The 113,480-nt window shown below is 57.7% G+C and carries 106 protein-coding genes and 3 pseudogenes (2 of these 109 cut by a window edge); 41 read left to right on the forward strand and 68 right to left on the reverse strand.

Annotated features, from left to right (window positions below):
- The 3 genes from NTD84_RS24245 to NTD84_RS24255 all read right to left on the reverse strand — a co-directional run.
- A protein-coding gene (locus NTD84_RS24245) for a glutathione S-transferase family protein (protein WP_262170876.1) crosses the window boundary here: on the reverse strand, positions 1–325 show its 5' portion. Its footprint begins 302 nt before the window's first position; 325 of the gene's 627 nt are visible here — the first part of the coding sequence; the start codon lies at positions 323–325; its stop codon lies off the left edge, out of view.
- 131 nt (positions 326–456) lie between these two features.
- Entirely contained in the window at positions 457–1,359 is a 903-nt protein-coding gene (locus NTD84_RS24250) for a LysR family transcriptional regulator (protein ID WP_262170878.1), read from the reverse strand.
- 484 nt (positions 1,360–1,843) lie between these two features.
- Positions 1,844–3,106 (reverse strand): YiiX/YebB-like N1pC/P60 family cysteine hydrolase, encoded by a 1,263-nt coding sequence (locus NTD84_RS24255; RefSeq protein ID WP_262170880.1) that lies wholly within the window; start codon positions 3,104–3,106, stop codon positions 1,844–1,846.
- A gap of 396 nt (positions 3,107–3,502) precedes the next feature.
- Here NTD84_RS24255 and NTD84_RS24260 point away from each other — a divergent pair, with 396 nt between their 5' ends.
- Complete coding sequence (locus NTD84_RS24260) at positions 3,503–5,143, forward strand: hypothetical protein (protein WP_262170883.1); 1,641 nt, start codon at positions 3,503–3,505, stop codon at positions 5,141–5,143.
- A 294-nt stretch (positions 5,144–5,437) separates the two neighbouring features.
- Here the strand turns inward: NTD84_RS24260 and NTD84_RS24265 are convergent, their stop codons facing one another.
- Both NTD84_RS24265 and NTD84_RS24270 read right to left on the reverse strand, forming a co-directional pair.
- Entirely contained in the window at positions 5,438–7,309 is a 1,872-nt protein-coding gene (locus NTD84_RS24265; protein ID WP_262170885.1) for an ATP-dependent nuclease, read from the reverse strand.
- 281 nt (positions 7,310–7,590) lie between these two features.
- Positions 7,591–8,691 carry a hypothetical protein gene (locus NTD84_RS24270; protein ID WP_262170886.1) on the reverse strand — a complete coding sequence of 367 codons (1,101 nt, stop codon included), beginning with the start codon at positions 8,689–8,691 and terminating at the stop codon, positions 7,591–7,593.
- A gap of 207 nt (positions 8,692–8,898) precedes the next feature.
- Between NTD84_RS24270 and NTD84_RS24275 the strand changes: the two genes are divergently transcribed.
- Positions 8,899–9,261 (forward strand): hypothetical protein, encoded by a 363-nt coding sequence (locus NTD84_RS24275; protein ID WP_262170888.1) that lies wholly within the window; start codon positions 8,899–8,901, stop codon positions 9,259–9,261.
- On the opposite strand, the gene NTD84_RS24280 is transcribed toward NTD84_RS24275, so the two are convergent.
- The 3 genes from NTD84_RS24280 to NTD84_RS24290 form a co-directional block, all read right to left on the reverse strand.
- A complete protein-coding gene (locus tag NTD84_RS24280; protein WP_262170891.1) occupies positions 9,258–10,274 on the reverse strand; it encodes a hypothetical protein in 1,017 nt (338 codons plus the stop codon). The two genes, NTD84_RS24275 and NTD84_RS24280, sit on opposite strands and share 4 nt — an antisense overlap.
- 84 nt (positions 10,275–10,358) lie before the next feature.
- Complete coding sequence (locus tag NTD84_RS24285; RefSeq protein WP_262170894.1) at positions 10,359–10,871, reverse strand: N-acetyltransferase; 513 nt, start codon at positions 10,869–10,871, stop codon at positions 10,359–10,361.
- Positions 10,872–10,905: 34 nt separating this feature from the next.
- Positions 10,906–11,265 carry a hypothetical protein gene (locus NTD84_RS24290; RefSeq protein WP_262170896.1) on the reverse strand — a complete coding sequence of 120 codons (360 nt, stop codon included), beginning with the start codon at positions 11,263–11,265 and terminating at the stop codon, positions 10,906–10,908.
- A gap of 63 nt (positions 11,266–11,328) precedes the next feature.
- Here NTD84_RS24290 and NTD84_RS24295 point away from each other — a divergent pair.
- The 6 genes and pseudogenes from NTD84_RS24295 to NTD84_RS30145 all read left to right on the forward strand — a co-directional run.
- Positions 11,329–11,574: pseudogene (locus NTD84_RS24295) on the forward strand (DUF4113 domain-containing protein); the annotation flags it as partial.
- A gap of 343 nt (positions 11,575–11,917) precedes the next feature.
- Positions 11,918–12,268: a helix-turn-helix domain-containing protein gene (locus tag NTD84_RS24300; RefSeq protein WP_262170899.1), complete on the forward strand. Its 351-nt coding sequence runs from the start codon at positions 11,918–11,920 to the stop codon at positions 12,266–12,268.
- 217 nt (positions 12,269–12,485) lie between these two features.
- Complete coding sequence (locus NTD84_RS30135; RefSeq protein ID WP_410017376.1) at positions 12,486–12,698, forward strand: AbrB/MazE/SpoVT family DNA-binding domain-containing protein; 213 nt, start codon at positions 12,486–12,488, stop codon at positions 12,696–12,698.
- A 156-nt stretch (positions 12,699–12,854) separates the two neighbouring features.
- Positions 12,855–14,567, forward strand: a complete 1,713-nt coding sequence (locus NTD84_RS24305) for a hypothetical protein (RefSeq protein WP_262170902.1) — start codon at positions 12,855–12,857, stop codon at positions 14,565–14,567.
- Between the two features lie 44 nt (positions 14,568–14,611).
- Complete coding sequence (locus NTD84_RS30140) at positions 14,612–15,562, forward strand: hypothetical protein (RefSeq protein ID WP_262170905.1); 951 nt, start codon at positions 14,612–14,614, stop codon at positions 15,560–15,562.
- 24 nt (positions 15,563–15,586) lie between these two features.
- Positions 15,587–16,117, forward strand: a pseudogene (locus NTD84_RS30145) (HEPN domain-containing protein); the annotation flags it as partial.
- Between the two features lie 428 nt (positions 16,118–16,545).
- Here the strand turns inward: NTD84_RS30145 and NTD84_RS24320 are convergent.
- From NTD84_RS24320 to NTD84_RS24330, 3 genes are read right to left on the reverse strand one after another with little or no spacing between them, the layout of a single operon-like run.
- Positions 16,546–18,372 (reverse strand): S8 family peptidase, encoded by a 1,827-nt coding sequence (locus tag NTD84_RS24320; protein WP_262170910.1) that lies wholly within the window; start codon positions 18,370–18,372, stop codon positions 16,546–16,548.
- Positions 18,372–18,971, reverse strand: coding sequence for a hypothetical protein (locus NTD84_RS24325; RefSeq protein ID WP_262170912.1), 600 nt, complete (start codon positions 18,969–18,971; stop codon positions 18,372–18,374). Before NTD84_RS24325 ends, NTD84_RS24320 begins: the two co-directional genes overlap by 1 nt.
- A 24-nt stretch (positions 18,972–18,995) precedes the next feature.
- Positions 18,996–19,982 (reverse strand): AAA family ATPase, encoded by a 987-nt coding sequence (locus NTD84_RS24330; RefSeq protein ID WP_262170914.1) that lies wholly within the window; start codon positions 19,980–19,982, stop codon positions 18,996–18,998.
- Between the two features lie 431 nt (positions 19,983–20,413).
- Between NTD84_RS24330 and NTD84_RS24335 the strand changes: the two genes are divergently transcribed.
- Positions 20,414–21,091 carry a DNA adenine methylase gene (locus NTD84_RS24335; RefSeq protein WP_262170916.1) on the forward strand — a complete coding sequence of 226 codons (678 nt, stop codon included), beginning with the start codon at positions 20,414–20,416 and terminating at the stop codon, positions 21,089–21,091.
- Positions 21,091–21,924: an 8-oxoguanine DNA glycosylase gene (locus NTD84_RS24340; RefSeq protein WP_262170918.1), complete on the forward strand. Its 834-nt coding sequence runs from the start codon at positions 21,091–21,093 to the stop codon at positions 21,922–21,924. The genes NTD84_RS24335 and NTD84_RS24340 overlap by 1 nt, the downstream gene beginning before the upstream one ends.
- On the opposite strand, the gene NTD84_RS30150 is transcribed toward NTD84_RS24340, so the two are convergent.
- From NTD84_RS30150 to NTD84_RS24355, 4 genes are read right to left on the reverse strand one after another with little or no spacing between them, the layout of a single operon-like run.
- The gene (locus NTD84_RS30150) at positions 21,859–22,539 is read right to left on the reverse strand and encodes a nitroreductase family protein (RefSeq protein WP_410017377.1); all 681 of its coding nucleotides are present in this window, start codon (positions 22,537–22,539) and stop codon (positions 21,859–21,861) included. The two genes, NTD84_RS24340 and NTD84_RS30150, sit on opposite strands and share 66 nt — an antisense overlap.
- On the reverse strand, positions 22,517–23,122 hold the full coding sequence (locus NTD84_RS24345) for a 7-cyano-7-deazaguanine synthase (RefSeq protein ID WP_262170920.1): 606 nt from the start codon (positions 23,120–23,122) through the stop codon (positions 22,517–22,519). Before NTD84_RS24345 ends, NTD84_RS30150 begins: the two co-directional genes overlap by 23 nt.
- Complete coding sequence (locus NTD84_RS24350) at positions 23,119–24,330, reverse strand: PfkB family carbohydrate kinase (RefSeq protein ID WP_262170922.1); 1,212 nt, start codon at positions 24,328–24,330, stop codon at positions 23,119–23,121. The genes NTD84_RS24345 and NTD84_RS24350 overlap by 4 nt, the downstream gene beginning before the upstream one ends.
- A gap of 20 nt (positions 24,331–24,350) precedes the next feature.
- Positions 24,351–24,683 carry a hypothetical protein gene (locus NTD84_RS24355; RefSeq protein ID WP_262170924.1) on the reverse strand — a complete coding sequence of 111 codons (333 nt, stop codon included), beginning with the start codon at positions 24,681–24,683 and terminating at the stop codon, positions 24,351–24,353.
- Positions 24,684–25,021: 338 nt separating this feature from the next.
- Here NTD84_RS24355 and NTD84_RS24360 point away from each other — a divergent pair, with 338 nt between their 5' ends.
- Positions 25,022–25,825, forward strand: coding sequence for a hypothetical protein (locus NTD84_RS24360; protein WP_262170926.1), 804 nt, complete (start codon positions 25,022–25,024; stop codon positions 25,823–25,825).
- Between the two features lie 14 nt (positions 25,826–25,839).
- Here the strand turns inward: NTD84_RS24360 and NTD84_RS24365 are convergent, their stop codons facing one another.
- The 24 genes and pseudogenes from NTD84_RS24365 to rpmH all read right to left on the reverse strand — a co-directional run bounded on the left by NTD84_RS24365 (position 25,840) and on the right by rpmH (position 49,365).
- Positions 25,840–26,403, reverse strand: coding sequence for a TnsD family Tn7-like transposition protein (locus tag NTD84_RS24365; RefSeq protein ID WP_262170928.1), 564 nt, complete (start codon positions 26,401–26,403; stop codon positions 25,840–25,842).
- A 468-nt stretch (positions 26,404–26,871) separates the two neighbouring features.
- Positions 26,872–27,378, reverse strand: a pseudogene (locus NTD84_RS30155) (TniQ family protein); the annotation flags it as partial.
- 206 nt (positions 27,379–27,584) lie between these two features.
- Positions 27,585–28,517 carry a TnsA endonuclease N-terminal domain-containing protein gene (locus tag NTD84_RS24370; RefSeq protein WP_262170930.1) on the reverse strand — a complete coding sequence of 311 codons (933 nt, stop codon included), beginning with the start codon at positions 28,515–28,517 and terminating at the stop codon, positions 27,585–27,587.
- A 263-nt stretch (positions 28,518–28,780) separates the two neighbouring features.
- Complete coding sequence (glmS, locus tag NTD84_RS24375) at positions 28,781–30,613, reverse strand: glutamine--fructose-6-phosphate transaminase (isomerizing) (RefSeq protein ID WP_262170932.1); 1,833 nt, start codon at positions 30,611–30,613, stop codon at positions 28,781–28,783.
- A 1-nt stretch (position 30,614) separates the two neighbouring features.
- A complete protein-coding gene (locus NTD84_RS24380; protein WP_262170934.1) occupies positions 30,615–31,391 on the reverse strand; it encodes a DeoR/GlpR family DNA-binding transcription regulator in 777 nt (258 codons plus the stop codon).
- Positions 31,392–31,591: 200 nt separating this feature from the next.
- Positions 31,592–32,959, reverse strand: coding sequence for a bifunctional UDP-N-acetylglucosamine diphosphorylase/glucosamine-1-phosphate N-acetyltransferase GlmU (gene glmU / locus NTD84_RS24385; RefSeq protein ID WP_262170936.1), 1,368 nt, complete (start codon positions 32,957–32,959; stop codon positions 31,592–31,594).
- Positions 32,960–33,075: 116 nt separating this feature from the next.
- On the reverse strand, positions 33,076–33,501 hold the full coding sequence (locus NTD84_RS24390; RefSeq protein WP_007969909.1) for a F0F1 ATP synthase subunit epsilon: 426 nt from the start codon (positions 33,499–33,501) through the stop codon (positions 33,076–33,078).
- 45 nt (positions 33,502–33,546) lie between these two features.
- On the reverse strand, positions 33,547–34,926 hold the full coding sequence (gene atpD / locus NTD84_RS24395) for a F0F1 ATP synthase subunit beta (RefSeq protein WP_262170939.1): 1,380 nt from the start codon (positions 34,924–34,926) through the stop codon (positions 33,547–33,549).
- 27 nt (positions 34,927–34,953) lie between these two features.
- Positions 34,954–35,814: a F0F1 ATP synthase subunit gamma gene (atpG, locus tag NTD84_RS24400; protein WP_095052279.1), complete on the reverse strand. Its 861-nt coding sequence runs from the start codon at positions 35,812–35,814 to the stop codon at positions 34,954–34,956.
- 50 nt (positions 35,815–35,864) lie between these two features.
- Positions 35,865–37,409 carry a F0F1 ATP synthase subunit alpha gene (gene atpA / locus NTD84_RS24405; RefSeq protein ID WP_008155713.1) on the reverse strand — a complete coding sequence of 515 codons (1,545 nt, stop codon included), beginning with the start codon at positions 37,407–37,409 and terminating at the stop codon, positions 35,865–35,867.
- A gap of 21 nt (positions 37,410–37,430) precedes the next feature.
- Complete coding sequence (locus NTD84_RS24410; RefSeq protein WP_008027533.1) at positions 37,431–37,967, reverse strand: F0F1 ATP synthase subunit delta; 537 nt, start codon at positions 37,965–37,967, stop codon at positions 37,431–37,433.
- Positions 37,968–37,979: 12 nt separating this feature from the next.
- The gene (locus NTD84_RS24415) at positions 37,980–38,450 is read right to left on the reverse strand and encodes a F0F1 ATP synthase subunit B (protein ID WP_008027535.1); all 471 of its coding nucleotides are present in this window, start codon (positions 38,448–38,450) and stop codon (positions 37,980–37,982) included.
- Between the two features lie 56 nt (positions 38,451–38,506).
- Positions 38,507–38,764, reverse strand: coding sequence for a F0F1 ATP synthase subunit C (atpE, locus tag NTD84_RS24420; RefSeq protein WP_002555987.1), 258 nt, complete (start codon positions 38,762–38,764; stop codon positions 38,507–38,509).
- Positions 38,765–38,897: 133 nt separating this feature from the next.
- Positions 38,898–39,767 (reverse strand): F0F1 ATP synthase subunit A, encoded by an 870-nt coding sequence (gene atpB / locus NTD84_RS24425; RefSeq protein WP_084317593.1) that lies wholly within the window; start codon positions 39,765–39,767, stop codon positions 38,898–38,900.
- 16 nt (positions 39,768–39,783) lie between these two features.
- Complete coding sequence (locus NTD84_RS24430; protein WP_262170944.1) at positions 39,784–40,191, reverse strand: F0F1 ATP synthase subunit I; 408 nt, start codon at positions 40,189–40,191, stop codon at positions 39,784–39,786.
- A gap of 148 nt (positions 40,192–40,339) precedes the next feature.
- Complete coding sequence (locus tag NTD84_RS24435; protein ID WP_262170946.1) at positions 40,340–41,212, reverse strand: ParB/RepB/Spo0J family partition protein; 873 nt, start codon at positions 41,210–41,212, stop codon at positions 40,340–40,342.
- Positions 41,213–41,221: 9 nt separating this feature from the next.
- Entirely contained in the window at positions 41,222–42,019 is a 798-nt protein-coding gene (locus NTD84_RS24440) for a ParA family protein (protein ID WP_262170948.1), read from the reverse strand.
- Positions 42,020–42,037: 18 nt separating this feature from the next.
- The gene (rsmG, locus tag NTD84_RS24445; protein WP_262170950.1) at positions 42,038–42,682 is read right to left on the reverse strand and encodes a 16S rRNA (guanine(527)-N(7))-methyltransferase RsmG; all 645 of its coding nucleotides are present in this window, start codon (positions 42,680–42,682) and stop codon (positions 42,038–42,040) included.
- Complete coding sequence (mnmG, locus tag NTD84_RS24450; protein WP_262170952.1) at positions 42,679–44,577, reverse strand: tRNA uridine-5-carboxymethylaminomethyl(34) synthesis enzyme MnmG; 1,899 nt, start codon at positions 44,575–44,577, stop codon at positions 42,679–42,681. Before mnmG ends, rsmG begins: the two co-directional genes overlap by 4 nt.
- 859 nt (positions 44,578–45,436) lie before the next feature.
- On the reverse strand, positions 45,437–46,807 hold the full coding sequence (gene mnmE / locus NTD84_RS24455; protein ID WP_262170954.1) for a tRNA uridine-5-carboxymethylaminomethyl(34) synthesis GTPase MnmE: 1,371 nt from the start codon (positions 46,805–46,807) through the stop codon (positions 45,437–45,439).
- A 79-nt stretch (positions 46,808–46,886) separates the two neighbouring features.
- Positions 46,887–48,572, reverse strand: coding sequence for a membrane protein insertase YidC (yidC, locus tag NTD84_RS24460; protein WP_262170956.1), 1,686 nt, complete (start codon positions 48,570–48,572; stop codon positions 46,887–46,889).
- Between the two features lie 2 nt (positions 48,573–48,574).
- Positions 48,575–48,820 carry a membrane protein insertion efficiency factor YidD gene (gene yidD / locus NTD84_RS24465; protein WP_010207715.1) on the reverse strand — a complete coding sequence of 82 codons (246 nt, stop codon included), beginning with the start codon at positions 48,818–48,820 and terminating at the stop codon, positions 48,575–48,577.
- Positions 48,813–49,214 (reverse strand): ribonuclease P protein component, encoded by a 402-nt coding sequence (rnpA, locus tag NTD84_RS24470; protein WP_028620331.1) that lies wholly within the window; start codon positions 49,212–49,214, stop codon positions 48,813–48,815. The genes yidD and rnpA overlap by 8 nt, the downstream gene beginning before the upstream one ends.
- Before the next feature lie 16 nt (positions 49,215–49,230).
- Entirely contained in the window at positions 49,231–49,365 is a 135-nt protein-coding gene (rpmH, locus tag NTD84_RS24475) for a 50S ribosomal protein L34 (RefSeq protein ID WP_003213577.1), read from the reverse strand.
- A 566-nt stretch (positions 49,366–49,931) separates the two neighbouring features.
- On the opposite strand from rpmH, the gene dnaA reads away from it, so the two are divergent.
- The 5 genes from dnaA to tssD all read left to right on the forward strand — a co-directional run bounded on the left by dnaA (position 49,932) and on the right by tssD (position 56,881).
- A complete protein-coding gene (dnaA, locus tag NTD84_RS24480; protein WP_262170958.1) occupies positions 49,932–51,446 on the forward strand; it encodes a chromosomal replication initiator protein DnaA in 1,515 nt (504 codons plus the stop codon).
- Positions 51,447–51,485: 39 nt separating this feature from the next.
- A complete protein-coding gene (gene dnaN, locus NTD84_RS24485; RefSeq protein ID WP_017341709.1) occupies positions 51,486–52,589 on the forward strand; it encodes a DNA polymerase III subunit beta in 1,104 nt (367 codons plus the stop codon).
- Positions 52,590–52,609: 20 nt separating this feature from the next.
- A complete protein-coding gene (gene recF / locus NTD84_RS24490; protein WP_262170962.1) occupies positions 52,610–53,713 on the forward strand; it encodes a DNA replication/repair protein RecF in 1,104 nt (367 codons plus the stop codon).
- A gap of 5 nt (positions 53,714–53,718) precedes the next feature.
- Complete coding sequence (gene gyrB, locus NTD84_RS24495) at positions 53,719–56,136, forward strand: DNA topoisomerase (ATP-hydrolyzing) subunit B (protein ID WP_262170964.1); 2,418 nt, start codon at positions 53,719–53,721, stop codon at positions 56,134–56,136.
- 232 nt (positions 56,137–56,368) lie between these two features.
- Entirely contained in the window at positions 56,369–56,881 is a 513-nt protein-coding gene (gene tssD / locus NTD84_RS24500) for a type VI secretion system tube protein TssD (protein ID WP_262170966.1), read from the forward strand.
- 179 nt (positions 56,882–57,060) lie between these two features.
- Here the strand turns inward: tssD and NTD84_RS24505 are convergent, their stop codons facing one another.
- The 4 genes from NTD84_RS24505 to glyQ all read right to left on the reverse strand — a co-directional run bounded on the left by NTD84_RS24505 (position 57,061) and on the right by glyQ (position 61,467).
- On the reverse strand, positions 57,061–57,840 hold the full coding sequence (locus NTD84_RS24505) for a lysophospholipid acyltransferase family protein (RefSeq protein WP_262170968.1): 780 nt from the start codon (positions 57,838–57,840) through the stop codon (positions 57,061–57,063).
- Positions 57,841–57,922: 82 nt separating this feature from the next.
- Positions 57,923–58,456, reverse strand: a complete 534-nt coding sequence (gene gmhB, locus NTD84_RS24510) for a D-glycero-beta-D-manno-heptose 1,7-bisphosphate 7-phosphatase (RefSeq protein ID WP_262170970.1) — start codon at positions 58,454–58,456, stop codon at positions 57,923–57,925.
- Between the two features lie 6 nt (positions 58,457–58,462).
- On the reverse strand, positions 58,463–60,517 hold the full coding sequence (glyS, locus tag NTD84_RS24515) for a glycine--tRNA ligase subunit beta (protein ID WP_262170972.1): 2,055 nt from the start codon (positions 60,515–60,517) through the stop codon (positions 58,463–58,465).
- Complete coding sequence (glyQ, locus tag NTD84_RS24520) at positions 60,514–61,467, reverse strand: glycine--tRNA ligase subunit alpha (RefSeq protein WP_003213601.1); 954 nt, start codon at positions 61,465–61,467, stop codon at positions 60,514–60,516. Before glyQ ends, glyS begins: the two co-directional genes overlap by 4 nt.
- 81 nt (positions 61,468–61,548) lie before the next feature.
- Between glyQ and tag the strand changes: the two genes are divergently transcribed.
- The 3 genes from tag to NTD84_RS24535 all read left to right on the forward strand — a co-directional run bounded on the left by tag (position 61,549) and on the right by NTD84_RS24535 (position 63,343).
- Positions 61,549–62,106, forward strand: coding sequence for a DNA-3-methyladenine glycosylase I (tag, locus tag NTD84_RS24525; RefSeq protein WP_262170974.1), 558 nt, complete (start codon positions 61,549–61,551; stop codon positions 62,104–62,106).
- A 40-nt stretch (positions 62,107–62,146) separates the two neighbouring features.
- Positions 62,147–63,034: a lysophospholipid acyltransferase gene (locus tag NTD84_RS24530; protein WP_262170976.1), complete on the forward strand. Its 888-nt coding sequence runs from the start codon at positions 62,147–62,149 to the stop codon at positions 63,032–63,034.
- Between the two features lie 69 nt (positions 63,035–63,103).
- Positions 63,104–63,343 carry a PilZ domain-containing protein gene (locus tag NTD84_RS24535; RefSeq protein WP_262170978.1) on the forward strand — a complete coding sequence of 80 codons (240 nt, stop codon included), beginning with the start codon at positions 63,104–63,106 and terminating at the stop codon, positions 63,341–63,343.
- Here the strand turns inward: NTD84_RS24535 and NTD84_RS24540 are convergent, their stop codons facing one another.
- The 5 genes from NTD84_RS24540 to def form a co-directional block, all read right to left on the reverse strand.
- Positions 63,344–63,658, reverse strand: a complete 315-nt coding sequence (locus NTD84_RS24540; protein WP_262170980.1) for a tetratricopeptide repeat protein — start codon at positions 63,656–63,658, stop codon at positions 63,344–63,346. It lies immediately after the preceding gene.
- Between the two features lie 123 nt (positions 63,659–63,781).
- Entirely contained in the window at positions 63,782–65,155 is a 1,374-nt protein-coding gene (gene trkA / locus NTD84_RS24545) for a Trk system potassium transporter TrkA (RefSeq protein WP_262170981.1), read from the reverse strand.
- Positions 65,156–65,177: 22 nt separating this feature from the next.
- A complete protein-coding gene (gene rsmB, locus NTD84_RS24550; protein WP_262170982.1) occupies positions 65,178–66,488 on the reverse strand; it encodes a 16S rRNA (cytosine(967)-C(5))-methyltransferase RsmB in 1,311 nt (436 codons plus the stop codon).
- Positions 66,485–67,444: a methionyl-tRNA formyltransferase gene (gene fmt / locus NTD84_RS24555; RefSeq protein ID WP_262170983.1), complete on the reverse strand. Its 960-nt coding sequence runs from the start codon at positions 67,442–67,444 to the stop codon at positions 66,485–66,487. The genes rsmB and fmt overlap by 4 nt, the downstream gene beginning before the upstream one ends.
- 71 nt (positions 67,445–67,515) lie before the next feature.
- Positions 67,516–68,022 (reverse strand): peptide deformylase, encoded by a 507-nt coding sequence (gene def, locus NTD84_RS24560; RefSeq protein WP_017341723.1) that lies wholly within the window; start codon positions 68,020–68,022, stop codon positions 67,516–67,518.
- 167 nt (positions 68,023–68,189) lie between these two features.
- Here def and NTD84_RS24565 point away from each other — a divergent pair, with 167 nt between their 5' ends.
- From NTD84_RS24565 to NTD84_RS24575, 3 genes are all read left to right on the forward strand, one after another.
- Complete coding sequence (locus NTD84_RS24565) at positions 68,190–69,215, forward strand: LysM peptidoglycan-binding domain-containing protein (protein WP_262170988.1); 1,026 nt, start codon at positions 68,190–68,192, stop codon at positions 69,213–69,215.
- A 79-nt stretch (positions 69,216–69,294) separates the two neighbouring features.
- On the forward strand, positions 69,295–70,395 hold the full coding sequence (gene dprA, locus NTD84_RS24570) for a DNA-processing protein DprA (protein ID WP_262170990.1): 1,101 nt from the start codon (positions 69,295–69,297) through the stop codon (positions 70,393–70,395).
- Positions 70,396–70,449: 54 nt separating this feature from the next.
- On the forward strand, positions 70,450–71,007 hold the full coding sequence (locus NTD84_RS24575) for an L-threonylcarbamoyladenylate synthase (RefSeq protein WP_262170993.1): 558 nt from the start codon (positions 70,450–70,452) through the stop codon (positions 71,005–71,007).
- 88 nt (positions 71,008–71,095) lie between these two features.
- On the opposite strand, the gene NTD84_RS24580 is transcribed toward NTD84_RS24575, so the two are convergent.
- Entirely contained in the window at positions 71,096–72,073 is a 978-nt protein-coding gene (locus NTD84_RS24580; RefSeq protein ID WP_262170996.1) for an NADPH:quinone reductase, read from the reverse strand.
- Positions 72,074–72,245: 172 nt separating this feature from the next.
- Between NTD84_RS24580 and hemF the strand changes: the two genes are divergently transcribed.
- Both hemF and aroE read left to right on the forward strand, forming a co-directional pair.
- Positions 72,246–73,160: an oxygen-dependent coproporphyrinogen oxidase gene (gene hemF, locus NTD84_RS24585; protein ID WP_262170998.1), complete on the forward strand. Its 915-nt coding sequence runs from the start codon at positions 72,246–72,248 to the stop codon at positions 73,158–73,160.
- A gap of 13 nt (positions 73,161–73,173) precedes the next feature.
- A complete protein-coding gene (gene aroE, locus NTD84_RS24590; RefSeq protein WP_262171000.1) occupies positions 73,174–73,995 on the forward strand; it encodes a shikimate dehydrogenase in 822 nt (273 codons plus the stop codon).
- 26 nt (positions 73,996–74,021) lie between these two features.
- Here the strand turns inward: aroE and NTD84_RS24595 are convergent, their stop codons facing one another.
- The 3 genes from NTD84_RS24595 to betC form a co-directional block, all read right to left on the reverse strand.
- On the reverse strand, positions 74,022–75,590 hold the full coding sequence (locus NTD84_RS24595; RefSeq protein ID WP_262171003.1) for a SulP family inorganic anion transporter: 1,569 nt from the start codon (positions 75,588–75,590) through the stop codon (positions 74,022–74,024).
- A gap of 146 nt (positions 75,591–75,736) precedes the next feature.
- Complete coding sequence (choX, locus tag NTD84_RS24600) at positions 75,737–76,657, reverse strand: choline ABC transporter substrate-binding protein (RefSeq protein WP_262171005.1); 921 nt, start codon at positions 76,655–76,657, stop codon at positions 75,737–75,739.
- 16 nt (positions 76,658–76,673) lie between these two features.
- Positions 76,674–78,188 carry a choline-sulfatase gene (betC, locus tag NTD84_RS24605; RefSeq protein ID WP_262171008.1) on the reverse strand — a complete coding sequence of 505 codons (1,515 nt, stop codon included), beginning with the start codon at positions 78,186–78,188 and terminating at the stop codon, positions 76,674–76,676.
- A 114-nt stretch (positions 78,189–78,302) separates the two neighbouring features.
- Between betC and NTD84_RS24610 the strand changes: the two genes are divergently transcribed.
- Positions 78,303–79,253: a choline sulfate utilization transcriptional regulator gene (locus NTD84_RS24610; RefSeq protein ID WP_262171010.1), complete on the forward strand. Its 951-nt coding sequence runs from the start codon at positions 78,303–78,305 to the stop codon at positions 79,251–79,253.
- Here the strand turns inward: NTD84_RS24610 and NTD84_RS24615 are convergent.
- The gene (locus NTD84_RS24615) at positions 79,240–79,911 is read right to left on the reverse strand and encodes an NAD(P)-dependent oxidoreductase (RefSeq protein ID WP_262171012.1); all 672 of its coding nucleotides are present in this window, start codon (positions 79,909–79,911) and stop codon (positions 79,240–79,242) included. The two genes, NTD84_RS24610 and NTD84_RS24615, sit on opposite strands and share 14 nt — an antisense overlap.
- An 85-nt stretch (positions 79,912–79,996) precedes the next feature.
- Between NTD84_RS24615 and NTD84_RS24620 the strand changes: the two genes are divergently transcribed.
- Positions 79,997–80,323, forward strand: a complete 327-nt coding sequence (locus tag NTD84_RS24620) for a DOPA 4,5-dioxygenase family protein (RefSeq protein WP_262171014.1) — start codon at positions 79,997–79,999, stop codon at positions 80,321–80,323.
- Here NTD84_RS24620 and NTD84_RS24625 read toward each other — a convergent pair whose 3' ends face one another.
- Positions 80,324–80,725 carry a GFA family protein gene (locus NTD84_RS24625; RefSeq protein WP_262171017.1) on the reverse strand — a complete coding sequence of 134 codons (402 nt, stop codon included), beginning with the start codon at positions 80,723–80,725 and terminating at the stop codon, positions 80,324–80,326. It lies immediately after the preceding gene.
- A gap of 418 nt (positions 80,726–81,143) precedes the next feature.
- Here NTD84_RS24625 and NTD84_RS24630 point away from each other — a divergent pair, with 418 nt between their 5' ends.
- The 9 genes from NTD84_RS24630 (at position 81,144) to NTD84_RS24670 (ending at position 91,569) form a co-directional block, all read left to right on the forward strand.
- Positions 81,144–82,451, forward strand: a complete 1,308-nt coding sequence (locus NTD84_RS24630) for a CitMHS family transporter (protein ID WP_262171021.1) — start codon at positions 81,144–81,146, stop codon at positions 82,449–82,451.
- 85 nt (positions 82,452–82,536) lie between these two features.
- Positions 82,537–83,304 (forward strand): TerC family protein, encoded by a 768-nt coding sequence (locus tag NTD84_RS24635; protein WP_262171022.1) that lies wholly within the window; start codon positions 82,537–82,539, stop codon positions 83,302–83,304.
- Between the two features lie 236 nt (positions 83,305–83,540).
- Positions 83,541–85,199: a Na/Pi cotransporter family protein gene (locus tag NTD84_RS24640; RefSeq protein ID WP_262171025.1), complete on the forward strand. Its 1,659-nt coding sequence runs from the start codon at positions 83,541–83,543 to the stop codon at positions 85,197–85,199.
- 172 nt (positions 85,200–85,371) lie between these two features.
- Positions 85,372–86,748, forward strand: a complete 1,377-nt coding sequence (locus NTD84_RS24645) for a M16 family metallopeptidase (protein WP_262171028.1) — start codon at positions 85,372–85,374, stop codon at positions 86,746–86,748.
- Between the two features lie 227 nt (positions 86,749–86,975).
- A complete protein-coding gene (locus NTD84_RS24650; RefSeq protein WP_262171031.1) occupies positions 86,976–88,004 on the forward strand; it encodes a DUF2914 domain-containing protein in 1,029 nt (342 codons plus the stop codon).
- Between the two features lie 53 nt (positions 88,005–88,057).
- Entirely contained in the window at positions 88,058–89,206 is a 1,149-nt protein-coding gene (locus NTD84_RS24655) for an ABC transporter permease (RefSeq protein WP_262171033.1), read from the forward strand.
- On the forward strand, positions 89,203–90,006 hold the full coding sequence (locus tag NTD84_RS24660) for an ABC transporter ATP-binding protein (RefSeq protein WP_262171036.1): 804 nt from the start codon (positions 89,203–89,205) through the stop codon (positions 90,004–90,006). The genes NTD84_RS24655 and NTD84_RS24660 overlap by 4 nt, the downstream gene beginning before the upstream one ends.
- 1 nt (position 90,007) lies before the next feature.
- Entirely contained in the window at positions 90,008–90,946 is a 939-nt protein-coding gene (locus NTD84_RS24665) for an MlaD family protein (protein WP_262171038.1), read from the forward strand.
- Entirely contained in the window at positions 90,943–91,569 is a 627-nt protein-coding gene (locus NTD84_RS24670) for an ABC-type transport auxiliary lipoprotein family protein (protein ID WP_262171041.1), read from the forward strand. Before NTD84_RS24665 ends, NTD84_RS24670 begins: the two co-directional genes overlap by 4 nt.
- Before the next feature lie 128 nt (positions 91,570–91,697).
- On the opposite strand, the gene NTD84_RS24680 is transcribed toward NTD84_RS24670, so the two are convergent.
- From NTD84_RS24680 to NTD84_RS24700, 5 genes are all read right to left on the reverse strand, one after another.
- The gene (locus NTD84_RS24680; protein WP_262171043.1) at positions 91,698–92,927 is read right to left on the reverse strand and encodes a nucleoside recognition domain-containing protein; all 1,230 of its coding nucleotides are present in this window, start codon (positions 92,925–92,927) and stop codon (positions 91,698–91,700) included.
- A gap of 194 nt (positions 92,928–93,121) precedes the next feature.
- Entirely contained in the window at positions 93,122–94,453 is a 1,332-nt protein-coding gene (gene gltP / locus NTD84_RS24685; RefSeq protein WP_262171044.1) for a glutamate/aspartate:proton symporter GltP, read from the reverse strand.
- Positions 94,454–95,168: 715 nt separating this feature from the next.
- Positions 95,169–95,633 (reverse strand): inhibitor of vertebrate lysozyme family protein, encoded by a 465-nt coding sequence (locus NTD84_RS24690; RefSeq protein WP_262171047.1) that lies wholly within the window; start codon positions 95,631–95,633, stop codon positions 95,169–95,171.
- 2 nt (positions 95,634–95,635) lie between these two features.
- Positions 95,636–95,800, reverse strand: coding sequence for a DUF1328 domain-containing protein (locus NTD84_RS24695; RefSeq protein ID WP_003177151.1), 165 nt, complete (start codon positions 95,798–95,800; stop codon positions 95,636–95,638).
- 81 nt (positions 95,801–95,881) lie between these two features.
- Positions 95,882–96,169 (reverse strand): hypothetical protein, encoded by a 288-nt coding sequence (locus NTD84_RS24700; RefSeq protein ID WP_262171049.1) that lies wholly within the window; start codon positions 96,167–96,169, stop codon positions 95,882–95,884.
- Positions 96,170–96,603: 434 nt separating this feature from the next.
- Between NTD84_RS24700 and algB the strand changes: the two genes are divergently transcribed.
- Positions 96,604–97,950, forward strand: a complete 1,347-nt coding sequence (algB, locus tag NTD84_RS24705) for a sigma-54-dependent response regulator transcription factor AlgB (RefSeq protein WP_084317523.1) — start codon at positions 96,604–96,606, stop codon at positions 97,948–97,950.
- 10 nt (positions 97,951–97,960) lie between these two features.
- A complete protein-coding gene (locus NTD84_RS24710; protein WP_262171053.1) occupies positions 97,961–99,751 on the forward strand; it encodes a KinB sensor domain-containing domain in 1,791 nt (596 codons plus the stop codon).
- 6 nt (positions 99,752–99,757) lie between these two features.
- Here the strand turns inward: NTD84_RS24710 and NTD84_RS24715 are convergent, their stop codons facing one another.
- From NTD84_RS24715 to NTD84_RS24745, 7 genes are all read right to left on the reverse strand, one after another.
- Positions 99,758–101,371, reverse strand: coding sequence for an EAL domain-containing protein (locus NTD84_RS24715; protein ID WP_262171055.1), 1,614 nt, complete (start codon positions 101,369–101,371; stop codon positions 99,758–99,760).
- A 76-nt stretch (positions 101,372–101,447) separates the two neighbouring features.
- The gene (locus NTD84_RS24720; protein WP_262171058.1) at positions 101,448–102,230 is read right to left on the reverse strand and encodes an N-acetylmuramoyl-L-alanine amidase; all 783 of its coding nucleotides are present in this window, start codon (positions 102,228–102,230) and stop codon (positions 101,448–101,450) included.
- Positions 102,231–102,334: 104 nt separating this feature from the next.
- A complete protein-coding gene (locus NTD84_RS24725; protein ID WP_262171061.1) occupies positions 102,335–104,374 on the reverse strand; it encodes a GGDEF domain-containing protein in 2,040 nt (679 codons plus the stop codon).
- The gene (locus NTD84_RS24730; RefSeq protein ID WP_262171064.1) at positions 104,375–105,250 is read right to left on the reverse strand and encodes an endonuclease/exonuclease/phosphatase family protein; all 876 of its coding nucleotides are present in this window, start codon (positions 105,248–105,250) and stop codon (positions 104,375–104,377) included.
- A gap of 14 nt (positions 105,251–105,264) precedes the next feature.
- Entirely contained in the window at positions 105,265–105,906 is a 642-nt protein-coding gene (locus NTD84_RS24735; protein ID WP_262171065.1) for a thiol:disulfide interchange protein DsbA/DsbL, read from the reverse strand.
- 200 nt (positions 105,907–106,106) lie between these two features.
- Entirely contained in the window at positions 106,107–106,718 is a 612-nt protein-coding gene (locus tag NTD84_RS24740; RefSeq protein ID WP_262171068.1) for a c-type cytochrome, read from the reverse strand.
- Positions 106,719–106,764: 46 nt separating this feature from the next.
- A complete protein-coding gene (locus NTD84_RS24745; RefSeq protein WP_262171071.1) occupies positions 106,765–107,055 on the reverse strand; it encodes a c-type cytochrome in 291 nt (96 codons plus the stop codon).
- A gap of 191 nt (positions 107,056–107,246) precedes the next feature.
- On the opposite strand from NTD84_RS24745, the gene yihA reads away from it, so the two are divergent.
- The gene (yihA, locus tag NTD84_RS24750; RefSeq protein ID WP_262171074.1) at positions 107,247–107,888 is read left to right on the forward strand and encodes a ribosome biogenesis GTP-binding protein YihA/YsxC; all 642 of its coding nucleotides are present in this window, start codon (positions 107,247–107,249) and stop codon (positions 107,886–107,888) included.
- Between the two features lie 313 nt (positions 107,889–108,201).
- Here yihA and polA read toward each other — a convergent pair whose 3' ends face one another.
- Positions 108,202–110,970, reverse strand: coding sequence for a DNA polymerase I (polA, locus tag NTD84_RS24755; RefSeq protein WP_262171076.1), 2,769 nt, complete (start codon positions 110,968–110,970; stop codon positions 108,202–108,204).
- Between the two features lie 74 nt (positions 110,971–111,044).
- On the opposite strand from polA, the gene NTD84_RS24760 reads away from it, so the two are divergent.
- A complete protein-coding gene (locus NTD84_RS24760) occupies positions 111,045–111,335 on the forward strand; it encodes a DUF2782 domain-containing protein (RefSeq protein ID WP_262171079.1) in 291 nt (96 codons plus the stop codon).
- Between the two features lie 58 nt (positions 111,336–111,393).
- Complete coding sequence (locus NTD84_RS24765; RefSeq protein ID WP_262171082.1) at positions 111,394–112,344, forward strand: homoserine kinase; 951 nt, start codon at positions 111,394–111,396, stop codon at positions 112,342–112,344.
- A 98-nt stretch (positions 112,345–112,442) separates the two neighbouring features.
- On the opposite strand, the gene NTD84_RS24770 is transcribed toward NTD84_RS24765, so the two are convergent.
- Positions 112,443–113,363: a zinc ABC transporter substrate-binding protein gene (locus tag NTD84_RS24770; RefSeq protein WP_262171085.1), complete on the reverse strand. Its 921-nt coding sequence runs from the start codon at positions 113,361–113,363 to the stop codon at positions 112,443–112,445.
- 66 nt (positions 113,364–113,429) lie between these two features.
- On the opposite strand from NTD84_RS24770, the gene zur reads away from it, so the two are divergent.
- On the forward strand, positions 113,430–113,480 hold the 5' end (the start) of the coding sequence (zur, locus tag NTD84_RS24775) for a zinc uptake transcriptional repressor Zur (RefSeq protein WP_262171087.1). 432 nt of this gene lie beyond the right edge of the window; 51 of the gene's 483 nt are visible here — the first part of the coding sequence; the start codon lies at positions 113,430–113,432; the stop codon falls past the right edge of the window.

The following is a 113,480-nucleotide window of genomic DNA, read 5'->3' on the forward strand; positions in this document are numbered from 1 at the left end:
CGAAGGCAATCGGCCCGGCGGCCACGGACAACCAGCGCTGAACCTTTGCCGCACCGACCGCATCGGTTGGCAGCCAGCGGCCGTTGCCGTATTTCTGCGCCAGGTACACCAGGATGGCGTTGGAGTCGGCCAGCACCACGCCTTGATCATCGATGGCCGGCACCTGTCCGAACGGGTTGATCGCGAGGAAGTTCGGCTGCTTGTGGGCCCCCTTGGCCAGATCGACAAAGATCAACTCGGTCGGCAGTTGCAGCAGGGACAGCATCAGTTCCACACGGTGCGCATGGCCGGAACGTGGGAAGTTGTAGAGTTTGATCGCTTGCATGGTCGGGCTCCGCTGATGGGTGGCGCTGTTCAGGACAGATCAGCACCGATGGCCGCTATCTTCCACCCGCAACCAAAACAACAGAATAACCAGCAAACGCAATCAATTATTTCAGTTTTAGCAATAACCGCTCAGCGCTGCAATGCCGGGTGTACCCGCAACGCGTTCGCCGTGAAGTCGACAAAACTGCGAATCCGCGCCGGCGCGTTGCGCCCGCCCTGGTATACGACGTGGATCGGCAGGGGCGGCAGTTCAAAGTCGGCCAGGACGATTTCCAGTTCGCCGGAGGCGACTTTGCTGGCGACCTGATAAGACAGAACACGGGTGAATCCCAGCCCCAGGCACGCAGCGTTGATCGCTGCCTGATTCGCCGTGACCACCAGCCGTGGTTCAGGGCGAACGCTAAGGGGTTCGCCAGCCTCCTGAAAAGGCCAGTTTCGCAGCTGACCGATCGCAGACGTCGCTATCACCGGTGCACGGGCCAGCTCCTGTGGATGTGCCGGCCGGCCCTGTAGGTCGAGAAACGATGGACAAGCGCAGATCACCCGCCGCACCACGCCCACACGGATCGCGTGCTGGTTACTGTCCGGCAACTCGCCGATGCGCACCGCCACATCAATCCCCTCCTCGATCATGCTCACCACGCGATCGACCAGTAAGCCGTTAATGCTGACCTCCGGAAACTGGCTCAGGTAACTCACCATGACCGGCGTAACAAACAACTCGCCAAACATGACGGGCGCCGTGATCGTCAGTTGCCCACGGGGTGCGGCATGACTGCCCGCGGCCGAATCTTCCGCTTCCTGCACCTCGGCAAGAATTCTCCGACAGTCCTCCAGAAATCGCTGACCGGCTTCGCTCAAATGCACGCTGCGCGTGGTGCGCGTTAGTAACGGGGTGCCAATGCGCTTCTCCAAGGCTGCCACTGCACGAGTAACGCTGGCCGCCGAAAGACCCAGACGTCGCGCTGCCGTTGAAAAACCCTGATCCTGGGCGACAGCAGCGAACACCTGCATTTCCTGAAATCGGTCCACTGGATACGCCCTCGATTCGGATAAAAAAATCGCAACCGGAGGCTGCGATTTTTATTGTTGTGAACAAGAAATAAAGATTGTCACAGATCCTCAAGGATTTCGCGGTCTCCAGGAAGGACTTGACGATACGCATCGAAAATAAAGGTTGTCACAAAAATCGATACCCACAAAATATAGGGACGACTGCGATAAATAAAGGTTGTCACAGGCGATGTAAAAGATACGAAGATCTCAAAGGGGGCCCGAAAAAATTTCAGGGCACCGGGCTATGATGTGATAGCCGAGTGGCCGTTTTTAGGAGGGTCGAGGGATATGACCAGAACGATCGAAGCAGTAATGCACTTGTCGGTCATGCAAAGGAATCGTGTTAAGCGACGCTGGCATACCCCCAGCTGAATATCGCGACGAACGGCTGCACGAATTGGCACATCGGCAAAATGACAGCGAAGGAAGCATGCAAGTCGGAGTTGGGGCAATGGCTCGTCTAGAAAGTCTTCATTGGTTCGTCAATGGAGCGGATGCGGAAGCAGTCGTCGCAAAGTCGACACGTCCCAGGCCCAGCCGGTGGAACACTCAAGAGGACATAATCGCAGACTGGCTCGTCTGCACAGACAGTGCACACATCCAAACTTCCGGCTACCCGGATGGCCGCTTCCGTCATCGCAGCCTGCTTTGGGTCCCACTCGCGCAGCGAAGCGAACCATTCCGGCGTGTGCGGACGAATCAGTGTGCGAGGCTCGGGCTCAAGCATCCCTTTACGCTCAAGCCAAGTAGTTGCCGCCCTAATGCGACGAGCATGTAGCTGAGTCAAAAGCTCGTACAGCTCTATTTTTAGAGTGAAATATTGGCGCGGATGCAATGCGTTCAAGGTCACGTAGCCCGCATGGTTCAGGACAAAACGGTTTCGCCCTAACTTCTCGCCTACCAGCAGCTCTTCACAGTATCTCTGCTTGTGCTCCGCCGAGCTTTCGGATCCCTCCATGAAGGCAACGTGATACTGCCAAGCATTCCTTTCAAACTCATCCTTCCAAAGTTCCAGATACCTTGAAGTTCTAAGAGCTTGTACTAGGTGATCATCTGCCTCCTGATGGTCCACTAGGTAAGCATTAATGTCGTTGAGTGATTCAATCTCAGAGGACAACTCTCGGGCTTCCCGAAGCAGGGCATTGGTTGAATCCCGCATAGCCTGAACGTGATCAATATCTTCACGCCAGTGAGCCTCTTCTTCCGCATTAAGATCTCTAAGCACGTTAGGAATCTCAAAAAGCGCAGCGCTATTCAGTAACTCCCCTGGATGGCAAAAGTCTGCATCCGACACTAGGTTTGCACCGGCCCTTTGATAAGCCTGCGCGACCAATCGCGAGCAGAACTGCCTCCGACCGGCCACAAAACCAGCCAACACGCTCTTAGCGGCGCCGGTCTTGGTATATCGAGTACCAACCGCAGCTCTGGCGAAGGTGATAACAGAGTGCAGTTGGTCAATAGTCAGGGGCACAACCGGCCGAAGAACGTGCCCAGCGCAGCCTGGCTCAAGAATCAGCCGCTCGAGATTGCGTGCATGAACACCGTCACCAGTAGAATCGATCACACTCGACTTCCCCACACAAATCATAGCGTGAGAGATGTCCGCGCCGATGGCCTTACGAATCGTTTTGCTCATGGGTTCGGGCGTGGTTGTTAGTACGATATCTCCGAGTTCAATGAGGTCGGAGACAAACACCCGAGGCCTCAGTTTCAATTCATTCATCTCGCCTTCCATATTGAATAGTACTCCTGTGCAGGTACTGAATGATGGATATCGGTGGCAGCTATGCCCCTGCCAAATGATATTGAATCGGTTCTCGGGTAGGTTTTCTCAGTCGAGTATAGGCAGCATTCAGCGACGTTGATCAGCGTCCTACATTCACCCTGGCTCGTCATTTCTCAGATTCCTGGTGGCCGGTATCCGGGTTTCATGAGCAGCGTTTGCGGTCTCCGCATAACCTGTCATCAATACCCTATTGTGACGCTTTCACAGGAAACCAATTTTTACCGTCGCTACAGCCCTTATAAAACAAGGGCCTCAGCGAAGGTCTAAAACAGCTCTACTGACCTTGTTTACAAGAGGTATAAATAGCGCAGTGTGACATTGGAGGTGAAACACATGACCGCTGCGTTGATTGAGGAGATCCTCAAGAAGGAAGGTCCCATGCTGAGCAGTGACCTATCCAAGCTGATAGAAAAGACTGGAGTTAATCCGGACACAGCAAGGAAACGAGTTGAAAGGGGCTGCGAAGGCATGACTCGCCTTAGCCATATTGTCTTCGCTCACAGAGCGCGTTTCGTTTACCTCCAATCTGATTACGGATCACCAAGATTTTTCGACAATCTTATGTACGCACTGCAAAAGACGGGTAGTACGTACTTCCACGCACTTAAAGCGCTAGAAATGCGCGACAACGTGATGCCTCTCCCTCATTTCCTTGTCGCTTGCGGAGCTCCTGTTGCACAGAAAGGACATGTTTCGGCCAAAAGTTTGACCGAGCGCCTGGTCAAAGCAACACTGATCAAGGAAGTCGTGATTGCTGGCGGAGAGACCTACGTCGTTAGGACTGACTGCGAAGGTTTAGTCACCAACGGCCAACTATTGGCCGAGCTCAAAGGAAGACTTATAGCTGAACGCATTGCCCTGATTGCCGTTCGAGACTGGGCTAGAAATCTTGGACTGGTGAGTTATGACGCCGTGGCTACCCGGGAGGATCTAGGCTCAACCTCAGCGCCGAGAGTAGCAAGCTTCGAGTGGGATTTAGCAGGCCCCTCTTATTTGTTCCCTATGCGCGGATATGAGGACGAGAAAATCAAGCCGGGCTTTCTCGTCTGCGACATAGCGCTGTGCGGAAGGATCTCAGCAGACCAAATCGGCGCGTTCATTAAAAAGTGCGTTTCTATCAGAAGCTTGCCGAGAGTCGGCAAATGCCTCCAAGTATTTGTCGCGCACGCCTACTCCCGTGAAGCTTTCGCCCGCCTCAAAACAGAGGGAATCATTCCGGCGTCTACCGAAAGCCTATTCGGTCATGATGTCGCAAAAGCGCTGAAGCAGCTTTGTGGAGTCTTGGTAAACACTGCCAAACTAGTTGAAAACCCAGAAGCTTTGGAAAAAATCTTTAAAGACTTATCCAGAATCGAAGGAGCCGCATCTACTCTTCGCGGTAGTCTTTTTGAGCTTGCTGTCGCCCAAATCGCCCAGTGGACATTCCCTGGTTATCTCATGGAAATGAACAAAATCGTTAGGGACTCCATCGGAGCTAGCGCCGAAATCGATCTATTTTTTTATAAGCGGAATCACGAATTGGTATTCATCGAGTGCAAAGGCATTCATCCCATGTCGACGGTTGACGATGCCGAGGTGAAAAAATGGCTCGACGTACGGATTTCAGTAATACGCGCATTTGTGAAGTCTCATAGTGAATGGAGCAAATTCACCCAGCGTTATGAGATGTGGACAAGCGGCAGATTTTCAGAACCCGCGATTGCTATGGTCTGTGAAAAGCAAGCACAAAGCCCAAAATTCACTATTGAGATTAGAGATGCCGACTACGTGCTCTCCCAAGCTACAGCCAGTAACGACCAAGGTCTGATCCGCACCTACACACAGCATTTCGTTAATCATCCAATGCAGGAGTTCACGCAGAAGAAAGAGCGTGAGGAACGCCGAGCGAGAAAGACTGCAGCGAGGGAACCCAAGCTTCCTACCCCCTCACCATTCGAGCCGCTATTGGTACAAGCGTTGGAGACAGGGCAGTAATAACAGCATTCCGGTGGTCATTTGCGCACTACAAGATTGGCCATCTCACCTTGCACAACTCAGCTGGCTACCCACATATGCGTGGCCGTTGTTCGACCTCACTAGTTTTGTACCTTCTTGGTAAGCGTCTGCCTGACTCACCTTACGAGAGTCAGGCAGCTAACCACTGATGCGGCAGCAGTTGTTCAATCTCACATGTTCGCCGCATCGGTGTGCCTATGGCACTGATCTGGTTTTTCGGATTGCCCGAAGCCTGGTTCAGCGTAAGCAGTATCGTCTACGGATGACCTCAGCTTAGCGCTTGGCTAAAGCCTTCTCCAAAATGACCTTCAGATCCGGAGCAACTGTAAAGCCCTCTGGAATGGCGAAGGTGTTCAGAAGCTTATCGCTGTAACCTTTTTGGGTGGCCACAACTTTGATTTGAGCCAACAGCTTCTTACCTTTGACGGTCGTTGGGCTAGGCCCCGCCCCCTGACCCCATAAGTCGTCGGTAGCAGGTGAGCCACCATCCGGCCAAATGAGCCTATTGATGACTTGGCGTTTTGAGCCAAAATCGGTTCGTGCCTTAGTTACAGCCTTGGACGCAGTCTCCCTCCATTGCTCAGCTTCTTCAAACGAGATTCCGTACAGTGATGCCAGATAATCGGCTGAGCAGAAATATCCTTCAATATCCGAACCTGCGGTTGTCCAGGGATACACTCCCTGGGTACTGAAGGTTGCTGCCCATTTGGTCGCTTCCTCAGGCGTCATGAAGTCACCGTCACGATGGATTACTGCTGCAACATCAATTTTTCCATCAACTAGCAAGCCGGAAAGTAATTTGTCTTTGGGAAGGTTTTCGATCCCAAAACATCGACATAACGACAGTTGGCGACCTAGCTCCGGCCATTGTTTGAGGATGGCTCGCAAGGGTTTGTCATCCTCATCCTCTATGAAGAACAAAACAGATTTGTCCAGCCCACCCCATCCCAAAAGCCGGCGTATCGCCTCGTCATCATCTGTTTTGACTACGCCTTCACTCATCCAAACCAGCTTCGTCATAGGGCTAGCTGCACGAACCACATGTGGGCTATGTGTGGACAAGATGATTTGAGTGTTATGTTCATCAGCCGCCTGCTCCAGAGCTTCAATCAGCCGCTCTTGTCGATTCGGATGAAGATGGGCATCTGGCTCGTCAATCAACATGAGCCTCGGCTCAAAGAAAATGAGATAAGCAAAAATCTGAATTGTTTGAAGGATGCCTGTAGCGGCGGTTTCTAGCGGCCTTTTATACCCATCCATGTGCACCGTGGCGGAGATATGAAAGTCTTCCCTGTCATCGTAGGACACATCAATAGATACATTAGGATGCACTTTCTGCAGCAGCACATTTAGCTGCCTCAAACGCTCCTCTCCCATCAACCTATCAGGTTCATCGGCTTTGCGGGCCTTGAGGTTCAAGAGTATGTTTCGGAGGACTCCTCCGGCATCACCGCTGGCAGCCTGTCTACGCAACGATGGCTGCGCCAAGATAGCCTCCTTTTCAGAGAGACCCGCCAACCCAGGTATATAGGTAGTTAGAAACTGAAACCGCTGTTTGTACGGCGTGACAGCACTTCCGCCGTCGATATGGGCCGTAACCCCAGCTTTATTTCTGGCCGCCCTCAACCGCACGACAGTCTGAACTGGATCGTCGCCGGCAGCTGTGTGATTAAAAGCAACCTCGACAGGCGTCGATGTCGCTCCTGGTTTTAACTGACCATTGTGAAGCGTCGAGAGTGGATCGCTTGAGGGTATGTAATCTAACCGCTCGAAAGAAATCATTTCCTTCGTGTTTTTCGGAAGAATGTAGCTCGCGGCGCGCGCTGCCCAGTGAATAGCCTGAAGTACCGATGATTTTCCGCAACCATTCGGGCCGACCAGAATAGTTACCTTCCCCAAAGGTATGTTTGCGCGCTTAGCAGCCTTGAAGTTCTGAACAGTGATTGACTCTAAAGGGCTCCAGCGCTTCGCACGCGTGGATCGCGTATCCGGGAACGCCACGGCAGGCTCTAAAAGCTGAGGTGCTTCAACTTTTTCCACATCTTCAGGCGCGCTCTGTAGGCGCCTAGTGCGTATAACCCGCCTGACGACGGGCGCTAGATCTGCAGTTTCTACAGCATCTTCCGGATTCACTAGATCTTGCATCGGTTCCTTCCTATCGATACTGCCGAGGGCACGGCACTTATGCGCCAAAAATAGCCTTGTGCCAGTATATGGAGCTCGTCGCTCCTTGGATATATAAGCTAGGTGCAGACTACTATGCCCGCATTCGCCAACAGTCGATGCATCTAGAAAATGGAAAATGGGCTGCCGCTTGCACCTCGGGCTCGGATGAGCTGTTCGTTGTTAAGTAGCTCTGCAAGCGGTCACAGGAATAGGGGGTATTGCTGCCCCCTTCTTTCCAGGCCCAGTAGCGAGAGAAAGGCCTAGCGAGCATGCTCAGTCGGCCTCATTCGCTCGTCACCGACCTGCCGTAGTCGCTTGAAATCAAAAAACGGATTGCCGTACAAAAAACTCGGCGAGCGAACATCCGAATTTCTGTCAGGACGAGCATGCTCGTGGTCAGGAAAAAACGGGAGGTCGTGATGGTCAGGAGCAGAATCCGCCCGGTACACCTGCTTTTTCTCCGAAGGACTGAAAAGCATATAGGAGTAATTCATCAGCGACTTCAGCCGCAGCAGCCACCACCAGCCGTGCGGCAGGTCAATCCTGAGGTGCCACCCCTTTTCACGCTTCTCCGCACTCGCAGCACTGCCTCCAAGCTCTTCAGCGACCATCGCATGAACGTGGGGAATCAATTCGTCAGGGATGAATTCGCTTTTACTGAACTCCGGAATATCTATCGACAGGGAAAACAGCGTGCCCAAGAACTTCAGTACATTCGGCTGTTGTTTGGCCTGTTCTAGGTGCTGCCCACAGAGCGACAGCTGGATGAGTGTCCCGCTGCCAGGCACACTGGCGATTGTGGTCCTGGCGCTGCTGATTGCAGGCTCCTTGCAGGCAAGGCAGGTACCTAGGCTAGAAAGGATCAAGGATCTGGTCACAGTAGTGTTGGCGAAACGCCCCTCAGCCATATCGGCAGCCTCTTTAGTGGTCGACGTCATCCACTGATGCCAAGCATCGTAGACAGAGCGAGCAGCAGGGGTGTCGAGAGCGCTGTAAAGTGTTCGAGTATCCGCGACAGTTACCCAATCGGAAGACATCGCTTTGACATCGAGAAGCGGCCCCCTATATCGATAGCTCCTCAGAGCACCACAGAAGTCGGACTGAGGGTAAATCAGTACGCCCTCCTGTTTGTTTTTAATCCAGTATTTCAGAGGTGCGGCGTCAATCAGTCTTTGCCAGACCTCTAGCCTGTAGGTCACGCTTTCACATACAAAAGATAAACGCCGGCCTACGAAGTCGAAGTTCTTGAATGAAATAGCTGCAATGAAGAGGTCTATTGTTGATGCCTCCGGAAGAGGCCCGTCCACCTCATCCAGTAGCGAATCCAAGTTGAAAAGCCTCCAACGATGATCGTTATCCATACCAGACCTCTAGAAATTTTACTTTGTTCTACAGCAGCCGGCCGAACGGCCTACGGGACTTCAGGGCCAAACGTATAGGGACGGAGCGGAACATCGAAACCTCATCAACAGCCCTCATCTCGGGTGGTACCTCTGCTAGCAGACAGATCGATACTGGTGAAACAGGAGTGCAGGATAGCCACACCAAAACAACGATGGAGATCCAAAATGTACCCACCACCAACCCTCGACGACGCCTGCTTTGTACTCCAGCAATTGGACAGCATCCCACGCCCGTATGGCGATAACGAAGGCGACGCCATCAACAGCGATAGCGTCTATTACGCACTTGAGCCCCATCACCAGCAGATCGTGGATCAGGCATACACCGTAGTGTGTGCATACACCCGTAAGCCTGGCGGAATGGAGGCGAACACGAGAGCCGTCAACGCACTGACCCACCGGGGCTACTCAACCTATTTGGGGCCGGACCAGAACGATGTATACCGTCTGGTTGGAACCGCGGAGAGCGAAAACTGGTGCCTTATTATCTCCGACCCTGGATCCAGCAACGCTCACGATGACTATTAATCCTCGGGGGTAACCGTCAGGGTCGAGCCGTCCGGCAGGCGATAGCTTGCCGTGACGACGACCCGCTGACGCTTACGCTCCTTTTCCTCCTGTTTCATCATCACCCTGCAGATCTTGCGAGTCGTTAGTTCGGAGATTGTGATCTTGGGATCACCCTCCCGATCAATCACCTCCATGATCTTGTCTGTCGCGATATTGGCGCTCTTCCAAGGCGTTAGCGTCAAAAGAGACCCTGCACCGCGCAGGCTGTAGTAGAGCTCCGCGACCCTCTTTTTGCCCAGATTCACTTGGGCTGCGTTCGAATGCTTTTTCCGGGCATTCGCTTTGGCTTTCCTTGTATCTGCAATTGTGTCGAACCGCTGCATGATGAAATCTGACGCCTTACGCATCCCCAGCAAGTAGTTCGCGTCGATTAAGTAGGAATACGCGATATCAGTTTTCTCGGCCTCTGCAGCTTTCTGGGCCTGCATTAGCAGGCCGCATATGGCATAAACCGATGCCTGGGTTTGCTGAGGGGTTTCAAGGGTCTCAGCGATGTGATCCGACAAACTCTTACCTTCAAGATGCACCACCGAGTCCAGGATCAGCAGAAAAAGATCGTCACCTGGTAGCTCGTAGCCGTTCAATAAGGGAATGGTGATGCGTTCAAGCACCATTTTCATGAAGCTCTGCAGCTGTGCTTCACCTCCATCCTTCTGAGCAGCCATGATTTGATTCAGAAATGCTGGAAGACGAGGTCGGAAGTGATTGATGAATTCGGATAATGCCAGAGCCCATAAACGCTGTAGCTCAGTATCAAAGGAGCGCGCAGGCCGGCCTTCATGCAACAGCAACTGCTTACCCGCATAGGCCGGCAGAACGACCTCGTGCACAATTTGAAAGAGGTTGGCAATTTCCTCCCTCTGCAGCCGGATGACATCCGTGCCATTCACCTTGTTCTGCAGTACTTGGATTTGACGAAATGTCTCCTCCAATCCGGCTTCAATTGATCCTTCTTCAAAGGTGAGTTCCATTCTTTTTCTCCGAGGGCGGTTGAGATCGCCTTGGAGTTTACTGGATGGCCTACTGATATCACAGATCACTACACTAGGCTCTGTCTACGGGACAGAACCCTTCGAGCCAGTGGTAACCGTCCGGCCAACTGAATCGCTCCGGGTTTCGTAGTGTGCCCAACTGGCCATCAGGGCCGGCTGATCGCCGGTGCGGATGTCGCGCTGCAGGTGCACTCCGACGGCGCGCAGGCGCTGCTCAGCCTTTGCCCAAAAGCCCTTGGAGGTGCCGACTTCGTGCATTGAGTCCAGCGGCAGGCCGTACTGGCGGCTCAGGCACCACAATGAGGCCAGCCCGAGACGCTGGGCCTGGTGCGCCGGGCGGATCTTGAAATCGCTGATGTACAGGCGGTCGTTCAACGGGCTGACGCCGTATGTGATGTAGCCGACTTGCTGGCCGTGCTGATGGATCGCGGCGGTGATATCCAGCCCAGGAAAGACGAAATTGCCGCGCAGCGCTTCGCTGCGCAGGGTCACCAGTTGCAGGCTGGTGGCCAGCGTCTCGAGGCGGGTGACTTGACGGCGCTGGAAGAAATCCCGCAGGGGGTCAAACAGGGACATGGCCAGTTCCTGGTCATCAATGGGAGGTAAAGGGTCATCCAGGAATCCGACTGACGTATTGGTCAGGAGAAATCTTGTCATGGCCGAATTGCGCCACGGCCAGGTACCAGAGTCGGCCCTTGCCTTGGTAAGCATTCGAACAGGTGACTTCGTTGGCGGTGATACCGGCGCGCTCACGATAGACGATGAAATCGCCGGCACGGATTTCCCGGGCGGGCACGCGCTCAACGAGGTAACAGTTTCCCACCTTGTCGGCCATTTTGATGTGCACTGATTGTTGGCAGGTGAGGCAGGTCCAGTTGCTCCGATTGAGGACGATGGTGTGATCAGGGGAGTCGTGGCCCGCCGGGCAGGTATGGGTCAAATCGAAGACGGTTTCAACGCGAAATGTCATAGGGGCCATCCGTGGTCAAATAGGGTGATAACCTATGTTATCACCAGCTTTTGTGCCCTCAGAAAGGCGGAGGTTCTGCTGATGGACCTACGCCAACCGGGCGAGTTTTCCGAGGACCTGTTCGCGGCCACGCAGGCGGTTGCCTGCGATCGGCTCATGCAGGTGATGAATACTACCAACGGGCGCTGGGACAGAGGCACGATGCGCTCTGCCAGCGTGCCGGTTGCTCCCGACTGGGGTATGCGCAGGGAGATGATGAGCCAGTCATACACCACACGGCTCGATCAGCTCTGGACGGTGAAGTGCTAACGACTCAAAGCCTGTCAGCAAGCCCTCGTTCTCGAAGGCTGCCCCCCTTGGCCTGCTACAGCAAATGGGTGATGGTCCACCCTTGATCGGTCAATGCCGTTTTACACTCGTCTGAAACCCGTTGTGCATTGACTGCCAAGCACAGAAAGCTGGTAGGTCGCGACATGCCGACATACAGGTTTCGAAATTGAGAAAGTTGAGTCTCAGGCATTTTCCCGGAGCGAGTGTCAATCCCAGCAATGATGGGTAATGCCAGCTTAAGACCAAAAAAGAAGGAAAAATATCGCCTAGAATTCATGACTCAAAGTGCAATTTTTACGCTTAACGTCTAGGAAACCTGACCATGCGCATAAGGGCACAGACTGATCAAACCATCGCTAAAGACATCGGAAGGCGAATTCAAGCCATACGTTTGAAAAAAAATATCAGTTTGGAGGACATGGCGAAGTCTGCTGGAATAAGCCGACAAACTCTGCATTTGTTGCTGAATCATGGAAAAGGGACATTCGCAAACCTGATAGCTATCCTTCGCTCAATCAATGAGCTCGAACGTTTGAGTTCTTTGGTAGAAGAAGTATTGCCTAGCCCTTTACAGGTCATTCGCATGGAGGGGAAAAAACGCCAGCGGGCATCGGGTCGGCGTGCTAGTACAGACGAGCTTTCCACCGAGACAAAAAGAGTTAGCGACTGGTAACTGCTTAATTGCATAGACTTTATCACGCACTTGCATTGGCAATGACAGGACAATTGCGCCGTGGCTGATCATTCGTTTGCATTTGACCTGAGCAGCGCATGCCCTGGCGGCGACCGTCAGCGAACGGCTAGAAGCGATCACTGAGTTTCATCCATCACGCCATAACAAAATCGCGAGCATAATGAAGCATCTCCAACGATGCAGCATGAGTCGGATCATGAGCAAAACCGAAAGTTGGACAGTTAGATGCCAAGACACCGCAGATGGAAGTGGCGACGTAATCGTCGACTTACCACCAGAACTACTTGCGAGCTTGGGCTTAGTCCTTGGTGACGCGCTGACAATCGAGGTGATTGATGGCGCGATAGTCCTGAAGCCGAAGCGCAGTACCTCCTCCAATTCTGATCCGTCGCCTCCACCCACCATCTAATCTGCAAGCGGCTTAGGCGTAGCTGTTTGCCTGACCGCAGGCTTTTCGGCAAGAAGCAGTAGGGTCGAGGGTTTTGGTGGCCCTCTCAGCCCCAATTACTTCTTGGGTGTACCCACAGAACATTTATCGTGAAAGAAATTTCGAAAAGGGAGCGTTATGGTAAGCGAGAGTTGCTTTGTGGCAGTGTGTTTCATTCCGCTGGACCCCAACGGATCTAAGATCTTCGGCTTCTCGGAGTTTCTCGCCGGCCTCGCTCTCATGGTTCTTGCCTGGACAATCGGCGACGTCCGCTACCGATTCCGTGTACGAACTGCCCCAATTCCCCTCCAAGGCGTGACCTTCTCGGTCGTAGCCACCGTGGGTGTACTCACCTTGTTGACCGACTTGTGGCGTGCTCAAGGATGGTTCATCCCTCAAGGCAATCTGCTCACACCGGCCTCATGGCAGGCCCTCCTCGCAGGTCTGTTCCTCCTTACATTCCTAACCTGGGCATGGTTCGCCTTTATCAAACGGCCAACATTCGGGAAGCGGAATGCCAAACGCTACGCGCAGACCTTATATCGACTAATTCTGAAAGGCGATCCGACGGAATTGGCCGTGGTCGCTGACGAGCTCACGTACTCAGCCAGAGCGTTAGTGCATCATGCGACCGACCGTAACAACCAAAATAGTTATCGTCGCAATCAAGATGAAGACAAATCGCAACTGCCCCTACCCAAGGTCGTAGGGTACGCAAACGATCTGCTTCTTCTAATCGCCGACAGGCGCTTCTGCCGTGTGATCGTCGAATCCTCACCGGGTACCGCCTTGGCAATTTTTCAAAAGATAGGCGAGACGAAAAAGTACGGTATACAGATCGAAATTTTCGCCAAGAACATCGTGAGGGAAGCGCTGCTGAACACGAACTCGTTCCTCTACCACGAAGCGGAGGGATATGAATCTGGGCTGATCGGATACCACAAGCCTCTCAGCCAAGCGATGTTCGGGAACCACATGTTGGTCGAGACCATTGGGACACTGCTTGACCCTGACATCATGGGCCAGTCGAAATGGAGCGCAGCACAATGGAAGGCCTACTGTCGGTTGGTTTTGATTACCCTTAACGACTATTCGGAAACGTCGTTTTGGAATCACTCTACCGCTCTCTACCGTGCCAAGGGTTACATTGAGAATGCCGTCTCAGGCTTGTACAAATTGAATGCAGTAGCCAATACCTGGGACAGCGATGACGTTCACTGCCTCCGGGTAGTCATGGAGTTCATCAGCGATGCGGTTAAAATTCTCGATAAGAAAGGCGTTCCCAACCACATCCGACGCCGCGTGAGAGAGGAGCATGGCCACCCGCGTGAGTCGTTCTACGACCACCTTGCCAGCATGATTTTCGAGGTTATTTTCCACGCCGCGGCTGTTAGTTCGCCGCAGTGGGAATGCTGGTCAATACAGCACAACTCGATTTGGAGTCCAATGCGTCATAATCTCAATGGGCCCGCTGGCCGAGTGGTCAAGTTCAAGTTACGGCGGCTTTTATACAACGAGGTCGCGGATATGAACCGCTTCCCTAACTTTAAAGGGGCAAAGATCCTCAGTTTTTGCCTGAACGTCATGGGGCTGAAAATAAGTGAGGGTGACTTCGACAAGGTTAATCGGCCCTTGCACAAGGCGATTCTCGCCTGGACGAAGAAACATTACATCTGGTTGCAAAGCGACACCCCACGCGTCGCTCAGGCCTGCCTTGTCGACGGCCTCACCTACGATGCTGAAAACTTTCAACTAGTGAAGACCTATACAGCGGACGGGCTTCGGCGCGAACCGAACTACGTCCGACTTAAGCTCGAGCCCGCGCAAGCCAACGGAGCGCCGATAACTTAGGAAAAGCACAGGTAACAGCCGTTAAATCGAGGAGATACTTTTCAATGTCGCATCCAGAGCAATTGTTTTGCTGCTTTACAATCGATGGTGACCAGTTTTTGGGAGAGTTGAATCTAGATGGCGACGAAACAAATCTGTGCCTGAATAGTCGGCGCGAAATTCCTTACAGTCCAGAGCCACACTCACTTTTTGGTGAGTCGCTAGATCATAAAAAGATCAGCTTATTTCAATGCGTAGGTAATTCTCCGGATCCAGAAGGCATATACCCAAAGTTTGTATTTAAACGGAATACTTTTCCTCATTACACCCTGATAGGTCACGAACATTTCGACGAAGACGATAGAGTTTTTATGTCTGTCTCATTCAAAGCAGATGATTTAGGGCTCGTATTGTCAAAAAGAGGCACATTTGGTGTAGCCCAACCTGCCCCTGAAAAACTTCAGGAAATGTTAGAGGGTGCTTTTCCAGCGAGAAAAATTGCGATAGGCAGATCTCCAACGGTGTTTTTCTTCTCAGGGGATCAAGATAATCTCCCTATAGATGTAGGGATTGGAATGTTCTCAGCCAATCTAGACTTCAGATCGAAGGTTAGTAATGACGCCGGCATTTCATGCCCGAGCGAAACTACAGCAAGGCTAGATTTTAAACACGCCAAGACTTTAAACGAAGTTATAGATGATGTGAATTCGATATTGCATTTTTTAGCCGTTATTGCTGGTCGCCCCCAAGGCGTAGATAACATCAATGTCACGACTTCGGAATCTGCCCCGGATGAGCAAGCGATACCTGGCGGAGAATTGACTGTTTATTGGAGTTTAGCCCCCCGCACCGGCAAGGCGGCAGTTAGCAGCACTAGAGACATGCCCGTTACACCAGATAGTGACAGTGAGCAGTTTTTTCGGGTATTCGGAAACTGGTTGCGCCGACATGATGAGTGGATGTTAGCTAGATTAAGAATTCTAAACTGGCAAAAGAATGGCCGTGAATACGATTAAAATAGATTAGTCGCAGCAGCCAATGCTTTCGATATATTACCTGCCTCAACTTACTCCGAGGATCTTGGTAAATTATCAGACGAAGCAGTCGAAGCTAGAAAGCAATGTAAGAAAACCATGCGAGCACTAAAGACAGGCCCTGAGAGAGATCAGATTTTAGGTACCTTGCAATTTTGGGGTGGGAGATCCCTGAAAAACAAAATTTTGAATAAGACTAAAGTTATACATGATGCTTTTGGTGAGCACTTCGCAGACTTGGACTGCGTCGTAATTGTTGCGGTCTTAGCAAGAAATTACTTTGTGCACGGCACTGACTCATTCGGCTACAAACACTACGATACGTTGATGCCTTTTCTTATCGATACACTTGAGTTTGTGTTTGTAGCTTCCGATTTGATTGAGTGCGGTTGGGACGCAAAGCGCTGGGCGGAACGTCGCCCAGGATATTCTCACCATTTAGCATCATATTTCAGCACCTACAAGCTGGAAATCCTAAAGTTTTATGCTGCTCAACAAGAAGCTGAGAAGGATAAAGGTAATGAAGACAAAAACTAGCAGTATAAATTTTGAGATGTGGTGAGCGAGCGCTGGCTGATGCCGCACTGAGCTGCATGGGCTTTTCATAAACGCGATCACCAACCCAATTGCCCTGACTGCGCTGGACAGTGCTATCAAGCGGCACGTGGTGGTCCTTGACCCAAGCCGATGTAGGGCAGACTTACTGCTGACAAATTTGTAATTCGTTGGTACGAGGAGCTCTTTCCGGAGTTGAGCGGTTTACGCACCTGCCAACGCAGCGGGCAAATGACGTTGTGGAACTGCTGCCGCATAGGCGGCAACCGGGTTAAGCACGCAAGACGGAGTTAGCCGGACGCTTTCGGTATACGAGCGCAGAAGGTTGCTGGTCTTGAATTCATTCAAGACCAGCATTGCGTTCGTTCGAGTCAAAATCCGAGCAGCAGACACTCTGAGCTAAAGGGTGCTCAGACTTTTACCTGTTGCCGAGCTTCCTGGCGCACTTGTTCGCGAGCTTGCACTTGTTGGGCAATAGTGGCCTGGATCTCTGTATAGAGCTGCGCACGTTCGTTATCACGATCCGCTACGGTCACCACCAACGCGTAAGGTTCCTTATCGAGCACATCGGGGTGGTTCCATTCCTTGTCCTGGCGCGTGACCACGACAAACCATTTCTCGGCAGGATTACGCTGCTTGAAGGTCCACCTGGAAGACTGCACTGTCCCTCGACTTCTGAGCTGCGCCGAAATATCACGGTTCAGGGTCGCATCATCATTGCGAGTTTTCGCTTCGTCTTGATTGTCGTGATTGAAGAACTTCTGAACAGCCTCTAGTGATTCGCCTTTGACCAGACGGTAGCTGATTTGCGTCGCCAAGTAGTCGAGCCGGGTGGTACGAACCGCTGGTGAGTAGGCAAGGGTCACGCTTAGCTCCCTTATGCCCTTAGTCCTGCGCAGATATGACGCCGGCAGCGGCAGTTCATAAAACTGACATGAGTCCTTCTCGATAGCTTCCTCGCACATCAAAACCACGCAGTGGTCAGAAGATCTGAAAAGGTCGCTCTCACTAACCTGGCCATAGCCCCCAACGTCACGTGACATGTCCCGCTGCCAGGTGGCTTTGTTTGCTTTGTAGGCTTCTTTGAGATCGTCCGAGAATGTCGACTCAATCTCGTTAGGCAAAGAGGCGTGATTGACCAACATCGCCCTCAAAAGATTCGCGGACGCCTCCGGATATTCGTTGAGCAACCGGCCGGCCAAGTGGGTGATATAAGGGGCTGAGAAACTAGTGCCGCTGATCTCTTTGAAGATCGTGTTGCCTTGGAATTGGTGGTTCAGGGTAAGGACGCCTAACCCCCGCATATCCGCCTTCCATTGATCACCCGCTTGATGCATCGGACAGGCCAGATTTCCACCCGGTGCTATCAGTTCTGGCTTCAGAGCGCCTTTGACGGACGGACCATGGCGGGTAAAAGGAGATGGTTGGCTTTCAGATGCCGGCGAAAGCTGATGAATCTCAGGATATCGTTGGCTGTCGTACGTAGCGTTATGGCGAGCGAAACTTCCTACCGTCAGAACGTTCAACGCTGGAGCTGGATCAATGATGACGCTCTGCTCGTGCAGAAGGTATTCGGGATACTCCTCCCGCCAGCTATTAATGGGGACAAGCGGGTCTTCAGAGCCCCTGAAATTGCCGGTTGAAACGACAAACAGGACGTTGTGCTTACGCGCGAGCACGTCGAGTATATAGGCCAGGCCTCTGATGTGAGTGCCGTCATAGGGCGCATTGGTATTGCCAAGGGACAGGTTGAATATTCTGCAGCCCAGCTCAACGAAGTGCTCCACCGCTTCCGTCAGTGTGGCTTCGACAGTGTGCTCATCGTAAACGGCGTTGTGGGTTTGCAGGCATTTGCGCATAACCTTGCCGTTATACAGCCAGAACTCCGGGCGCCAGAAGTTGCTTCGCTCGCATGCCTCAACGTCACCGTACAGTGCGATACCGGCCACTGCGGTTCCATGGCCGGCTTCGTCGAATTCGTCTTGCCCCCTGACGAACGACTGGCTTTCCCCCATCGCCGCTCTGAGGAGGGGGTGGTTTGTATTGATCCCGCTGTCGAGTATGCAGACACGCGCAGCATCTTGTGCCGGACTCGGGATATTTCTCGGAAGCTCAGCGATGTCGCGGTTCAACTGGGGGTAAGAGATACCGGTCTGAGGGATGAGGTCCACCAGGCGAACGTCGCCATGGTTCAACATCATCTCCGCCTGAACCATATTGACCTCGACGCGGTACATCACCAGGCTATCGAAGTTGAGCCGGTGAATCGTTCTGACCCCACCTCCGCAAGCCAGGCTTCGAAAGCGGTACAAAGACGAACACGAACGGGGTGGTTGGCTACATGGTGTGGCCAAAGCTCGATATCTAGCTTAAAGGTAACAGTGTCAGGTAGCCCGATATGGCGCAGAGCCCAACTCTTCCGATCTTCGGCTGACCAGCTGTCGATGCCTTCGATAGCCTCAAGGATCTGACGATACGTAACCGTTTGTCCTGCTACGCCGAGTTTGTTTAGGTGCTCCTGAAACATGGCTAGGCCGGCCTCAGTCGCGAATACCACGCATAGCTGCTTATCTTCTTGGCTGATGAACTCAAGACCATGCTTTTGTAGATTTTCGAAGGTCATGGCACCGTCGTACCTGATCTTGAGCACGAACGGTGAGTTCTCAGCAGACTTCAGTTGCTTTCGCGCGTCCGCTGCAGCGGTGGCAAAATACGCATTGAGCTTCTGACCATGCCCTCGAAGATCGCCTTGTTTTTTGAACCTAGGAGGATTCTTGGTTCGCCGGCGGTTATTGAGGTTTTCACGATCGATGGTCAGGTGTTTGTACGTTGCCAATTCATCATCCTTGATTGCAGGTCGTTAGTGTTTTCGCAGGCCTTCTCGCACAAGCGCGCTGCGTAGTTCCTTGATCGTCAGAAACTCTTGGCCTCTCAGGATCATGCGCTTAACTGCACGGCGAACGACGCGCTCGACATCAGCACCGCTCTTGCCTTCAAACTCGCTCAGCAGTTCCTTGTCATCGAGCTCAAACTGTCGGCGAGTGCCACGTAGTTTGAGCTGCAGTAACGAAATCAACTGCTTCTGATTTGGCAGTGGGAATTCAATTGCATCATCAAAACGGCGCCAGATGGCGGAATCGAGAATGTTCTCGTGATTGGTTGCAGCCAAGATGAGGCTTCTTCCGTCATAGGCGTCCATCATCTGAAGCACGGCATTAACCACACGACGAAGCTCGCCATGCTCGCCGCTGTCTCCGCGCTCCTTACCAATGGCATCGAATTCATCGAAAAGCACGACCAGATCATGCCGTGCGATGAAATCGAAGACTTTGCGCAGATTCGCTGCAGTCTCGCCGAGGAAGGAGGAGACCAGGGCATCGAGACGAACGATCGCCAGAGGGCGATCTAGTTCGAAAGCAATCACCTCGGCCGCGAGTGTCTTACCGCAACCTGGTGGGCCGAAGAAAATGATCTTGCCTGAAGGCTTCATCCCGTAACTGCGGAGCACGTCAGCTCTGCGGTGCTCCTCCAGCATCTCCTCAATCATGTCGGAACTGGTTTCCGGCAGAATGATTTCCTCTAAGGAGCGCTTTGACGGTCTGATATCGAGCAACGGAAGCCCGCGCTCCTTGTCGACCGGGATCTCATATTCAAACTGCGGTTTACGGCCGGGCGACTGAGCATGCATGTCGCCGCCGTAGAGAATTTGCTCTAAGTCGTTAGCCAGCAGGTGATGCTGCTTTTGACGCTCTTCTTCAATGATGGCTTCAGAGGCACGACGAAACGCCGCAGGGTCTCCGATAGTCCCAGCCTTGAAGAGTTGCCTTAGTATTTTTCCGTTAGCCATTTTTATATGCCCTGCATTTAGCTATTTGTTTCAGAGTCGCCAACTCGTGAAACCAATCCTTGCCCTAAGCAGAAAGAACTAACAGGATAAATTATTTAGAGCTAACATATTATAGGACTCCATTCCAAACTTAGTAAATTATCAAATTTTTTCTTAAAAATCTGGACAACTACAAGAGCACTTAGAGTATCGACGATGCTGGCATTTTGTCCAGTATTATCAGGGTGCCGGCCATGCTTACCGACCTCCAATCGACGAGTGGCAGTTATGCCTAATACTGGGTATCCCCCGCCGCTCGTAAAGCGTACCGCGATCCGATAGCGCCCAAGAAGTTAGCGACGCGCACGTCATGGCGACAGCCCTTTTCTCTAGTAATGACCGTTCGGCCCCTTGGCATTGACATCATCGTCAATTCTGACGATGCTTGGCGCATGAGATATCCAGGCGGAAAAGGCAAGTGCTACCAGCGCTTGATCAACCTGATGCCACCGCATCAGACATACATCGAATCCCACCTTGGTGGTGGGGCCGTCATGCGCAACAAGAAAGCTGCGCAACGGAACATTGGTTTGGATCTGGATGCCAAAGTCATTGAGTTATGGCAGTCAGAGCTTCAAGGGACCTGTGAACTCCATCAGACCGACGCCGTAGCGTTCCTCGAAGACTATTCGTTTGATGGTCAAGAGTTGGTGTACGTAGACCCACCGTATGTCCCGCAAACACGCCGCAGAGCGAGGGTGTACCGCTGCGACTACTCGGAAACAGATCACATCCGCTTGCTGCGATGCTTGGTCGCGTTACCTTGCAAAGTGATGCTTTCGGGCTATGACTGTGATCTCTACAACCGTGAGCTCTTTGGATGGCGTAAGGTGAGTTTTCCAGCTAAGACCCATGTAGAGATGCGAGAAGAAACGGTCTGGATGAATTTCGAGCCGCCCAACCGTTTGCACGATAGCCGTTACATGGGTGAGACATTCCGGGATCGCCAGACCATACAACGTCGCCAAACCAGGCTCCGCAATCGTATAGACAGTCTGGACCCAATTGAACGACACGAGCTACTGCAATGGATGCAGGAAAACTACGGCAATGCCGAGGAGGCCGCCTGATGCAATTAGGCGCTATTTTCATGGATCAAGCGGTCTTCAATGTCGAGCTCCCCAAAGCTGATGCCGAAGTCATTCCTGGAGTTCCATGGGGCGCGATGGAAGCGTTCCCGAGTCCTGCCTACTGGGCCTACCAGGTGTACGCACGCCGGCTTACTGGTGATCGGATCAACTACAAGCTCGGCGCGACGCTCAAAGAAGAAGTCGGCGCATGCTTGTTGGGTGGCCATGGCATCCCCGCGAACGTCGGCTTGGCAGCTTTTCACCACGTCAAAAAGCGCGGTGCCTTTGCTGATCAACCGCCGTCGGAAGAAATGTTGCTCGAATGGTTAAGGGAGCCGCTGGCGGTCGAGGATCGCCTCGTGCGATACCGCTTCGCCAAACAGAAAGCCCGTTACCTCTGCGCTGCACTTCAAAAACTGTCTGCTGAATTCCCCCCGCTTGGTTCTGGCAAGGCACTACGGAACTGGCTGCTGGATATCCCGGGCATCGGGTACAAAACTGCTTCTTGGGTTGCCCGCAACTGGTTGGATGCGGACGACGTGGCCATCCTCGACATCCACATCCTTCGAGCTGGTCTCTTGGGCAAGTTCTTCGAGAGCAATTTGACGGTAGAGCGCCACTACCTCGAGCTTGAAGAACAATTCATTCGCTTCAGCAAAGGCCTCGGGGTCAGAGCATCGGAACTCGATGCCCTTATGTGGCTTGAGATGATGTCTTCTTCCTCAACGGTACACAGCATCATGGGAATGGGGAACCACACGCCTGACTCAGGCTCCCGCAGCCGCTCCCAGAAGAGCAAGGCCAACTCCGGCCAGCTTTCCCTGATCAGCTAGTGCGCTGACCCAGGGGTCGCCTGTGATGCCAAGAGGACAGAAACTGAGCCCCTGGGCAGTAGCGGTGAGTGCCATTACCGCTAGTAGAGCCCCGGCATCACGCCAGATGAGACTGCAACCGTCCTGATACTTGCCCAAGGTCTTCCTGGGCTCAGCCAGAAAAAGGATGCGAATCGCGCCATCTCCTTCCAGAACCTGCCGGCTGTGCTCATAGAGCCCTTTAAGCTTACCTGTCGCCTGCTTGAGCTCGACCAAATTGTGAGCCTTGGCCTGATACAACCACCAGCGAATGTCTCCGGGCCGTTTCAAGACTACGTGGATAGGGTGTATTGCTCCGGCCGAAGGCGCAGCTCGATGTTCCAGGTCGAAACCAAGATCAGATGGCCCCACGCCTCGAGTTCTGCAAGCGTGCCATAGAAACGCCCCGAGTTGCTTGTCGTCTACGACGCCGAACTGGCGATGCGATACACGTGCATCCAAGACGTCATTGAACGGCAGAGACGTAGCATCAGAGCAAACTGGGAGCAGGCAAATTTCGCCCGTCTCCCATTCGATAGGTTCGTACCGCTTAGGAGACGATCTAGGCAGTGGATCACCCAGGTCTATCCAGGTCATAGCCTACCTCCTGGAATACTTCCATGTACTTGTTGCAGCCACGGCAGTTGCCACACGCCACATTCGACTTGTGGCAGCTGTGGGCCCATGCCAAGAGATCGGCAGGGATACCGGACTCGCGGACAAGCTCTCCCGTAGAAAGCGCGATCGCAGGTGCCTCTACCACCATTTCCCCTTCTTGCAGCGAGAGTAAATGGCTCATCGCCGACATGAACTCCACAGAGCCATCTTTGTGGAAGCCATCCGATTTCACGGTGCCAAGCCACAGATGCGTCACTCCGAACGAGATCGCCTTCATCGCCGCCAGCGTGACCAACATCTGGTTTCTGTATGGCCACCAATCAGATGCGGGAGCCAGGCTGTCAGCTTTGCTTCCTGCCATGTCACCCGATCCTAACTGGCGGCAGTCGATCTCGATCACGTGATGAGGAATTTCCAGTCGCTGGCAGATAGTCCTCGAAGCTTCGATTTCAGCCTGCGCCGCGAGCTGACCGTAGTTCAGCGTGAACGCCATGTCGGGCCGCTTCCACCAGGCGAGAGCAAGGGAATCCATACCGCCAGACAGCAACAGACCTGTCTTCATAGCGCCACCGCTTCCCAGACGGTCTGGTAGATCGCGCTGACATAATCGTCGGTGATGCGGCAATCAGAGCCTTCCATCATCTTCTTGTCCTGCGGGGACTCATTCTCAGCGTAGAAAACGACCGGCTTATCCAACGCCCTGGCGTATCCAATCTCGTAGATCGTGCCGGAATCCAGCCCATCGCCAATTGCAAATAGAACGTCGCAATCACGTACCCCTTCAAGATCTTTCTCGACAACATCTTCCGCAGAACCAAGACCGACGTCGTGATAGGGAGAAAACACGTCCAGGCCCATTGCCAATAGATCTCTCCTGGCCTGCCCGACCATCCACAGTTCAGCTAGTGTGAAAAATGGTCCTGCGAGATAGACCTTCGGAGCATAACCGTTGCGAAACCGTTCCGATGGTTGCAGCGGCTGCGGCTTGAATTCCTTGAGCAAGCTTTCGTTCGGGAACCCTAAAGTCTCGCAGTAGAACGCGGTAGCGATCGAGGCAATCGAGGCGGCTTCATGAGCCGACATACCGTTATCCATCCAACCCAACGCGAAATGGGCCGCGAAGGTGTCCCCAGAACCAATCTTCCACACCCGATCAGTGCGATAAGCAGGTACCGTAGAAACGGTCCCGTTATCGTACACCAGAGCGCCGAGCGGCCCCATTTTGATGACAACCACTTGCGCGCTCTCTTGCTTGGCGAGCGCATCGGCAAGCTCTCGAGCGGATAACCCTTCTGAGATAGGCAGCAACGAATTCGCTTCATGGCGGTTCAGCACCAAGGCCAAATGCCTAGCTTTCGAACCGTTGGCCTTGAAGGATTCGGGAGCGTCGGCGTTCTGAGGGTCGAATACGGCGAACTCGGCGTTTACTACCGCCGTTCCATCGATCATGCCGAATCGAAGAACCTTGTCAGCCGTGACTTGAATCTCGGACTCAGCATGAACCTCACGTCGTATATCCGGCGTAGATAGACCATGGATGTACTCAAAGATTACACCTGCAGTGGCAACCGTGGTTTTGAGTTGGAATCCTTCAAAAGCGGCACGGCTTTCGATGACACATGAACTGAAACTATCCACACAGGCATGCAACTCAGCCTGTCCACCGAACCTTGCAATCGCCGTAGCTGCACGACCTGCCGATCCATAAATTTCGTCCCAAGCCGGGCGCATGCACCGCTCTCTGTATACGCCTCCTACGATGGTGATCATGGAGCTCTCCTTGCTCTTGGTTAAATGTGATAGACCCGAACGCGAACCTGACCGCCGCCAGTTCGCAATACGCGCGCAGCGTAGATCTCGCCTTGGCTCATGCAATTACGCAATTGGTGAAGATTCGGATCCACGATCCCGCCCGCTACGGCGCCCTGCCACAACGCAACAACGACCTGCTGATTGTTTGACTGACCGCCCTGCTGATCAAAGGCGACCTGCAGGACATCGTTCACATTCAGTTGCGCTACAACATGCTGCTTCGGTGAAGCGAGCTGAGTTTCGAACTGGAGCGTCGTACAGGATAGGGCTGGGGTGGATGGACCTAAGTAACTACCGCCTGAACCGGACATAAGCATTTCCTTCTGCGAGTCAATTCGAGTGCCAAGCAATAACACGGCATAGAAGCAAAATGCCACGCTTCTTTGGTTGCAGTGCCTTGAATGTGCAAAGTAGGCTCAATTCATCACGTGCCCCCGAACCCGTGACGTGAAACGATGGCAACAAGGGAGAAGCAAGAAGCGTCCCCCAACCCCGTTTTCAGGGAGTCATCGTAGCTCCAGCACTTTCCATTTGATGGTTCTAGCGTTGAACGGTAACAATGGCAAGCACGCAACAATGCCATCAAATCGGATTGAGAGCCGCCCACCGGCACATCCGATTCTATTAAAAATGTCATATGGGGAATGATTTGATTTTCGTACCACTTCCAGGTGAATACATAGCCTCAGCTGTCCGCAGGGGAAATGAAACGCTAGGGGTAAAAGGACTTAACAAGCTCGACTATCGCATCAAAAAGAAACCTAGACCGCAGGGAAAGCTTGGGATAGAAAGTGTTATCGAATACCCTGATTTTTTAATTAACCATCAAGCCTCATCCACCGTACTTTATGAGAATACCCTATATCCTTTAGCAGCTGCTTTGGGAAGAACTTTCGCTTCGTGTGTATACACTCCACACGCTCAATGGAAAATTTGTCTTCAATGTGTAATTGATGATTTAGAAAATCACGGAACGGCCTTTATACATTGTAGCCATTTGATCTACAGCGTATCCCTATGTCAAAAACACGCAATACAACTTCATAGCACTTGTCCGACTTGCCTTACATCAGTTACCACCCACCAAATTTCGCAATTTACGAAATGCAGTGAATCATACTCAAAAGAACCTGCAATCTCGAGCTCGCCCCCTCATCAGTATGCACTTTTTATACACTCCCTTCTAAATTATAGGGGTCACCCTTTTACTACTTGGGGAATAGAAATTAAAATAGTAAAAAAAATGCAAGAAAAAGGAATATTGGAGGGAGCTATGGTAGATACATATCCACTAATAAAGAAAGCGAAGGAAACCTTAGGCGTAGATTTCAAATTCGACTTTTTTCATACCCTATCTATGGATATATGCTCGGCAATGGCGTTTTTGGCCTATACAAGTGCGGACTCCTATTTTGATGATGTTTCGCAATTACCTAAACAAGACTATCTGTAATGATCCAACCTCAATCACAAATTATCACCATTTCCTCTGGCCTGAAGCAAATCTTCGATTTCCAAGTGTGAGATTTGTCTAATACGTATTCCAGCTAAACGCATTATGACGCTAATAGCGTAATTCTTCGGCAATTGGAGTTCCTTTAACGCCCACGCCACTTTGCGGAGTTGATAGTCATGCTCCGTTTCAAGAAGTGATTCCAACACCTGTATGCTCTTTGGAAATTTGGAAGACTTCCGCAGAAATCCGTAGTGATTTTGAACTCTTCGGAGCAATGCAGACTTCGTGATCTTTTTCGGTTTATCCTTCTCAGCCATAATTTCAGCGTGTGCAGTTACAAGCTCATTCGATAAAGCAATGTCACGAGAAAACCAATCGACATATACTTTCCTTGTTCTAATAAAGGGGTAGGATTTTACATAGTTCTGTAACCAGTCACGATCATGACGATACAACCAATAATATCCCTGCCTATCGTGGAGTTTCTTATCGCGATCGCTCTGGAAATTCCGGCGACGTTCGGCTATCTCGACTGGTGAGCCCGAATCGCATCGATCCTTAACAAGAGAATTCATTCTGAGTGCTCGGGGACAAATTTTATGTTGAAACTCAACTAAATCCTCCGCACTCGTCTCCAGCAACCAGCATAGAAAATAGTATCGAAATGGCTGAACGATTCTTCTACGCCGACGGAGCAAGCGCATAACCCATTCGGTATCTACTGTGACTGACTGGAACTCCCCTTCGTGAGTGCTATTACTGAACCTGCGTTCGACGTGGCTATTTATCGCTTGCTCTCTCAATCTGCCCTGCTGGAGCATACCCATTTCTGTGAGACGCCATCTTAGGAAATCTTCGCGCACTAGCTCGCACGCTCTTTGTGGATTGCTAAGCCCCCAGAACTGCATCTCTGCCACAGAATATGCAGCTCCCAAAGATGATTCGCTCAAGACAGGCGTACTGGTCGATTCCCCAGGGAGTTGCATGCAGCGCCAATCTGCACCTTCAGGAAAACTTGCGCGGAGAAGCACGTTGCCGTGATGTGGACAGGTACAGACCCCCGCGGCCATGTGAATTCGGTGCCAATAGGACACCCCATAGTAGTCGGCATCATGCTGCATACACGCTTCGCAGTATCGGAAAGATGCATGCTTCAAGAGCCCAGAGGCAGTCATACCAAGGCTCATCTTCAACCCTGTGCCATGTGGCCCTCGCATGCAATGGAGAGCAGACTCGTACCCATCGTTACTCAGGAAGGGCTTGTAGAGCGGAAGTAATGTTCGACTATCTACTAGTTCCGCAACCGAATACTTTTCCTCCAATCGCTGCGATAGGGTAGCTAAGCAACAGGGAAGCACAGAGCCGCAGGTTCTTGAATAGGTACCGAACAACTCTTGACTGGTTCGGCGATAGCTATCGTTGGCAACTAATCGATGGTAGCGGACTGCAAGGCTATACAGGGACTCATCTGGAAACGGTTCTGGGAACAACAATAGACGATCCATCCTTTCGCCCTCGCGGTAGGAATGCTCACCATACTGGATCGTCATCGATCCAGCCCCGCTTCAGAAGCTCCGTTTGAACTTCCCCGTCCACCTCCATATGAATGTTCTCTAAGCCGTCAGTAGCCACTACAGCTACAGGTTTACCGAGGGGCTTTCTCGGTTGCGGTTGCGGTTGCGGTTGCGTTTCCGCAGCCGCGGGCATGCCTTTTAAGATCAGAGCGAGGTCTGCACGTTTAGCTCGACGGGCCAAGTCATGGTTGAGCATCTGTGCGATTTGATCTTTCGTAGGCATCATGTCCACGGGAAACCTCACCCGATGAGAATTCACTCAAGCTCATCACCTCTACATGTAGAGGCTTCGATAGCTCAATGATCTTTATATTCAGGTCAACCCTCAGCCTACCGACCCAAAGCAGGTGAAAAAATAGGCACTTCACTGCCATGTATTCCATGTATAGAGATTTCGCCATTTTGAGCAGAAGGGTCTTCAGCGGTATCTCATCGGTTCTCGCCGTCGAGATAACATCTAACATCCGATTTATATTTTTTTCAGCCACAAACGCCGGAGAGATAAGCGCGTAGCTTCTAAGAATCAGTAGATTCCTAATTCTGACCTGCGAAAGTCTCTCGTAGAGAACCAGCTTCCACTCAATATCTCTTCTAGCCCAGTAAAGTCGCTCAATCTCGAGTTTTTCGAGCAGTCTGTCCTGCTCGGCTTTCGAAGCAACTTCGATCTCTTTTGCATACTTCATTGATCTCGCGACCAGTCGTTCCTTACCCGCGCTGTCTACCTGCGTGATTAGAAAATCGGTCGTTAGCACGAGAGGCACGGAAGTCCCAGGGTAAACCAGTGGCCTGACGTTCAGGCTCGAAGCAATTGCATGGGTTTCAGCAGCAGGCAGCAGAGGGAACTGCTCGCGAATATCAATGATTGACCGGTCATGCTCAAGTATCACGTGGTAGTGGTACTCAGCATTCGAAAGCAGATGGTGTGCTCGATGGACTTTCACTCCTGGCACGATGTGCGAAGTACCATGCGATGCAAATGCCCGCACCTTGATCCAGGGAACGTACTCTTCTCTGACCCCTTGGCCATCGCCGGCGGCAATCCGTTTATCTATCTTTTCCTGTGTAACGACCTTCGAGCGCGCGGGCTTGCGAGGCGACGATTTAACCTGGCTCATCTGGCTAACCGGATTACCTAAATGACGTGGCAACGCCTCGAAAGGAGCATTGCTGGTAGAGAGGGGGACCTTGCTGTCGAATCGCAGCGCAGGGTGCTGAACATCAGAACCTCACAAAAGATTGTGAACCTGATTGACGATTGCGGTTGCTTCCCCGACGTAGGGAAACAACCGTGACAATCTTTATTCCTTTGTGACAAGGTTTATTTACTTGTGACAACCTTTATTTATTGCAGACAATTGTTCGATCACCTGTGGATAACTTATTCCACCGTCACCGACTTCGCCAGGTTACGTGGCTGATCGACGTCCGTACCTTTCAACACCGCGACGTAATACGACAGCAACTGCAGCGGAATGGTGTAGAGGATCGGCGACAGGATGTCGTGAATGTGCGGCATGTGCACAACATGCGTGCCTTCGCCATTGGTCATGCCGGCCTTCTCGTCCGCGAAGACGATCAGTTGGCCGCCACGGGCGCGGACTTCCTGCAGGTTGGACTTCAGCTTCTCCAACAGCTCGTTGTTCGGCGCCACGGTGACCACCGGCATGTCGTTATCCACAAGCGCCAGCGGGCCGTGTTTCAACTCTCCGGCCGGATAAGCTTCGGCGTGGATGTAGGAGATTTCCTTGAGCTTCAGTGCTCCTTCCATCGCCACCGGAAATTGTGCGCCACGACCGAGGAACAGGGTGTGGTTCTTCTCGGCGAACAGCTCGGCGATTTTTTCCACGGTGCTGTCCATGGCCAGGGCTTCGCCCAGACGGGTTGGCAGGCGACGCAGCTCTTCAACCAGCGTGGCTTCGACGCCTTTGGCCAGCGTGCCGCGAACCTGGCCGAGGGATAGGGTCAGCAACAGCAGGCCGACCAACTGCGTGGTGAACGCTTTGGTCGAGGCCACGCCGATTTCGCGGCCGGCCTGGGTCAGCAAGGTCAGATCGGATTCGCGCACCAGCGAGCTGATGCCGACGTTGCAGATGGCCAGGCTGGCGAGGAAACCCAGTTCCTTGGCGTTGCGCAGCGCTGCCAGGGTGTCGGCGGTTTCCCCGGACTGCGAGATGGTCACGAACAGGGTGTCTGGCTGTACCACCACTTTGCGGTAGCGGAACTCACTGGCGACTTCGACCTGGCACGGAATGCCGGCCAGTTCTTCGAGCCAGTAACGGGCAACCATGCCGGCGTGGTAGCTGGTGCCGCAGGCGACGATCTGCACATTGCGCACTTTGGCGAACAGTTCGGCGGCCTGTGGTCCAAACGCCTGTACCAGCACCCCGTTGGGGCTCAGGCGACCTTCAAGGGTGCGCTGCACGACGGCCGGCTGTTCATGGATTTCTTTCAGCATGAAGTGGCGGAATTCGCCCTTGTCCGCCGCTTCGGCACCGTCGCGGTATTGCACGGTTTCGCGCTCGACTTCTTTGCCGGTGACGTCCCAGATCTGCACGCTGTCGCGACGGATCTCGGCGATGTCACCTTCGTCCAGGTACATGAAACGGTCAGTCACCTGGCGCAGGGCCAACTGGTCGGAAGCGAGGAAGTTTTCCCCCAGCCCCAGGCCGATCACCAATGGGCTGCCACTGCGGGCGGCGACCAGTCGATCCGGTTGATCGGCGCTGATCACGGCCAGACCGTAAGCACCGTGCAGCTCTTTAACGGTCGCCTTGAGGGCAGCGGCCAGATCGCGCAGATCCTTCAGTTTGTGGTTCAGCAGGTGGGCGATGACTTCGGTGTCGGTGTCCGAGGTGAACACGTAGCCCAAGGCTTTCAGCTGCTCGCGCAGGGCCTCGTGGTTCTCGATGATGCCGTTGTGCACCACCGCCAGATCGCCGGAGAAATGCGGGTGAGCATTGCGCTCGCACGGCGCGCCGTGGGTGGCCCAACGGGTGTGGGCGATGCCGAGGCGACCGACCAGCGGCTCGGCTTCGAGCGCCAGTTCCAGCTCGCTGACCTTGCCGGGACGACGCATGCGTTCAAGCTTGGCGTCATTGGTAAACACCGCCACGCCGGCGCTGTCGTAGCCACGATATTCCAGGCGCTTGAGGCCTTCGAGCAGGATGGCGGTGATGTTACGTTCTGCGACTGCGCCAACAATTCCACACATGCTATTTCTCCTGACTGACAGCCGCGCAGATCAAATTGATCCCGCGGGCCTGAATCTGATCCCGTGCCTCAAGTGGCAGGCGATCATCGGTAATAAGGGTATGGACACTGCTCCAGGGCAGTTCCAGGTTAGGGATCTTGCGACCGATCTTGTCGGCCTCGACCATCACGACGACTTCGCGGGCGACATCGGCCATGACGCGGCTGAGTCCCAGCAATTCATTGAAAGTGGTGGTGCCGCGGACGAGGTCGATGCCATCGGCGCCGATGAACAACTGATCGAAATCGTAGGAGCGTAGTACCTGCTCGGCAACCTGGCCCTGGAAGGATTCGGAATGCGGGTCCCAGGTCCCGCCGGTCATCAAGAGCACCGGCTCGTGTTCGAGTTCGCTCAAGGCATTGGCAACGTGCAAGGAATTGGTCATCACCACCAGGCCCGGCTGCTGGCCGAGTTCGGGAATCATCGCGGCGGTGGTGCTGCCACTGTCGATAATGATCCGCGCATGTTCGCGAATCCGCGTGACCGCAGCGCGAGCAATGGCTTGTTTGTATTTGGAGACCGGGAGGCCGATGTCGGCGACCAGTTCCTGCGGCATGGTAATTGCGCCGCCGTAACGGCGCAGCAGCAAACCGTTGCTTTCGAGCGCCGCAAGATCCTTGCGAATCGTAACTTCCGAAGTTTCGAAACGCTTGGCCAACTCATCCACACTGACTTCGCCCTGCTCGTTGAGCAAGGTGAGGATGTTATGACGGCGTTGAGGTGTATTGCGCTTCGACATGGCCTGATAAGTTTCGATTCGAAAGATAACGGAAGCAATCAAAACCTATTAGCGAAACTTCGTCAAGCGCGATGTTCAACCGTAGGAGCGAGCATGCTCGCGATGGTCGTGAACGTTGACGCTGGCAATCTGATACCCAGCGGCGTCAATGCGACCATCGCGAGCAGGCTCGCTCCTACAGTATTTGGGGTGTGGATAACTTAGGGCTTTTTGACTTTCTCTGGGCGTTTCCAGCCGTCAATGTTCTTCTGACGGGCACGACCCACCGCTAACTGCGCGTTATCCACATTCTGCGTAATGGTCGAACCGGCAGCAGTGGTTGCGCCATCAGAGATATCCACAGGTGCCACCAACGAATTGTTGGAGCCAATGAAGACGTCTTCGCCCAGCACGGTTTTCCACTTGTTGGCACCGTCGTAGTTACACGTGATGGTACCCGCGCCGATGTTGGTCCGCGCGCCCACCTCGGCATCACCGAGATAGGTCAGGTGACCGGCCTTGGCACCTTCGCCCAGGTGAGCGTTTTTCAATTCGACAAAGTTACCCACATGAGCGCGCGCCGCCAGCACGGTGCCTGGACGCAGGCGGGCGAACGGTCCGGCATCGCTGCCTTCACCGAGAACCGCGCCTTCGATGTGACTGTTGGCCTTGATCACCACACCCCTGCGCAGGATGCTGTCCTTGATCACGCAGTTCGGGCCGATCACCACGTCGTCTTCGATGACTACTTTGCCTTCGAGAATCACGTTGATGTCGATCAACACATCGCGGCCAACCGTGACTTCACCGCGTACGTCGAAGCGAGCCGGATCACGCAACGTCACGCCTTGCGACATCAAACGGCGACCGGCGCGCAACTGGTAATGCCGCTCCAGCTCGGAGAGCTGCTTGCGATCATTGGCACCCTGCACTTCCATGGCATCGTGGGGTTGTTCGGTGGCCACCACCAGACCATCGCTGACCGCCATGGCAATCACGTCGGTCAGGTAATACTCACCTTGGGCATTGTTGTTGGAGAGACGGCTCATCCAGCCACCCAACTGCGCAAAGGGCAGTGCCAGGATGCCGGTGTTGCCCTCGGTAATCGCACGCTCCGCTTCGTTGGCATCTTTTTGCTCGACGATGGCCGTGACCTTGCCCTCGGTATCACGAACAATGCGGCCGTAACCGGTCGGGTCGTCGAGTTCGACGGTCAGCAAGCCCAGTTGCTGTGGCGCAACCTGCTTAAGCAGGCGTTGAAGCGTTTCGACCTCGATCAACGGCACGTCGCCGTAGAGGATCAGAACGGTGTCGGATTCGATAAATGGCACCGCCTGGGCAACCGCGTGGCCAGTCCCCAGCTGTTTGTCCTGCAGGACGAAATTCAGGTCATCCGCCGCCAGACGCTCACGCACGGCATCGGCACCGTGACCAATCACCACGTGGATGCGCTGTGGATCAAGTTGCCGGGCGCTGTGGATAACATGGCCGAGCATCGAGTTGCCGGCAATCGGGTGCAGCACTTTCGGCAACGCCGAACGCATGCGAGTGCCCTGACCAGCAGCGAGGATAACGATTTCAAGAGACATGACTGGCTACCAATCCTGGGTGGTCAGCGGTTGCGACCAAGTGGTGAACATCGGAAAAGAAAAAAGGGTAGCCGAGGCTACCCTTTTTAATCAATCGCGCAACAAGTGATGGCCTGTTAGTGGCCGAACTTCTTGCGGATCTGCTGGACGGTGCGCAGCTGAGCTGCGGCCTCGGCCAGACGTGCGGCAGCAGAACCGTAATCGAATTCCGCGCCCCGCTCATGCAAGGCCTTCTCGGCAGCCTTAACGGCTTCCTGAGCGGAGGCTTCGTCCAGGTCGGCAGCACGTTGCACGGTGTCGGCAAGAACCTTGACCATGTTCGGCTGAACCTCGAGGAAACCACCGGAGATGTAATACACCTCCTCTTCCCCGCCCTGCTTGACCAGGCGGATCGGGCCAGGCTTGAGATTAGTGATCAGCGGCGCGTGGCCCAGGGCGATACCAAGATCACCCAGTGCACCGTGCGCAATCACCATCTCGACCAGGCCGGAAAAGATTTCCCCTTCCGCACTGACGATATCGCAATGGACTGTCATAGCCATCTGATTGCCTCAACCTAAATTAGCGCCCGTTGCCGGGCGCCGGGATTACAGTTTCTTGGCTTTCTCGATCGCTTCTTCGATGCCGCCGACCATGTAGAACGCTTGTTCTGGCAGGTGGTCGTAGTCACCGTTGAGGATGCCTTTGAAGCCAGCAATGGTGTCTTTCAGGGAAACGTATTTACCCGAAGCACCGGTGAAGACTTCAGCCACGAAGAACGGCTGCGACAAGAAACGCTGGATCTTACGAGCCCGGTTTACCAACTGCTTGTCGGCTTCCGACAGCTCGTCCATACCCAGGATCGCAATGATGTCCTTCAGTTCTTTGTAACGCTGCAGAACATACTGTACACCGCGAGCGGTATCGTAGTGGTCCTGGCCGATCACGTTCGGGTCCAGCTGACGCGAAGTCGAGTCGAGTGGATCGACCGCCGGGTAGATACCCAGGGAAGCGATGTCACGGGATAGAACGACGGTGGCGTCCAAGTGGGCGAAGGTGGTCGCTGGCGACGGGTCAGTCAAGTCATCCGCCGGTACGTATACCGCCTGGATCGAGGTGATCGAACCGTTTTTGGTCGAAGTGATACGCTCTTGCAGAGTACCCATCTCTTCGGCCAGGGTCGGCTGGTAACCTACTGCGGAAGGCATACGGCCCAGCAGTGCGGATACTTCAGTACCGGCCAGGGTGTAACGATAGATGTTGTCGACGAACAGCAGAACGTCGTTACCTTCGTCACGGAACTTCTCGGCCATGGTCAGGCCGGTCAGTGCTACGCGCAGACGGTTTCCCGGCGGCTCGTTCATCTGACCGTAAACCAGTGCCACTTTGTCCAGAACGTTGGAGTCCTTCATCTCGTGGTAGAAGTCGTTACCCTCACGAGTACGCTCACCCACACCCGCGAACACGGAATAACCGCTGTGCTCGATGGCGATGTTACGGATCAGTTCCATCATGTTTACGGTTTTGCCCACACCGGCACCACCGAACAGACCGACTTTACCGCCCTTGGCGAACGGGCAAACCAGGTCGATAACCTTGATGCCGGTTTCCAGCAGGTCGTTGCCGCCCGCTTGTTCAGCGAAGGTTGGCGCAGGACGGTGAATGCCCCAGCGCTCTTCGGTGTCGATAGGACCCGCTTCGTCGATCGGGTTGCCCAGGACGTCCATGATCCGGCCCAGAGTCGCTTTACCGACCGGTACGGAGATGGCTGCGCCAGAGTCAGTGACTTCCAGACCGCGCTTCAAGCCCTCGGTGGAACCCATCGCAATGGTACGAACCACGCCGTCGCCCAGCTGCTGCTGAACTTCCAGGGTGGTGCCTGCATCGCTTTTTACACTCAAAGCGTTGTAGATGCTCGGTACGCTGTCGCGTGGGAATTCCACGTCGATAACGGCGCCGATGATTTGAACGATACGTCCGCTACTCATAGCTGGATCCTCTGAATATTTGAACCGTTAAACCGCGGCAGCGCCGCCGACGATTTCCGAGATCTCTTGGGTGATCGCAGCCTGACGCGCCTTGTTGTAGACCAGCTGCAAATCGCTGATCAAATCACCGGCGTTGTCGGTAGCGTTCTTCATCGCGATCATCCGCGCAGCCTGTTCAGCCGCGTTGTTCTCGACCACCGCCTGGTAGACCTGCGACTCCACGTAGCGGACCATCAAGCCGTCAAGCAGCTCTTTGGCGTCCGGTTCGTACAGATAATCCCAGTGGTGCTTGAGTTCCTGATCCGGAGTTGCCACCAGTGGAATCAACTGCTCCACGGTAGGCTGTTGCGTCATGGTGTTGATGAACTTGTTGGACACCACGGACAGGCGGTCAATACGGCCATCCAGGTAGGCATCCAGCATCACCTTGACGCTGCCGATCAGGTCATTGATCGACGGCTCTTCACCCAGGTGGCTGATAGCGGCTACGACGTTGCCGCCGAAGTTGCGGAAGAAAGCCGCACCCTTGCTACCCACCACACACAGATCGATCTCGACGCCGTTTTCGCGGTTTACCGCCATGTCCTTGACCAGGGCCTTGAACAGGTTGGTGTTCAAGCCACCACACAGACCACGGTCACTGCTCACCACGACGTAACCGACGCGCTTAATTTCACGGTCGATCATGAACGGGTGGCGATATTCCGGGTTGGCGTTGGCCAAATGACCAATAACCTGGCGGATGCGCTCCGCGTAAGGACGGCTAGCAGCCATGCGCATTTGTGCCTTGCGCATTTTACTGACCGCCACTTTTTCCATGGCGCTGGTAATCTTTTGCGTGCTTTTGATGCTCGCAATCTTACTGCGAATCTCTTTTGCGCCTGCCATGTAACACCTATCAGGTTAGCAAGCGGGAGCCTTGCGGCCCCCGCTGCGGCTTACCAGGTTTGGGTGGCCTTGAACTTCTCGATACCGGCTTTCATGCCAGCGTCGATTTCGTCATTGAAGTCACCCTTCACGTTGATCTTCGCCATCAAATCGGCGTGATCGCGGTTGAAGAAAGCAATCAGCGCTTGTTCGAAGCTGCCGATCTTGGCGATTTCAACGTCAGTCAGGAACCCACGCTCAGCGGCATACAGCGACAGCGCCATGTCAGCGATCGACATTGGTGCGTATTGCTTCTGCTTCATCAGCTCGGTAACGCGCTGACCATGCTCAAGTTGCTTACGGGTCGCTTCGTCCAGGTCAGAAGCGAACTGGGCGAATGCCGCCAGTTCACGGTACTGAGCCAGAGCGGTACGGATACCACCGGAGAGCTTCTTGATGATCTTGGTCTGAGCGGCACCACCCACACGGGATACCGAAACACCGGCGTTCACAGCAGGACGGATCCCGGAGTTGAACATGGCCGATTCCAGGAAGATCTGACCGTCGGTGATGGAAATCACGTTGGTCGGAACGAACGCGGAAACGTCGCCAGCCTGGGTTTCGATGATCGGCAGTGCGGTCAGGGAACCGGTTTTGCCGGTCACTGCGCCGTTGGTGAACTTCTCTACATACTCTTCCGAAACGCGGGATGCGCGCTCCAGCAGACGGGAGTGGAGATAGAACACGTCGCCTGGGTAAGCTTCACGGCCTGGTGGACGGCGCAGCAGCAGGGAAATCTGGCGGTAAGCCACTGCTTGCTTGGACAGATCGTCATAAACGATCAGCGCGTCTTCACCGCGGTCGCGGAAGAATTCACCCATGGTGCAACCGGAGTACGGTGCCAGGAATTGCAGTGCTGCCGATTCCGAAGCGCTCGCTGCCACGACGATGGTGTTAGCCAGTGCGCCGTTCTCTTCCAGCTTGCGAACCACGTTGGCGATGGTCGATTGTTTCTGACCGATTGCAACGTAGACGCAGAAAATGCCGCTGTTTTTCTGGTTGATGATCGCGTCGATCGCCAGAGCGGTTTTACCGATCTGACGGTCACCGATGATCAGCTCACGCTGGCCACGGCCGACAGGGATCATGGCATCGACAGCCTTGTAGCCAGTCTGTACAGGCTGGTCTACCGACTTACGCCAGATCACGCCTGGAGCAACTTTCTCGACCGCGTCGGTCTCGGTGTTGTTCAGCGGACCTTTGCCGTCAACAGGGTTACCCAGTGCGTCGACTACGCGACCCAGCAGTTCCTTACCCACCGGAACTTCGAGGATGCGGCCGGTGCACTTGGCGCTCATGCCTTCAGCCAGGGACTGGTAGGAGCCCAATACAACGGCGCCTACGGAGTCTTGCTCCAGGTTGAGAGCCATGCCGAAGACGCCGCCCGGAAACTCGATCATCTCGCCGTACATGACGTCGGCCAGACCGTGAATCCGCACGATACCGTCAGATACGCTGACGACAGTGCCTTCGTTACGGGCTTGGGAGGTCACATCGAGCTTGTCGATGCGGCCCTTGATAATTTCACTTATTTCGGAAGGATTGAGTTGCTGCATTGCTCTGCTGCCCCTTCAAACTCAAGATTTCAATGCTTCGGCAAGGCTCGCGAGTTTGCCGCGAACCGAGCCATCGATAACCAGGTCGCCGGCGCGGATGACAATGCCCCCAATAAGGGATTTGTCTTCCTCGACTTGCAGGCGCACTTCCCGGTTGAGTCGTGCACTGAGAACCTTGGCGAGTTTGTCTTGCTGTTCTTGGTTCAATGCAAAAGCACTGGTCACTTCAACGTCTACCGACTTCTCTTGTTCAGCCTTGTACAGGTCGAACAGAGCGGAAATCTCCGGCAAAAGCGGGAGACGGTCGTTTTCGGCAACGACGTTGATGAAGTTCTGTGCCTTGGCATCAAACTTGTCGCCGCACACGTCAATAAACGTGGCGGCCTTGTCTGCGCTCGTCAGTCGCGGGGCCTTGAGCACGCGCTGCATGGTGTCGTCTTGCGACACTGCTGCAGCCAGGCCGAGCATGGCTGACCAAGAGGCCAGTTGCTGGTGGGCCTGGGCGTGCTCGAAGGCTGCCTTAGCGTAAGGTCGGGCCAACGTGGTCAATTCTGCCATGATCGCCCTCGCTTAAATTTCAGCAGCCAGTTTGTTTACCAGCTCCGCGTGCGCGTTTTGATCGATTGTGGCACCCAGGATCTTCTCGGCGCCGCCGACGGCCAGTGCACCCAGTTGGGCACGCAGCGCATCTTTGACACTGTTTAGTTCCTGCTCGATCTCGGCCTGAGCCTGAACCTTCACACGGTCAGCGTCGATACGGGCTTTTTCAACAGCCTCTTCAACGATCTGGTTACCGCGTTTCTTGGCTTGCTCAATGATTTCAGCTGCCTGAGCCTTAGCTTCGCGCAGTTGTTGACCCGCTTTATCTTGGGCCAACTCCAGGTCGCGAGCTGCTCGGGCGGCAGCGTCCAGTCCATCCGCGATCTTCTTCTGACGTTCGTGCAAAGCCGCGATGACCGGAGGCCACACGAACTTCATGCAAAACAGTACAAAAATGAAGAACGCAACGGACTGGCCAATCAGGGTTGCATTAATGTTCACGCCAACACCTCGCTCGTTCGTTGCACATCAAACCAATCACTCGAAGGTTCGAGTGATTAGCCAGCGAGTTGACCAACGAATGGGTTCGCGAAGGTGAAGAACAGAGCGATACCAACACCGATCATGGTTACGGCGTCGAGCAGACCGGCAACGATGAACATTTTAACTTGCAGCATTGGAACCATTTCTGGCTGACGCGCTGCGCCTTCCAGGAACTTGCCGCCCAGCAGGCCGAAACCAATTGCGGTACCCAGTGCGCCCAGGCCGATCAACAGTGCAACAGCGATAGCGGTTAGACCAACTACAGTTTCCATCTTTCCTCCCGACTTTTACGTCGTATGGTTTAGGTTTTTTAGATTTTAAAGCGGTAAAACAAATCGTTTCATAGCCCTGTTCGGGCACCCACCCGTTTGACTGGGTGGGACATCAGACTAGTCGAGACTGGTCTTAATGGTTCTCTTCGTGCGCCATCGACAGGTAAACGATGGTCAGCATCATGAAGATAAACGCCTGCAGGGTGATGATCAGGATGTGGAACACAGCCCACGCCCACTGCAGAACTACGCCCAGGCCGCTAAGCCAGAGCAGACCGCTGCCGAACATCACAGCAATCAGAATGAAGACCAGTTCGCCGGCATACATGTTGCCGAACAGACGCAGTGCCAGGGAGATAGGCTTGGCAACCAGCGTCACGAACTCCAGCAGGAAGTTCACCGGAATCAGCAGGGCCTGAACGAAGATGTTCTTGCTGCCGAACGGGTGCAGGGTCAGTTCGCCGATGAAGCCGCCGATACCCTTGACCTTGATGCTGTAGAAAATGATCAACGCGAACACCGACAGGGCCATGCCCAGGGTAGCGTTCGGGTCAGTGGTCGATACGGCACGGAATGGAATGTGCGCATCGCCGGTGATCAGGATGGCCAGCTGAGGAATCCAGTCGACCGGGATCAGGTCGACGGCGTTCATCAGGAAGACCCAGACGAAGATGGTCAGTGCCAGCGGTGCAATCACCGGGCTACGGCCATGGAAGCTGTCTTTCACGCTGCCATCGACGAATTCGACCAATACTTCAACGAAGTTTTGCAAAGCACCAGGCTGACCGGAAGTCGCTTTCTTTGCCGCCATGCGGAAAAGAAGAACGAAGATCAGACCCAAAGCGACCGACCAGCCGAGGGTATCGACGTGGAAAGCCCAGAAGCCCATTTCCTTGGCTTCTGCTGCGGTGTGGGCAAAACCCCACCCGCCGGTTGGGTGCTGACCGAAGGTCAGGTTCTGCAAGTGGTGCTGGATATAGCCCGAAGCGGTTGTTTCTGCCATGGTTGCCTCAAACGCCCTAAGGTCTCGAAAGTCTTGTTCTCATCAGCAGGGGCGCGAACCAGCTGACCAGTTGGGTCAACACGAAGACGCCAAATACAGCTAGCGGCGCCAATGGCTTCACACCTGCGAACGTCAATGCAAAGAGCACTGCCGTCAAAATCAGTTTGCCCGCCTCACCGGCATAAAAAGACCGGACGATGGCTTGGGCTGCTCGGGCGCCGGAAAACCGAAATGCCCTGTGAGCGAAATAAACATTGGGCAGCAAGGCTATCAGGCCTCCGCAAAGTCCTGAGTACCCGGTAACGACTCCTCGCCATTGCCAGAGCGCCAAAGCGGCGATCAGCAAAACTGCGAACTGAGCCATCAACACCGGAAAAACTGCCAGGCGATGGAACGGCAAGCGGTTTGGCGTGCGGCTTTCCATCACTATTGCTCTCCAATGGTCGGCTGCCAGAATTCAATAACTTGGCATAATTTGTGCCGACAAAATGCGCGCAGAGTATAGGGGCGGTTCTGCCCCTATTCAACTGTCAGGTAGTGATTTCCGACTGCACGCTACATGAGGAAATGTTTCAGCGAATGTGTGCGAGCACACCCTGAAGCTCATCGAGAGAGTTGTAACCGATGACCAACTGCCCCTTCCCCTTCTTTCCGTGTCGGATCTGCACCGCAGAGCCTAGGCGCTCGGCCAGGCGCTGCTCGAGTCGGGCGATATCAGGGTCGGGCTTTACCGGTTCAGCAGGCTCCTGTTTACCACTCAGCCACTGGCGAACCAGTGCCTCGGTTTGGCGCACAGTCAGCCCCCGTGCGACAACATGTCGCGCCCCTTCAACCTGTTGATTTTCCGGCAAACCGAGCAAAGCACGCGCATGACCCATTTCCAGGTCACCGTGGGACAGCATGGTTTTGATGACTTCCGGCAACGCAATCAAACGTAGCAGGTTGGCTACGGTCACGCGGGACTTGCCCACGGCTTCGGCCACTTGTTGCTGAGTAAGCTGGAATTCCTGCTGCAAACGCTGCAGGGCCACCGCTTCCTCGATGGGATTGAGGTCTTCGCGCTGGATGTTCTCGATCAGCGCCATGGCGATCGCGGTTTCATCCGGCACATCGCGAACCATCGCCGGGATGGTTTCCTGGCCGGCCTGCTGGCTGGCGCGCCAGCGGCGTTCACCGGCGATGATCTCGAAGCGGCCACCGCCGATCGGACGAACCACGATCGGCTGCATCACGCCCTGGGCCTTGATCGACTGCGCCAGTTCTTCCAGCGCTTGCACGTCCATGTCCCGACGCGGCTGGTATTTGCCGCGCTGGATCAGGTCCAGGGGCAAATGCTGCAGCTCCCGCTGATCGGCCTGTACCGCTTGTTCTTCCAGCGAGCTGACAGTCGGACCGCTCAGCAGTGCATCCAGTCCACGTCCGAGACCTCGTTTCTTGACGGCCATGGGGATTCCTTAAGTTGGCTGAGCAGCGGCAGTGCGTGAGTTTTTGCGTTGACGGCGAACCATCTCGCCCGCCAGTGCCAGGTAGGCGATGGCGCCCCGTGATGTCTTGTCATACGCCAGCGCCGGCATGCCATAGCTTGGCGCTTCGGCCAAGCGGATGTTGCGCGGAATGACGGTGTCGTACAGCTGCTCGCCGAAGTGCTCTTTGAGCTGCGCCGAGACGTCGTTCATCAGGCTCAGGCGCGGGTCGTACATGGTTCGCAACAGGCCTTCGACTTTCAGCTCCGGGTTCAGCAGTTCAGCGATTCGCTTGATGTTATCCACAAGGTCGCTCAAACCTTCGAGTGCAAAATATTCGCACTGCATGGGGATAATCACCCCGTCAGCGGCGACCAGAGCATTCAAGGTCAGCATCGACAGCGACGGCGGGCAGTCGATCAAGATGTAATCGTAGTTTTCGCGAATGGGCGCCAATGCGCTGCGCAGGCGGCTTTCCTTCATCTGCATTTCCAGCAGCACCACTTCAGCCGCGGTCAAGTCGCGGTTGGCCGGCAACAGTTGGTAACCACCGTGCTCCGAGTAGTGCATGGCCTGGGCCAGATCGCATTCGCCGATCAGCAGGTCGTAGACCGAGTTTTCCAGGCCGTGTTTATCCACACCGCTACCCATGGTGGCGTTGCCCTGTGGATCGAGATCGATCAACAGCACCCGGCGCTTGGTAGCGACCAGGGAAGCTGCGAGGTTGATGCAGGTGGTGGTTTTACCCACACCACCTTTCTGGTTCGCAATCGCGAATACCTTAGCCATTCTTGCTTGTGTTCCCAATCATGCCGTGCGGCGCAGTATCAGCAGATGGCGTTGGCCTTGGCAACCAGGTACGGCCAGGGCGTGTTCGCTATCGAGGTGGAAGTCTGCCGGCAATGCTACCAGCTCATCGGCCGGATGAACGCCCTTCATTGCCAGCCAGCGTGTATCGGCGTCGCCGAGGTGGCGCGTCCAGTTGCTGAAGTTTTCCATGCTGCTGAACGCCCGGGAAATGATCCCGTTGAACGGCTGCGCAGGCTGGAAAGCTTCGACGCGGCTGTGGATAACTTGCAGGTTATCCAGTTTGAGTTCGAGTTTGACCTGGGTCAGAAAGCGGGTTTTCTTGCCGTTGCTGTCCAGGCAGGTCACTTGCGACGCCGGAAACAGGATCGCCAACGGAATGCCCGGCATGCCGCCGCCACTGCCAACGTCGAGCCAGCGGCCGTTTTCGACAAACGACATCACACTCAAACTATCGAGCAGGTGCCGTGAAACCATTTCGTCCGGATCGCGTACGGCGGTCAGGTTGTAAGCCTTGTTCCATTTGATCAACAGCGCCAGATACCCCAGCAGCTGCGCATGCTGGGCCTCTGTCAGTGTGACACCGAGCTGGCGAGCACCTGTGGATAACTCTTCGGCGTGTTGCGAGGTGACCAACGAACTCAAGCGCTTTGCTCCAACTGACGGCCCGCGCCGCGTTTTTTCAAATGAATCATCAACAGCGAAATAGCTGCCGGTGTAACGCCCGGAATGCGTGACGCCTGGCCCAACGTCTCTGGACGGGTCGCACCGAGCTTGCTCTGGATCTCTTTCGAGAGACCGGAAATGTTCGTGTAATCGATATCCACAGGCAGTTTTGTATCTTCGCTGGCCCGCAGGCGTGCGATTTCATCTTGCTGGCGGTCGATGTAACCGGCGTACTTGGTCTTGATCTCGACCTGCTCGGCGACCTGTGGATCTTCTGCGCCCCCACCCGTCACGGCGATCAGACCAGCGTAGTCGACTTCCGGACGGCTCAGCAGGTTGAGCAAGTTGTATTCGTGGGTCAGCGGAGTGCCGAATTTTTCGGAAATCGCATCGCCCTGCTCCGTGCCTGGGCGAACCCAGGTGCTTTTCAGGCGTTGTTCTTCCAGCTCAATGCTCTCGCGCTTGGTGCAGAAGGCCGCCCAGCGCGCGTCATCGACCAGACCCAGCTCGCGACCTTTTTCGGTCAGGCGCAGATCGGCGTTGTCTTCGCGCAGGATGAGGCGGTACTCGGCACGGGAGGTGAACATCCGGTACGGCTCTTGGGTTCCGAGGGTGATCAGGTCATCGACCAATACACCGATGTACGCCTCATCGCGGCGTGGGCACCAGGCGTCTTTGCCCTGTGCGCGCAAAGCGGCGTTGGCCCCGGCCAGCAAACCCTGGGCGCCGGCTTCTTCGTAACCGGTGGTGCCGTTGATTTGTCCGGCGAAGAACAGGCCGCCGATGACTTTGGTTTCGAGACTGTATTTCAGGTCACGCGGATCGAAATAGTCGTACTCGATGGCGTAGCCCGGGCGAACAATGTGCGCGTTTTCCATGCCACGGATCGATTGCACAATCTGGAGTTGCACATCGAATGGCAGCGAGGTGGAGATCCCGTTCGGATACAACTCGTGCGTCGTCAGGCCTTCTGGCTCAATGAAAACCTGATGGCTGTCCTTGTCGGCAAAGCGGTGGATCTTGTCTTCGATCGATGGGCAATAACGCGGCCCGATGCCTTCGATCAGCCCGGCATCGGAATACATCGGCGAACGATCGAGGTTCGCGGCAATGATTTCGTGGGTCCGGGCGTTGGTATGGGTAATCCAGCAGCTTACCTGTTTCGGGTGCTGCTCCTTGGAGCCCATAAACGACATCACCGGGATCGGCGTATCCCCGGCTTGCTCGGTCATGACCGAGAAATCGACAGAACGACCATCGATACGCGGTGGCGTACCGGTTTTCAAACGACCGACACGCAGCGGCAATTCACGCAGACGGTGGGCCAGGGCGATCGAAGGCGGATCACCGGCGCGGCCGCCGGAATAATTCTGCATGCCGATGTGGATAAGTCCGCCCAGGAAGGTGCCGGTGGTCAATACCACCGAGTCCGCGAAGAAACGCAGGCCCATTTGGGTGACGACACCGCGCACTTGTTCCTGCTCGACGATCAGATCGTCGGCGGCCTGTTGAAATATCCACAGGTTCGCCTGGTTTTCCAGGGCTTCGCGGACAGCGGCTTTGTAGAGAACCCGATCAGCCTGAGCGCGGGTCGCACGCACGGCGGGGCCTTTACGGCTGTTCAGAACGCGGAACTGGATGCCGCCTTTATCGGTAGCCATGGCCATCGCGCCGCCGAGGGCATCGATTTCCTTGACCAGATGACTTTTGCCGATCCCGCCAATTGCAGGGTTGCAGCTCATGGCGCCGAGGGTTTCCACGTTATGCGTCAGCAACAGGGTTTTTGCCCCCATACGTGCTGACGCCAGTGCTGCCTCGGTACCGGCATGACCGCCGCCGATGACGATCACTTCAAAACGGGAAGGGAAATCCACCACGCACCTCGTGCCTGCTTAAGTAGGTAATTCAGGAATAGTTTGGCCCCGGGTTTCTGGACCAGGTCGGCAAGTATAGGGACTTCGCCCTTCCTAAAGAACCCTTTGCACAAAATTTAACCAGCTGTGGAGAACTCGAGGTTATAGAAATTAAAAAGAGAGAAATTTATTAAATCTTTGTTTTTATGTTTATTTCTACTGAGCAAGATTTCTGTGGATAGATTGATACAGCCCTTTATTTTCAATGTGTACAGCGTTCCAAAACCCTGTGTCCATGTGCCAATGAGGCCCTTGGATAACCGGTGTAAGCCTGTGGATGAATGAGGTTGTTATCCACAGCGGCGGTTATCTTCAGTTTTCAGCCCCTGTTATCAACTGCCCTTAGTGGCAGTTATTCACAGGGCTTAATCCACAGAAAAGTGTCTCTCAACCTGAATCTCGGACACAGACATCCCGCCAGCGTTACCAGAATGGCGCCAAGTCTTTAAAAGAGCGCTATGCCGCGCAGATTTGCGAGACCAAGGACTATCGGTTTGGTGAACGATCGTTATCGTCGGCGCGACCACATCCAGTTACCGCCGTCTCGGCGAGAGCCGACGCCTTATGGGAAGCTGGATGCCGGCGATATAGCGCAGTGGACGCCGTAACTGGTTATCAGATCGACCGCAACTGGAGCGTCGACCTGAACGCGAAACCTGTTCGATAAGAAAATACGTTTCGGGGTGTAACGAAGGGGGCAGTGCTATTGGGTTAAACACGAACCCTGCTTGGCTCGGTTTCGCACAACGGGTGCTAATAACGCTGCGGATTGTGGATAAATTACCCACAACCCGCAGATTTCAATCGCAGGACCGACGTCCTATTTCCCGATACAGAAGCTGGAAAAGATTCTTCCCAGCAGATCATCCGAACTGAATGCGCCAGTGATTTCCCCCAACGATTGCTGCGCCTGTCGCAAATCTTCTGCCAACAGTTCGCCCGCGCCTGCCAGGGTCAACTGCGCGCGACCATGCTCGAGCGACGCACTGGCGTGGCGCAATGCCTCGAGGTGCCGCCGGCGAGCGCTGAAGCTGCTTTCCGAGGTCTGTTCGTAGCCCATGCACGCCTTGAGATGATCGCGCAGCAGTTCCAGACCCTCTCCGGCCGATTTGGCGCTCAAGCTAAGGGTGACATGGCCATCCGTGCTGACTTCCAGAGCGATCGCTTCACCCGTCAGGTCCGCTTTGTTGCGGATCAAGGTGACTTTGGCCGGATCGGGGCGCACCTCAAGAAACTCCGGCCACAATGCAAACGGATCGAGCGCTTCAGGGGCGGTTGCGTCGACCACCAGCAACACTCGATCGGCCTCGCCAATGGCTTTCAACGCCCGTTCAACACCAATCTTCTCCACCTGGTCATCGGTGTCCCGCAGACCCGCGGTGTCGACCACGTGCAACGGCATGCCATCGATGTGGATATGTTCGCGAAGAATGTCTCGGGTCGTGCCGGCGATTTCGGTCACGATCGCTGCCTCGCGACCGGCGAGCGCATTCAACAGGCTGGATTTACCGGCGTTAGGGCGACCGGCGATTACCACGGTCATACCGTCTCTCAATAAAGCACCCTGCCCGGCTTCACGCAGGACTGTGGATAACTCTTCGCGCACTTTATCGAGCATGCTCAGCACGTGGCCATCGGCAAGAAAGTCGATTTCTTCTTCCGGAAAGTCGATGGCCGCTTCAACATAGATCCGCAGGCCGATCAGCTGCTCGGTAAGGTTATGCACACGTTCAGAAAAGGCGCCTTGCAAGGATCGCAGCGCATTGCGCGCTGCCTGTGCAGAACTGGCCTCGATCAAATCGGCAATGGCTTCAGCTTGAGCCAGGTCGAGCTTGTCATTGAGGAATGCCCGTTCGCTGAATTCTCCCGGCCGGGCCAGGCGACATCCCAATTCCAGGCAACGCTTGAGCAACATATCCAGCACGACCGGGCCACCGTGCCCCTGTAGTTCCAGGACATCTTCACCGGTAAATGAATTCGGGCCCGGGAAATACAAAGCGATGCCTTGGTCGAGGACTTCCCCGTTCAAACCGAAAAACGGACCGTAATGGGCAAAACGCGGCTTGAGCTCACGACCGCTGAATGCCTTGGCCGCTGCAGCTGCCAGCGGCCCGGAAATACGGACGATGCCCACACCGCCACGACCTTGAGCGGTGGCGACGGCGGCGATGGTTTCACGAGGAGCGCTCATAAACCGATATCCAGACAAAAGTGACAGATAGCAAAACGCCCCACTAGGGGGCGTTTTGAGTGGTTATCCACAGTGTAAATCAGGCAGCTGCCTTGGTAGCCGCTTCGATCTTACGTGTGATGTACCACTGTTGGGCGATCGACAGGCAGTTGTTCACTACCCAGTACAGGACCAGACCCGCCGGGAACCACAGGAAGAAGAAGGTGAAGATGATTGGCATCAGCTTCATCACCTTGGCCTGCATCGGGTCCGGAGGTGTCGGGTTCAACTGCTGCTGAATGAACATGGTTGCACCCATGATGATCGGCAGAATGAAGAACGGATCCTTGATCGACAGGTCGGTGATCCACAGCATGAACGGCGCCTGGCGCATTTCAACGCTTTCCAGCAGAACCCAGTACAACGAAAGGAATACCGGCATCTGCACGAGGATTGGCAAGCAACCACCCAGCGGATTGATCTTTTCTTTCTTGTACAGCTCCATCATGGCTTGCGACATTTTCTGCCGGTCATCGCCATGTTGCTCTTTCAGGGCAGCCAGTTTCGGTGCCACTGCGCGCATACGGGCCATGGATTTGTAGCTGGCAGCCGACAGCGGGAAGAAAATCCCCTTGATCAGCATGGTCAGGAAGATGATCGACCAACCCCAGTTACCGACCAGCGCGTGGATGTGTTGCAACAGCCAGAAGATTGGCTGGGCAATGAACCACAGAATGCCGTAGTCGACAGTCAGTTCCAGGCCTGGGGACAACTCTTTCAGCACGGCCTGGCTTTTCGGGCCGGCGTACAGAACAGCGCTGGTCTCGGCTTTCGCACCCGGGGCAACAGTGATTGCCGGGGCGGTGTAGCCGATGATGTAGTTGCCTTTGCTGTCTTTACGGGTCTGGACGACGTTGTTTTCGCCCTTCGCCGGAATCCATGCCGTCACGAAGTAGTGCTGCAGCCAGGCAACCCAACCACCGTTGACGGTTTCTTTCAGCTGAGCCTTGTCCATGTCTTTCATCGACACTTTCTTGTACGGCTCGTTACTTGTCCACAGGGCGGCGCCCAGGTAAGTCGCGGTGCCGGTGGCAGTGCTGGAAGAAGGATCGGAGCTGGCGTCACGCTTGAGCTGCGCGAACATTGCGCCGGACCAGGGCTTGGCGCTTTCATTGTCGATCAGGTAAGAAACGGTTACGTCATACAGGCCACGTTTCACGGTGAAACGCTTGATGTAGTTGACGCCGTCTTTACTGAACTTCAGGTCAACGACCAATTGGTCCTGACCGTCAGCCAGTTGATAGATCTTCTTCTCCGAGGAGTAAACCGGACGACCGGCAGGACTTGCGTCCGGGCCATCGGCGCCGATCAGACCGCTCTGGGCCAGATACGTCCGCTCGTTGCCGTTATCGAACAACTGGAATGGAATTTCCGGATGGTCTTGGCGACGTGGATACAGCGGCAGCGTCAATTGGGCAACATCGCCACCTTGTGGATCGATTGCCAGGTTGAGCACATCCGTTTTGATCTGGATGAGGTCTTTGCTTACAGCTACTGGCGTTTCAGCAGGTGCAGTGGCACTGGTATCGCTTGCGGCGCGTGGAATGTCGTCACTGACAGAAGCATTATTGCCAGTCGCCGTATCCGGTAGGCCCGGTGCGGTAGTACTGGAAGCAACATTCTGAGTCGGCAGGGCAGCCTGGCCATAGTCCTGGTTCCATTTAAGAACCATAACGTAGGACACGATTGCCAGGGCGACGATCAGGATCGTGCGTTTGATATCCATGATTACTCGGCCATCGAAGAAGAACGGGAGGTAGGGATAGGTGGAACCGGGTCATAACCACCGGGATTCCACGGATGACAGCGACCTAAACGACGAAAGGTCAGCCAGCCACCGCGCAGAAGGCCATGATTTTCTATGGCTTCTAACGCGTAGCAGGAACAACTGGGGTAGAAACGACAGTGACTGGCCATCAGGGGACTAATGGCATAGCGGTAAAACTGGATCGGAACGAGTGCCAGTTTACGCATCGGGACTGTCTACCCCTACAGTTTCGGTTTTGACTGCTGGTACTGGCGTGCTGCGTGCCAGACGCTTCCAGAGCTTGCCGAAATGCTGAATCAATTCGGGGTTTTCTACGTCACCCAAACCTTTGCGCGCGACGATAACAATGTCCCAGCCGACCAGCGAATCCTGGTTCAGACGGAACGATTCGCGCATCAGACGTTTGAGGCGATTGCGCTCGACGGAGAGCTTTACGCTCTTTTTCCCGATAACCAGCCCGAGACGGGGGTGATCAAGATCGTTGTTGCGCGCAAGGAGCAGGAGATTTTTCCCCGGAACCTTGCCGGTAGGGGAGTCAAAGACCGCCTTGAAATGCCGGGGAGTAAGCAGACGCTTTTCCCGACTGAAGTCCTGACTCACCTCCAGTGCCGGATTATCAAACTGCCAGACGCGCACGACCTTTGGCGCGACGACGCGACAGGACGGCACGACCGTTCTTGGTAGCCATGCGAGCACGGAAACCGTGGGTACGAGCGCGTTTGATAGTGCTTGGTTGGAAAGTACGTTTCATTGTCGTGTTACCTGGTTCGTCCACAACGGGCCGGAATGGCCCCCGTTTTAAGAGACCGGGGATTCTAGAGAAAGCAAGCCTCTAGGTCAATTTCCAACCAGCGTTTCCTTATAAATAGATCTCCGGTGGTTTTGCTCGCCTTCAACCTTGGCCAAATATAAAAATAAAGAAGGAAAGTATTTAAAGCTTTTCTGTAAAGCTTATAAAAGCTAGAGCAACGATCTTCTGTGGATAACTGCCTTAAGGCCTTCAAAGACGTGATGTACAGAGGATGACAACTACGCTGGAAAACGGTGGTCAGCCTGTGCTGCGCTGTCGGATAACCTGTGGGTGAAAGGGGTTGTTATCCACAGGCCAGTTATCCACCGAGTTTCGCCCCCACTTGTGCAATGACCTCAAGGGCGGTTATCCACAGAGCTTATGCACAGACCATTGGTCGTCTTTTTTGCGTATAACGCGTTGATTCTTCTTGGTCGGTGCACAACCTTCGTGTGGATAAGTCGGCGTCTGATCGCTACAATGGCCGCTTGTTTTTGCCTCACCGGCTTTCAACTTAGGGGATATCCGTGTCAGTGGAACTTTGGCAGCAGTGCGTGGAGCTTTTGCGCGATGAGCTGCCTGCCCAACAATTCAACACTTGGATCCGTCCACTACAGGTCGAAGCCGAAGGCGACGAGTTGCGTGTCTACGCACCGAATCGTTTTGTTCTCGACTGGGTTAATGAAAAGTACCTGGGTCGTGTCCTTGAGCTGCTGGATGAGCATGGCAACGGCGTGGCGCCAGCGCTCTCCTTATTAATAGGCAGCAAACGCAGCTCGGTTCCTCGTGCGGCGCCGAATGCACCGCTGGCTGCTGCGGCGTCACAGGCGCAGGCAGCTCAAGCGCCGAGTGCGCCTGCGCCTACCCAAGCGTCCACGCCAAAGCGTTCGACGCAAAAAGTAGCGGACGTCAGTGAAGAGCCATCGCGCGACAGTTTCGACCCGATGGCAGGTGCCAGTTCGCAGCAGGCTCCGGTGCGCTCCGAACAGCGCACTGTGCAGGTAGAAGGGGCGCTCAAGCACACCAGCTACCTGAACCGCACCTTTACCTTCGAGAATTTCGTCGAGGGCAAGTCCAACCAACTGGCGCGGGCCGCGGCCTGGCAGGTGGCGGACAACCCCAAGCACGGTTACAACCCGCTCTTCCTTTATGGCGGTGTTGGCCTGGGTAAGACCCACTTGATGCACGCGGTGGGTAACCATCTATTAAAGAAGAACCCGAATGCCAAGGTCGTTTACCTGCATTCGGAGCGTTTCGTGGCCGACATGGTCAAGGCGCTGCAACTGAACGCCATCAACGAATTCAAGCGTTTCTACCGCTCGGTGGATGCGTTGCTGATCGATGACATTCAGTTCTTCGCGCGCAAAGAGCGATCCCAGGAAGAATTCTTCCACACCTTCAACGCCTTGCTCGAAGGGGGTCAGCAGGTCATTCTCACCAGTGATCGCTATCCGAAAGAAATCGAAGGGCTTGAAGAACGTCTCAAATCCCGTTTTGGCTGGGGCCTGACGGTTGCCGTCGAGCCGCCGGAACTGGAAACTCGCGTGGCGATCCTGATGAAAAAGGCCGACCAGGCCAAAGTCGATCTGCCTCACGATGCGGCTTTCTTCATCGCTCAGCGTATTCGTTCCAACGTGCGAGAGCTGGAAGGCGCGCTCAAGCGCGTGATCGCCCACTCGCACTTCATGGGCCGCGACATCACCATCGAGCTGATCCGCGAATCCCTGAAAGATCTGTTGGCACTGCAAGACAAGCTGGTCTCTGTGGATAACATTCAGCGCACTGTCGCCGAGTACTACAAGATCAAGATTTCCGACCTGCTGTCCAAGCGTCGCTCGCGCTCGGTCGCACGTCCGCGTCAGGTTGCCATGGCGTTGTCCAAGGAGTTGACTAACCACAGCCTGCCGGAAATCGGCGATGTGTTTGGCGGCCGCGACCACACCACTGTTTTGCACGCCTGCCGCAAGATCAACGAGCTTAAGGAATCCGACGCGGACATCCGCGAGGACTACAAGAACCTGCTGCGTACACTGACCACTTGATGAACACCAGCGCAGCTTATTAAGGCAAGGGACTAGACCATGCATTTCACCATTCAACGCGAAGCCCTGTTGAAACCCCTGCAACTGGTCGCAGGCGTCGTTGAGCGCCGACAGACCTTGCCGGTGCTTTCCAACGTGCTGCTGGTTGTCGAAGGCCAGCAACTGTCGCTGACCGGTACCGACCTGGAAGTCGAGCTGGTCGGTCGTGTACAACTCGAAGAGCCTGCGGACCCGGGTTCCATCACCGTGCCTGCGCGCAAGCTGATGGACATCTGCAAGAGCTTGCCGAACGACGCGCTGATCGACATCAAGGTCGACGAGCAGAAGCTGGTGGTGAAGGCCGGCCGTAGCCGTTTCACCCTGTCGACCCTGCCAGCCAACGATTTTCCGACCGTTGAAGAAGGTCCAGGCTCGCTCACTTGCAGCCTTGAGCAAAGCAAACTGCGCCGCTTGATCGAACGCACCAGCTTCGCCATGGCCCAGCAGGACGTGCGTTACTACCTGAACGGTATGCTGTTGGAAGTTTCCGCCGGGATCATCCGCGCTGTGGCCACCGACGGTCACCGTCTGGCCATGTGCTCGATGCAGGCCGACATCGGCCAGCCGGATCGCCACCAGGTGATCGTGCCACGCAAGGGCATCCTTGAGCTGGCGCGTCTGCTGACCGAGCCGGACGGCATTGTCAGCATCGTTCTGGGCCAGCATCACATTCGCGCCACCACCGGCGAGTTCACCTTCACCTCGAAACTGGTCGACGGTAAATTCCCGGACTACGAGCGCGTGCTGCCCAAGGGTGGCGACAAGCTGGTGTTGGGCGATCGCCAGGCCTTGCGTGAAGCGTTCAGCCGTACCGCGATCCTGTCCAACGAGAAGTACCGCGGTATCCGTCTGCAGTTGGCCAATGGTCAGCTGAAAATCCAGGCCAACAACCCTGAGCAGGAAGAAGCGGAAGAAGAAGTCGGCGTTGAATACAACGGTGGCAACCTGGAAATTGGTTTCAACGTGAGCTACCTGCTCGACGTATTGGGCGTAATGACCACAGAACAGGTTCGGCTGATCCTCTCTGACTCCAACAGCAGTGCACTCGTGCAAGAGTCCGACAACGATGACTCGGCCTACGTCGTCATGCCGATGCGTCTGTAATCATGCCCAGCAGAAGCTAGATGTCCTTAAGTCGCGTCTCGGTCACCGCGGTGCGCAATCTGCACCCGGTGACCTTCTCCCCGTCTCCCCGAATCAACATTCTTTACGGCGCCAACGGCAGCGGCAAAACCAGTGTTCTGGAAGCCATTCACCTGCTGGGGCTTGCCCGTTCGTTTCGTAGCACCCGCCTGCTGCCGGTTATCCAGTACGAGCAACTGGCGTGCACGGTGTTCGGCCAGGTCGAACTGGCCGAGGGTGGGAATAGCGCGCTGGGGATATCTCGCGACCGTCAAGGCGAGTTCCAAATCCGCATTGATGGGCAAAACGCCCGCAGCGCGGCACAGCTGGCAGAGATCCTGCCTTTACAGCTGATCAACCCAGACAGTTTCCGCTTGCTGGAAGGCGCACCGAAGATTCGCCGACAGTTTCTCGACTGGGGCGTGTTCCACGTGGAACCGCGATTCATGTCCACCTGGCAACGCTTGCAGAAGGCCCTGCGCCAGAGAAACTCTTGGCTGCGGCATGGTACACTTGACGCCGTTTCGCAAGCGGTTTGGGACAGGGAACTGTGCCAGGCCAGCGCTGAAATCGATGAATACCGCCGCGCTTACATCAAAGCCTTGAAGCCAGTCTTTGAACAGACCTTGAGCGAACTGGTTGAGCTTGAGGGTTTGACGCTCAGCTATTACCGAGGTTGGGACAAGGACCGCGAATTGAGTGCCGTGCTCGCCGGATCCCTGCAGCGGGATCAGCAAATGGGCCATACCCAGGCCGGACCACAGCGCGCTGATTTGCGTCTCAGATTGGGCGCACATAATGCCGCGGATATATTGTCCCGCGGACAGCAGAAGCTGGTGGTCTGTGCCTTGCGGATTGCTCAAGGGCATCTGGTGAGCCAGGCCCGTCGCGGCCAGTGTATTTATCTGGTGGATGACTTGCCGTCCGAGCTGGACGAGCATCACCGTCGCGCGCTTTGCCGCTTGTTGGAAGACTTACGCTGCCAGGTGTTTATCACCTGTGTAGATCACGAATTATTGAGGGACGGCTGGCAGACGGAAACGCCAGTCGCTCTGTTCCACGTGGAACAGGGCCGTATCACCCAGACCCACGACCATCGGGAGTGAAGGCATTGAGCGAAGAAAATACGTACGACTCAACGAGCATTAAAGTGCTGAAAGGCCTGGATGCCGTACGCAAACGTCCCGGTATGTACATTGGTGACACCGACGATGGCAGCGGTCTGCACCACATGGTGTTCGAGGTGGTCGATAACTCGATCGACGAAGCTTTGGCAGGCCATTGCGACGACATCAGCATCATCATCCATCCGGACGAATCCATCACCGTTCGCGACAACGGTCGTGGCATCCCAGTAGACGTGCATAAAGAAGAAGGCGTATCCGCAGCTGAGGTCATCATGACCGTACTGCACGCCGGCGGTAAGTTCGACGATAACTCCTACAAAGTATCCGGCGGTCTGCACGGTGTGGGCGTTTCGGTGGTGAACGCACTGTCAGAAGAGCTGATCCTGACCGTTCGCCGCAGCGGCAAAATCTGGGAACAGACTTACGTCCATGGCGTTCCGCAAGAACCGATGAAAATCGTTGGTGAAAGCGAAACCACCGGTACCCAGATTCACTTCAAGCCATCGGCTGACACCTTCAAGAACATCCATTTCAGCTGGGACATCCTGGCCAAGCGGATCCGTGAACTGTCCTTCCTCAACTCCGGTGTCGGCATCGTCCTCAAGGACGAGCGCAGCGGTAAGGAAGAGCTGTTCAAATACGAAGGCGGCCTGCGTGCGTTCGTTGAATACCTGAACACCAACAAGACTCCGGTCAACCAGGTCTTCCACTTCAACGTCCAGCGTGACGACGGTATTGGCGTGGAAATCGCCCTGCAGTGGAATGACAGCTTCAATGAGAACCTGTTGTGCTTCACCAACAACATTCCGCAACGCGATGGCGGCACTCACTTGGTGGGTTTCCGTTCCGCACTGACGCGTAACCTGAACACCTACATCGAGGCCGAAGGCCTGGCCAAGAAGCACAAGGTCGCCACCACCGGTGATGACGCCCGTGAAGGCTTGACGGCGATTATCTCGGTGAAGGTGCCGGATCCGAAGTTCAGCTCCCAGACCAAAGACAAGCTGGTGTCTTCCGAAGTGAAGACCGCGGTCGAACAGGAAATGGGCAAGTACTTCTCCGACTTCCTGCTGGAAAACCCGAACGAGGCCAAGCTGGTTGTCGGCAAGATGATCGACGCAGCGCGTGCCCGTGAAGCGGCTCGTAAAGCCCGTGAGATGACCCGTCGTAAAGGCGCGCTGGATATTGCCGGTCTGCCGGGCAAACTGGCTGACTGCCAGGAGAAGGACCCTGCCCTCTCCGAACTGTACCTCGTGGAAGGTGACTCTGCTGGCGGCTCCGCCAAGCAGGGACGTAACCGCAAGACTCAGGCAATCCTGCCGTTGAAGGGCAAGATCCTCAACGTCGAGAAGGCGCGTTTCGACAAGATGATCTCTTCTCAGGAAGTCGGCACCTTGATCACCGCGCTGGGCTGCGGCATCGGCCGCGACGAATACAACATCGAGAAGCTGCGCTATCACAACATCATCATCATGACCGATGCTGACGTCGACGGTTCGCACATCCGTACCCTGCTGCTGACGTTCTTCTTCCGTCAGTTGCCGGAGTTGATCGAGCGCGGCTACATCTACATCGCTCAGCCACCGCTGTACAAGGTAAAGAAAGGCAAGCAAGAGCAGTACATCAAAGACGATGACGCCATGGAAGAGTACATGACGCAGTCGGCCCTGGAAGATGCGAGCCTGCACCTGAACGAGGAAGCCCCGGGTATTTCCGGCGAAGCCCTTGAGCGCCTGGTGAACGACTTCCGTTTGGTGATGAAGACGCTCAAGCGTCTGTCGCGCCTGTATCCGCAGGAGTTGACCGAGCACTTCATCTACCTGCCAGCGGTGAGCATGGAACAGTTGTCCGATCATGCAGCGATGCAGGATTGGCTGACCAAGTACGAAGTTCGCCTGCGCACCGTGGAGAAGTCGGGTCTGGTTTACAAAGCCAGCCTGCGTGAAGACCGTGAACGTAACGTCTGGCTGCCTGAGGTCGAACTGATCTCTCACGGCCTGTCGAATTACGTCACGTTCAACCGCGACTTCTTCGGCAGCAACGATTACAAGACCGTCGTCTCCCTGGGCGCTCAACTGAGCACCTTGTTGGACGAAGGCGCGTACATCCAGCGCGGCGAGCGCAAGAAGCCGGTTACCGAGTTCAAGGAAGCCCTTGAATGGCTGATGACTGAAAGCACCAAGCGTCACACCATCCAGCGCTACAAAGGTCTGGGTGAAATGAACCCGGATCAGCTGTGGGAAACCACCATGGACCCAAGCCAGCGCCGGATGCTCAAAGTGACCATCGAAGACGCCATTGGCGCGGACCAGATCTTCAACACTCTGATGGGTGATGCGGTCGAACCTCGTCGTGACTTCATCGAGAGCAATGCATTGGCGGTTTCCAACCTGGATTTCTGATCCAGGACAATTGCCAACCAAAAAGGCCAGCGCATTGCGCTGGCCTTTTTTTTCGCCGTCAGATTAATCGTCCTGATTCCGACGCTGTTCCTATAACACGCAAGCCCAATACCGCAGCGGCTCACAGAAACGTCCTACATACGGTATCTCTAACGGCCTTTATCCTACGGCCACCTCGTCAAGGTATGACTTGCGGGAGCAATTTTTGGCACATTGATAAGGAAAGGAAGTTATGTCAACAAGCGCATACTTGCTGATAAAAGGAAGCAAATCGGGATTTATTTCTTCTGGCGTGGCATCGGAGGAGTCAATTGGCCATGACTATCGGACTGAGCTGGTTGATCAAATATTGATCCAGAACTTTTGCCATCAAATCATTGTTCCACGTGATGTTCAAACCGGGCTGCCTTCAGGTCGCCCCGCAGTGCACAAACCTCTAATGATCAGGAAGCTTGTCGATAAGTCGTCACCGCTGATAATGGGCGCCTTGAATTCGAGTGAGAAGCTCCTTGAATTCGAATTGGTCTGGTATCGGCCATCGCCTGAGACAGGGGCTGACGAACCCTACTACGCCATCGCTCTCGAAGAAGCCACGGTGGTAGACGTGCAAACAACCAACGATCCGAGGTCCGATAACTTTTCACATGTCGAGGATGTCTACTTCGCCTATCAGCGAATTACCTGGACTCATCTCGGCGCCAACACCCAAGTGTCCTATGATTTGCGCACAGCAAAATTGAGTTGAACTGGGGAAAACAGCCCATAAAAAAACCGGCTATATCAGCCGGTTTTTTTACGCCTTTAAAAAACTTATGCACCTTTTTCGCAATTTTATGAACTTAAGAAATATGTATATAAATCATAAGCTTAAAAACAAATTACGCCATTTTTGAGCGAAACGGTGCACAGGTTATCCACAGAATTTCAAACAGCCACCTGATCACTGGCGGCCGGCGCTTGAGGCGCGGGCGGAAGCGAGCCCATTTCCCGTTGCATCTGCTCGTTCCAGGCTTGAACCCGATCATTGAGATTGGCAATGGCCCGCGGCCCATTGCCCTCGGCGTACATTGGTTCGCCAATGATCACCGTGATCACACCTTGCTGCTTTGCCCAGCCGGTTTTCGGCCAGAACTTGCCGGCATTGTGCGCAATCGGCAATACCGGCAGGGCTGCGTTAACGGCTAGCGCCGTACCACCCCGAGAGAATTTTCCGATGGTGCCGTAAGGGACTCGCGTGCCTTCAGGGAAGATCAGTACCCAGACACCATCTTTCAACAGCTCATCGCCTTTTTTTGCCACATGCTTGAGCGCCGCTTTCGGGTTGTCGCGATCAATGGCGATTGGCCGCAGCATGGCCATGGCCCAACCGAAGAACGGTACGAACAGCAAAGAGCGCTTCAGCACTTGGCTCAACGGCTCGAAGTAGGCCGAGAGGAAGAACGTCTCCCAGGTGCTCTGGTGATTCGATTGGATCACGCAGGGCTGGCCGGGCACGTTCTCGGCGCCCTTCACTTCATAGCTGATGCCGAGAAAGACTTTGCTCAGCCAAAGAGCGCATCGGCACCAGTAAACGTTGATAAAGCGATAGCGCGCCTTGAACGGCAGAAAAGGCGCGATAAAAAAGCTCAGGCTGCACCAGAGCAACGAGCTGGTGCCCAGCAGCAGGTAAAAGAGGAAGGTTCTGATGGCCTGCAGTATCGACATGGCGACGTTTACCGTGCGGGCTCTGCCCGTCTATATAAAGCGCACTCCCGATCAATCCTTGGTCAGGAAATTCGAAAGCACTCTAATTGTGGATAAGTTCTGCGGCAATCGCCGCAAGATCGTCAAAAATCAAGGTGCCCACCGGCAAGGTCTTGCCCAACATTTTTTCGCCTTTTCCGGTCTTTACCAAAACTGGCTGTGAATCGACGGCTTTGGCGGCTTCCAGGTCACCGAGCGTATCGCCGACGAACCATAGATTAGTCAGCGATACGTTGTAATGCGCGGCGATGGTTTTCAACATCCCGGGTTTTGGCTTGCGGCATTCGCAGCCGTCGTCCGGTCCGTGCGGGCAGTAGACGATCAGCCCGACTTCACCGCCCTGCTCCGCCACCAGCGAGCGCAAGCGCTCATGCATGGCGTCCAGGGTAGCGATGTCGTAATAGCCGCGAGCGATGCCGGACTGGTTGGTAGCGACGGCTACCGTCCAGCCGGCCTTGCTCAACTGCGCGATGGCTTCGATGGAGCCGGGAAGCGGAATCCACTCCGCCACCGACTTGATGTAAGCGTCGGAGTCGTAGTTGATCACCCCGTCCCGATCGAGAATCAGCAGTTTCAAACAGTTTTACCCCAGCAGCGAAATGTCGGCGACACCGAGGAACAGCCCACGCAGACGAGCCAGCAACGCATAACGGTTGGCGCGCACATTGGCATCATCCGCGTTGACCATCACTGCTTCGAAGAACGCATCCACCGGCTCACGCAATGCAGCCAGGCGCGCCAGGGATTCGCTGTACTGACGAGCCGCCGCCATCGGTTGCACCGCCTGGTCAGCCTGCTGAATCGCCGAATACAGCGAGAACTCGTTGGCGTTATCGAAGTACTTGGCTTCAACGACCGACGGCACCGAGCCTTCGACCTTGCTCAGCAAGTTCGAAACCCGCTTGTTCACCGCGGCAAGCGCGGCGGCCTCTGGCAGCTGACGGAACGCTTGAACCGCTTGAACGCGCTGATCGAAATCCAGTGCCGAACCCGGCTTCAAGGCGCGCACCGACAGATACGTTGCGACGTCCACGCCTTCGTCTTCGTAACGGGCACGCAGGCGATCGAATACGAATTCAAGCACCGAATCAGCCAGGCCAACGGCCTTGACCTTGGCACCGAACGCATTCACGGCGAAGGCCACGGCTTCGTTCAGGTCGAGCTCGAGCTTCTTGTCGATCAGGATCCGCAGCACGCCGAGTGCCGCGCGGCGCAGGGCATACGGGTCCTTGCTGCCGGTGGGCAGCATGCCGATACCGAAGATGCCGACCAGCGTGTCGAGTTTGTCGGCGATGGCCACGGCCGCACCGGTCAGGGTGGTCGGCAGTTCAGCACCGGCACCGCGTGGCATGTATTGCTCGTTCAGCGCCAGCGCGACTTCTTCCGGCTCGCCATCGTTGAGGGCGTAGTAGTAACCGGCGACGCCTTGCATCTCCGGGAACTCACCGACCATCTCGGTCGCCAGGTCGCACTTGGACAGCAGGCCGGCACGGGAAGCCCAGGCTGCATTGCCGCCAATGCGCTGCGCGATGAACGCGGCGAGTTTGGATACGCGCTCGGCCTTGTCGTAGACGCTGCCGAGTTTCTCCTGGAACACCACGTTTTGCAGACGCAGGTTGAAGCCTTCGAGTTTCTGCTTCTTGTCCTGCTTGAAGAAGAACTCGGCGTCGGTCAGGCGTGGGCGAACCACTTTCTCGTTACCGGCGATGATCTGCTGCGGGTCTTTGCTTTCGATGTTGGCCACGGTAATGAAACGTGGCAGCAACTTACCGTCGGCATCCAGCAGGCAGAAATACTTCTGGTTGTCCTGCATGGTGGTGATCAGCGCTTCCTGCGGCACGTCGAGGAACCGCTCCTCGAACGAGCACACCAGCGGCACCGGCCATTCAACCAGCGCGGTCACTTCGTCGAGCAGGGCTGACGGAACGATCGCCGTACCTTCCTGCTTCGTCGCCAGTTCTTCGGTACGTTTGCTGATCAGTGCGCGACGTTCGTTGGCGTCGGCCAGGACGTAAGCGGCACGCAGGTCGCTGAGGTAGTTGGCCGGCGACGTGATGCGCACGCTTTGCGGGTGATGGAAGCGGTGACCACGGGAATCGCGACCGGCCGTTTGAGCGAGGATAGTGCAGTCGATGACCTGGTCACCGAGCAGCATCACCAGCCATTGGGTTGGACGAACGAATTCTTCCTTGCGCGCGCCCCAGCGCATGCGCTTCGGGATCGGCAAGTCGTTCAGGGAATCTTCGACGATGGTCGGCAGCAGGCTCGCGGTCGGCTTGCCGGCGATGTTCTGGCTGTAGCGCAGTTTCGGGCCGCTCTGATCGATTTCGCTTAGTTCGACGCCGCACTTCTTGGCAAAACCCAGTGCAGCCTGGGTCGGGTTGCCTTCGGCATCGAAGGCTGCCTGACGTGGCGGGCCGTCGAGGTTGATGCTGCGATCCGGCTGCTGGGTGGCCAGCGAGGTGATCAGCACTGCCAGGCGACGTGGCGCGGCGTAGACGGTCTTGGTCTCGTAGTTCAGGCCGGCAGCCTGCAGGCCCTTGTCGATACCGGCCAGGAACGCGTCGGCCAGGGTGTTCAGGGCTTTGGGTGGCAGTTCTTCGGTGCCCAGTTCAACCAGAAAATCTTGAGCACTCATTGTGCAGCCTCCAGCTTGGCCAGTACTTCGTCACGCAGGTCCGGGGTCGCCATCGGGAAGCCCAGCTTGGCGCGTGCCAGCAGGTAGGCTTGCGCAACGGAACGCGCCAGGGTGCGCACACGCAGGATGTATTGCTGACGCGCAGTCACCGAGATTGCCCGGCGCGCATCCAGCAGGTTGAAGGTGTGGGACGCCTTCAACACCATTTCGTAGCTCGGCAGCGGTAACGGCTGGTCGAGTTCGATCAGGCGCTTGGCTTCGCTTTCATAGAAATCGAACAACTCGAACAGCTTCTCGACGTTGGCGTGTTCGAAGTTGTAGGTCGACTGCTCCACTTCGTTCTGGTGGAACACGTCGCCGTAGGTCACTTTGCCGAACGGGCCGTCCGCCCAGACCAGGTCGTAGACCGAGTCCACGCCTTGCAGGTACATGGCCAGGCGCTCGAGGCCGTAAGTGATCTCGCCGGTCACCGGGTAGCATTCGATGCCGCCCGCTTGCTGGAAGTAAGTGAACTGCGTCACTTCCATGCCGTTCAGCCAGACTTCCCAACCCAGGCCCCAGGCGCCCAGGGTCGGCGATTCCCAGTTGTCTTCGACGAAACGAATGTCATGGACCAATGGGTCCAGGCCAACGTGCTTGAGGGAGCCCAGGTAGAGTTCCTGGAAGTTGTCCGGGTTCGGCTTCAGCACCACCTGGAATTGGTAGTAGTGCTGCAGACGGTTCGGGTTTTCGCCGTAGCGGCCGTCAGTCGGGCGACGACTGGGCTGCACATAAGCGGCGTTCCAGGTTTCCGGGCCGATGGCGCGCAGAAACGTGGCAGTGTGGAAAGTCCCGGCGCCTACTTCCATATCGTAGGGCTGAAGTACCACGCAACCTTGCTCGGCCCAGTATTGCTGGAGCGCGAGGATCAAGTCTTGGAAGGTACGCACGGCTGGCGTAGGCTGGCTCACGAAATTCACCTGTTTCTTGGGCTGCGATTTAAAGAGCGGGAGTATACCCGATTCATTGCTGCGCACGCCCCCTGGAGCCTTATGCCACGCTGCTTTTGGTGTTCCGAAGATCCGCTGTACATGGCTTATCACGACCAGGAGTGGGGCACGCCGCTACGCGATGCGCAGGGATTGTTCGAGTTGCTTTTGCTCGAAGGGTTCCAGGCCGGCCTGTCCTGGATCACGGTGTTGCGCAAACGTGAGCGTTATCGCGAGGTGCTGTTCGGCTTTGACGTACAGCGTGTGGCGCAGATGAGCGATGCGGAAATCGATGAGTTGATGCTCGATCCGGGAATCATCCGCAATCGCCTCAAGCTCAACGCGGCCCGGCGCAATGCCCAGGCCTGGCTGACGCTGGAGGATCCGGTGGAATTTCTCTGGTCCTTCGTCGGCGGTGTTCCGAGGATCAATCACTTCAAGGACCGCACCGAAGTGCCCGCCGTGACGCCGACCGCCGTGGAGATGAGCAAAGGCCTGAAGAAGGCCGGATTCACCTTCGTCGGCCCCACCATTTGCTACGCGTTGATGCAGGCCTCGGGGATGGTCATGGACCACACCCGGGATTGCGATCGCTACGCAGCCTTGGCGAACGACGGTTAGAATGGCCGCCTCGCGCACAGCACAAGATCAGGAGTGACCTGTGGATAAGTTTAAAGGCGCCTTGCTGGTAGGCGCTCTGCGGCTGTTTGCCCTGCTTCCGTGGCGGGCCGTACAGGCGGTGGGCTCGGCCATTGGCTGGATGATGTGGAAAACCCCGAACCGTTCCCGCGACGTGGTGCGGATCAATCTGGCCAAGTGTTTTCCCGAGATGGACCCCGCCGAGCGCGAGCGTCTGGTCGGCCAGAGCCTGAAAGACATCGGCAAGTCCCTGACCGAAAGTGCCTGCGCGTGGATCTGGCCGGCCCAGCGTTCCATCGATCTGGTGCGCGAGGTCGAAGGGCTCGACGTGTTGAAAGACGCCCTCGCCTCGGGCAAGGGCGTCGTCGGCATCACAAGCCACCTGGGCAATTGGGAAGTGCTCAATCACTTCTATTGCAGCCAGTGCAAACCGATCATTTTCTATCGTCCGCCGAAATTGAAGGCAGTGGATGAACTGCTGCGCAAGCAACGCGTGCAGCTGGGGAACAAGGTGGCCGCCTCGACCAAGGAAGGCATCCTCAGCGTGATCAAGGAAGTGCGCAAAGGTGGTGCAGTGGGCATTCCCGCTGACCCGGAACCGGCCGAATCCGCCGGGATCTTCGTGCCGTTCTTCGCCACTCAGGCCCTGACCAGCAAATTCGTACCGAACATGCTGGCGGGCGGCAAAGCGGTCGGTGTATTCCTGCATGCACTGCGGTTGCCGGATGGTTCCGGCTACAAAGTGATCCTTGAAGCCGCGCCGGAGGCCATGTACAGCACCGATACCGAGACCTCCTGCGCCGCCATGAGCAAAGTGGTCGAACGCTACGTGGCGGCTTATCCGAGCCAGTACATGTGGAGCATGAAGCGCTTCAAGAAGCGCCCGCCGGGAGAAGAGCGTTGGTATTGAGTGGATTGGCATGATCTGTGGATAACCCGCTCAAAGGTTATCCACAACCGTTCAGGCAGGGCGCAGCAGATGGCCGAACACCGTAAATCGTTTCGTATCAAGATCACTCATGAGCAGTTCGGCGAATGCCTGGGCCAGACTCGCAACCTGTCCGCGACAGGCGTCTACGTCGAGCATCCGCACCTGTCAGTATTGCCCAAGGGCGCGGTGGTTTATGGGCAGGTGCAGGACTTACCCACAGGTGCGCCGAGGGTGCGCATGGAAGTGGTGTTGGTGGACGCCGAAGGCATTGGTTTGCGCTACCTCTGATCAGTGCGTCTGACGCTCGAGCTTTTTCAGGAACACTGTCATTTCTTTCTCTGCCTGCTTGTCGCCATGGGCGCGGGCGGCTTCCAGGCCTTGTTCCCACGCCTGGCGTGCGGCCGGGAAGTCTGCCAGTGCCAGCCGGGCCTTGCCCAACAGCTTCCACGCTGCCGAATATTTCGGGTCCAGTTCGACGCAACGCTGGAAGTGCTCCGCGGCCTTGGCGTGCTCACCCAGATCCAGATAACCCTTGCCCAGGCCGAAGCGCAGCAGTGAGTTATCCACACCCTTCGCGAGCATTTTTTCCAGGGATTCGATCATGGTGATTTCCTTGCCTGTGGGCTGTCTGGCGCGTTGTCGTATCTGTGAAACCACACGGTGCGCATTCCAATGTGGGAGCGAGCCTGCTCGCGATGGGGGCCGGCCGATTCAGCAAAGATCGGATCAGAAAAAGCTCAGCCCCACATGAAACAACTTCTCCACATCCCGAATATGCTTTTTATCCACAAGGAACAAGATCACGTGATCGCCGGTTTCGATCACCGTGTCATCGTGAGCGATGATCACTTCTTCATCGCGAATGATCGCGCCAATCGTCGTCCCCGGTGGCAAGCCGATGTTCTCGATGGCCTTGCCGATCACCTTGCTCGACTTCGCATCGCCATGAGCAATCGCCTCGATGGCCTCCGCCGCACCACGACGCAATGAGTGCACGCTGACGATATCGCCGCGGCGCACGTGGGCGAGCAAGGTGCCGATGGTCGCCAGTTGCGGGCTGATGGCGATGTCGATGTCGCCACCCTGGATCAGATCGACGTAGGCCGGGTTGTTGATGATGGTCATCACCTTCTTCGCGCCCAGACGCTTGGCCAGCAGCGACGACATGATGTTGGCTTCGTCGTCGTTGGTCAGCGCGAGGAACAGGTCGGCATCGGCGATGTTCTCCTCCAGCAGCAAATCCCGGTCCGACGCGCTGCCCTGCAACACCACGGTGCTGTCGAGGGTGTCCGAGAGGTGCCGGCAGCGAATCGGGTTCATCTCGATGATCTTCACCTGGTAGCGGCTTTCGATGGCCTCGGCCAGGCGTTCACCAATCTGCCCGCCACCAGCGATGACGATGCGCTTGTAGCTCTCGTCGAGGCGACGCATTTCGCTCATGACCGCACGAATATTCGCCTTGGCGGCGATGAAAAACACTTCATCGTCCGCCTCGATCACCGTATCGCCCTGAGGCAGGATCGGCCGGTCACGACGGAAAATGGCGGCGACGCGGGTTTCGACGTTCGGCATGTGTTCACGCAACTGGCGCAGTTGCTGACCCACCAACGGGCCGCCGTAGTAAGCCTTCACCGCGACCAGCTGCGCCTTGCCTTCCGCGAAGTCGATTACCTGTAACGCGCCTGGGTGCTGGATCAGGCGCTTGATGTAATTGGTGACCACTTGCTCCGGGCTGATCAGCACGTCGACCGGAATCGCTTCGTTATCGAACAGCTCGGCGCGGGTGAGGTACGCGGCTTCGCGGACCCGGGCGATCTTGGTCGGGGTGTGGAACAGGGTGTGGGCGACCTGACAGGCGACCATATTGGTTTCGTCGCTGTTGGTCACCGCCACCAGCATGTCGGCGTCGTCCGCGCCGGCCTGGCGCAGCACCGTGGGCAGCGAGCCGCGGCCCTGCACGGTGCGGATGTCCAGCCGGTCGCCGAGGTCGCGCAGGCGTTCGCCATCGGTGTCGACCACGGTGATGTCGTTGGCCTCGCTGGCCAAATGTTCCGCCAGCGAACCGCCGACCTGCCCTGCGCCGAGGATGATGATTTTCATCCAGTCACTCCCTTAAAACCGGTTAACCGCGCGCGGCGGCGATCTTGATCAGCTTGGCGTAGTAGAACCCGTCGTGGCCGCCTTCCTGGGCCAGCAGCTGGCGGCCGTGCGGCTGCTTGATGCCGGCCGCGGTGGCGAGGTCCAGTTCGCGGGCGCCTGGCGTGCGAGCGAGGAAGGCTTCGATGACGTCGGTGTTCTCGGTCGGCAGCGTCGAACACGTGGCGTAAAGCAGGATGCCGCCGACTTCCAGGGTTAGCCACATCGCATCGAGCAGCTCGCCTTGCAGCACGGCCAGGGCCGCGATGTCGTCCGGCTGGCGGGTCAGCTTGATGTCCGGGTGACGGCGGATCACGCCGGTGGCCGAACACGGTGCGTCGAGCAGGATGCGCTGGAACGGCTTGCCGTCCCACCAGGTGGCGGTATCGCGGCCGTCGGCGGCGATCAGTTCGGCGCTCAGGCCCAGGCGTGCGAGGTTTTCCCGCACTCGCACCAGGCGCTTGGCTTCCAGGTCCACCGCGACGACGCCGGCCAGCGCAGGTTCGGCTTCGAGGATATGGCAGGTCTTGCCGCCCGGTGCGCAGCAGGCATCGAGCACCCGTTGGCCCGGCGCGAGGTCGAGCAGGTCGGCGGCCAGTTGCGCCGCTTCGTCCTGCACGCTGATCCAGCCTTCAGCGAAGCCTGGCAGGCTGCGCACATCGGCGGCGGCAGCGAGAACGATGCCATCCTGGCTGTACACACAGGGCGCGGCGGCAATGCCGGCGTTGGTGAGCAGTTCCAGGTAGGCGTCGCGTGTGTGATGGCGGCGATTGACCCGCAGGATCATCGGCGGATGCGCGTTGTTCGCTGCGCAAATCGCTTCCCACTGTTCAGGCCAGAACGCCTTGAGGGATTTTTGCAGCCAGCGCGGGTGAGCGGTACGCACCACCGGGTCATGTTCCAGCTCGGCCAGCAACGCTTCGCTTTCGCGCTGGGCGCGGCGCAGCACGGCGTTGAGCAAGGCCTTGGCCCAGGGCTTTTTCAGCTTGTCGGCGCACCCGACAGTCTCGCCGATTGCCGCGTGGGCCGGGACGCGGGTGTACAGCAGTTGATAGAGGCCGACCAGCAGCAGCGCCTCGACGTCGGCGTCCGCCGCCTTGAACGGTTTCTGCAGCAATTTGGCCGCCAGTGCCGACAGACGCGGCTGCCAGCGAGCGGTGCCGAAGGCGAGGTCTTGGGTGAAGCCGCGATCGCGGTCTTCGACCTTGTCCATTTGTGTCGGCAGCGAACTGTTGAGTGAGGCTTTTCCGTTAAGGACTGCAGCAAGTGCCTTGGCGGCGGCCAGACGCGGATTCATTGAGCGTCCGCCGTTTGCCCGAGGACGGTGCCGACGGCAAATTTCTCACGACGGCTGTTGAACAAATCACTGAAGTTCAGCGCCTTGCCACCGGGCAATTGCAGACGGGTCAGACACAGTGCTTGCTCGCCGCAGGCGACGATCAGGCCGTCCTTGCTGGCGCTGAGAATTTGTCCCGGCGCGCCCTTCCCTTCGGCCAGGCTCGCGGCCAGCACCTTCAGCGCTTCGCCGTTCAGCGTGCTATGGGTGATTGGCCACGGGTTGAAGGCACGAACCAGACGTTCCAGCTCGATGGCTGGACGGTTCCAGTCGATGCGCGCTTCGTCCTTGTTCAATTTGTGCGCATAAGTGGCGAGGCTGTCGTCCTGCACTTCGCCCTCCAGCGTGCCGGCGGCGAGGCCGGCGATAGCCTGAATCACCGCCGGTGGACCGAGTTCCGCGAGACGGTCGTGGAGGCTGCCGCCGGTGTCTTCAGCGCTGATCGGCGTGGTGACTTTCAGCAGCATCGGCCCGGTGTCGAGGCCCAGTTCCATGCGCATCACGGTGACGCCGCTTTCGCTGTCGCCCGCTTCGACGGCTCGCTGGATCGGTGCCGCACCACGCCAGCGCGGCAGCAACGACGCGTGGCTGTTGATGCAACCCAGGCGTGGAATATCCAGCACCCCTTGCGGCAGGATCAGGCCGTAGGCGACCACCACCAGCAAGTCGGGCTTCAGCGCGGCCAGTTCGGCCTGGGCGTCTTCGTTGCGCAGGGTCGGCGGTTGCAGCACCGGAATATTGTTTTCCAGGGCCAACTGCTTGACCGGACTCGGCATCAGCTTTTGCCCGCGGCCCGCCGGACGGTCCGGCTGGGTGTAGACCGCGACGATCTCGTAAGGGCTGTCGAGCAGGGCCTTGAGGTGTTCGGCGGCGAATTCCGGGGTGCCGGCAAAGACAATGCGCAGTGGCTCAGTCATGGGAAGCTCTCATTTACAAAGCAGTCGCAAAAGAAAAAGGCTTGCCGCAGCAAGCCTTTGGAAGGAGGGCATCAAGCGTTCTGGCGATGGAGCTTTTCCAGTTTCTTCTTGATTCGGTCACGCTTGAGATTGGACAGGTAGTCGACGAACAACTTGCCGTTGAGGTGGTCGCATTCGTGCTGGATGCACACGGCGAGCAGGCCTTCGGCAATCAGTTCGTAAGGCTGGCCGTCGCGGTCCAGGGCCTTGACCTTGACCTTCTGCGGGCGATCGACGTTTTCGTAGAAGCCTGGCACCGAGAGGCAGCCTTCTTGATACTGTTCCATCTCGTCGGTCAGGGATTCGAACTCGGGGTTGATGAACACCCGTGGCTCGCTACGGTCTTCGGAGAGGTCCATCACGACGATACGTTTGTGCACGTTGACCTGGGTCGCGGCGAGGCCGATGCCTGGCGCTTCATACATTGTTTCAAACATATCATCGACCAACTGACGCACTTCGTCGTCCACTACGGCCACTGGTTTGGCGATAGTGCGCAGGCGCGAGTCGGGAAATTCGAGGATGTCTAAAATGGCCATAAGCGTAATTGATGCACGTGTGAGATAAAGTCGGGTCGATGGCCTGGCGGGTCCGAAGATGCCGGCTACCGTTGTGAAACGTAGCTCCCTGCTTTCAGGTTAGCCGGGATCGAGCCACGAGGGCTCTGGCGTTTCACGCGAACGCACATAATAAAGGGATTCACTGCATGAGGAAATCACTACTCGCCCTGCTCCTTCTGGCCTCGGCCGGTTTCGCGCACGGGCAAGTGCAACTCAGGGAAGGTTTTCCACAGCAATACACCGTTGTTGCTGGCGACACGCTTTGGGACATCTCCGGAAAATTTCTCCGTGAGCCGTGGAAATGGCCTGAGCTGTGGCAGGTCAATCCGCAGATCCAGAACCCCAACCTCATCTACCCCGGCGATTTGCTGTCGCTGGTCTACGTCAACGGTCAGCCGCGCCTGACCCTCGATCGCGGGGCGTCCCGGGGCACCATCAAGCTGTCGCCACGGGTGCGCAGCTCGCCGGTGGCCGATGCCATCCCGAGCATTCCGCTGCAATCGATCAACAGCTTTCTGTTGAGCAACCGCATCGTCAACAAGGTCGAGGATTTCGACCGGGCGCCTTACATCGTCGCCGGCGATGCCGAGCGGGTGCTCAGCGGCACCGGTGACCGCATCTTCGCCCGTGGCCATTTCGACCCGAACCAGCCGGTGTACGGCATCTTTCGTCAGGGCAAGGTCTACACCGACCCTGACAGCAAGGAGTTTCTCGGGATCAACGCGGACGACATCGGCGGCGGCGAGGTGGTCGCCACCGAAGGCGATGTCGCCACCCTCGCCCTGCAGCGCACGACCCAGGAAGTGCGGCTTGGCGACCGCTTGTTCAGCAGCGAAGAGCGAGCGATCAACTCGACCTTCATGCCCAGCGCCCCCAAGAGCGACATCAACGGCCTGATCATCGATGTACCGCGTGGCGTTACGCAGATCGGCGCGATGGATGTGGTCACGTTGAACCGAGGTCAGCGCGATGGCCTGGCTGAAGGCAACGTGCTGGTGGTGATGAAAACCGGCGAGACGGTGCGTGACCGGGTGACCGGGCAACCGCTGAAAATTCCCGATGAGCGGGCCGGTTTGCTGATGGTTTTCCGTACTTACGACAAGCTCAGCTACGGGCTGGTGCTCAACGCATCGCGCTCACTGGCGGTGATGGACAAGGTGCGAAATCCTTAGCCTGCTTCACAAGTTACCAACAGAGTTATCCACAGCTTATTCCCGTTTGAACGGGGCTCATAACGATCAAGGATGATCCATGTCGCTGTCTGCTGTTACACCGGTTTCCCCTGCGGAACTGGAAGCTCGTTTACGCCTGCATCGTCTGCCGGAACTCGGCCCCGCGCGTTTCAGGAAGTTGCTTGAGGCGTTCGGTTCGGCGTCCAGCGCGATCAGCGCGCCGGCCAGCGCCTGGCGCGCGTTGGGCTTGCCACTCGCCTGTGCGGAGGCCAGGCGCTCGAATGAAGTCCGCGACGGCGCCAGCCACGCATTGGCCTGGATAGAGCGTCCGGGCCAGTATTTACTGATGTGGGACCAGCCTGAGTACCCGGCCTTGCTGGCAGAAATCAGCGATGCGCCGCCGCTATTATTCGTGGCGGGCGATCCGGGCATTCTGGAAAAACCGCAGCTGGCGATGGTCGGCAGCCGTCGCGCTTCACGTCCGGGCATGGACACCGCCGGGGCATTTTCCCGCAGCCTCGCCAGTGCCGGTTTCGTCATCACCAGCGGTCTGGCGCTGGGCATCGATGCCGCCGCGCATCAAGCCGCTTTGGACGTGGGCGGGCGAACGATCGGTGTGCTTGGCACGGGACTTGAAAAGTTTTATCCACAGCGCAATCGAAGGCTGGCGGACGACATGATTGCGTCCGGCAGTGCGGTGCTTTCCGAGTTCCCATTGGACGCCGGGCCGAGCGCCAGCAACTTCCCCCGGCGCAACCGGATCATCAGCGGTTTGTCCCTCGGCGTGTTGGTGGTGGAGGCCAGTGTCGCCAGTGGATCGTTGATCACGGCGAGGCTGGCGGCAGAGCAAGGACGCGAGGTGTATGCGATTCCGGGATCGATTCATCATCCCGGCGCAAAGGGCTGTCATCAACTGATTCGTGACGGTGCCATGCTGGTGGAAACCATCGAGCACATCCTCGAAGCCTTGCGCGGCTGGCAACGGTTGCCGTTGTCCACCGAGATGCCTGCGGTGACGCATCCGCTGCTGGTGCTATTACATGCGGCGCCCCACACCAGTGAAGCGTTGGCCGCCAGTAGCGGCTGGGCTCTACCCAAAGTGCTGGCGGCGTTGACCGAGCTGGAAATGGACGGCCGGGCGGTCTGCGAAAGCGGGCGCTGGTTTGCGCGGGTAAGCTAGGTTTTACAAGGAAGATCGGTAAACTGCGCAGAGCCTTATTCCGGAGAGTTTTTCATGGTCAACAGTTGGCGTGTGCAACAAGCCGCGCAAGCCATTCGCGCAGGGGCCGTCATTGCCTATCCAACCGAGGCGGTCTGGGGCCTGGGTTGCGACCCGTGGGACGAAGAGGCGGTAGAGCGTCTGCTGATGCTCAAGGGTCGGTCAGTCGGCAAGGGGCTTATCCTGGTCGCCGACAACATTCGCCAGTTCGATTTTCTCTTCGAAGATTTTCCCGAACTGTGGATGGATCGCATGGCCAGCACCTGGCCGGGACCGAATACCTGGCTGGTGCCGCATCAGAATCAGTTGCCGCAGTGGATCACGGGTGTGCACGAAACCGTGGCGCTGCGGGTCAGCGATCATCCGCTGGTGCGGGATCTGTGCGCGGTGGTCGGGCCGCTGGTATCGACCTCCGCCAACCCGCAGGGTCGGCCGGCGGCGCGGACGCGGCTTCGCGTAGAGCAGTATTTCCGTGGGCAGTTGGATTATGTCCTGGGCGGGAATCTGGGGGGGCGCAAGAATCCGAGCGTGATTCGCGATCTGGCGACCGGGAACGTTATTCGCCCGGATTGAGACCGCGGCGCTGCCAGTTTCGCGAGCAGGCTCGCTCCCACAGAGGACCGCATCCAATGTGGGAGCGGGCTTGCTCGCGAAGGCGTCCTTAAGGCAACAAGACAGTCGAGCCGGTGGTCCGCCGCGCCGACAACTCGGTCTGCGCTTTCGCCGCTTCGGCCAGTGGATACTTCTGGCTTATGTCCACCGTCAGCTTCCCGCTGATGATCATCTCAAACAGCTCATCCGCCATCCGCTGCAGGTTCTCGGCATTGTTGGCGTAAGTCGCCAGCGTCGGCCGCGTCACGTACAGCGAGCCTTTCGCGGACAGAATCCCCAGGTTCACCCCGTCCACTGCACCGGATGCGTTGCCAAAACTCACCACCAGGCCGCGAGGCGCGGTACTGTCCAGCGAAGTCAACCAAGTGTCCTTGCCGACGCCGTCGTACACCACCGGGACTTTTTTGCCATCCGTCAATTCCAGGACCCGCTGTGCGACGTTTTCATGGCTGTAGTCGATGGTCGCCCAGGCGCCGTTGGCCTTGGCCAGCGCGGCTTTCTCCGGCGAGCTGACCGTGCCGATCAACTTCACCCCCAGGGCTCTGGCCCATTGGCAGGCGAGGGAACCGACGCCCCCGGCGGCGGCGTGAAACAGGATGGTTTCGCCACCCTTGAGTTCATAGGTCTGACGCAACAGATACTGCACGGTCAGGCCCTTGAGCATCACCCCGGCAGCCTGCTCAAAGCTGATGGCGTCCGGCAGGTGCACCAGATTAGCCTCGGGCAACACATGCACCTCACTGTAGGCCCCCAACGGACCACTGCCGTAAGCCACGCGGTCACCGACCTTGAAACGGGTGACTTCGCTACCCACCGCCTCGACCACACCCGCGCCTTCGGAACCCACACCCGACGGCAAGGCTGGCGGCGGGTACAAACCGCTACGGTAGTAGGTGTCGATGAAGTTCAGGCCGATGGCCTTGTTGGTGACGCGGACTTGCTGCGGGCCGGGCTCGGCGGGCTGATAGTCGACGTACTCGAGCACTTCGGGGCCGCCATGGGCGCGGAACTGGATACGCTTTGCCATCAGAACTCTCCTTAGGTCTTACGGTGGTAGTGCCAAGCGCCCTATCGGACTCCTAAGCTTGATCTTCGTCAACTGCGACGGGTGCATCGGCGATGTTATGCTACGCGCCCATTTGCGCCGGTCCCCGCTCCGAGGGCGCGCCGCGTAGTTTTGCCCGATTCAAGGTGAAGACATGACGACCCGCACCGAGGCCGTAAAAGCCTACCTGCTCGACCTGCAAGACCGCATTTGCGCCGCCCTGGAAGCCGAAGACGGCGGCACGCGGTTCGTCGAGGACGCCTGGACCCGACCTGCCGGTGGTGGCGGACGCACCCGGGTGATCGAGAACGGCACGCTCATCGAAAAGGGCGGCGTCAACTTTTCCCACGTCTTCGGCAGCGGTCTCCCACCGTCCGCCAGCGCCCATCGGCCGGAACTGGCCGGGCGTGGCTTCGAGGCCCTGGGCGTGTCGCTGGTGATCCACCCGCACAACCCGCATGTGCCGACGTCCCACGCCAACGTGCGCTTTTTCATTGCCGAAAAGGAAGGCGAAGAAGCGGTCTGGTGGTTCGGCGGCGGTTTTGACCTGACCCCGTATTACGGCAACGAAGAAGACTGCGTGCACTGGCACCGCGTCGCCGAGCAGGCCTGCGCGCCGTTCGGGCCGGACGTCTATTCGCGTTACAAGGCCTGGTGCGACAGCTACTTCCACATCAAGCATCGCCACGAACCGCGTGGCATCGGCGGCCTGTTCTTCGATGACTTGAACGAGTGGGACTTCGACACCAGCTTCGCCTTCATGCGTGCGATCGGTGACGCTTACCTCGACGCTTACCTGCCGATCGTGCAGCGCCGCAAGCACGATGCGTTCAGCGCCAAACAGCGTGAGTTTCAGGAATTCCGTCGCGGTCGTTACGTCGAGTTCAACCTGGTGTACGACCGCGGCACACTGTTCGGCCTGCAATCGGGCGGGCGTACCGAGTCGATCCTCATGTCGCTGCCGCCGCAAGTGCGCTGGAGCTATGACTGGAAAGCCGAGCCGGGCAGCGAAGAAGCGCGCCTGACCGACTATTTCCTGCAAGACCGCGATTGGTTGGCCCACGCCTGAACGAGGAACACTGATGGACCGTTATGTCGTATTCGGTAACCCGATTGGCCACAGCAAGTCGCCGCTAATTCACCGCTTGTTCGCCGAGCAGACGGCCCAGCAACTGGACTACAGCACTTCGCTGGCGCCGCTCGACGATTTTTCCGACTTCGCCCGCGCGTTTTTCCTCGAAGGACGCGGAGCGAATGTGACCGTGCCTTTCAAGGAAGAAGCATTTCGTCTGGCGGACAGCCTGACCGAACGGGCGCAGCGTGCCGGTGCGGTGAATACCCTGAGCAAACTGGCCGATGGCACCTTGCTGGGCGACAACACCGATGGCGCCGGACTGGTGCGCGACCTGACGATCAACGCCGGTTTCAGCCTCAAGGGCAAACGCATCCTGCTGCTCGGTGCCGGTGGTGCGGTGCGTGGTGCGCTTGAACCGCTGCTGGCCGAGCAGCCCGCCTCGGTGATCATTGCCAACCGCACGGTGGAAAAAGCCGAACTGCTGGCGGAGCTGTTCGCCGATCTGGGGCCGGTCTCGGCCAGTGGTTTCGACTGGCTGCGCGAGCCGGTGGACCTGATCATCAACGCGACGTCGGCCAGTTTGTCCGGGGATGTCCCCCCGATTGCCGGCAGCCTGATCGAACCGGGCCAGACGGTTTGCTACGACATGATGTACGGCAAGGAGCCGACGTCGTTCTGCCGCTGGGCGACCGAACAGGGGGCGGCGGTGGCGATGGATGGCCTGGGAATGCTCGCTGAGCAAGCGGCGGAAGCGTTCTTCCTGTGGCGCGGCGTGCGGCCGGCCACAGCGCCGGTGCTGGCCGAACTGCGCCGCCAACTCGCCGCATAACCCCTTTAGGAGCGAGGGGGCGGTGTTCAGTCTTCGAAGTGGATCGGGCAGTTCTCTGCGCCTTCCAGCTTCCGTAATTCCTCCACCACCGGTGGCCGTGCACCGCGCAAAGTCAGGCTGCGATCCTGCTTGCGCAGTCGTCGCGCTTCCTGATGCAGCATTTCGACCCCCGAATAGTCGATGAAGTTGATCTGCTGCGCTTCGATCACCACGCGCGCGCCGTGCATCCGTTGCAGGCGCACTTGCAGGTAATGGCTGGCGCCGAAGAAGATCGACCCGCCGACCCGCAGAATGTCTTCATCGCCGTTGCGCCAATGCTGCACCCGCGGTTGCGACGTGCGTTTCAGGTAGAAGAACAGCGACGCCAGCACTCCCGCGTAGATCGCCGTTTGCAGTTCCAGCAATAGCGTGGCGACGCAGGTCAGCGCCATCACCACGAACTCGGCGCGGCTGACTCGCAGCAATGCGCGGATGCCGCGGTGGTCCACCAGGCCCCAGGCGATCAACAGAATGCTGCCGGCCATGGCCGGGATCGGAATGTGCGCGATGAGATTGGCGCCGAAGATCGCAAACAATGCCACCCACAGCGCCGAAAAAACCCCCGCCAGCGGCGAGCAGGCACCGGCCTCGTAACTGAGTCCGGAGCGGGTGAAGGATCCGGCAGACAGTGAACCGGAAAAAAACGCGCCGACCATGTTCGATAAGCCTTGGGCACGGACTTCCTGGTTGGCATCGAGCAATTGCTGTGAGCGCGCCGACAGGGAGCGGGCAATCGACAGGCTCGTCACCAGCCCGAGCATCCCGACCGCCACGGCGCTGGGCAGCAGGCGCAGGATCAGGTCCAGATCGAGCGGCAACGGGCTGAAGGGTGGCAGCCGCCCGACAAACGCGCTGACCAGACTCACGTGGCCAAACATCGATGGCCAACACCACACCAGCAAACCGCTGAGGATCAGCGTGATCAGCAAGGTTGGCCAGCGCGGCAGCAGCATTTTCAGCGTCACGCCAACAGCGACGGTGGCCAGACCCAGAACCAGCGAGGGCTGGTCCACCTCGCCCAGATGTCTGAACAGCATCATGAAACTGCCCAGCGCCGTGGCTTGATTGGGCAAGTCCAACCCCAGCAGGTTGGGCATCTGGCCGATGGCGATCACCACCGCCGCACCGAGGGTGAACCCCAGCACCACCGAGTGCGAGACGAAATTCACCAGCGCGCCGAAACGCAGTAATCCCAGCAGCCATTGGAAAATACCGGCGAGGAGCGTCAGAAGCAGGATCAGCGTGATGTAATCCTTGGACGCCGGAACGGCCAGAGGGCTGACGCTGGCGTACAGGACGATGGAGATGGCCGCCGTAGGACCGCAGATCAGGTGCCACGACGAACCCCAGAGACAAGCGATCAGCACTGGAATGATGGCGGCGTACAAACCGTATTCCGGTGGAAGGCCGGCGATCAGCGCGTAGGCAATGGATTGCGGCAACGCCAGAATGGCGCCGCTGAGGCCAACGATCAGGTCACGTCCGACGCTGGCGCGGGTTTGCCGGGGCAACCAGGTGAGGAAGGGAAAGAGCGAGTGGCGGCTGGGGAAGGCCATGGGTCCTCTCGGGTGGGAGTTTGCACAAGGGTATCAGCAGATAAACCTGTGGGAGCGAGCCTGCTCGCGATAGCGGGTTATCAGAAAAGATTATTCTGACTGGTACACCGCCATCGCGAGCAGGCTCGCTCCCACAGGAATAGGGGTTACAGCTTGGCTTTCACCGCAGGCAACGCATCCTTCCCGTCCACGGTCTTCACGCCATCCAGCCATTTATCCAGCACCGCCGGGTTGGCCTTGATCCACGCCTTGGCCGCGTCCGCATTGCTGACCTTCTTGTTCACCACGTCGGCCATGATGCTGTTCTCCATCTCCTGGGTAAAACTCAGGTTGGTGAGCAGCTTGCCGACGTTCGGGCAGGCTTCGGCGTAACCCTTGCGGGTCAGGGTGTGGACGCTGCCGGTGTCGCCGAAGTATTTCTCGCCGCCCTTGAGGTAATGCATTTTCAGCTGCACGTTCATCGGGTGCGGCGTCCAGCCGAGGAAGGTCACGAACTTCTGTTTCTTCACGGCGCGCGACACTTCGGCCAGCATCGCCTGTTCACTGGACTCGATCAGTTTCCACTGGCCCATGTCGAAGTCGTTCTTCTTGATCATCTCTTGCAGGGAGATGTTCGCCGGCGCACCGGAGCCGATGCCGTAGATCTTCTTGTCGAACTTGTCGGCAAATTTGTTCAGGTCGGCAAAGTTATGCACACCCGCGTCCCAGACATAGTCCGGAACAGCGAGGGTGAATTCGGTGCCGTCGAGGTTCTTCGCCAGCTGCGTCACGTCGCCGGTGGCGACGAATTTGTCGTAGAAGCCCTGTTGCGCCGGCATCCAGTTACCCAGGAACACGTCGACCTGGCCGTCCTTCAAGCCACCAAAGGTAATCGGCACCGCGAGGGTGTCGACCTTGGCCTTGTAGCCCATGCCGTCCAGCAGAAAACCGGTGATGGCGTTGGTCGCGGCGATGTCGCTCCAGCCAGGATCGGCCATTTTTACCGTGTCGCAGCTCTGATCGGCATAGGCCGAGGCACTGCCCAGAGCCAGCAGCCCGACCGTCAGTACTGTGGATAACTTTTGCATGGACTTCCCCTTAACATTATTGGTTTTGGCAGGGTTGTGGATAACGTGCTTTGCGCTCCAGGTCGTCGAGGTCGATGTGGTTGCGCATGTATTGCTGACTGGCGTCCACCAGCGGCTGGTGATCCCAGCTCTTCAGCTTGCCGATGGTCAGCGCGTCGGCGACAAACCGCCGGCGCCGCTGGCTCGCGAGCACCTGGTGGTGTATCGCCGGAATGTCCCATTTGGCCCGTGCTTCGGCGAGAAACTCTTCGAACAGCGGCCGATGGTGCGGCGACTGGCTGAGTTCTTCCTGTTCGCGCGGGTCGTTGTGCACGTCGAAGAGTAGGCACGGGTCGTCTTCGCTGTAGATAAATTTATAGGCGCCACGGCGAATCATCATCAATGGACTGATGGTGCCTTCGGCCATGTACTCGCCGAAGACCTCGTCATGACCGCCCTGCCCTTGCAGGTGCGATACCAGCGAACGACCGTCCAGTGGCAAGCCCGGCTCCAGTGAACCACCGGCCAGCTCAACAAACGTGGGCAGCAAGTCGGCGGTCGACACCGCCGCGCTCACCCGGCCTGCCCCGAACTGCCCCGGCGCACTGATCAGCAGCGGCACGCGGGCCGCCATCTCGAACCAGTGCATTTTGTACCAGAGCCCGCGCTCGCCGAGCATGTCGCCGTGGTCACCGGAAAAGACGATGATGGTGTCATCGATCAGCCCGGTTTCTTCGAGCGTTTGCAGGATTTTGCCGACGTTGCTGTCGATATAGCTGCAAGCGCCGAAGTAAGCATGGCGCGCATCGCGGATCTTATCCACAGGCAGCGGCTTGTCCCACAGGTCATAGACCTTGAGCAAACGCTGGGAATGCGGATCGAGTTCGGCCTGCTGCGGAGTTTCGGGCAGCGGAATATCGGCGTCGTCGTACAGGTCCCAAAATGCTTTGGGAATCGTGTACGGGTCGTGTGGGTGGGTCATCGACACGGTCAGGCAGAACGGCTGGTCGCCCGCTTCGCGAATGTGATCGAACAGGTACTGCTGCGCCTTGAACACCACCTCTTCATCGAAATCCAGCTGATTGGTGCGCACGCACGGACCGGCTTGCAGCACCGACGACATGTTGTGATACCAGGTCGGCCGCACATCCGGCTCGTCCCAGTTCACGGCCCAGCCGTAATCCGCCGGGTAAATATCACTGGTCAGGCGTTCTTCGTAACCGTGCAACTGGTCCGGGCCGCAGAAATGCATCTTGCCGGACAGCGCGGTGCGGTAACCGAGGCGGCGCAGGTAGTGGGCGTAGGTCGGCACGTCGGCGGGGAAATCGGCGGCGTTGTCATAGGCGCCGATCTTGCTCGGCAACTGCCCGCTGACCAGGGTAAAACGCGACGGCGCGCACAATGGGCTGTTGCAATAAGCGGCGTCGAACACCACGCCTTCGGCGGCGAGGCGGCTGAGATGGGGCAGTTTGATCGGCGAAGGGCCGTAGAACGGCAACATTGGCGCGGCCATCTGATCGGCCATGATGAAAAGAATGTTCTTGCGCTTCATGTGATCGCGGCATTCCATAGTGAATATTTATGCGAGAGTGCTGCGATCGAGCATGGAGTCCGCACACTTTGTGGTAAAGCCCATGCCAGATAATGACTAGGATAAGCACAGCTTATGTATGACGCTCTGGGTGATCTGTCCCTTGACCTGCTTCGCGCCTTTGAAGCGGCGGCTCGCCAGCGCAGCTTTACCGCGGCGGCGGTGGAGCTCGGCACCACGCAACCGGCGATCAGCCAGCAAATCAAACGCCTGGAAGATCAGCTCGCCACACGCCTGTTCGATCGGATCTATCGCGGTATTGAATTGACCGAGGCCGGGACCCTGCTTTTCGAACAGGTTCAGCTCGGTTTGCAGAATATCGATGCAGGATTGAGCGCAATCAGCGCACAGCATCAGCATGAGGTGTTACAGGTCGCCACCGATTTCGCCTTCGCCGCCTATTGGCTGATGCCTCGCCTGCACCGCTTTCACGCCGCCAATCCTCATGTCGATGTCAGCCTGGTCACCAGCGAGCGCAGCCTCAATATGCTGCGCACCGATATTGATGTGGCGGTGTTGTTTGGCGACGGGCGTTTCAAGCAGGGCGAGAGCCATTGGCTGTTCAGCGAAGAAGTATTCCCGGTGTGCAGCCCGCTGCTGTTGAAAGACCGTCCCCTGCCCATGCCGACCCAATCGCTGCTGGAGTTGCCGTTGCTGCATTTGCGGGGTGAAAACAGCAGCAAGTGGTTCGACTGGAGTGGGGTGTTCCGCGAGCTGGGGATAAGCTCGGCGCCAGCGCCCGGGCAACTGCGCTTCGACAATTACACCTTGTTGATCCAGGCGGCGATTGGCGGCCAGGGCGTGGCAATCGGCTGGCGGCACCTAGTGGATAACTTGCTGGCGCAAGGTCTGTTGTGTCGACCGATTGCCGAAACGGTGATGTCGCGGCAGGGTTATTACGTGGTCCTGCCCCAACGCAAACGGCGTGGCGCATTGATTCAACAGTTTGTTGATTGGTTAATGGCTGAGCAGGCCAGTAGCGCGCAGTCACTTAACGGCCTGCCGCTGCCCTCTATTGCGGTGTAGGGTCCGCCGCGATGAAGGTGACGTGCTCGCCCACATGCAGGTTCAGCCGCAGCTCGTCGGCAATCCCCGCCGCGACGCGGCTCAAGCGCTCAAGCGGTTCGGCCAGTCCCGGCTCCAGGCTGCTGCTGACCTGACTGAAATGCTCGATCGTCAGCCCGGCGACGCCCCGAGGCGCATTGACCAGCGTCCAGTGCAAAGGACTGCTTTGCAGCGCCTCACGGATTTCTTCGGCGGCGTGACGCTGCAGTTGATCCTCGATCTCCGGATCGTCCAGCACTTCGAAGTCTCCCACCACAAACAGTCTGGCGACGCCCACGGCCTGCAGGCCATCGATCAACGCATCGACCGCCAGCACTTGCTCGACCGGTCCCGGAACAATGTTTTTTTCCACCTGTTCACTGTTGAACGGCAGCCCGGGGGCGTCCAGCAGGCAGATGACCGCTGAACAGCCGGCCACGCTTTGCTTGACCCGTTCGGCGTCGAACAGGTCACCGGTCTTGGCGCGCAAGCCGGGACGCGGCGCCAGCGCCGTCAGGTCGTCGAGAATCGCGATCACTTCATGTTGGCGCCGCAGCATTTCAGCCATCAGCGCACTGCCCAGGCTACTCATGGCACCATACAGCACCACTTTGACCACTGGGGTTTCGGCATTTTTCATGGCTGGGCTCCACATTTTCCATACGTATATGGCGTGTGACCTATGGGCAACGGTGAGGGTTCGACCGGGTTTTAGAGGGATTCAGATGGAACAGATCAAGGGCTATCACGCCCATGTGTATTTTGACGCCACCAGCATTGATCAGGCGCGAGCGCTGTGTGAGCAAGCCGCGCGGCTGTTCCCGCTGAAAATGGGCCGCGTGCACGAGCGCCCGGTCGGTCCGCACCCGGACTGGAGTTGCCAACTGGCGTTCGGGCCTGAGCTCATCGGCGACGTGTTGCCGTGGCTGGCGCTCAACCGCAAGGGGCTGGTGGTGTTTCTGCACCCGGACACCGGCGATGACCTGCTCGATCACACCGAGCATGCCATCTGGATGGGAGCAGTCCGACCGCTGAACCTGTCTATTTTTTGATCACAGGCTTTCTTCAGCTTCGCCCGGCAGGTGCTCGTCCAGGTGCAGCCAGGGCAGACGGCTGTCCGTCCAGATGTGCCGCTCGGCCGGGGCCTGCTCCGGGTGATCGAGGGTGGCGATGGTCAGGTCGATGCTCGCTGGACTGAGGCGCGTCACCAGCGCCAGCTGCGCCCCGCAGTTCGGGCAGAAATACCTGACGCAACTGGATGAAGAGGCGTACTGCGAGGGCGTGCCTTTCTGCCAGGCAAAGGCTGAGGCGGGCACGGTGATCCAGGTGGTCACGATGCCGCCGCTGACTCGTCGGCAAATCGAGCAATGGCAGTGGGCGATGTCTCGCAAAGGTCCGCTGAATTGATAGCGCAGTTGGCCGCAGTGGCAGCCGCCGGTGTGAGTGTCGTTCATCCTGTTTGCTCCAGAGGTGTATGGGCCGGCGTCTTCGCGAGCAAGCCCGCTCCCACGTTTGATCTGTGGCGCACACGGAACCCGTGTGGGAGCGGGCTTGCTCGCGAAGTATCAACTCGGTTTATTTCCCTGCCCCGTTCCGACGACCGGTTGCCCATCCGGTCAATGCTTTCACCGGCGAAAGCTCGGTGAAAGCTTCCCCGATTAGGATCGCCCCCACTACCGGCAACAGACCGGTCGGCCAATGCCAGCGTGTTATCGCTCGCACAGCCCATTTAACAACAACAATGGTGACCCTGATGTCCTTTGCTACCCGCCGCTTCGCAACACCTCCGCCCGTACGCCTCGTGCTTCCCGTTCTGCGCTGACCCCACCCGGTTCGCCCATTCCCTAGCCGCGCTACGCCTGGAGTATCCCCATGCTGACTTTCCTTGGCTTCGCCATGGTCATCACGTTCATGTTCCTGATCATGACCAAGCGCCTGTCCGCGCTGATCGCCCTGATCCTGATCCCGATCATCTTCGCCTTGTTCGGCGGTTTCGGCCCGAAGATCGGCCCGATGATGCTCGAAGGCATTACCAAGCTGGCGCCGACCGGCGTGATGCTGATGTTCGCCATTCTCTATTTTGCCCTGATGATCGATTCCGGCCTGTTCGACCCGGCCGTGCGCAAGATTCTCAAGCTGGTCAAGGGCGACCCGCTGAAAGTGTCGGTCGGCACCGCCGTACTGGCGCTCGTCGTCTCCCTCGATGGCGACGGCGCGACCACTTACATGATCTGCGTGGCCGCCATGCTGCCGCTCTACAGCCGCATCGGCATGAGCCCGCGGATCATGGCGGGCCTGATTATCCTCGCGGGCGGCGTGATGAACATGACCCCGTGGGGCGGCCCGACCGCCCGTGCCGCCAGTGCCTTGCATGTCGACCCGTCGGCGATCTTCGTGCCGATGATCCCGGCGATGCTGGCCGGCGTAGTGGCGATCCTGGCGATTGCCTACTTCTACGGCAAACGCGAGCGTGCGCGCCTGGGTGAGCTGCACCTGGTCGGTGAAGAAATCGACCACAGCGAAATCAGCGTTTCGCAGTTCCCGGACGCCCGTCGTCCGAAATTGATCTGGTTCAACGGCGCGCTGACGTTGACGCTGATGTGCACCCTGATCGCTGGTCTGTTGCCGCTGCCGGTGCTGTTCATGGTGGCGTTCAGTATTGCCATGATCGTCAACTATCCTTGCCTGCAACAGCAGAAGGACCGCGTTGCGGCCCACGCGGGTAGCGTGCTGGCGGTGGTGGGTTTGATCTTCGCGGCGGGTATCTTCACCGGTATCCTGTCGGGCACCGGCATGGTCGATGCGATGTCGAAGAGCCTGCTGGCGGTCATCCCGGATTTCCTCGGGCCGTACCTGGCGGTGATTACCGCGCTGGTGAGCATGCCGTTCACGTTCTTCATGTCTAACGATGCATTTTATTACGGCGTATTACCGGTACTTGCCGAAGCCGCCAGTCACTACGGTATAACCGCGGTGGAAATGGCACGTGCCTCGATCGTCGGTCAGCCCGTCCACTTGCTGAGCCCGCTGGTACCATCGACCTATTTGTTGGTGGCCCTGGCCGGTATCGACTTCGGCGACCATCAGCGCTTCACCCTGAAATGGGCAGTGCTGGTCTGCATGTGCATATTGGTTGCAGCGCTGCTGATGGGGATTTTTCCTCTGTTCAGCACTCTATAAGCCCAAGACTCACCAAGACGGGTCCAGGCTTTGTTGATTGAAGCCCGGGCCCTTCGTGGTTTAACACTCGCTCAAAGGAATACACATGGAATGGCTGACCAACCCTGAAATCTGGGTTGCCTTCTTTACCCTGACCGCCCTGGAAATCGTCCTGGGTATCGATAACATCATCATGATTTCGATCCTGGTCAGCCGCATGCCCAAGCACATGCAGCAGCGCACCCGGATTTTCGGTCTGGCGCTGGCCATGGTCACGCGGATTCTGTTGCTGCTGTCGATCACCTGGGTCATGCGCCTCACCGCCGACCTGTTCGAAGTGTTCGGCCAAGGCATTTCCGGACGCGACCTGATCCTGTTCTTCGGTGGTCTGTTCCTGCTGTGGAAGAGCTCGCAAGAGATGTACCACGCGCTGGAAGGCGAAGACGAAACCAGCGAAGAGCCGGGTGGCAAGGGCGGCAACTTCCTCTACACCATCATCCAGATCGCAATCATCGACATCGTGTTCTCGCTGGATTCGGTGATCACTGCCGTCGGCATGGTCTCCCATGTGCCAGTCATGGTGGCGGCGATCATCGTGGCGGTGCTGGTGATGATGTGGGCGTCGGGCACCATCAGCGAGTTCATCGACAAGCACCCGTCGCTGAAGATGCTGGCGCTGTCGTTCCTGCTGATCGTCGGTACGGTGCTGATTGCCGAATCCTTCGACGTTCATGTGCCAAAAGGCTACGTGTACTTCGCCATGGCGTTCTCGCTGGCGGTGGAAGCGATCAACATCAAGATGCGCACCGCGATCGCGAAAAGGAAGAAACAGCAGGACCCGGTGAAATTGCGCAAGGATATTCCTGGGCAGTAACCGAGTTGAGATAACGGTAGGAGCCAGCTTGCTCCTACAATAAATCGGGACCTTTCAGGTCCCTTTTTGTTTTTGCATGAACCTGTTTTCATGACAGTTTTGTTTCAATCGACACTTTAGCTATGCGATGCTGGCGCCCAGACCGTTAGCCAACTACAGCTTAAGTACACAAAGTAGAAATTCGCGCGGCACCGTCAACTTGCTCCTTTGGGGCGCTACCACCACAGGGGGCCTGCATGCTCACCCTGCTCAATTTGTTATCTGCCGTGGCCTTGTTGATCTGGGGCACGCACATCGTCCGTACCGGCATCCTGCGGGTCTACGGTTCCAACCTGCGCCATGTGATTGGCCAGAACATGTCCAAGCGCTGGCTGGCGTTTATCGCCGGGATCGTCGTGACCGCGATGGTCCAGAGCAGCAACGCCACGGCGATGCTCGTGACGTCCTTCGTCGGTCAGGGCCTGATGGCGCTGATGCCGGCGCTGGCGACCATGCTCGGCGCCGACGTCGGGACGGCGCTGATGGCGCGGGTGCTGACGTTCGATTTGTCGTGGCTGTCGCCGCTGCTGATTTTCCTCGGGGTGATTTTCTTCCTGTCGCGCAAACAGACCCGGCTCGGGCAGATGGGTCGGGTGTGCATTGGCCTGGGGCTGATCATTCTGGCGTTGCAACTGATTGTCGAAGCCGCTGCGCCGATCACTCACGCCCAAGGGGTCAAAGTGATTTTCGCCTCGCTGACCGGCGATATCCTGCTCGACGCCTTGGTCGGCGCGCTGTTCGCGATGATTTCCTACTCCAGCCTGGCCGCTGTCCTGCTGACCGCGACCCTGGCCGGCGCCAGTGTGATCAGCCTGCCGGTGGCCATTGGCCTGGTGATCGGCGCCAACATCGGCAGTGGCATCCTGGCATTCATGAGCACCAGCATGCAGAACGCTGCAGGCCGCCAGGTGGCGCTCGGCAGCCTGCTGTACAAGCTGATCGGCTTGCTGCTGATCATCCCGGTGCTCGACCCGCTGGTGCACTGGATCGATAGCCTGGATTTCAGCCCGCAGGAAATGGTCATCGGCTTCCACCTGCTCTACAACACGGCCCGTTGCCTGATCCTGCTGCCCAGTGTCGGGCCGATGGCCAGACTCTGCGCATGGCTGCTGCCGGAGCGTCCGGAAATCAACGGCACCGCCAAGCCACGGCACCTTGATCCGACAGCGCTGGTCACCCCCAGCCTGGCGCTGGCCAACGCCGCCCGGGAAACCCTGCGCATCGGCGATCTGATCGACAACATGCTCGAGGCCATGCTCGACGTGCTGCGCGGCAAGCAAACCGCGGTCACCCAGGAAATGCGTCGCCTGACCGACGATGTCGAATCGCTCTACAGTTCGATCAAGCTTTATCTGGCGCAAATGCCCCGGGAAGATCTCAGCGAGCACGACAGTCGGCGCTGGGCTGAGATCATCGAACTGGCGATCAACCTCAAACTGGCCAGCGACCTCATCGAACGCATGCTGCGCAAAGTGCAGCAGCAGAAAACCTCGCAGCGCCGGTCGTTTTCCGAAGTCGGGCTGGACGAATTGGCCGGGCTGCACAGCCAGCTGATTTCGAATTTGCGCCTGGGCTTGTCGGTGTTCCTCAGCGCCGACAAGGAAAGTGCCCGTCAGTTGTTGCGCGAGAAACGTCGTTTTCGCGCACAGGAACGCCGCCTGGCTCATGCCCATGTCAGCCGTTTGCAACGTAAGATTGTGCAGAGTATCGAGACCAGTTCGCTGCACCTTGAGCTGATCGCCGACATGAAACGCTTGAACTCGCTGTTCTGCAGCAGCGCGTATGTGGTGCTGGAAACGGCTGACACCGGTGCACTCAACGTTGACGATTTGGCTGACATCACACATTCGCCTTGAACGTCTGGCAGCGTGATCAGTCAGTTACAGTGGTTCAGCCTGAAGGCCATTCGCGAGCAAGCCCGCTCCCACAGTCAATTGCGCTGTTCACAATACCTGTGGGAGCGGGCTTGCTCGCGAAGACGGCCTGACTGACGACACGGACCTCCGATTGGTTGCCTGGAAGCTTGTTATGCGTTGCCTGTTGTTCGCCTTTCTGTTGCTGGGCTCATTCCCCTCGTTTGCCCTGGACCGCTTTCAGGTCGAGGGCTATACGCTGCCCAACGGCCTGCAATTGCTGCTCAAACCGGGCACCGAACGCGGGCATGTGGCGATTAGGTTGGTGGTCGGTGTCGGCCTCGATGATTTCAGCTGTGCCGACAAGGAGCTGCCGCACCTGCTCGAACACCTGCTGTTCAGCGGCATCGACGCCACTGGCGAAGGTGGCCTGGAAGAACGCATGCAGGCCCTCGGCGGTGAGTGGAACGCCTACACCAGCAATGCCGACACCACATTCGTGATCGAAGCCCCGGCGAAAAACCAGCGCAAAGTCCTCGACCTGTTGCTGGCGCTGCTGACCCAGACCCGTATCGACGACAACGCGATCAACGCGGCCAAGCAAGTGGTCGAGCGTGAGGACGGCGGTCATTACTCGCACCTGCAACGCTGGCTGGACCGTCAGGACCTCGGCCACACCGCGAGCAATCAGCTGGCAGTGGAGCTGGGTCTGAAATGCCCGGAGCGCGCCGAGGTCGATCACCTGACCCGCGAGCAACTGGAGACGGTACGCAAAGCCTGGTACGCGCCGAACAACATGACGCTGATCATGGTCGGCGACCTCGATCGCTTGCTGCCGGCCTATCTGGAACGGGCCTGGGGTGAACTCGACGCGGTGGACCCGGCCGAGCACTCGCCGCTGCCGGAAATCAAGGCCAGCGCGGCCCATGAACGCACGCTGAGCCACGGCCTGGTCGGCGGCGGGGCCAAGCTGCACTGGCTGGTGCCGGAACCGGTGCTGGAAGATCTGCACGACGAAACCTTCGACTTGCTCAAGGACTACCTGGACTGGGCGCTCTATCGCCAGATGCGCCTGGCGCACGGCCTGTCCTATGGTCCGTCGGCCGAACGCGAATTGTTTGGCGGCGTAGGCTTCATGAGCCTCAACGCCGACCTCGAACGCGACGACCTGCCCGAAGCGCAGCAGGTGCTGGAGGAATTGAAGGCCGGGTTACTCAAGGACGGCCTCGACGCCGACACCTTCAACCGCCTCAAACAGGCTGCCATTTCCCGCCAGGCCTGGGCCGTGCAAGGCAACAGCGCTTTGGCGGATTACTACTGGAGTGCGCTGGGCGATTACGAAGATGGTCGTTTTGCCGATCCCGCGAGGGAGTTGCAGGGCGTGACGCTGGCGGAAGCGAACAAGGCGATGCGTGAATTGCTGCTGCAGCCGGGTTACCTGCGGATCGAGAAACCGTTGATGAGCGATGACCAGTTCATCTGGGCAATTGTCGGATTGCTGGGGCTTTTCGTGCTCGGCCTGCTGGCCTGGCGCATCCATCGCAAACGCTGATCAACCCCTGTAGGAGCCAGCTTGCTGGCGAAGGTCGCAAAGACACCGCGTCTATTCAGATAAACACGCGTTATCTGAACGACCATCGCCAGCAAGCTGGCTCCTACAGGGAGTGGTCGGCGTTCAACCTGCAACAGGTAGCTTTGATCGGACTGCCACCCTCGCCACACCGCCCTACGGGCGGTAACCTGTCGGGGATTTTTCCTACGACTAATGTGAGTCGCCGAATGCCTACCCTGACCTTATTCGTACAGCGCATCCTCGAATTGATGAAGCGCTATCCGGGGGTCATTGCGCTCGGCGGTTTCATCTCCGGTGTCGGCAGCTTTATTCTGGTGGATCGTCAGCAAGGCCTGGCGACCTGGATCACCATCATCATGGTGCTCAGCTGGATCTGGCTGATGCTGGAAAACAGCCTGACCCAGTTGTTCACCCGGGTCTTCAAGCGGGAAATTCCCAAGCCGCTGTTGCGTTACGCGACGCAGATGATCCACCAGGAAAGCCTGTTCTTCGTCCTGCCATTTTTTTTCATCACCACCACGTGGAACAGCGGCCAGCTGTTTTTCACCGGCCTGCTCGGCATTGCCGCGCTGATTTCGATCACCGATCCGCTGTACTACAAATGGTTGGCGCCGCGGCGCTGGGCGTTCCTGGCGCTGCATACGCTGACGCTGTTCGCCGCGTTGCTCACCGCCCTGCCCGTCATCATGCACCTGACCACTTCACAGAGCTTCAAACTGGCCCTGGGCATCGCGGTCGTCCTGTCGTTCCCGAGCCTGGCGTCGATCTTCCCGATCCGCACCGTGCGCAACGCGCTGGCGATTCTGAGCATCACCGTGGGCATCGGCGGCGTGGGTTGGGTGCTGCGTTCGTGGGTGCCGCCGGCGACGCTGTGGATGACCGACGTCGCCATCAGCACGCAGATGCAGGACCGCACGCCGGGCGACAGCCTCGATGAAGTCAGCGCCGAGCAAATCCGTGGTGGCGGTCTGTACGCTTACACCGCGATCAACGCGCCACGGGGTCTCGATGAGCGGATTTATCACGTCTGGCAATTCAACGGCAATGAGGTCGACCGCATTGCCCTGGACATCCATGGCGGGCGCAAGGAAGGCTATCGCGCCTGGACCCACAAACAGAACTTCCCCGGCAACCCGGCAGGCGACTGGCAGGTCCGGGTGCTGACCGAAGACGGGCAGTTGATCGGAGTGTTGCGTTTCAAGATCAGAGACAGCACACCGACCAAAGAAAAGTAATGCGGTTCGTGCTATTACGTAGCTCTGCGTAACCGACGACAAGCAAGGAGCTTATGACCAGCAGCACAATGCCCGGCAGTGCCTTACTGGACACCTCGCACACCCCCGCGCAATTGCACGTCACGGGTGACTGGACGCTTGCCCATTACGCCGACCTCAAGAATTTGAGCGAAAAGCTCCGCGGCCAATACGACGACAGCACCCACATTGACCTCAACGGCCTCGGCGCGCTCGACACCGCCGGCGCCTCGTTGCTGGTGGAATTGCTCGGTTCGGAACGCCTCGGCCGGTCCGCTGAACATCCCGATTGCACGCTCCCCTCCGCCGACCGCGCGTTGTTGCAGACGGTGTATCGCTCGCTGACCGATTTCTGCGTGCCGATCAAGGAACCGGAAATCAGCGTCGGCATTCAACTGCTGACCCGCATTGGCCGCGCGGTGGATGCGGTCTGGCAGGACACCCTGCAATTGCTGGGCTTCGTCGGCCTGATCCTCGAAACCATCGCCCGCGGGCTGTTCCGCCCCAAGCGCTGGCGGATCACGCCCATGGTCGCGCACATCGAGCAGACTGGCCTCGATGCCGCGCCCATCGTCGCCCTGCTGACCTTTATGGTGGGCGCCGTGGTGGCGTTTCTCGGGGCGACGGTGCTGGCGAGTTTCGGCGCGAGCATCTTCACCGTGGACCTGGTGGCGTTTTCCTTCCTGCGGGAATTCGGCGTGTTGCTGACCGCGATCCTGATGGCCGGGCGCACCGCCAGTGCGTTCACCGCGCAGATCGGCTCAATGAAGGCAAACGAAGAAATCGACGCCATCCGCACCCTGGGCCTCGACCCGATGGAGTTGCTGGTGGTGCCGCGCGTGTTGGCGTTACTGGTGGCGCTGCCGATGCTGACGTTTGTGGCGATGCTCTCGGGGATCATCGGCGGTGGCGTAGTGTGTGCCGTCTCGCTGGGTATCTCTCCGGCGATGTTCCTTTCGCTGCTGCAAACCGACATCGGCGTTCAGCACTTTCTGGTGGGGATCGTCAAAGCGCCGGTTTTCGCGTTTCTCATCGCCGCGATTGGTTGCCTCGAAGGCTTCAAGGTCAGCGGCAGCGCCGAATCGGTGGGCGCACACACCACGTCGAGCGTGGTGCAATCGATTTTCGTGGTGATCGTGCTCGACGCCGTGGCCGCGCTGTTTTTCATGGAGATGGGCTGGTGAGTCGTCTACCCCGAGCGGCCGCCGAGGCGGTGATCGAAGTCCGTGGGCTGTGCAATCGCTTCGGCCGCCAGAGCGTGCACGAAAACCTCGATCTGGATTTGTACAAGGGCGAGATCCTGGCCGTGGTCGGCGGTTCCGGCAGCGGCAAATCGGTGCTGTTGCGCAGCATTGTCGGCCTGCGCCAGCCCAGCGAAGGCCTGGTAAAGGTGTTCGGCAAAAACCTGCCGACCCTGTCCGAGCACGAGCGCTCCATGGTCGAAAGGCGCTTCGGCGTGTTGTTCCAGAAAGGCGCGCTGTTCTCTTCGCTGACCGTGACCGAAAACGTCGCCCTGCCCCTGATCGAACACGCCGGCCTGAGCCGTAACGACGCCGAGCACCTGGCGGCGGTCAAACTGGCATTGGCCGGTTTGCCGCTGTCGGCGGCCGACAAGTACCCCGCTTCGTTGTCCGGCGGGATGATCAAGCGCGCGGCGCTGGCCCGGGCGCTGGCGCTGGACCCGGACATCCTGTTCCTCGACGAGCCCACCGCCGGCCTCGACCCGATTGGCGCGGCAGCCTTCGATCAGTTGATCCTGACCTTGCGCGATGCGTTGGGCCTGAGCGTGTTTCTGGTCACCCACGACCTCGACACGCTCTACACCATCACCGACCGGGTGGCGGTGCTGGCGCAGAAGAAAGTGCTGGTGGCCGACGCCATCGACAAGGTCTCGGAAACCGATGACCCGTGGATTCACGAATACTTCCATGGCCCTCGTGGCCGTGCGGCGCTGATGGCCGCCCAACCGTTGAATGAGGTCTGACATGGAAACCCGAGCCCATCATGTACTGATCGGCCTGTTCACCGTAATCGTGGTGGCAGGCGCCCTGCTCTTCGGCTTGTGGCTGGCCAAGTCCAGCGTCGACACCGAGTTCAAGGATTATGAAATCGTCTTCAACGAGGCGGTCAGCGGCTTGTCCAAAGGCAGCGCGGTGCAATACAGCGGGATCAAGGTCGGCGATGTAGTGAGCTTGCGCCTGGACCCGAATGACCCGCGTCGGGTGCTGGCGCGGATTCGCCTGGGCGGTGAGACGCCGATCAAGGAAGACACCCTGGCCAAACTGGCGCTGACCGGGATCACCGGTACATCGATCATCCAGCTCAGCGGTGGCACGCCGCAGAGTCCGACACTCAAGGGCAAGGACGGCAATCTGCCGACGATCGTCGCATCGCCCTCGCCCATCGCCCGTTTGCTCAACGACAGCAACGATTTGATGGCGGGCGTGAACGTGTTGATGCACAACGCCAATCAGATGTTCTCGTCGGAGAACGTCGAGCGCATCAGCAAGACCCTTGAACACCTGGAGCAAACCACCGGCACCATCGCCGACCAGCGCGGCGACATTCGCCAGGCCATGCAGCAACTGGCCTCGGTGGGCAAACAGGCAAGCGCGATGCTGGAACAGACATCGACGCTGATGCGCAACGCCAACGGCTTGCTCAACGATCAGGGCAAACAGATGTTCGGCAGCGCCGAGCAGGCCATGAAGTCGCTGGAACAAAGCAGTGCGACCATCAACACGTTGCTCACCCGCAATCAGGATTCGCTCAACAGCGGCATGCAAGGCCTCAATGGCCTGGCGCCGGCGGTGCGCGAGCTGCGCGACACTCTGACGTCGTTGCGGGCGATCTCCAAGCGCCTGGAAGCCAACCCCAGCGGCTACTTGCTGGGCAATGACAAGAACAAGGAGTTCACGCCATGAAGCTGAGCCACGTTGCACTCCTCGGCGCCTTCGCATTGACCAGCGCCTGCTCGATCCTGCCGAAGGCCGAGCCCTCCGACGTCTATCGCCTGCCTTCGTCCCAGCACAGTGCTGCGGCCAGCCAAGGCACGCCGCAACGCTGGTCGCTGCGCCTGAGCAAGCCACAGGCGAGCGAGGCCTTGAACAGTCCGAAGATTGCGGTGATCCCCCAGGGCGATCTGATCAGCAGCTATAAGGCTTCACGCTGGAGCGACCCGGCGCCGGTGCTGTTGCGCAATCGCCTGCTCGATGGTTTCCAGCGGGACGGCCGGGTGACGTTGTTGAGCACCGACGACAGTAATTTCCAGGCGGACCTGGAACTGGGTGGCAGCCTGCAAGCCTTCCAGACCGAATATCAAGGCACCGCGGCCAGCGTGGTGGTGCGTCTGGATGCATTGCTGGTGCGCGGTTATGACCAGCGCCTTCTCGCCAGCCGCCGCTTCGAAGTGCGCCAGCCGCTGGGCGATGTGAGCGTGCCGTCGGTGGTGGCCGGGTTTGGCCAGGCGAGTGATCAGTTGACCACGCAGGTGGTGAACTGGGCGGTGGAGCAAGGCCAGAAAGTCGTGCCGCCACCGCGCCCTTGATAGCAACGAAAATCCCTGTGGGAGCGGGCTTGCTCGCGAAGAACCTGAGAACGCTGCGGGGTGTCAGGCTGCCAGCGTTATCGTTGACGACCATCGCGAGCAGGCTCGCTCCCACAGGGGCGCGTGTATCAGCCGAAGAACCAATAGCAAACCCCGATGGCCCCGAGCACCCCGGCCAATTCGGCCAGCAACGCACACCCCACGGCATGCCTGGCGCGCTGGATGCCCACCGCGCCGAAATACACCGCCAGCACATAGAACGTCGTTTCCGTACTGCCCTGAATCGTCGCCGCCACCAAGGCCGGGAAGCTGTCGACGCCGGAGGTCTTCATGATTTCGATCAGCATCGCCCGCGCGGCGCTTCCGGAAAACGGTTTGACCATCGCCGTCGGCAGCGCATCGACGAAACGCGTATCCCAACCGGCCCACTCGACCAGATGACGAATCCCGTCGAGGCCGAAGTCCAGCGCTCCGGACGCACGCAGCACGCCGACCGCGCAAAGCATCGCCACCAGATAGGGCAACAGGTTCTTGGCGACGTCGAAGCCTTCTTTCGCGCCTTCGACGAACGCCTCGTAGACCTTCACTTTGCGCAGCGCGCCGATCACCAGAAACAGCATGATCAGGCCGAACAGCGTCAGGTTGCCGAGGATCGACGACAGGCCCGCCAGCGCGGTGGCTGACAGTGTCGCCAGCAGCGCCATGAAGCCACCAAGGGCGAGGGCACCGGGGATCAGATAGGCGAGCACCACCGGGTCCCACAGGCGCAGGCGCTGCATGAACGCCACCGACAGCAAACCGACCAGGGTCGAGCAACTGGTGGCGAGCAGGATCGGCAGGAACACCAGCGTCGGGTCCGGTGCGCCTTGCTGGGCGCGGTACATGAAGATGGTCACCGGCAGCAGGGTCAGGGAGGAGGCGTTGAGCACCAGGAACAGGATTTGCGCATTGCTGGCGACGGTGGCACTGGGGTTGAGTTCTTGCAGGGCCTTCATGGCCTTGAGGCCGATAGGCGTGGCGGCGTTGTCGAGACCCAGGCCGTTGGCGGCGAAGTTCAGCGTGATCAGGCCGATGGCGGGGTGGCCGGCCGGCACTTCCGGCATCAGCCGCAAAAACAGCGGCCCCAGCGCTTTGGCCAGCCATTCGACAATCCCGGCTTTCTCGGCGATGCGCAGGAAGCCCAGCCAGAGGGTGAGGGTGCCGAACAGCAGGACCATGACTTCGACCGACAACTTGGCCATGGCGAAAATGCTTTCCACCATCGCCGCGAAGATCCCGGCATTGCCACCGATCAGCCACTGCGCCAGCGCCGACACGGCCGCCACGATGAAGAAGCCAAGCCACAGGCCATTAAGCATCAGTCAAATCCCCCGAAGAATGCGGCGAATGATAGCGGGGCAGCCAGAAACGACAAACCCCGGATTTCTCCGGGGTTTGTACAGGCGCCACACATTTGTAGGAACCGGCTTGCTGGCGATGAACGATAATGCGGTTCGCCTGACACACCGCGGTGTCACAATTGCCAGCAAGCCGGCTCCTACAAGGGGGTGTGTTAGTTGCGGGAGATTTCACCCGCTGGCAATTTGTCCTTGCTGCGCCAATGCGGCAGGGAGTTCCAGTAGCGCTGGCCCTTGGCATCGTCGTACATGCCTTCCCAGCGCGCGATGACCAGGACGGCCAGGGCGTTGCCGATCACGTTCAAGGCGGTACGCGCCATGTCCATGATGCGATCGACGCCAGCAATGAACGCCAGGCCTTCCAGGGGAATACCGACGCTGCCCAAAGTGGCCAGCAGCACCACGAACGAGACGCCCGGTACACCGGCGATGCCTTTGGAGGTGACCATCAGGGTCAGCACCAGCAGCAATTGCTGGCTGATCGACAGGTCGATGCCGTAGAGCTGGGCAATGAAGATCGCCGCGATGCTCTGGTACAAGGTCGACCCGTCGAGGTTGAACGAGTAGCCGGTCGGCACCACGAAGCTGCAGATGGCTTTCGGAGCACCGTAGGCTTCCATCTTCTCGATGACACGCGGCAGCACGGTTTCGGAGGAAGCGGTGGAGTAGGCCAGCACCAGTTCGTCCTTGAAGATGCGCATCAGCTTGATCACCGAGAAACCGAACAGGCGAGCGATCAGGCCCAGCACCACGAAGGCGAAGAAGGCAATGGCGACGTAAACCAGGATTACCAGTTTCGCCAGCGGCAGCAGGGAGGCGAAGCCGAAGTTGGCCACGGTCACCGCGATCAGTGCGAAAACGCCGATCGGGGCGTAGTTCATGATCATGTGAGTGACCTTGAACATGCTTTCCGACACGCCCTGGAACATCGTCACCAGCGGGTCGCGCAATTCTGGCTTGAGGCTGGACAGCCCGAGGCCGAACAACACCGAGAAGAAGATGATCGGCAGCATTTCGCCGCGAGCGATGGCTGCGAAGATGTTCGACGGGATCAGGTTGAGGATGGTTTCGATGAACGCGTGTTCATGCTGCACCTCGGCGGCGGTCGCCTGGTACTTGGAAATATCGACGGTGCCGAGCGTGCTCATGTCGATGCCGGCGCCCGGGTGGAACAGGTTGGCCAACACCAGGCCAACGACGATGGCGATCGTAGTAACGATCTCGAAGTAGATGATGGTCTTCAGGCCGATGCTGCCCAGTTTCTTCGCATCACCAACGCCTGCAATCCCGACAATCAACGAGGAGATCACGATCGGGATCACGATCATCTTGATCAGCCGGATAAAGATATCGCCTGCTGGTTGCAGGACATTGCTGATCCACCAGGCCTTCTCGGCACTGAAATGGTTGAGCAGCGCACCGATTGCAATCCCCAATACCAGACCGATGAGGATCTGCCAGGCGAGGCTAAGCTTTGCCTTCTTCATATCTTTACCCTTACTTGCGTTTGACTCAGGCAGATGCAAAAACTGAATCGCTTGTGGCGAAAAAGTCGCAGGCATCTGCCCCCGTATAAGGAGCCCCGGAGCGAGTAGTTATGGCTCTCTGGCAGGCGAAAAAAGGCGCAACTATTCCGATGCAAGGAAGCGACGTCTAATGCCGTAAACGCCTACCCTATGCCGAATCGGCATGAGGTTTTTTGACTGAAAGCGACGTCGCAAATGGTTCGAATGTGCCATTTCGGCAGGCATAGGTGCCGTGAACCGGCCATTCTCGGGCCGGCTGGCTGTTTTTTGATCACTCGCGGGGAGGGGATATTTCAGAATATTCCGACGTTCATCGGTAAGAAATCACAGCAAAATCAGCGACTTTTTTCTCGATGTACGGTCACGCGGAAACCCTGGCAAACGGATTTACCAGAGAAGACAAGGCCAATTGAGAATGATGAAGCGACGCGGAGTGGGATTACTTTGCTCGCGCACATTGCGTGCATAAGCTCTTCGCAAGTCCGTCGTACCCTGGGGAACGGCGAACCTGCGTCGCAGCTTTTTACCTGACCCGGCCCTTGCGCAGGCACTCCCTGTACCCGTAGGTCACTCCGCCCCTGAAACAGGCAGAACGTCCCGACCCCTTGGTCATGCGCCTACCTTCCTCAGGTAGCGCAATGGAAAGAAGCAAGGCTGCTTCTTTCCTGTGACAGATTCAGTACCAGTTCGGATCTTTTTTCAGCTGTTCCATCAGCAGATCCTGCATGCCTTGATCAGGCTTGCCGAGGAAGCGGTAATCGGCATGTCGCGTCGGCGACTTGTCAGCCGGTAATCCCGCAGGCACTTCGACCAGCATGGCGTAGGCATCCTTTTTGTTGAAGCTGACGGCCACGATAAGGCGTTTGTTGAGGCATGTGTCGTGCGTTTCACACAGCGGCCCCACCAGATACTTGTTGCCATCCTCTTCAACGGCATTCATTTGCTCGGCGTCACCGGACAGGTTCATCACCCATTCCGGCAGGCGTTCTTCCTTCTTCACCACGCCTTGCCAGGTGTCGTGGAACTGCGGGTCTGCACTCAACAGCTGGTTGACCCGCGTCTGGCCGTCATTGGCTGCCACTGCGATGGCACTGCCGCCCAGGAGCAGGGCGGCTGCCAACGTTTTTAGTGAAACGTTCATCTTTAACCTCGACCGCGACGGCCGAAGAAGAACGAAGCAATGAACATCACCAGGAACACGACAAAGAGAATCTTGGCGATACCCGTGGCGGTGCCCGCGATACCACCGAAGCCCAATACTGCAGCGATGATGGCAATGATCAAGAATGTGATTGCCCAGCTCAACATGGTGATTCTCCTTACGCTTCTATTTAGAGGTGTTGCTCGTGGTGCATGTCCCGGCGCATCAAACGCGCCAAGTTCGTGTGTTTAAAACACCCAACGTTCCTGACGCGGCATCTCGTTCACAGGCTGAGCCTGGTCGACGTCCATCATTCGCATTGGGGCGCTATCGACGGAATTGCTACTGACGGCGCTGAAGTGGGTTTGCGTCGGATGTTGAATCGATACGCGCGGCGCTTCTGGCTGCTGGCCCTGCTCCCAACGCTGAAACTGCTGGCCACCGATCAAAGTGATCAAAAGCGCCAGAACAGCAAACAGGCCTTGCTGGATATGCAGTGGCGAGATACGCAATTGGGCGGCACGTTGGCGACTCATCCTGAAGCTCCTCCCACATTGTGGTGATCTTGTTGAGGGCAACTGTCTGAATGCCCTGGGTAGACAGACTATTGCAGCCCGCATGCCAGCTTTTCTCGATAAAAAAAACCAATAAAATCAATAAGATAACTTGATGGCGAAAATCATGTCGGACGCATCCTGCACGATGGACCTTTTCGTGTCGTGCGTAATGCACGATAAACACGTAGGAACTTTCAGAATTTTTGAATTGGGAGTAGGGCGGAGATGTCTGAAGGAAAGTCGGAAAACCCGTGAAAACCGGCCATCCGATAAAAAAACAACAAAATCAGCGAATTAGCCGTAGGGTTAACAGATAGCTATCCTGATGTAGTCGAAATCGACCAGAATCTACCATGCAACTTGCCCGATTTTTCCGGGACTAACCAAGATCATTCTTTAAGGAGCGTAGGAAAATGGAATCAGCCACCGAGCATCAAGGCCGCATTCTGCTGGTGGACGATGAGTCCGCCATCCTGCGAACGTTCCGTTATTGCCTCGAAGACGAGGGTTACAGCGTTGCCACGGCCAACAGCGCAGCTCAGGCTGATGCGCTGCTGCAACGTCAGGTCTTCGACCTGTGCTTCCTGGATTTGCGCCTCGGTGAGGACAATGGCCTGGATGTACTGGCGCAAATGCGCATTCAGGCACCGTGGATGCGTGTGGTGATCGTCACCGCTCATTCGGCCGTGGATACCGCGGTGGACGCGATTCAGGCAGGCGCGGCTGATTATCTGGTCAAGCCGTGCAGTCCGGATCAGTTGCGCCTGGCGACCGCCAAGCAACTGGAAGTCCGGCAATTGTCAGCCCGTCTGGAAGCGCTGGAAGGGGAGGTTCGCAAACCCAAGGACGGTCTTGATTCCCATAGCCCGGCGATGAAAGTGGTGCTGGAAACCGCCCGTCAGGTGGCCAGCACCGATGCCAACATCCTGATTCTGGGCGAATCCGGGACCGGTAAAGGTGAACTGTCCCAAGCTATTCACGGCTGGAGCAAGCGCGCGAAGAAATCCTGCGTCACCATCAACTGCCCGTCGCTGACGGCGGAACTGATGGAAAGCGAACTGTTCGGTCACAGCCGTGGCGCGTTCACCGGCGCCAGCGAAAGCACGCTCGGTCGAGTCAATCAGGCCGACGGCGGCACGCTGTTTCTCGACGAGATCGGCGACTTTCCCCTGACGTTGCAGCCGAAGTTGCTGCGTTTCATCCAGGATAAGGAATATGAGCGCGTCGGCGACCCGGTCACCCGCCGTGCCGATGTGCGGATTCTCGCCGCCACCAACCTCAATCTTGAAGACATGGTGCGCGACGGCCGTTTCCGTGAAGACTTGCTCTATCGCCTGAACGTCATCACCTTGCATCTGCCACCGTTGCGCGAACGCCGGGAGGATATCCTGAACCTGGCCGATCGCTTTCTGGCGCGCTTCGTCAAGGAGTACGCGCGTCCGGCACGAGGCTTCAGCGATGAGGCCCGTGAAGCGCTGCTGAGCTATCGCTGGCCGGGGAACATCCGTGAGCTGCGCAACGTGGTGGAGCGGGCGAGCATCATCTGCCCACAGGAGCGCGTCGAGATCAGCCACCTGGGCATGGCCGAGACGCCGGTCAACAATGCGCCGCGGATCGGCGCGGCACTGAGTCTGGACGAGTTGGAGAAGGCGCACATCGGCGCGGTACTGGCCACCGCCGACACATTGGACCAGGCCGCCAAGACACTGGGTATTGACGCTTCGACGCTGTATCGCAAACGCAAGCAGTACAACCTGTGAGTCCCGCCCGATGAAACTGGCGATGAAGTTGCGTACTCGGCTTTTCCTGAGTATTTCCGCACTGATCACCGTAGCGCTGCTCGGCCTGCTGCTCGGGCTGGTTAGCGTCATGCAGATGGCGGGAACCCAGGAAGCGCTGGTACGCAACAACTTCGTCACCCTGGACCTGGGGCTCAAATTGCGCCAGACCCTGGGCGATCAATTGATTCTGATGTTGGGTGGCAAAACCGATGCCGTGGCATTTGAAGCCTCGAAGCAGCATTACCTGGAACTGCTGGAGGAAGGCATCGCCCATGATCAGGGGGGAGAGAAGCACGAATATGGCTTCTTGCAGGCCAAGAACGATTACCTGAATTTTCTCCAGGCACTGGACCAGTCCCGTGATCCGTCCCATGTGCTGAGTGGCAATGAAGACCTCACCGAAAAATTCAACGTGTTGCGCAACGGGCTGATCACCGAGCATAAGCACGCCCTGGACAGCATCAATGAAACCCAGCGCCAGGCTCGCGATCGGGCCTTGCTGATTGCCGGTCTGCTCGGCCTGGTCGGGTTGGCGGTGTTGATTATCGGCTTCGTGACCGCCCATGCGATCGCACGGCGTTTCGGTGCCCCGATCGAAGCCTTGGCCAAAGCCGCCGACCACATTGGCCAAGGCAACTTCGAAGTGACCCTGCCGATTTCCTCGGCGGTAGAGATGAACCAGTTGACCAAGCGCTTCGGGATAATGGCCGAGGCCTTGCGTGAACATCAGGCCACCAACATCGACGAGCTGCTCGCAGGTCAGCAGAGGTTGCAAGCGGTACTCGACGGTATCGACGATGGCCTGTTGATGATCGACCGCGAAGGCCATCTGGAACACCTCAACCCGGTGGCGCAGCGCCAATTGGGCTGGGACAGCGACCGTCTCGGCCAAGGGCTGGGCTCGGCCCTCGAGCGTCCGGAGCTGGATCAACAGCTGCAACTGGTGTTGCGCGGCGGCACGCTGGAGCGGGCCCCTGAAGACCTGAGTATCGAGGTCGATGGCGAGTCGCGGCTGCTGACGTACAGCCTGACACCGGTCAGCCATACCCAAGGGCATATCCTCGGCGCAGTGATGGTGTTGCATGACGTCACCGAGCAGCGCGCGTTCGAGCGGGTGCGCAGCGAGTTTGTCTTGCGCGCGTCCCATGAGTTGCGCACGCCGGTCACCGGGATGCACATGGCGTTCGGCCTGTTCCGTGAGCGCGCGCATTTTCCTGCCGACTCGCGGGAAGCGGATCTGCTGGACACCGTGAATGAAGAAATGCAGCGCTTGATGCAGTTGATCAACGACCTGCTGAATTTCTCGCGCTACCAGAATGGCTTGCAGAAACTCACGCTGGCGCCGTTCTCTATCGAGGAGCTGCTGGAGCAGGCCCGGTCGCGGTTTGCCGATTCGGCGCAGGAGAAGGGCATCGATTTGTTGGTGGAAGTGCAGGGCCCGCTGCCATGGCTGCAGGCTGACCAGCCGCAGCTGGACCGGGTGCTTGATAACCTGATCGACAACGCGTTGCGCCATACCAACGCGGGTGGCCAGATCCGCTTGCAGGCCCGGCGCCATGGCGAACGGGTGATTATCAGCGTCGAGGACAACGGCGAAGGCATTGCCTATGGTCAGCAAGGGCGGATCTTCGAGCCTTTCGTCCAGGTCGGGCGCAAGAAGGGCGGCGCGGGGCTGGGCCTGGCACTGTGCAAGGAAATCGTACAGTTGCACGGTGGGCGGATGGGCGTTTATTCGCGGCCGGGGCAGGGCACACAGTTCTATATGGCGCTGGCGGTTTAAGCGTGTTTACGCTTCGTCATCCAGGCGTCGGACCGCGAGGCGCCGACCGCGGGTGATCAGTTCGATGAGCTGCACGGCGCTCAACGCATGGGCGAACAACCAGCCCTGCCCGAACTTCACACCTTCACTGCTCAGGAATACTGCCTGGGCTTCATGTTCGATGCCCTCGGCAATCACCTTGAGATGCAGCGACTGAGCCATGTGAATGATGTGCGGCGCGACGCCGCTGCTGGCCGCGTCATGTCCTAGCGCATCGATAAACGCCTTGTCGATTTTCAGACAATCCACCGGCAAGGTTTGCAGATAGGCGAGGCTGCAATAGCCGGTGCCAAAGTCGTCGATCAACACCTGATGCCCGACGTCGCGCAAGGCCTGGAGGTTTTCCCGCGCCACCACCACATCGACCAGTCCGCGCTCGGTGACCTCAAAAGCGATCTGTCGCGCCGCCACTCGGTGCAAGGTCAGTAATCGAGCCATCACCTGGCCGATCCGGGGCACCATCACATCGCAGGCCGCCAGGTTGACCGAGATATAAAGCTGCGGATTGGCGCGCAGCAGATGACCAAGTTGTTCCAGCAGACGTTGCAGGACGAAGTCGGTCATCTGGCGTATCTGCCCGGTGTTCTCCGCCATCGGAATGAACAGGTCGGGGCTGGTCAGAGTCCCGTCCGGCCTGCGCCAGCGCAACAAGGCTTCGGCCCCGACACAGTTGCGGCTGTCGAGGTCGAAGATTGGTTGATACAGCACCTGCAACTCGCCGCGGCGGATCGCGCCAGCCAATTCTGCATCCAGTGACTGTCGCTGGCGCACCAGCAGAAACACCATGAAGCCCACCAGACACCCCAGCGCCAGACTGCCCGGTATCAGCCACCACCAGGTGTTGGGCACTTGTCTGCCGTTGCGCGGGGAGATCAACACCAATTGGTATTCAGGGCTCTTGGTGGCCATGCGATAAATCAAGCGCGTCGGGGTTACTTGCAGCGCATCGGTGCTTTTCGGTGGCCAAGGCTCGGTTGGCGGCCAGACTTGCGCGGAGCCCAGCACAGGAATCGCGCGCGTGCCGCGGTCGAGTATCACCAGGAGGCTGCTGCCCGGCGACAGGTCGACCATGTCGGTCAAATGGCCGCGAGAGGTCGCGACGCGGAAGTTGCCACGTCCGAGCATAAGCGCGGCGCGGTTTTCATCCGGTTCGGTGGTGGTGTTGAGCCAGTAACTGTAGGTGGGGTCCCTGATGTCCGGTGCGCGTGCCAGCGACAATCCCTCCTGGCGCGGACGGTTGGAGCAGATCCGCGAGGCGTCCATATACGCGGCTTCGTAGACGAAACGGTAATTGAAGGTCACCTGCTGCAACGTGGCGATCATTTCGGCGTCGCAGGTTCGCAGCGGCTGCGCCTCCAGATCATCGAGGCTCTCGCGCAGCTGCCCGAACAACTGCTCCAGGCGCGCAAGAAAGCGCTCGCCCTGGGCGTTCATTTCCAGGCTTTCATTTTGCTCGACCTGATGAATGGCCACGAACAGGCTGAGCGCCAACAACACAGCACTGCTCAAGGCAGCAGCCAGCATCGCCAAAAACAAAGGGCGATAGAACCAGCTACGAAACGTCTCTCGAGCAGCAGGCATATTGGAATATCCGAAGAATTACCAATGAGTTATAGCTGCTGATTGAGAAAAAGCCCTTACCGTCGGGCGGGCGTCATTATTTTGTCTGATTCAATACTTGAAGCAGCGCTGCCGTTTGCGCGTCCGGCATGCCGTCGAAGCGTGAAGGCCGGAAGTGCATCTGAAAGGCTGCGATCACGTGACGGGTCGCGACATCCAGTTCACCGGTTTGCGGTGTGGCATAGCCGAGGCGGGCCAACTGGCCTTGAAACCAGCTGATACTCGGCAGTTCTACTTCAAACTGTGCTTGCTGGCGTGCAACAGCCTGTTCGTTCGGCCAGATACCAAGGCCTTCGGCCGCCAGGCGCTTCCAGGGAAACAGCGGCCCCGGATCGACCTTGCGCAGCGGTGCGATGTCGCTATGGCCAATGATGCTGCGGGGGTTGATGGCGTAGCGCTTGCTGATGTCTTTGAGCAGGACGATCAACGACTGGATCTGAGCCTCGCTGTAGGGAATCCACAGACGCCCGCCGTTCGGGGCGTCCTTGAATCCTGGATTGACGATTTCGATGCCGATTGAACTGGAGTTCAGCCAGGTCCGGCCCTGCCATTCACTTTCTCCGGCATGCCAGGCGCGCAGGCTTTCATCCATCAACTTATAGATCGTGGCGTTTTTGTCGTCGCCGATCAGGTAATGGCTGCTGACTTCGCCATGGGTCAGCAATTGCAGCGAACGTTCCAGCGAGGCGGAAGTGTAGTGCACCACCACGAACTGAATGCGGCTGTCGTGATTGGCGGAAGGGTGGCTGGTGTCGAATCTGGGGCCGCTGGTGCAACCGGCCAACAGAATTAGCGACACGATGAGAGCAAGACATTTCATGGCAGAAGAGGATACGCGCAAGACAGTAATGCAACAGTGTAACGTACTGCCTTGCGCCACGACGGCGAACGGGCGCATTTAAAACAAAATGGAACAATTGACGGTCAGCCAGGCTCGATGCGATTTCGGCCAGCGTTTTTGGCGCGGTACAGCGCCTGATCGGCCCTTTTGAGCACCAGGTCGCTGTGTTCGCCGGGCCTGAACGCGGTCATCCCTATGGAAACGGTGATGGTCACCGGCTCGCTCTTGAAGTGGAACGGACAGGCCTCGATCGACGCGCGCAGGTTTTCCAGCAATTTCGCTCCTGCCGCCGGCACGGTATCGGGCATCAGCAGGACAAACTCTTCACCGCCGAACCGGGCGACGAAATCGGTTCCCCGCAGGCGTTTGCGCAACACGTTGGCGATGATCTTCAGCACCTTGTCACCCGCCAGGTGACCGTAGTTGTCGTTGATGCGCTTGAAGTGATCGAGGTCGAGCATGGCCAGCAACAGGGTGTTGCCGTGCCGCTGCCATTCGCTCATCTCGTGATCGAGCCGTTCGCTCCAGGCCGCCCGGTTGGGTAGGCCGGTCAACGGGTCGATCAAGGCTTTCTGGCGCTGCTCTTCGAGATGCTCGCGATAGCCTTGGGCTTCCTGTTCCATATGCGCCACGCGTTCAGCCAGACCTTTGAGACGGGCCGCGACTTCCTGCTCACGCTTGTCGCGCTGCTGCTGGTATTGATCCATGGTTCCGAGCAGGCCCTCGAGGTGGTTTTCGAGGACGTGCTTGAGGTCGTCGAGGTCCGCCGCTTGCTGCATGCTGTTCTGCAAGCCGTCGACCTGCTCGCGGATGTGTGTATCCAGTTCAAGCGCGGCCGAGCGGTTGTCCGCATGGCCGTCACTGGCGGCTTGCAGATTGCTCTGGAACGACTCCAGGCGTTCATTGAGCTGCTGCAGGTAGACTTCGAATTCATGCTGGCCGCTGTCATTGATCGCCAGCATCAAGGTGGCCAGATCATCGAGAATGGGCAGCAGTTCGTACCAGTTCAACCCGTTTTGCAGGCGCTCGCGCATGGCTTCGGCTTGCGGGCGATGCCGCTCGGGTAGCGACAGGTCGTCCAGCAGGCCCAGCAGGGTGTCTTCGATATGCTTGGCGACGGAGCTGTAGGAAGGCTCCGGCGAATCGGGCAGGGCATAGAGAATATCGTGTTCAGGTTGGTCCGGATCGATGGCGGACAATGCCTGGGCCATGGCGGAGGGCAGGGGCAGGCGGTCGAGGAATACCGTCGGGATCAGCTCATCCGGGTTGATTGGCGGTTGTGCCGGAGCCATCGCGGTAGCGGGTGTCGGTTGCTCACCGTGTGCTGCTTCCGCAGGGGGCTCAAGCTGAGGCTCATGAACGGGGGGGACAAAAGTCACGACTTCAGCGGGTGGCGGCGTTACAGGTGCTTCAACCTCCGGCGGCACGGGCTCGACAGGTTGGTCGAGTGAAGACGTTATACGTGGCTCGTCGACGACGGGCACGGGTTCGACGGTCGCTGGTGACGGCTCGGGAAATACCGCCGCCGCCGCTTCGGCAGGCACCGGGGCGGGCACCTGCGCCTCCGGGTGCGCCGCGGGCTGTGGAGATTCCTCCACCTCTCGGCTGCCAAACAAACGCTGCAACAAACCTGGGCGACCGGATTCCGCGGGGCTCTCCAACTGACTCAAGGCTTTGCCTTGCAGCCCGCTGAGTTCGCTGAGCAGCAACGGGATCTCGCGCGCCTGGCTGACGCGTCCATCCAGGGTTTTGGCGAAGTTCTTGAGTGGCCGGCTGACTTCTCGCGGCAACGGCAGGGTTTGCAGTTGCGCCACCAGCGCGGTCAGCGCCGCACTGGTCTGATTGACCCGGGTTTCGCGGCGCTGCTCAGAGTCGAGCACGGCTTTTTCCAGCCTTGGGAGCAACGCTGCCAGCCCCGCATCCATTTCATTGGTGCGGATGACTTCGCGCATTTCTTTCATGCACTGGTCAACGGCGCGGTCGGTGCCCTCGGCCGCCAGGGTGCTGCGCACCAGTCCGCGCCGCAGCAAGTCGAGCCTGGCCTCCCAGCGACGTTCGAGCTTTTCCTGTTGTTCGATGCTTTTGAGGTATTTCTCTTTCCAGCGCTGTGCGTCGTCGCTCATTCATGGGTTCCGCGAGGGGGCAGGACTCAACGCGGGCAATGCATCGGCCGTGAGCGAACCTGGCAGACGAATCTCTACCGCGACCGGCAGGTGATCGGAAATGGGGTGTGCCAACACTTCGACCTTTTCCAGCGTCAGGGTCGGGCTCAGCAAAATGTGGTCCAGGCAGCGCTGCGGGCGCCAGCTGGGGAACGTCGCTTCCAGTTGCGGCGCCAGCAGGCCGAGGTCGCGCAACGGAGAGTTTTGCAGCAGGTCGCTGGCGTGAGTGTTCATGTCGCCCATCAGCACCTGATGCTTGTAGTTGCCGATCAACTCGCGGATGTAAGCCAGTTGCATGCTCCGGGCGCGGGAGCCCAGCGCCAGATGCATCATGACCACCACCAGTGCGTCCGGACCTTCACCGAAGCGCACCAGGATCGCCCCGCGACCCTTGGGCCCCGGCAGCGGATGATCTTCAATCGCCCAGGGGCGCAGGCGGCTGAGCACGCCATTGCTGTGCTGGCCGAGGCGACCGAGGTTGCGATTGAGTTGTTGATACCAGTAGGGGAAGGCGCCGAGCTGGGCCAGGTGTTCCACCTGGTTGACGTAGCCCGACCTCAGGCTGCCGCCATCGGCTTCCTGCAGGGCGACCAGATCGAAGTCGCCCAGCAGGTTGCCGATCTTCTGCAGATTGTCGGCACGTCCGGTGTGCGGCAACAGGTGTTGCCAGCTCCGTGTCAGGTAGTGCCGGTACCGCGCGGTACTGATGCCGACCTGGATGTTGAAGCTGAGCAATCGCAGACGGCTGTCTGCGGGCAGCCCCGTGGATTCCAGGTGATGTTCATTGACCCGCGGATCATGCAGGCCAACGACGCGATCGGTTCCCCAGCGGCGCATGGCGGTCGCCGCGCTTAGTTGGCGGCAGCCTTGTTAGCCGCTCGCTCTTTGTCGACCAGCTTGTCGGCCAGTTGCAGGGCTTGCTCGGCGCCGCCGGCAGAGCCCACGTCGAAGCGATACTTGCCATTGACGATCAGGGTTGGCACGCCGGAGATTTCATATTTCTTGGCCAATTCGCGGGCCTGGACGATCTTGCCCTTGATGGCGAAGGAATCGAAGGTCGCCAGGAACTTGTCTTTGTCTACGCCCTGGGTGGCCAGGAAGTCGGCCATTTCATTCTTGTCGATGAGCTTCTTGTGCTCTTTCTGGATCGCGTTGAAGACCGCTGCGTGAACCTTGCTCTCGACGCCCATGGCTTCCAGGGTCAGGAACATCTGGCCGTGTGCATCCCATGGGCCGCCGAACATGGCGGGGATGCGTACGAAGTTGACGTCGGAAGGCAGCTTCTCGACCCAAGGATTGATCACCGGTTCAAACGCGTAGCAGTGCGGGCAGCCGTACCAGAACAGCTCCACCACTTCGATTTTGCCAGGCACGGCGACCGGAACCGGATTGCTCAGTTCAACGTAAGGGGCGGCGGGTGCTTCGACGGCTTGTGCAGTCATGCCGAACAGGCTGGCAGCGACGAGTGCGGCGCTGATGATCAGATTACGCATGCTTTACTCCTGGACAAATTGGGTCGCCTCGCGCGACCTGTTTTCAGACAGGTCATGGCGGGCTTGAGTTCTGTAGTGTAACGGCAGCGGCCACAAAAAAGGGCAGCCTGAGCCACCCTTTTTATACTTGCTGCGACGGATTAATAGAGCGTTAACGTTGCAGGAGATACAGGTCCCGCGCGCTGCCCTGTTCGCCGGTCTTAATGCAGGCCGTTGATGTAGCTGGCCACGGCGGCGATATCTTCGTCGCTCAGGCGCTTGGCGATGGTCTGCATGGTTTTGGTGTCGCCGTCGTTGGTGCGACCGCCTTCTTCCTTGCGGAAATCGGTCAGTTGCTTGGCGATGTATTGAGCGTGCTGGCCGCCCAGGTGCGGGAAGCCGGCAGCGGCGTTGCCCGCGCCATTCGGCGAATGGCAACCGGTGCAGGCCGGCAGACCCTTGGCCAGATCGCCACCACGGAACAAGGCTTCACCGCGAGCCACGATTTTAGGATCGGCGGCGCCCACGCTGCCTTTCTGGCTGGCGAAGTAGGCGGCGATATCGGCCAGGTCCTGATCGCTCAGGTTGGTCAGCAGCCCGGTCATTTCCAGTACCGTGCGTTTGCCGGACTTGATGTCGTGCAGCTGCTTGTTCAGATAACGCTCGCCCTGACCCGCCAGTTTCGGAAAGTTAGGCGCCATGCTGTTGCCATCCGGGCCATGACAGGCGCCACATACTGCGGCTTTCGCCTGACCAGCAGTTGCATCACCTGCAGCATGGGCTATGCCGGAGATCCCCACGGTCAACAGCAGACTCACGATCAATTTGTTCATCAGCTAATCCAACTACGGCTAAGGGTTAAAGAGTTATGGACCGGGATCACTCGCTCATCCACTGGATGATGGCCTGGTAATCCTCGGCACTGCAGTCCATGCACAAACCACGCGGCGGCATCGCCTTGAAACCCTGGGTCACGTGTTGCACCAGCGTCTCCATACCTTTCGCCAACCTCGGCGTCCAAGCTTCCTGATCGCCCTTTCGGGGCGCCATGGGGAGTTGGCCGGAATGACAGGCACCACAAACACGGTTGTACACAGCTTCCGGATCCTGTGTAGCCTGAGCGCCATGAAGCGGCATCAAGAGACCGGCAGCCAGCAGCCATTTCGTCATAAAACGACCTTTTCAGGGTTGAGAGCGTTCTGCGTTCTGGTGCGCAATCAAGGTCAATCGCTCTCGTGAACTTCATCCTACGCTGGGACAAAGCGCACACAAAATCTGCGGCATTATATACTGGCGCTACTGAAACGGAAACGACACCGCTTGCCGCGTCCATTCCCGGCGCCGCCCACATCGGAAATCCCATGCAACTCAAGAACCCCATCCTCGGCCTGTGCCAACAGTCCACCTTCATGCTCAGCGCTGCCAAAGTCGACCAATGTCCCGACGACGAAGGCTTTGAAGTGGCCTTCGCCGGGCGCTCCAACGCCGGTAAATCCAGCGCGTTGAACACCCTGACGCATGCCAGCCTGGCGCGGACCTCGAAAACCCCGGGTCGCACGCAACTCTTGAACTTCTTCAAGCTAGACGATGATCGTCGTCTGGTCGACCTGCCGGGCTACGGTTATGCAAAAGTACCCATCCCGCTGAAGCTGCACTGGCAGCGTCACCTGGAAGCTTATCTGGGCGGTCGCGAAAGTTTGAAAGGTCTGATCTTGATGATGGACATCCGTCATCCAATGACCGACTTCGATGTGTTGATGCTCGACTGGGCCGTGGCCAGCGGCATGCCAATGCACATTTTGCTGACCAAGGCAGACAAGCTGACCTACGGCGCGGCGAAGAACGTGCTGCTGAAGGTTCAGTCGGACATTCGCAAGGGCTGGGGCGACGCCATCAGCATTCAGCTGTTTTCGGCACCGAAGCGCCTCGGGCTGGAAGACGCCTACACTGTATTGGCAGGCTGGATGGAGCTGGCGGACAAGGGCGCCGAGCCCGCGGAATAAGCCCGTTACAAAACCGCGGGCAAAAAAAACCCCGGACTTCTTATGGGGAGGGGGAAGTTCCGGGGTTCAAGTTCCGGACCGCTAGGGCGGGGTCCAGATTATCTGCCAACACTTAACACAACATAGGAGCATCGAACGGCTTCACCAGCCATTCAGTTACTCTGAGTCGCAGTTCACAGGTTTAGTTCCAGCGCTTCAAAAACCATTTGAAATAAGCCGCTTCGATTTCCGAAATAAGCGTGCTCAGCCGCGGCGCTATGCCGCAGCAAGACAGCTTTTTGTAGGAGCGAGCAAGCTCGTTCCTACAGGCGTTTTAGTGAGCCTCGTCCCAGTTATTGCCTACGCCCACTTCCACCAGCAGCGGTACGTCCAGCTTCGCCGCTTCGCTCATGTGCACGCGAATGTCCCCGCGAACCTGATCGACCAGGTCTTCGCGCACCTCCAGCACCAATTCATCGTGCACCTGAAGGATGACCCTGGCGTCCAGACCGGAGGTCGTCAGCCAGTTATCCACAGCCACCATGGCTTTCTTGATGATATCCGCCGCGGTGCCTTGCATTGGCGCGTTGATCGCCGTGCGTTCGGCGCCTTTGCGCAGGGCCGGGTTTTTCGCGTTGATCTCCGGCAGGTACAGGCGTCGACCGAAGATGGTTTCGACGAAACCTTGCTCGGCCGCCTGGGCGCGGGTGCGTTCCATGTACTCCAGCACACCCGGGTATCGGGCGAAATAGCGGTCGATGTAGGCCTGGGATTGTTTGCGGTCCACGCCGATCTGCTTGGCCAGGCCAAACGCGCTCATGCCGTAGATCAAACCGAAATTGATCGCCTTGGCGCTGCGACGCTGATCCGTGGTGACCTCTGCTAGTTCGACGCCAAAGACTTCGGCAGCGGTGGCTCGGTGCACGTCCAGATCATTGCGGAAGGCGTGCAGCAGACCTTCGTCCTTGGCCAGGTGAGCCATGATCCGCAGTTCGATTTGCGAGTAGTCCGCCGCTAGCAGCTTGTAGCCTTTGGGCGCGACGAACGCCTGACGAATGCGACGACCTTCGGCGGTGCGGATCGGAATGTTCTGCAGGTTCGGATCGATGGACGACAAGCGTCCCGTGGCCGCGACGGCCTGCTGATAGTTGGTGTGGATGCGGCCCGTGCGAGTGTTGATCTGCTCGGGCAGGCGGTCGGTGTAAGTGCTTTTTAGTTTGCTCAGCGAGCGGTACTGCATCAGCACCTTGGGCAGCGGGTAGTCCTGTTCCGCCAACTCGGCCAACACCGCTTCGGCCGTCGAGGCCTGGCCCTTGGCGGTTTTGCTGAGGACTGGCAAACCGAGTTTTTCGTACAGGATGACGCCCAATTGCTTCGGCGAGCCGAGGTTGAATTCCTCGCCGGCGATGGCAAATGCCTCACGCTCCAGCGCAACCAGCTTCTCGCCCAGCTCCACGCTTTGAATGCCCAGCAGTTTCGCGTCCACCAGCGCGCCTTGCCGTTCAATCCGGGCGAGCACGGGCATCAGGGGCATTTCGATTTCGTTCAGCACCTTGCCCAGGCTTGGCGTTGCCGCCAGTTTTTCCTGCAAGGCCAGATGCAGGCGGAACGTGACATCGGCATCTTCGGCTGCATACGGGCCCGCCAGCTCAAGCGAGAGCTGATCAAAGGTCAGCTGCTTGACGCCCTTGCCGGCGATTGCCTGAATGTCGGTCTTGCTCTGGCCCAGGTACTTGAGCGCAAGGCTGTCCATGTCGTGCCGGGTGGCGGTCGAATCGAGTACGTAGGACTCGAGCATGGTGTCGTAGGCAATGCCCTGCACCGTGATTCCGTTGTTCTGATCGCCGCCGATTGCGCAGTTGGCGAGGATGTTGGTATCGAACTTGGCGTGCTGGCCGACCTTCAGCTTGTTCGAGTTTTCCAGCAACGGCTTCAATGCCAGGAGAACAGTGTCGCGATCCAGCTGTTCGGGCACGCCCATGTAGGAATGGGTCAGCGGAATGTAGGCCGCTTCGTCGGCAGCAACGGAAAACGACAAGCCCACCAGCTGCGCGTGCTGCGCATCGGTGCCGTTGGTTTGCGTGACGAACGCGATCAGCGGCGCCTTGTCGAGTTTGCCCAGCCAGGCTTCGAAGCGCTGCATGTCGAGGATGGTTTCGTACTTCGCTTCGACCGCGCCCGGCTGCTCCTGAGCAACCTCGACAATCTCCTGGCCTGATCGCTTGGCGTCGCGCTGGTTCTCTTCGAACCAGCTCTTGAACTCCAGCAGGGTGTAAAGCTCGGCGAGTTTGTCGTGATCGGGCTGACCCATTTTCAGGTCATCGAGCTCGATGTCCAGCGGCACGTCGATCTTGATCGTCGCCAGCTGATAGGAGAGGAACGCCATCTCCTTGTGCTCTTCGAGCTTGGCCGGCAGGGTTTTTGCGCCACGAATCGGCAGGGTCGGGACTATGTCGAGCTGGGCGTACAGCTCGGTCAGGCCGCCGTTCACGCCCACCAGCAAGCCGGAAGCGGTCTTCGGACCAATGCCCGGAACGCCTGGGATGTTGTCGGAAGAGTCGCCCATCAGTGCCAGATAATCGATGATCTGCTCGGGAGCGACGCCGAATTTCTCCTTCACGCCCTCCACGTCCAGCGCGCTACCGGTCATGGTGTTGACCAAGGTAATGTGGCCGTCGACCAGTTGCGCCATGTCCTTGTCGCCGGTGGAGATGATCACTGGACGGTCGGCCGCGGCGCTGCTGCGGGCCAGGGTGCCGATCACATCATCGGCCTCGACGCCTTCGACGCACAGCAGCGGGAAGCCGAGGGCTTTCACGCTGTCGTGCAGAGGCTCGATCTGCACGCGCATGTCGTCGGGCATGCTCGGGCGGTTGGCCTTGTATTCGGCGTACATGTCATCGCGAAACGTCCCACCTTTGGCGTCGAATACCACGGCGAACGGGCTGTCCGGGTACTGCTTGCGCAGACTCTTGAGCATGTTCAGGACGCCTTTGACCGCTCCGGTCGGCAGACCTTTGGACGTAGTCAGCGGCGGCAGGGCGTGAAAGGCCCGGTACAGATAAGAAGAACCGTCCACCAGGACGAGGGGGGCTTGGCTCATGAGCAGGATCAACCTTTTCGGCGGGTCCGGCGCTAGAATAGCGGGACCGTTGACGACAAAGGGACAAGGTTATCATGCGCACACTAAATCGCCTGTTGCTGGCTGGCTTGTTTGTATTCACCCCGTTGGCCGTCATGGCGGCGGATGACGCACCCTCGGCAGACCCGGACGTCACGATCCGCACGGAAGGCGATAAAACCATTCAGGAGTACCGCCAAAACGGCTTCCTGTATGCAATCAAGGTCACGCCGAAGGGTGCGCCACCGTATTTCCTGGTGCGCGCGGATGGTACCGATGCAAACTTCATCCGCTCGGATCAGCCGGATATGCTGATTCCGTCGTGGAAGATTTTTGAATGGAAGTAGTTTCTTAATTTCAATCGGCGTCGGCTCGAGCAGCGGCGCCCGTACTGGCAGTTAAAACATGTCTGTGTTCACCCCGCTGGCTCGGCCCGAGCTGGAAACCTTTCTCGCCCCATACGGGCTCGGCCGCCTGCTTGATTTCCAGGGGATTGCCGCCGGTAGCGAAAACACCAATTTCTTTATCAGCCTGGAGCAGGGCGAATTCGTCCTGACCCTGGTCGAGCGCGGTCCGGTCCAGGAGATGCCGTTCTTCATCGAACTGCTGGACGTGCTGCATGACGCCAACCTGCCGGTGCCGTACGCCTTGCGCACCACCGACGGCGTCGCCCTGCGCGAACTGGCGGGCAAGCCTGCCTTGCTGCAACCACGCCTGGCCGGCAAGCACGTCAAGCAAGCCAACGCCCAGCATTGCGCCCAGGTCGGCGAGTTGCTCGGTCACCTTCACCTGGCGACCCAGGCCAGGATGATCAAGCGCAAAACCGATCGTGGCCTGGACTGGATGCTGGAAGAGGGTAAGCAGTTTCTTTCGCACCTGAATGCCGAGCAGAAAGATCTGCTGGAAAAGGCGCTGGACGAAATCACCCTGCAGAAAGAGAAAATTCTGGCGTTGCCACGGGCGAACATCCACGCGGACCTGTTCCGCGACAACGCGATGTTCGAGGGCACGCACCTGACCGGGCTGATCGATTTTTATAACGCCTGCTCGGGGCCGATGCTCTATGACGTGTCGATTGCGTTGAACGACTGGTGTTCGGATGACGCCGGTTTGATCGACGGACCGCGTGCACGGGCGTTGCTGGGAGCGTATGCCGCGCTGCGGCCGTTCACCGCGGCCGAAGCAGAATTGTGGCCGACCCTGCTGCGGGTGGCGTGCGTGCGCTTCTGGCTGTCGCGGTTGATTGCCGCGGAGTCATTCGCCGGGCAGGACGTGTTGATTCACGATCCGATGGAGTTTCAGCTGCGGTTGGCGCAACGGCAAAAAGTCAGCACGCCGTTGCCCTTCGCCCTTTAAAAGCTTCGCGAGCAAGCCCGCTCCCACATTTGTTCTGTGTACACCGTTCGAATGTGGGAGCGGGCTTGCTCGCGAATGCGGACAACACGACTTCCGGCCTACAACGACTCCAGGCACCCCGCCAGATCATTCCCCAGCTTCTCCAGCACCTGCTCATACCCCTGAGCCGTCGCTGGCGTGTACCCGCCCAGCGCGTCCAGTTCCGCCAACTTCACCGGCAACCCCGCCACCAACGTTTCGGCCAGGCGCGGACGCAATGGCGGTTCGCTGAACACACAGGTCTTGCCGACTTCCTGCAATCGAGTACGCATCGCCGCGACGTGCTGCGCCCCCGGCTGCACTTCGGCCGCGACGCTGAACACGCCGGTATGCTTCAGGCCGTAGGCGTCCTCGAAGTAGTCGAACGCTTCATGGAAGACAAAGTACGGTTTGCCGGCGATTCCGGCCAGCCGCGCCTTCAAGCGCAGGTCCAGCGCATCCAGGCGATCGTCGAACGCCTTGAGATTGCTCTGGTAGCGCGCCGCGTTGGCCGGATCGGCAGCGCTCAGGTCTGCGGCCATTTTCGCCGCGATCACCCGAGCGTTGGCCGGCGATAACCACAAGTGTGCATCGAGGCTGCCGGGACGGTGATCGTGGTCATGCTCGTCGGCTTCTTCGGCGTGGGACTGGCTGTCCTCGGCGAACCGACGCAATTTCAGCCCCGGCAAATCCTGCACGGCGACGCTCGGCAGCGTACGACCATTCAGCACGCGAGGCAGGAAGCCTTCCATGTCCGGGCCGATCCAGTAAACCAGGTCCACCGACTGTACCTTCCGTACGTCGGACGGGCGCAGCGCATAGTTATGCGGCGAAGCGCCGGGCGGCAGCAGCACTTCCGGGATCGCCACGCCATCCTGCACCGCAGCGGCAATCAGCTGCAGGGGCTTGATGCTGGTGAGGACGCTGACTTCAGCGTGAGCCGGGCCGATGAAGAGAAAACTGGCGACAAATGCGACAAAGAAAGAAAAAAGTCGGGACACGATGACCACTCGAAGAGGCGAGAACGGGTAACATAATAACGTCTCTCACAACACTCGTCGCCGCTCATGCCTAAAACACCGATTGCCAGCCGTCCCCACGACCACTCTCATTGCGTC

It is taken from the genome of Pseudomonas sp. 14P_8.1_Bac3 (genome assembly GCF_025466085.1).
Taxonomy (GTDB): Bacteria; Pseudomonadota; Gammaproteobacteria; order Pseudomonadales; family Pseudomonadaceae; genus Aquipseudomonas.

Excerpts from the sequence above, each read along its gene's own strand:
- aroE (WP_262171000.1), top strand. The coding sequence starts at position 73,174 with ATGGACCGTTATGTCGTATTCGGTAACCCGATTGGCCACAGCAAGTCG.
- atpG (WP_095052279.1), bottom strand. The coding sequence starts at position 35,814 with ATGGCAGGCGCAAAAGAGATTCGCAGTAAGATTGCGAGCATCAAAAGC.
- NTD84_RS24640 (WP_262171025.1), top strand. The coding sequence starts at position 83,541 with ATGCTCACCCTGCTCAATTTGTTATCTGCCGTGGCCTTGTTGATCTGG.
- rsmB (WP_262170982.1), bottom strand. The coding sequence starts at position 66,488 with ATGAATCCGCGTCTGGCCGCCGCCAAGGCACTTGCTGCAGTCCTTAAC.
- NTD84_RS24260 (WP_262170883.1), top strand. The coding sequence starts at position 3,503 with ATGACCGCTGCGTTGATTGAGGAGATCCTCAAGAAGGAAGGTCCCATG.
- algB (WP_084317523.1), top strand. The coding sequence starts at position 96,604 with ATGGAATCAGCCACCGAGCATCAAGGCCGCATTCTGCTGGTGGACGAT.
- NTD84_RS24635 (WP_262171022.1), top strand. The coding sequence starts at position 82,537 with ATGGAATGGCTGACCAACCCTGAAATCTGGGTTGCCTTCTTTACCCTG.
- NTD84_RS24410 (WP_008027533.1), bottom strand. The coding sequence starts at position 37,967 with ATGGCAGAATTGACCACGTTGGCCCGACCTTACGCTAAGGCAGCCTTC.
- NTD84_RS24740 (WP_262171068.1), bottom strand. The coding sequence starts at position 106,718 with ATGAACAAATTGATCGTGAGTCTGCTGTTGACCGTGGGGATCTCCGGC.
- NTD84_RS24625 (WP_262171017.1), bottom strand. The coding sequence starts at position 80,725 with ATGAACGACACTCACACCGGCGGCTGCCACTGCGGCCAACTGCGCTAT.
- NTD84_RS24700 (WP_262171049.1), bottom strand. The coding sequence starts at position 96,169 with ATGAGTCGCCAACGTGCCGCCCAATTGCGTATCTCGCCACTGCATATC.
- glmU (WP_262170936.1), bottom strand. The coding sequence starts at position 32,959 with ATGTCTCTTGAAATCGTTATCCTCGCTGCTGGTCAGGGCACTCGCATG.
- NTD84_RS24275 (WP_262170888.1), top strand. The coding sequence starts at position 8,899 with ATGTACCCACCACCAACCCTCGACGACGCCTGCTTTGTACTCCAGCAA.
- NTD84_RS24370 (WP_262170930.1), bottom strand. The coding sequence starts at position 28,517 with ATGAGCCAGGTTAAATCGTCGCCTCGCAAGCCCGCGCGCTCGAAGGTC.
- NTD84_RS24765 (WP_262171082.1), top strand. The coding sequence starts at position 111,394 with ATGTCTGTGTTCACCCCGCTGGCTCGGCCCGAGCTGGAAACCTTTCTC.
- NTD84_RS24340 (WP_262170918.1), top strand. The coding sequence starts at position 21,091 with ATGCAATTAGGCGCTATTTTCATGGATCAAGCGGTCTTCAATGTCGAG.
- dprA (WP_262170990.1), top strand. The coding sequence starts at position 69,295 with ATGTCGCTGTCTGCTGTTACACCGGTTTCCCCTGCGGAACTGGAAGCT.
- NTD84_RS24720 (WP_262171058.1), bottom strand. The coding sequence starts at position 102,230 with ATGAAATGTCTTGCTCTCATCGTGTCGCTAATTCTGTTGGCCGGTTGC.
- glyS (WP_262170972.1), bottom strand. The coding sequence starts at position 60,517 with ATGAGTGCTCAAGATTTTCTGGTTGAACTGGGCACCGAAGAACTGCCA.
- dnaN (WP_017341709.1), top strand. The coding sequence starts at position 51,486 with ATGCATTTCACCATTCAACGCGAAGCCCTGTTGAAACCCCTGCAACTG.
- tssD (WP_262170966.1), top strand. The coding sequence starts at position 56,369 with ATGTCAACAAGCGCATACTTGCTGATAAAAGGAAGCAAATCGGGATTT.
- hemF (WP_262170998.1), top strand. The coding sequence starts at position 72,246 with ATGACGACCCGCACCGAGGCCGTAAAAGCCTACCTGCTCGACCTGCAA.
- NTD84_RS24535 (WP_262170978.1), top strand. The coding sequence starts at position 63,104 with ATGGCCGAACACCGTAAATCGTTTCGTATCAAGATCACTCATGAGCAG.
- NTD84_RS24615 (WP_262171012.1), bottom strand. The coding sequence starts at position 79,911 with ATGAAAAATGCCGAAACCCCAGTGGTCAAAGTGGTGCTGTATGGTGCC.
- trkA (WP_262170981.1), bottom strand. The coding sequence starts at position 65,155 with ATGAAAATCATCATCCTCGGCGCAGGGCAGGTCGGCGGTTCGCTGGCG.
- NTD84_RS24595 (WP_262171003.1), bottom strand. The coding sequence starts at position 75,590 with ATGGCCTTCCCCAGCCGCCACTCGCTCTTTCCCTTCCTCACCTGGTTG.
- atpD (WP_262170939.1), bottom strand. The coding sequence starts at position 34,926 with ATGAGTAGCGGACGTATCGTTCAAATCATCGGCGCCGTTATCGACGTG.
- NTD84_RS24365 (WP_262170928.1), bottom strand. The coding sequence starts at position 26,403 with ATGAATTCTCTTGTTAAGGATCGATGCGATTCGGGCTCACCAGTCGAG.
- NTD84_RS24710 (WP_262171053.1), top strand. The coding sequence starts at position 97,961 with ATGAAACTGGCGATGAAGTTGCGTACTCGGCTTTTCCTGAGTATTTCC.
- gltP (WP_262171044.1), bottom strand. The coding sequence starts at position 94,453 with ATGAAGAAGGCAAAGCTTAGCCTCGCCTGGCAGATCCTCATCGGTCTG.
- recF (WP_262170962.1), top strand. The coding sequence starts at position 52,610 with ATGTCCTTAAGTCGCGTCTCGGTCACCGCGGTGCGCAATCTGCACCCG.
- yihA (WP_262171074.1), top strand. The coding sequence starts at position 107,247 with ATGCAACTCAAGAACCCCATCCTCGGCCTGTGCCAACAGTCCACCTTC.
- NTD84_RS24575 (WP_262170993.1), top strand. The coding sequence starts at position 70,450 with ATGGTCAACAGTTGGCGTGTGCAACAAGCCGCGCAAGCCATTCGCGCA.
- glmS (WP_262170932.1), bottom strand. The coding sequence starts at position 30,613 with ATGTGTGGAATTGTTGGCGCAGTCGCAGAACGTAACATCACCGCCATC.
- NTD84_RS24580 (WP_262170996.1), bottom strand. The coding sequence starts at position 72,073 with ATGGCAAAGCGTATCCAGTTCCGCGCCCATGGCGGCCCCGAAGTGCTC.
- atpB (WP_084317593.1), bottom strand. The coding sequence starts at position 39,767 with ATGGCAGAAACAACCGCTTCGGGCTATATCCAGCACCACTTGCAGAAC.
- NTD84_RS24380 (WP_262170934.1), bottom strand. The coding sequence starts at position 31,391 with ATGTCGAAGCGCAATACACCTCAACGCCGTCATAACATCCTCACCTTG.
- NTD84_RS24505 (WP_262170968.1), bottom strand. The coding sequence starts at position 57,840 with ATGTCGATACTGCAGGCCATCAGAACCTTCCTCTTTTACCTGCTGCTG.
- NTD84_RS24645 (WP_262171028.1), top strand. The coding sequence starts at position 85,372 with ATGCGTTGCCTGTTGTTCGCCTTTCTGTTGCTGGGCTCATTCCCCTCG.
- betC (WP_262171008.1), bottom strand. The coding sequence starts at position 78,188 with ATGAAGCGCAAGAACATTCTTTTCATCATGGCCGATCAGATGGCCGCG.
- NTD84_RS24280 (WP_262170891.1), bottom strand. The coding sequence starts at position 10,274 with ATGGAACTCACCTTTGAAGAAGGATCAATTGAAGCCGGATTGGAGGAG.
- NTD84_RS24725 (WP_262171061.1), bottom strand. The coding sequence starts at position 104,374 with ATGAGCGACGACGCACAGCGCTGGAAAGAGAAATACCTCAAAAGCATC.
- NTD84_RS24715 (WP_262171055.1), bottom strand. The coding sequence starts at position 101,371 with ATGCCTGCTGCTCGAGAGACGTTTCGTAGCTGGTTCTATCGCCCTTTG.
- NTD84_RS24690 (WP_262171047.1), bottom strand. The coding sequence starts at position 95,633 with ATGAACGTTTCACTAAAAACGTTGGCAGCCGCCCTGCTCCTGGGCGGC.
- NTD84_RS24265 (WP_262170885.1), bottom strand. The coding sequence starts at position 7,309 with ATGCAAGATCTAGTGAATCCGGAAGATGCTGTAGAAACTGCAGATCTA.
- atpA (WP_008155713.1), bottom strand. The coding sequence starts at position 37,409 with ATGCAGCAACTCAATCCTTCCGAAATAAGTGAAATTATCAAGGGCCGC.
- fmt (WP_262170983.1), bottom strand. The coding sequence starts at position 67,444 with ATGACTGAGCCACTGCGCATTGTCTTTGCCGGCACCCCGGAATTCGCC.
- NTD84_RS24655 (WP_262171033.1), top strand. The coding sequence starts at position 88,058 with ATGACCAGCAGCACAATGCCCGGCAGTGCCTTACTGGACACCTCGCAC.
- NTD84_RS24335 (WP_262170916.1), top strand. The coding sequence starts at position 20,414 with ATGAGATATCCAGGCGGAAAAGGCAAGTGCTACCAGCGCTTGATCAAC.
- NTD84_RS24620 (WP_262171014.1), top strand. The coding sequence starts at position 79,997 with ATGGAACAGATCAAGGGCTATCACGCCCATGTGTATTTTGACGCCACC.
- NTD84_RS24290 (WP_262170896.1), bottom strand. The coding sequence starts at position 11,265 with ATGACATTTCGCGTTGAAACCGTCTTCGATTTGACCCATACCTGCCCG.
- NTD84_RS24430 (WP_262170944.1), bottom strand. The coding sequence starts at position 40,191 with ATGGAAAGCCGCACGCCAAACCGCTTGCCGTTCCATCGCCTGGCAGTT.
- NTD84_RS24735 (WP_262171065.1), bottom strand. The coding sequence starts at position 105,906 with ATGCGTAATCTGATCATCAGCGCCGCACTCGTCGCTGCCAGCCTGTTC.
- NTD84_RS24390 (WP_007969909.1), bottom strand. The coding sequence starts at position 33,501 with ATGGCTATGACAGTCCATTGCGATATCGTCAGTGCGGAAGGGGAAATC.
- polA (WP_262171076.1), bottom strand. The coding sequence starts at position 110,970 with ATGAGCCAAGCCCCCCTCGTCCTGGTGGACGGTTCTTCTTATCTGTAC.
- NTD84_RS24630 (WP_262171021.1), top strand. The coding sequence starts at position 81,144 with ATGCTGACTTTCCTTGGCTTCGCCATGGTCATCACGTTCATGTTCCTG.
- NTD84_RS24440 (WP_262170948.1), bottom strand. The coding sequence starts at position 42,019 with ATGGCTAAGGTATTCGCGATTGCGAACCAGAAAGGTGGTGTGGGTAAA.
- NTD84_RS24540 (WP_262170980.1), bottom strand. The coding sequence starts at position 63,658 with ATGATCGAATCCCTGGAAAAAATGCTCGCGAAGGGTGTGGATAACTCA.
- yidD (WP_010207715.1), bottom strand. The coding sequence starts at position 48,820 with ATGCGTAAACTGGCACTCGTTCCGATCCAGTTTTACCGCTATGCCATT.
- NTD84_RS24565 (WP_262170988.1), top strand. The coding sequence starts at position 68,190 with ATGAGGAAATCACTACTCGCCCTGCTCCTTCTGGCCTCGGCCGGTTTC.
- NTD84_RS24345 (WP_262170920.1), bottom strand. The coding sequence starts at position 23,122 with ATGAAGACAGGTCTGTTGCTGTCTGGCGGTATGGATTCCCTTGCTCTC.
- NTD84_RS24650 (WP_262171031.1), top strand. The coding sequence starts at position 86,976 with ATGCCTACCCTGACCTTATTCGTACAGCGCATCCTCGAATTGATGAAG.
- NTD84_RS24760 (WP_262171079.1), top strand. The coding sequence starts at position 111,045 with ATGCGCACACTAAATCGCCTGTTGCTGGCTGGCTTGTTTGTATTCACC.
- NTD84_RS30135 (WP_410017376.1), top strand. The coding sequence starts at position 12,486 with ATGAGCAAAACCGAAAGTTGGACAGTTAGATGCCAAGACACCGCAGAT.
- atpE (WP_002555987.1), bottom strand. The coding sequence starts at position 38,764 with ATGGAAACTGTAGTTGGTCTAACCGCTATCGCTGTTGCACTGTTGATC.
- NTD84_RS24320 (WP_262170910.1), bottom strand. The coding sequence starts at position 18,372 with ATGTACCGCGTCGAGGTCAATATGGTTCAGGCGGAGATGATGTTGAAC.
- NTD84_RS24665 (WP_262171038.1), top strand. The coding sequence starts at position 90,008 with ATGGAAACCCGAGCCCATCATGTACTGATCGGCCTGTTCACCGTAATC.
- tag (WP_262170974.1), top strand. The coding sequence starts at position 61,549 with ATGCCACGCTGCTTTTGGTGTTCCGAAGATCCGCTGTACATGGCTTAT.
- NTD84_RS24610 (WP_262171010.1), top strand. The coding sequence starts at position 78,303 with ATGTATGACGCTCTGGGTGATCTGTCCCTTGACCTGCTTCGCGCCTTT.
- NTD84_RS24695 (WP_003177151.1), bottom strand. The coding sequence starts at position 95,800 with ATGTTGAGCTGGGCAATCACATTCTTGATCATTGCCATCATCGCTGCA.
- NTD84_RS30140 (WP_262170905.1), top strand. The coding sequence starts at position 14,612 with ATGTCGCATCCAGAGCAATTGTTTTGCTGCTTTACAATCGATGGTGAC.
- yidC (WP_262170956.1), bottom strand. The coding sequence starts at position 48,572 with ATGGATATCAAACGCACGATCCTGATCGTCGCCCTGGCAATCGTGTCC.
- NTD84_RS24305 (WP_262170902.1), top strand. The coding sequence starts at position 12,855 with ATGGTAAGCGAGAGTTGCTTTGTGGCAGTGTGTTTCATTCCGCTGGAC.
- NTD84_RS30150 (WP_410017377.1), bottom strand. The coding sequence starts at position 22,539 with ATGACCTGGATAGACCTGGGTGATCCACTGCCTAGATCGTCTCCTAAG.
- def (WP_017341723.1), bottom strand. The coding sequence starts at position 68,022 with ATGGCCATTTTAGACATCCTCGAATTTCCCGACTCGCGCCTGCGCACT.
- NTD84_RS24730 (WP_262171064.1), bottom strand. The coding sequence starts at position 105,250 with ATGCGCCGCTGGGGAACCGATCGCGTCGTTGGCCTGCATGATCCGCGG.
- NTD84_RS24300 (WP_262170899.1), top strand. The coding sequence starts at position 11,918 with ATGCGCATAAGGGCACAGACTGATCAAACCATCGCTAAAGACATCGGA.
- mnmE (WP_262170954.1), bottom strand. The coding sequence starts at position 46,807 with ATGAGCGCTCCTCGTGAAACCATCGCCGCCGTCGCCACCGCTCAAGGT.
- choX (WP_262171005.1), bottom strand. The coding sequence starts at position 76,657 with ATGCAAAAGTTATCCACAGTACTGACGGTCGGGCTGCTGGCTCTGGGC.
- NTD84_RS24350 (WP_262170922.1), bottom strand. The coding sequence starts at position 24,330 with ATGATCACCATCGTAGGAGGCGTATACAGAGAGCGGTGCATGCGCCCG.
- NTD84_RS24270 (WP_262170886.1), bottom strand. The coding sequence starts at position 8,691 with ATGGATAACGATCATCGTTGGAGGCTTTTCAACTTGGATTCGCTACTG.
- NTD84_RS24670 (WP_262171041.1), top strand. The coding sequence starts at position 90,943 with ATGAAGCTGAGCCACGTTGCACTCCTCGGCGCCTTCGCATTGACCAGC.
- rpmH (WP_003213577.1), bottom strand. The coding sequence starts at position 49,365 with ATGAAACGTACTTTCCAACCAAGCACTATCAAACGCGCTCGTACCCAC.
- NTD84_RS24745 (WP_262171071.1), bottom strand. The coding sequence starts at position 107,055 with ATGACGAAATGGCTGCTGGCTGCCGGTCTCTTGATGCCGCTTCATGGC.
- NTD84_RS24285 (WP_262170894.1), bottom strand. The coding sequence starts at position 10,871 with ATGTCCCTGTTTGACCCCCTGCGGGATTTCTTCCAGCGCCGTCAAGTC.
- NTD84_RS24435 (WP_262170946.1), bottom strand. The coding sequence starts at position 41,212 with ATGGCCGTCAAGAAACGAGGTCTCGGACGTGGACTGGATGCACTGCTG.
- NTD84_RS24330 (WP_262170914.1), bottom strand. The coding sequence starts at position 19,982 with ATGGCTAACGGAAAAATACTAAGGCAACTCTTCAAGGCTGGGACTATC.
- NTD84_RS24355 (WP_262170924.1), bottom strand. The coding sequence starts at position 24,683 with ATGTCCGGTTCAGGCGGTAGTTACTTAGGTCCATCCACCCCAGCCCTA.
- NTD84_RS24255 (WP_262170880.1), bottom strand. The coding sequence starts at position 3,106 with ATGAATGAATTGAAACTGAGGCCTCGGGTGTTTGTCTCCGACCTCATT.
- NTD84_RS24680 (WP_262171043.1), bottom strand. The coding sequence starts at position 92,927 with ATGCTTAATGGCCTGTGGCTTGGCTTCTTCATCGTGGCGGCCGTGTCG.